This is a genomic window from Burkholderia sp. WP42, from assembly GCF_000745665.1.
GTDB lineage: Bacteria > Pseudomonadota > Gammaproteobacteria > Burkholderiales > Burkholderiaceae > Burkholderia > Burkholderia vietnamiensis.
In genome coordinates, this window is record NZ_JQJT01000010.1 from 1 (window position 1) to 115343 (window position 115343).

Sequence of the window (115343 nt, forward strand, 5' to 3'; positions counted from 1 at the left end):
CCCCAACCGCACCGCTTCCCTTCTTCTCCCGCGCCGCGTTTCCGGTAGCGCGAAAGAGGCGTGATTCTATGCACCCGCCCCTCGCAATGCAACCCCTTTTGTGAAAATATTTTGAAAAAGCCTCGCACGCTGCCGCGTGCGGGGCTCAGGCTAGACCGGCAATACCTCCGCGCCGCGTCGTTCTCTATATATAGATAGAGTAAGTGCAGGCAACTCAGTTACCGCGCACCGCCACCCGCAGTTGCTCCAACGGCACGGCGTCGGCCATCGCCGTGTAGCCGGCGTCGCTCGGATGAATCCCGTCGCCGCTGTCATAGCGGCGCTGCAGCACGCTCGGGCGCGCCGGGTCGCGCAGCGCCGCATCGAAGTCCACCACGCCGTCGAACCCGCCGCCGCTGCGGATCCACCGGTTCACCTCCAGCCGGGTCGCCTCGCGCGCGGCCGGCAGCGCGGCCGGCGTCAGCGTCGCGCCGAAAACCTTCACGCCCCGGCGATGCGCGGCGTCGATCAACCGCCGATATCCGTCGATCAACGACGCGGCCGTAACCTGCGTGTGCGGGCTGTCACAGTCGAGCCCCGCACGCGCCGGCATCGCCGCGAAGTTGATGTCGTTGATGCCGATCAGCACGATCGCTGCCTTCACGCCCGAGCGCGACAGCGCATCGCGCTCGTACCGTGCCGCCAGCGACGTGCCGTAGCACGCGGAATCGCTCAGCAACCGGTTGCCGCTGATGCCGAGATTCACGACGCCGACCGAATCCGAGCCCGCAGCCGCCAGCCTGCGCGCGAGCGCATCCGGCCAGCGGTGGTTGCGGTTCAGGCTCGAGCGCAGCCCGTCGGTAATCGAATCGCCGATCGCCGCGACGCTGGCCCGTGCGGAGCCGTCCTCGACGGCCAGTTCCGTCACCCACGCGTACTGCGTGAAGCGGGTTCGGAACGCGCGAGCGTCGGCGTCGGTTACGTAGTCGCCGGGCGACGACACGTAGTTGACCTGGTTCGACACCCGGTGCCACACCGTCATCCGCTGGCGCGCGCCCATCTGCAAACTGATCGCATACGGTCGCCCGGACGTCACGTCGATAGTCACCGGATCGCTTTCGAGTTCCTGGCCCGGCGCGAGCGTCACCGCCGCCCGTCCGCCGAAGCGCACCGCGGCTGCACCACCCGCAAGCGCCGCACCGTCGCCCGCCGGCGCCAGGCTCGCCGCGTCGATCTCGAGCGGCGCATGCCCGTACGCGTTGCTCACGCGGATTCGCGCGGCCCGCCCCGATACCGTCGGGTAGACGATCTGCCGGATCGTACGACCGGCCACGTCCGGCGCGCGGTAGAGCGGCGGCGGCGCAGCGAGGTCGGGGATCGGCTGCAACGCGGTCGCCCACGCGGCAACCCATCCGCCCGGTGCGGCGGACGCCGCAACCGGCGACAGGAATACGGACGCGCCCACCAGCGCCGCGACGAAACCACTTCGAAATGACATCGGCGAAATCCTCTTCGGAAAGCGGGAATTGTGCCGCAGAACCGGCTCCCGTCACGCAGCGCACCATAAATCGGACGCAATCCCCTCTCGCCGCGACACCTGTCGTTTACCCGCATCTCGCCGTGAATCCATGCAAAATATATTAACCGACCGGTCGGTTGGTTTATACTTTGCGCACAATCAACCGGACGAGAATCTCCGCCATGTACACGCAATCCCTCGACATCCCCGGCAACGTCGCGCCGCTCGACGCCGCAGCCGAGTCACCCGAGCAAGCGCGGTTCGACGCGGTCATGGCCGCGGACGGCAAGGTCGAACCGCAGGACTGGATGCCCGACGCCTATCGCAAGACGCTGATCCGGCAAATCTCGCAGCATGCGCACTCGGAAGTCGTCGGCATGCTGCCGGAAGGCAACTGGATCTCGCGCGCGCCGAGCCTGAAGCGCAAGGCGATCCTGCTCGCGAAAGTACAGGACGAAGCCGGCCACGGCCTTTATCTATATAGCGCGGTCGAAACGCTCGGCGTGTCGCGCGAATCGCTGATCGACGCGCTGCACGCCGGCAAGGCGAAATATTCGAGCATCTTCAACTACCCGACGCCGACCTGGGCCGACGTCGGCGTGATCGGCTGGCTCGTCGACGGCGCCGCCATCATGAACCAGATTCCGCTGTGCCGCTGCACCTACGGCCCGTATGCGCGCGCCATGATCCGCGTGTGCAAGGAGGAATCGTTCCATCAGCGGCAGGGCTTCGATGCGCTGCTGTCGATGATGAAGGGCACCGACGCGCAGCGCGGGATGGTTCAGCAGGCGGTGGACCGCTGGTGGTGGCCGGTGCTGATGATGTTCGGCCCGAGCGATGCCGATTCGGTCCACAGCAACCAGTCCGCGAAGTGGGGCATCAAGCGGATCTCGAACGACGACCTGCGGCAGAAGTTCGTCGACGCGACCGTCGAGCAGGCCAAGGTGCTCGGCGTCACGCTGCCCGACCCCGACCTCAAGTGGAACGACGCGCGCGGCCACTACGACTACGGCGCGATCGACTGGGATGAATTCTGGCGCGTCGTCAACGGCGACGGCCCGTGCAACAAGGAACGCCTCGCGACCCGCGTGAAGGCGCACGCGGACGGCGCATGGGTGCGCGAAGCCGCGCTCGCGCACGAAGCGAAGCGCCGCGCCCGCGCCGAACAGCACGCCGCCTGAGCGGCACCATCGAATACAGGAATCAGGAGAGAGTGATGAACAAGGAATGGCCGATCTGGGAAGTGTTCGTGCGCAGCAAGCAGGGGCTCGACCACAAGCATTGCGGCAGCCTGCACGCGGCAGACGCGTCGATGGCGCTGCGCATGGCGCGCGACGTCTACACGCGCCGCCAGGAAGGCGTAAGCATCTGGGTGGTGCCGTCGTCGGCGATCACCGCGTCGGATCCGGCCGAAAAGGCCGAGCTGTTCGAACCGGCGGGCGACAAGATCTACCGCCATCCGACGTTCTACACGCTGCCCGACGAAGTCAACCACATGTAACGCCCGCGCCATGACGATCACGCCCGAACACCTCTCCTACGTGCTGCGCCTCGCGGACAATGCGCTGATCCTCGGTCAGCGCAACGCCGAATGGTGCGGCCACGGCCCGATCCTCGAGGAAGACATCGCGCTCACCAACATGAGTCTCGACCTGATCGGCCAGGCCCGCATGCTGTACACGCACGCAGCCGAGCTCGAGCGCCAGCTCAACGGCGCGGCGAAGACGGAGGACGATTACGCGTACTTCCGCACCGAACGCGAGTTCGCGAACTTCACGCTCGTCGAGCTGCCGCACTACGGCCCGCTCGCCGGCACCGCGCACGCCGACAAGGACTACGCGGTGACGATCGTGCGCAACTTCCTCTACACGACGCTGATGCTGCACGTGTGGACCGCGCTCGAAACCTCGACGGACGCGCAACTCGCGGCGATCGCCGCGAAATCGGTGAAGGAGACGCGCTATCACGTGCAGCACGCGCGCGAATGGCTGGTGCGCCTCGGCGACGGCACCGACGAATCGCATCGCCGCGCCCAGGCCGCGCTCGACTATCTGCTGCCGTACACGCGCGAGTTCTTCGTCGCGGACGCAATCGACGCCGCCGCCGTCGCCCAGGGCCTCGGCCCGGCCGCGGCCGCGCTCGAGACCGCGTGGCGCGCGGACGTGGACGATGCGCTCGCCGAAGCGACGCTCGTGCCGCCCGCGCCCGTGCAGCACGTGACGACCGGCAAGCACGGCGAGCACTCGGAGCACATGGGCTACCTGCTCGCCGAAATGCAGAGCCTCGCGCGCCAGCATCCCGGCGCGAGCTGGTAAGCGGCCGCCGCGCCCCACCGAACGGAGCCCGACGATGTCCGCCCAGACTGCCGCCCCCGCCCATGCCGACGCCGCGCCCGCCGCGCAGCGCGACGATCCGTTGCTCGCACGCGCGTGGGACGTGCTCGAGGCCGTGCCCGATCCCGAAATCCCGGTCGTATCGATTCGCGAGCTCGGCATCCTGCGCGACGTCCGCCGCGCGCACGATGGCCTGCTCGAGGTCGTGATCACGCCGACCTACTCGGGCTGCCCGGCGATGTCGCAAATCGCCGAGGACATCGCGGCCGCGCTGCAGGCGGCCGGCCTGCCGCCGCACCGGATCGAGACGGTGCTCGCGCCCGCCTGGACGACCGACTGGATCACGCAGGAAGCGCGCGACAAGCTGCGCGCGTACGGCATCGCGCCGCCCGTCGGCCAGTGCGGCAGCGCCGCGCCGCGCGAGCAGGTCGTGCGCTTCGTGCCGCGTCCCGTCGCCGCGCCCGTGTGCCCGCGCTGCGGCTCCACGCGCACCGAACGACTCGCGCAATTTGCGTCCACGGCCTGCAAGGCGCTGTATCGCTGCGTCGACTGCCGCGAACCCTTCGACTACTTCAAACCTTACTGATCATGGCGACCCCGCAATTCCACCCGCTGCGTATCCGCGACGTGCGCCCCGAAACCGCCGACGCCGTCACCGTCTCCTTCGACGTGCCGCCCGAGCTGCGCGACGCGTACCGCTTCACGCAGGGCCAGTTCGTCACGCTGAAGACGCACATCGACGGCGAGGAAACGCGCCGTTCGTATTCGATCTGCGTCGGCACGACCGACTACGACCGCGACGGCGAGCTGCGCATCGGCATCAAGCGGGTGCGCGGCGGCCGCTTCTCGAACTTCGCGTTCGACACGCTGAAGCCGGGCCACACGATCGACGTGATGACGCCGGACGGCCGCTTCTTCACGCACCTGAACGCCGACCACGGCAAGCAGTACGTCGCGTTCTCGGGCGGCTCCGGCATCACGCCGGTGCTGGCCATCGTGAAGACCACGCTCGAGCTCGAGCCGCGCAGCACGTTCACGCTGATCTACGGCAACCGCAGCGTCGACGCGATCATGTTCGCGGAAGAGCTGGAGGACCTGAAGAACCGCTTCATGAACCGCTTCGTGCTGTATCACGTGCTGTCGGACGATCAGCAGGACGTCGAGCTGTTCAACGGCGTGCTCGACCAGGCGAAATGCGCGGACTTCCTCGCGACGCTGATGCCGGCCGACGCGATCGACGAAGCGTTCATCTGCGGCCCCGCGCCGATGATGGATGCGGCCGAGGCCGCGCTGAAGGCCGCGGGCGTGCCGCGGGAGAAGGTGCACGTCGAGCGCTTCGGCACGCCGCTGCCGCAAGCCGGCGCGCCGGTCGTCGAGATCACCGAGCAGACGCCGGCCGCGGACCTCGAAATCGTCCTCGACGGCAAGAAGCGCAAGCTGCGCTTGCCGTACGAAGGCGTGAGCCTGCTCGACGTCGGGCTGCGCGCGGGCCTCGCACTGCCGTACGCGTGCAAGGGCGGCGTGTGCTGCACGTGCCGCGCGAAGGTGGTCGAAGGCGAGGTGCGGATGGACAAGAACTACACGCTCGACGAGCGCGAAGTGAAGGACGGCTTCGTGCTGACGTGCCAGTGTCATCCGGTCAGCGACAAGGTCGTCGTGAGTTTCGACGAGCGTTGAGCGGCGTCGCACCGGCGCGCCGCGCCGGTTTCTCGCCGTCACACATCTCGCTTACACTAGGGGCCGCCGGCCGGTCGGACGTCGCAACGTCCGGCCGGCCGGCGGTTTTCTTTTGTTGACCACAGGCCGATGAGTACCATTCACGTGATTCAAGGCGGCAGCGCCGCCGAGTCGCTGCGCGACGCGCTCGCGCAAGCGGGACGCGACGAGCACGTCGTCGGATTGCTCGACGATCTCGCGGTCGGCCCCTTGCAGGGCGTCGACGAGACGCCGGACACACGCGCCGCGTTCTGGCAGCACGTGCTCGGCGACCAGATTCCCGACTGGCACGCGCAGATCGAAGCCGAGCTGGCCCGGCTCGACGCGCTCGCGGCGGACTCCGGCCAGGTGGTCGTCTGGCATGCGCCGAGCGTCGGTGACAAGCTGCTGCTGCGCCGCGTCGCCTATCATCTGCGCAACGTGCCGCAGCGGCTGAACGAAGTGCGGATGTCACCGGCCGATCTCGATGCACCGGCCCGCGCGGCGCTGACGCGCACCGATCAGGCGTGCGCGACCGGGATGTTCCCGCCGGCGGCGTTCGCCCGCAAACGCCCGGTGGCCGCGCCGATCTCGGTGCTGCGCATCGGCCGGCTCGCGCTCGAATGGCAGGAGGCGAAGCACCTGAACGCGGAATTGCGCTACTGGGTCAGCAACACGATCAAGAGCGGGCACTACACCGACCTCGACGCGCTGATCCTCGCGCATGCCGAAGCCGGCTGGCAACCCGCGCGGCGGCTCGTCGGCAGCGTCATGGCCGGCGCCGACCGCGGCGGGCTGTTCGTCAGCGATTCGATCGCGTGGTGGCGCTGCCGCGAACTGGCGGCAGCGGGCCGCCTCGAGCTGCAGGACGACGCGCCGGCCGCCCTCTCTTCCACGCAGGTGCGCGCGGCAGCCGCCGCCCGCTAACGTCCTGCATCTCCCTCTTTCGTCCCCTTTCGCATTCCACCATGGCCCGTACCCGAGCGCCCGACCACGAATCCCAGCGCGAGCAGATCCTCGATCTCGCCGCCGAGAAATTTGCGCAGACGAGCTATCCGAGCACGTCGATGTCCGATCTGGCGACCGCGAGCGGCACGTCGAAGGCCCGCCTCTATCACTACTACGAGAGCAAGGAAGCGATCCTGTTCGACCTGCTCGATCGCTACACGAAGCGGCTGATGCTGATCATCGCCGAGGTCGAAGGCGCGAGCCAGCGGCGCGGGCTCAGCGAGCGCGACGCATTCGCCGAGCTCGTGCGCGCGTTCCTCGCCGAGTATGAGACGTCGCACAGCCGCCACGTGGCGCTGCTCAACGACGTCAAGTATCTGGAGGACGCACAGCGCGAGATCGTGCTCGATCGCCAGCGCGATATCGTCGCGGCGTTCGCGCGCCAGCTCGCACGCGCGTATCCCGACCGGATCTCGAAGGAAAACCAGACGTCGGTCACGATGATGGTGTTCGGGATGATCAACTGGACCTTCACGTGGCTGAAGCCCGGCGGCCGCCTGGGCTACCGCGACTTCGCCGAACAGGTGATCGACCTGATGGAGCGCGGGCTGTCCGGCACGGCATGATTGCCGCGCGGCAGCATGCGGTGCGCGGCCGTCACACTGCGACAGGCGGCCGCGCGTTTCATATGATGAATTTTCAATCCTTTAAAAATCAAATAGATACGCAGCGAACTAAGCGGATTTAGAATTCCCCCTCGGCACGAACACGGCGAAATACGGGTTTTCCCCAACCCACTCAGGTAGAATGCTGCTGCATCGCACAAGTCGCTTGTGCAGCTACACACTGAGGAACCCACGATGAACACGCAATCCGACCGCCGTGCCGATGCTGTCGGCAACGCCGGGACTGCGCCGGTTCTCGTCAGGGAACTGGCTTCCAAAGACCGTGAGCGCATGCTCACTCACTTTCTCTCGCTCGACGAAGAGGACCGCCTGCTGCGCTTCGGCCAGATGGTGCCCGACCACGTGATCGAGAACTATGTCCGTACGATCGATTTCGGTCGCGATACCGTATTCGGCGTGTTCGACCATGCGCTCGAACTGATCGGCGTCGGCCATCTGGCGTACCTGCCGGCCGACGGCGACAAGCGCACGGCCGAATTCGGCGTGTCGGTGCTGGAACGCGCGCGGGGTTGCGGCGTCGGCTCGAAGCTGTTCGAGCGCGCGGCGATCCGCAGCCGCAATACCCACGTGACGATGCTGTACATGCATTGCCTGTCGCGCAACGCGACGATGATGCACATCGCGAAGAAATCCGGGATGCGGATCGAATATGCCTACGGCGAAGCCGATGCATATCTGTCGCTGCCGCCGGCCGACCACTCGACGATCCTCGCCGAGATGCTGCAGGAGCAGGCCGCGGTGTTCGACTATGCGCTGAAGCGCCAGGCGCACCGCACGTCGAAGTTCATCGAATCGATGATGCCCGCCGCGCTGACGGCGTAACGCATCGGCCGGCCGCGCCGCCCTGCGGGGCTGCGCGGCCGGCACACTTCCCCACTTCCTCCGCGCGCTAGCGCACCGACCGGATCGGCAACGCGGTCGTCTCCTTGAAGCATTCGAGCGAGAAGCTCGTCTTCACGTCGATAACCGACGGATGGTGCAGCAGATGCTCCTGCACGAAGCGGGAGAAATGCGCCATGTCCTCGACCTGCACCCGCAGCAGGTAATCCATGTCGCCCGTCATCGCATGGCACGCCACCACCTCCGGCCAGGTCTGCACCGCCGCGCGGAACAGCTCCGCGTGGGTCGCGCCCGCGCGCGCCGACGTCTCGTCGCCGCGGGCCGGCGCCAGGCCGCCGCGCTTCTCGAGCCGCACGCTGACGTACGCGAGCAGGTCGAGCCCGAGCTTCTGCGGGTCGAGCAGCGCGACATAGCCGGTGATCACCCCGATCTCCTCGAGCCGCCGGATTCGCCGCAGGCACGGGCTCGGCGACAGGTTCACGCGCTCGGCGAGCTCCTGATTCGACAGGCGGCCGTTTTCCTGAACGATCGCGAGAATCCGCCGATCGATGGCGTCCAATTCGACGAGCGCCATTTTCTGCCCTCCGTTCGTGATATTGAGGCTGGAAATTGCGCCATCGTAGGCACCTGCGATTAAGTTCGCAAGTTTTCGCTCGTGGCTGCCCGCTACACTCTGTCGCAGGTATCGATCGCGTTGTGCGCGCCCGCCGCGCGCGCCGCGTTCGACGTGAACCGGGCCGGCGCCGCGCATCGCCCGGCCGATCGCCAAGCAGACAGGAGACAAGGCATGCAGATTCCCAACTGGGACAACCCCATCGGCACCGACGGCTTCGAATTCATCGAATACACGGCGCCGGATCCGAAAGCGCTCGGACAGCTGTTCGAGCGGATGGGTTTCACCGCGATCGCGCGCCATCGCCACAAGGACGTGACGCTCTACCGTCAGGGCGACATCAACTTCATCATCAACGCCGAGCCGGATTCGTTCGCGCAGCGCTTCGCGCGCCTGCACGGCCCGTCGATCTGCGCGATCGCGTTCCGCGTGCAGGACGCCGCGAAAGCGTACCGGCACGCGCTCGAACTCGGCGCGTGGGGCTTCGACAACAAGACGGGTCCGATGGAGCTGAACATTCCGGCGATCAAGGGCATCGGCGATTCGCTGATCTATTTCGTCGACCGCTGGCGCGGCAAGAACGGCGCGCAGCCGGGCGCGATCGGCGACATCAGCATCTATGACGTCGACTTCGAGCCGATTCCCGGCGCGAACCCGAACCCGGTCGGCCACGGCCTCACTTATATCGACCACCTGACGCACAACGTGCATCGCGGCCGCATGCAGGAATGGGCGGAATTCTACGAACGCCTGTTCAACTTCCGCGAAGTGCGTTACTTCGACATCGAAGGCAAGGTCACCGGCGTGAAGTCGAAGGCGATGACGTCGCCGTGCGGCAAGATCCGGATCCCGATCAACGAGGAAGGCTCGGACACGGCCGGCCAGATCCAGGAATATCTGGACGCGTACCACGGCGAAGGCATCCAGCACATCGCGCTCGGCACGAACGACATCTACGGCGCCGTCGACGGGCTGCGCGGCAAGGGCGTGAAGCTGCTCGACACGATCGATACGTATTACGAGCTGGTCGATCGTCGCGTGCCGAACCACGGCGAATCGCTGGACGAACTGAAGAAGCGCAAGATCCTGATCGACGGCGCGCGCGACGACCTGCTGCTGCAGATCTTCACCGAGAACCAGATCGGCCCGATCTTCTTCGAGATCATCCAGCGCAAGGGCAATCAGGGCTTCGGCGAAGGCAACTTCAAGGCGTTGTTCGAATCGATCGAGCTCGATCAGATCCGTCGCGGCGTGGTGCAGGACAAAGCCTGACGCACCGGCCTCCTGCCCCGCGGCCGCACAGGAAAAAGGGCGGGAATCTTGCGATTCCCGCCCTTTTGTCGTCTTGCTCCAGCGGCGCGGCCGGACGGCCGCGCGAGCGGATCAACGCGCGTTCGCCTTACGTGCGGCGCGCGCCGCGGCCGGCTGCGCATCGGCGTCCTGCTGCGGCGCGACGTGGCGCAGCTGCGCACCGACGCTCGCCAGTGCGCTCGCACCTTGCGCGCGCACCGGGCCGGTCATCGCGAAAAAGGCCGCGGACACGATCAGGAAACTCTGGATATGGCGTGTGTTCATTGCACCTCCTTTAAAACTGCCGGCGCCTCCCCGGTTGCATCGGAGCAAACCGACACGGCCGGGCACCTCCGGCAGGCCGACAAGATTAACGGCGTTTGCACGAAGATGGGGACGGCTTTACATGCTTTTACATGATGTAACGCAATGCCGCGTGCAACTTCATTGCCTTGCGGCGGCACGGCCGGCGCTGGGCGGCGGGTTTATCCCAGTGCTACCATCACTTAAAACCGGCCAATATGCCGGCCACTGCCGACACGTTCACAAGACGTCGACGCAATCGAAGCTTTGGTGATCCCAAACTGGGTGGAGGAGACTGTTAATGAATGCCCCGCTAGACGCAGGCCAACGCGCGTCGCTTGAAGCCGCGCTGAAGTCCGTCACGCTTGACGACAAATACACGCTCGAACGCGGCCGCGCGTACATGAGCGGCATCCAGGCGCTCGTCCGGCTGCCGATGCTACAGCAGGAGCGCGACCGCGCCGCCGGCCTGAACACGGCCGGCTTCATCTCCGGCTACCGCGGCTCGCCGCTCGGCGGCCTCGACCTCTCGCTCTGGAAGGCCAAGCAGCATCTCGCCGCGCACCAGATCGTGTTCCAGCCCGGCCTGAACGAAGATCTCGCCGCCACCGCCGTGTGGGGCTCCCAGCAGGTGAACCTGTACCCCGGCGCGAAGTACGACGGCGTATTCGGCATGTGGTACGGCAAAGGCCCGGGCGTCGACCGCACCGGCGACGTGTTCAAGCATGCGAACTCGGCCGGCTCGTCCGCGCACGGCGGCGTGCTCGTGCTCGCCGGCGACGATCACGCCGCGAAATCCTCGACGCTCGCGCATCAGTCGGAACACATCTTCAAGGCCTGCGGGCTGCCGGTGCTGTTTCCGTCCAACGTGCAGGAATATCTCGACTTCGGCCTGCACGGCTGGGCGATGAGCCGCTACTCGGGGCTGTGGGTCGCGCTCAAGTGCGTGACGGACGTCGTCGAATCGTCGGCATCGGTCGACATCGACCCGCATCGCACCGACATCGTGCTGCCGACCGACTTCGTGCTGCCGGAAGGCGGCCTGAACATCCGCTGGCCGGACCCGCCGCTCGTGCAGGAAGCGCGGTTGCTCGACTACAAGTGGTACGCGGCGCTCGCGTACGTGCGCGCGAACAAGCTCGATCGGATCGAGATCGACTCGCCGAATGCCCGCTTCGGGATCATGACGGCCGGCAAGGCCTACCTCGACGTGCGTCAGGCGCTGACCGACCTCGGCCTCGACGACGACACCTGCGCGCGGATCGGCATCCGCCTGTACAAGGTCGGCTGTGTGTGGCCACTCGAAGCGCAGGGCGCGCAGGCGTTCGCGCGCGGCCTCGACGAAATCCTGGTCGTCGAGGAAAAGCGCCAGATCCTCGAATACGCGATCAAGGAAGAGCTGTACAACTGGCCCGACGCGCAGCGCCCGCGCGTGTTCGGCAAGTTCGACGAAAAGGACGGCGCCGGCGGCGAATGGTCGGTGCCGATGGGCAACTGGCTGCTGCCCGCGCATTACGAGCTGTCGCCCGCGATCATCGCGAAGGCGATCGCGACGCGCCTCGACAAGTTCGAGCTGCCGTCCGACGTGCGCGCGCGCATCGCCGCGCGGCTCGCGGTGATCAACGCGAAGGAAATGGCGCTCGCGAAGCCGCACGTGCAGACCGAACGCAAGCCGTGGTTCTGCTCGGGCTGCCCGCACAACACGTCGACCAACGTGCCGGAAGGCTCGCGCGCGATCGCCGGGATCGGCTGCCATTACATGACGGTCTGGATGGACCGCAACACGAGCACCTTCAGCCAGATGGGCGGCGAAGGCGTGCCGTGGATCGGCCAGGCGCCGTTTACCGACGAGAAGCACGTGTTCGCGAACCTCGGCGACGGCACCTACTTCCACTCGGGCCTGCTGGCGGTGCGCGCGGCGATCTCGTCGAAGGCGAACATCACCTACAAGATCCTCTACAACGACGCGGTCGCGATGACGGGCGGCCAGCCGGTCGACGGCGTGCTGACGGTGCCGCAGATCACGCACCAGCTCGCGTCCGAAGGCGCGAAGCGGATCGTGATCGTCACCGACGAGCCGGAAAAGTACGACAGCCAGAAGGCGCTGCTCGCGCCCGGCGTGACGGTCCATCACCGCGACCAGCTCGACGACGTGCAGCGCGAGTTGCGCGAGATCGCAGGCACGACGATCCTGATCTACGACCAGACCTGCGCGACCGAGAAGCGCCGTCGCCGCAAGCGCGGCACGTATCCCGACCCGGCGAAGCGCGTCGTGATCAACGATGCGGTATGCGAAGGCTGCGGCGACTGCTCGGTGAAGTCGAACTGCCTGTCGGTCGAGCCGCTCGAAACGGAATTCGGCACGAAGCGCCAGATCAATCAGTCGAGCTGCAACAAGGATTTCTCCTGTGTGAAGGGGTTCTGCCCGAGCTTCGTCACGGTCGAAGGCGGCCAGTTGAAGAAGCCGAAGGCGGTGGCCGTCGACGGCGGCGCGCTGCCGCCGATCCCGGAGCCGGCGCTGCCGGCGATCGACCGCGCCTACGGCGTGCTCGTGACCGGCGTGGGCGGCACCGGCGTCGTCACGATCGGCGCACTGCTCGGGATGGCCGCGCACCTGGAGAACAAGGGCGTGACCGTGCTCGACGTCACCGGCCTCGCGCAGAAGGGCGGCGCGGTGATGAGCCACGTGCAGATCTCGCATGCGCCGACCGACATCCATGCGACGCGGATCGCGATGGGCGAGGCCGACCTCGTGATCGGCTGCGACGCGATCGTCACGGCCGGCGACGAATGCACGTCGCGGATGCGGCGCGATGCGACGCGCGTCGTCGTGAACAGCGCGCAAACGCCGACCGCCGAGTTCATCAAGAACCCGAACTGGACGTTCCCGGGCTTGTCGGCCGAGAACGACATTCGCGCGGCGGCCGGCGAAGCCGTCGACTTCATCGACGCGAACCGCTTCGCGGTCGCGCTGCTCGGCGATGCGATCTACACGAACCCGTTCGTGCTCGGCTACGCGTGGCAGAAAGGCTGGCTGCCGCTCACGCTGGCGTCGCTCGAACGGGCGATCGAGCTGAACGCGGTGTCGGTCGAGAAGAACCGCGCCGCATTCGACTGGGGCCGCCGCGCGGCGCACGACCTGGCGAGCGTGAAGCAGGCGGCCGCCGGCGCCGCGGGCGCCGCGCAACGCGCCACCGTGATCGCGCTGCACACGAAGAAGGCGGTCGATGCGCTGATCGCGAAGCGCGTGGAGTTCCTCACCGCTTACCAGAACGCCGCATATGCGGCGCGCTATGCGGCCTTCGTCGACAAGGTGCGCGCGGCCGAACGGGCGCTTGCCGACGGCGACGCCGCGCAGGAGCCGCTGACCGAAGCAGTCGCGCGCAACCTGTTCAAGCTGATGGCGTACAAGGACGAATACGAGGTCGCGCGCCTGCAGTCCGATCCGGCGTTCGTCGCGCGTCTGTCGTCGCAGTTCGAAGGCGACTGGAAGCTGAAATTCCACCTCGCGCCGCCGCTGTTCGCGAAGAAGGACGCGCACGGCCATCTCGTGAAGAAGGCGTACGGCCCGTGGATGCTGTCGGCGTTCCGCCTGCTCGCGAAGGCGAAGTTCCTGCGCGGCACCGGCCTCGATCCGTTCGGACGCACCGAGGAGCGCCGCACCGAGCGTGCGCTGATCGGCGAGTACGAGGCGCTGATCGACGAAGTGCTGGGCCGGCTGAACGCGGCCAACCGCCCGCTCGCGCTCGAGCTGGCCGCGCTGCCGGACGGCATCCGCGGGTTCGGCCACGTGAAGGAGAACAACCTGCGCGCGGTGCGCCAGAAGTGGGATGCGCTGCTGGCGAAGTGGCGCTCACCGGCCGGCGGGCAGTCGCACCAGCAGGTCGCGTAACGGCAGTTCGCAGCAAAAGCGCGAAAAAAAGCCACGGAACCTGCGTTCCGTGGCTTTTTCCATTGCGCGGCGCGCATAAGCGCGCCGGCGACCTTACTTCGTGTTCGCGTTCGCGGCGGCCACGGCGGTCATGTTGATTATCCGGCGCACGGTCGCAGCCGGCGTCAGGATGTGAACCGGCTTCGCGGCGCCGAGCAGGAACGGGCCGACCGTCACGCCGTCCCCGCCGACCATCTTCAGCAGGTTGTACGCGATGTTCGCCGCTTCGACGTTCGGCATGATCAGCAGGTTCGCTTCGCCCGACAGCGTGGTGCCCGGGAACGCAGCCTTGCGGACCGCTTCGGACAGCGCCGCATCGCCATGCATTTCGCCATCGACCTCGAGGTTCGGCGCACGCTCGTTGATCAGCCGGCGGGCTTCGGCCATCCGGCGCGACGACGCCGACGGCGCGCTTCCGAAGTTCGAGTTCGACAGCAGTGCGGCCTTCGGCGTGATGCCGAAGCGCTCGATCTCGCCGGCCGCCTGGATCGTCATGTCGGCGAGCTGCTCGGCGCTCGGCAGCTCGTTCACGTAGGTGTCGCACATGAACAGGTTGCGGCCCGGCAGCATCAGCAGGTTCATCGCCGCGAAATGCTCGGCGCCCTTCGCACGGCCCAGCACCTGCTCGATGAACTTCAGGTGCGTGTGGAACGTGTCGATCATCCCGCAGATCATCCCGTCCGCGTCGCCCAGATGCACGAGCATCGCGCCGATCAGCGTGTTGAACTTGCGCAGCGCCGCCTTCGCGACTTCCGGCGTCACGCCGTCGCGCGCGCCGATCTCGTGGTACGCCTGCCAGTAGCGCTGGTAGCGCGTATCGTCTTCCGGATTCACGATCTCGAAATCGACGCCGGCCTTCAGCTTCGAGCCGATCTTCTCGAGGCGCATCTCGACGACCGACGGCCGGCCGATGATGACCGGCTTCGCGATCTTCTCGAGCAGCACGAATTGCGCGGCACGCAGCACGCGCTCGTCCTCGCCCTCGGCGAACACGATGCGCGCTTCCTTCTTCTTCGCGGTCGCGAATACCGGACGCATCACCATGCCGGTGCGGTAGACGGTCGTGCCGAGTTGCTCGCGGTAGGCGTCCATGTCCTCGATCGGACGGGTCGCGACGCCCGAATCCATCGCGGCCTGCGCGACGGCCGGCGCGATCTTGATGATCAGGCGCGGATCGAACGGCTTCGGAATCAGGTATTCCGGCCCGAACTCGAGCGAGTGGCCTTCATATGCCTTCGCGACTTCCTCGCTCTGGTCGGTTTCCTCGGCCAGTTCGGCGATCGCGCGCACGCATGCGAGCTTCATTTCCTCGGTGATCGTCGTCGCGCCGACGTCCAGCGCGCCGCGGAAGATGAACGGGAAGCACAGCACGTTGTTGACCTGGTTCGGATAGTCCGAACGGCCGGTCGCGACGATCGCGTCCGGGCGCACGGCCTTCGCGTCTTCCGGGCGGATTTCCGGCTCCGGGTTCGCCAGTGCGAGGATCAGCGGCCGGTCGCCCATCGTCTTGACCATGTCCTGCTTCAGCACGCCCGCGCTCGAGCAGCCGAGGAACACGTCCGCGCCGACGATCGCATCGGCGAGCGTGCGCGCGTCGGTGGTCGCCGCATAGCGCTGCTTCGACGGATCGAGATTGCCGCGCCCTTCGTAGATCACGCCCTTCGAGTCGGCCACCAGGATGTTCGTCTTCGTCAGGCCGAGCTTCACGAGCAGGTCCAGACACGCGATCGCGGCCGCGCCGGCGCCCGAGCACACGAGCTTCACGTCGGCGAGCTTCTTGCCGACGACCTTCAGGCCGTTCAGGATCGCGGCCGACGCGATGATCGCGGTGCCGTGCTGGTCGTCGTGGAAGACCGGAATCTTCATGCGCTCGCGCAGCTTCTGCTCGATGTAGAAGCATTCGGGCGCCTTGATGTCCTCGAGGTTGATGCCGCCGAGCGTCGGCTCGAGCATCGCGATCGCCTCGACCAGCTTGTCGGGGTCCGATTCGGACAGTTCGATGTCGAACACGTCGATGCCCGCGAACTTCTTGAACAGGCAGCCCTTGCCCTCCATCACCGGCTTGGCGGCCAGCGGGCCGATGTTGCCGAGGCCGAGCACGGCCGTGCCGTTCGTCACGACGCCGACCAGGTTGCCGCGCGACGTGTATTTCTGCGCGTCGAGCGGATCGGCGTGGATCGCCTCGCACGCGGCGGCGACGCCCGGCGAGTAAGCGAGCGACAGATCGAGCTGGTTCGACAGCGGCTTGGTCGGCGTGACCGAAATCTTGCCGGGCTTCGGGTTCAGGTGATAAGCGAGAGCGGCCTGCTTCAGTTGTTCGTCCATGATTGACCTGCGAGAGACATGCGAAATATTGACGGTTCAGTACACAGCACCAGCGGCCGCATCTGCGTGAATCGAAGAGGTAGTCGACTGCGAGACGGCCCGCGGCACGCCCGGTCGGCGCGCCATCGAACCTCGGCGGGTGGCAACGGGAAAGTACAAAGTACTGAACGATTTCCAAGGGGCGACTAGTGTACACCCGCGCATGCGCCGTGTTGGTGCGCCGCCGCATATGCGCCGTCGATGGACGTTCGATCGATCCCCGGTTGATCCGGCGGCGTCGGCCGCCCGCCCGAACCCGCGAATTCCGCCGAAAACCGGCCTGAATCGGGTAAAATAGCGGGCTACGCGCGCAGCGAAACGATCGGTGTTCCGGTCGTGCCCCGGCCCTTCGGGCGGGTTCCCCTTGCTGCGCCATCGGGCGCGCGCCCGCTCTTCGCTCATCACCCAAGGAATGCCCATGACAGGCTACGATCGTCAGTCGATCTCGGATACGACCGCCAAAATCCTGCTGGAAGTGCAGGCGGTGCACTTCAACGCCGAAAAACCGTTCATCTTCACGTCCGGGTGGGCAAGCCCCGTCTACATCGACTGCCGCAAGCTGATTTCGTATCCGCGCGTGCGCCGTGCGCTGATGGAAATGGCGGAAACGACGATCATGCGCGACGTCGGCTTCGAGCAGATCGACTCGGTGGCGGGCGGCGAGACGGCCGGCATCCCGTTCGCGGCATGGCTCGCGGACCGCATGATGGTGCCGATGCAGTACGTGCGCAAGAAGCCGAAGGGCTTCGGCCGCAACGCGCAGATCGAGGGTCATCTGGAAGAAGGCTCGCGCGTGCTGCTGGTGGAAGACCTGACGACCGACAGCCGCAGCAAGATCAACTTCGTCAACGCGCTGCGCACCGCGGGCGCGACGGTGAACCACTGCTTCGTGCTGTTCCACTACAACATCTTCAAGGAAAGCGTGTCGGTCCTGAAGGACATCGACGTCGACCTGCACGCGCTCGCGACCTGGTGGGACGTGCTGCGCGTCGCGAAGGCGTCGGGCTACTTCGAGACCAAGACGCTCGACGAAGTCGAGAAATTCCTGCACGCGCCGGCCGAGTGGTCGGCGGCGCACGGCGGCGCCACGGCCCCGAAAGAATGACGCCACCCCGGCCACGCTGCCGGCGCCCAGGCTGAAACGGCCGCCCGCGACCTCGCGGGCGGTTTTTTTTCGTCCGTCGATCCAGATCAGCATCGGGCCGCGTCCGCGGCCACGGCATGCATCGCGCATCCAACCCTAATGCTAGACTTGCTCCAGCGCCGCCATCGGCTGCGCGCGCAACCACCTACAACGCCAATCACGCCGGGAGCGTCGGCCCGGCTCACGTGACGGGAGCAGCGCCATATGCGTGTGGATCGCCGGATCACCTCACCTGCGCCACCCGGTCGTACGGCTCCGTTCATCGCTACCCTGCTCTGCGCCGCCGCCGCGTTGGCCACGTTCGCCACCGCGCCCGCGCGCGCGGAAGGCCCGTTCACCGTCACGAGCACCGACCTCGCGCCCGGTGGGCGCGTCGGCGCCGCGCAGCTGTTCGACCGCGGCGAATGCAACGGCGAAAACCGCTCGCCGCAGCTCAGCTGGCGCAATCCGCCGCCCGGCACGCGCGGCTACGCGGTGACGATCTTCGATCCCGATGCGCCGGGGCACGGCTGGTGGCACTGGGCCGTCGCCGACCTTCCCGCGACCGTCACGAGCCTGCCGGCCAATGCGAGCGCGTCGGGCTTCCTGCGGCGCATCGGCGCGAGCGAGGCGCGCAACGACTTCGGAACCGACGGCTACGGCGGCCCGTGCCCGCCGCCGGGCAAACCGCACCGCTACGTGATCACCGTGTACGCGCTCAAGGGCACGGACCTGCGCGTGGCCCAAGGGCGCCCCGCGCCGATGTTCGAGCACGAAATCGGCACGCTGACGATCGGCACCGCGCAGATCACCGTCACCTACGGGCGATGAGCGCAGGCGGGCGTCGCGGCCACTCCAGCGCGCGAACGTCCACGCACCGCGCGCCGTTCTCCCGTCATTTCGGCTTGCTAGACTCCACCGCAGCGGTCGCGGCATCCCGCCGCGCACCCGTCGCGCCGCCCCGCTGCGGCGCGTGACGCGGCAGGCCGCGGCGGCCGCCGTGTCGTCCCCTTCCGGAGAACGCCTCATGTCGAACATCGTCATCGTCTATCACAGCGGCTACGGTCATACGCAGAAACTGGCCGAAGCCGTCCACGCCGGCGCGCAGGACGCCGGCGCGACCGCACGGCTGATCGCAGTCGGCGAGCTCGACGACGCGGGCTGGGCCGCGCTCGACGCGGCAGACGCGATCGTCTTCGGCGCGCCGACCTACATGGGCGGGCCGTCCGCACAGTTCAAACAGTTTGCAGATGCGACGTCGAAACCGTGGTTCACGCAGAAATGGAAGGACAAGCTCGCCGCCGGCTTCACGAACTCGGCGACGATGAACGGCGACAAGTTCTCGACGATTCAATATTTCGTCACGCTGGCGATGCAGCATGGGATGGTATGGGTCGGCACGGGGATGATGCCGGCCAACTCGAAGGCGGCGACCCGCAACGACATCAATTACGTCGGCGGCTTCACGGGCCTGCTGGCGCAGTCGCCGGCCGACGCGACGCCCGACGAGGCGCCGCTGCCCGGCGACCTCGAGACGGCCAAGCTGTTCGGCCAGCGCGTCGCGCAGGCCGCCGTGCGCTGGACGGCCGGCGGCCGCTGAACGCCCGACGCTGGGCAGCGCGGCGGCACGCGGCGCGCGCACCACGCGCGCCGCACGCGCCAAAGCGACACAAGGCGGCCCGCGGGCCGTCTTTTTTTGGCCGCCGGCGGGCAGGCCCGCCGGCTGACGTCTTAAAATGGCGGTTTCAGGGCGCCGCGGCTCCCGTTTCATTCAGCGAGAACGAAATGAGCACCAAAGTTTTTGTCGACGGCCAGGAAGGCACCACCGGCCTCAAGATCTTCGAATACCTGTCGGCGCGCAACGACATCGAAATCCTGCGCATCGACGAAGCGAAGCGCAAGGACGTCGACGAGCGCCGCCGCCTGATCAATGCATCGGACGTCACGTTCCTGTGCCTGCCGGACGTCGCATCGCGCGAGTCGGCCTCGCTCGTCGAGAACCCGAACACGACGCTGATCGACGCGAGCACCGCGTTCCGCACCAGCGCCGACTGGGCGTACGGCCTGCCCGAGCTGACCCGCACGCAGCGCGACAAGATTCGCAACGCGAAGCGCATCGCGGTGCCGGGCTGCCACGCGTCGGCGTTCGTGCTGGCGATGCGCCCGCTCGTCGATGCCGGCATCGTCGCCCCGAGCTTCGCCGCGCACAGCTACTCGATCACCGGCTACAGCGGCGGCGGCAAGTCGATGATCGCCGACTACGAAAACGCGGCGCCGGGCGGCAAGCTCGCGAGCCCGCGCCCGTATGCGCTCGCGCTCGCGCACAAGCACCTGCCGGAAATGGCCGCGCACACGGGCCTCGCGCACGCGCCGATCTTCACGCCGATCGTCGGGCCGTTCCTGAAGGGCCTCGCGGTCACGACCTACTTTTCGCCGGAGCAGCTCGCGAAGCGCGCGACGCCGCAGGACGTGCAGCGCGTGTTCGCCGAGTACTACGCGGACGAGCCGTTCGTGCGCGTCGCGCCGTTCAACGCCGACGAGAATCTCGACAGCGGCTTCTTCGACGTGCAGGCCAACAACGACACGAACCGCGTCGACCTGTTCGTGTTCGGCAACGAAGAGCGCTTCGTCACGGTCGCCCGCCTGGACAACCTCGGCAAGGGCGCATCGGGCGCCGCGATCCAGTGCATGAACCTCAACATCGGCGCCGCCGAGGACACCGGCCTCAAACGCTGAGCGCGCTTGCACGCGATGCAAAGCCGGCCGCGGGCCGGCTTTTTATTTGCCCATATCGGGCAATGAATTAAATCCAGTCGCCGGATTTACAAATATTTACAAGCTTTCCATTGCGCGAGTGGCGTTGAATTAATTCAACGGTTTTTATCCAGTCAATCCCGAATAGGGATAAACCGGATACCCGCGATTTAAACGCAGCCGTTATACGCGGGAAGGCTCCGGACGCCCGAGCCGCGCGGCCGACGCCCACCGCGGCGCCACTCTACGACGCGCCGCGCGTTTTAATTCTTACTGAAATCCGCTTCCCGAAAGGATTCGTCGCGGGCGCTTTGTTTCAAGCGCCTTTTTTAGACGAGTTCATCAATTGACAGCGAATATCCAGACGGCGACATTAGCTCGCACAATTAAACGATTGGAGACAGCGGCATGTCGCACGCCTTATCGAAGGGGGTGGCAACGGCCTTTGCCATCGCACCTTTCCTGATTGCCTGTGGTGGGGGAGATTCCGGCGGCGCGCTCGCGCCGGTCGACGCGCCCCAATGTTCCGGATCGAGTTGCGGCACGCAAGGCCAGCCGCCGTCGCAGCCCATCAACGGCGCGCTGTGTCCGGCCGATGCCGACATCGTGAAGAGCACGTACCTCGGCGGCGCCGGCAGCGGCGAGGTCGTCAGCGTCAACATCGACGCGGTCGCGATGACCTACACGCTCAAATGGCTCGAATCGCCGATTCCGCTCGCGACCGGCACCGTCACGCCGAGCCGCGCCGGCGTCACGATCACCGGCAAGGTCGTGCACCCGCCGACCGGCACGCTGCCCACCGCCGAGCAGACCCGCTGCGCGTTCGTGCTGACGCCGGGCGCCGGCACCGCCCCGAACGGCTCGACCTACTCGACGGCCGCCGACTTCAACCAGGCGAACCCGCCGATGCTGCTGGTCGGCATGGGCGTCGCGGGCGGCGGCATCCCCGGTGCGACGGTCCAGTACGACGGGCTCACGATCATCCCCGGTGTGATCCAGAACGTCGGCCAGGTACCGAACCGCCATTTCGATTTCTACCCGTTCCTCGGCTTCGCGAGCACGACGACCGACCTTTCGAAGCTGCCGGGCACCTACAACGCGCTGATCTATCACCTCGTGCCGTCGGGCAACTACGCGACGAAGGGCGTCAACTCGAGCGAGACGTTCGATGCGAACGGTGCGTGCACGTCGTCGTCCGGCAGCTGCATGACGACCGGCAATCCGTGGACACCGCATGCGAGCGGCGGCTACTTCAACAGCACGCAGGCGCCGCAGATCCTGCCGCAGACGTCGCTGCCGCTGATCGGCGCGACCGGCAAGTCGGCGACCGCGCACATGGTGATCGGGCAGCTCAACGGCGCGACGGTGCCGGTGATCGTGCGTACCGGCGACGTGAACCTCGGCACGCCGCCGCTGCATACGGACGCCAAGGTCGACGACGAATCGGGGATCGCGGTGCTCGCCGGCGCGACGGCGCTCCAGTCGGGCGCGATCGACGGCGGCTACGCGGGCGCGGACTCGAACTTCAAGTACACCGCCGCGCTGATCCGCGGCAGCAACGCGTCGTTCATCAATCCGAGCACGCAGGCCGAAGAGGACGGCTTCACGCTCGACTACGGCCAGTCGACGCCGGGCCTGCTGAACACGACCACGAAGCCGGCCAGCGGCGCGACCTACCCGTCCGCGTCGGGCGTGGTGATCGCGACGGGCGGCCTGTACGCGGCACTCGTGCAGGGCACCGTGAACGGCGGCGTCACGTCGACGTCGGCGAACGCGAGCACCTCGTCGACGCCGTACTTCGGCGTGGGCGCGCAGATCAGCAAATAAGCGGTGCGCGGCGGCGGGCGCGCCGCCGCGCACCGCACGCATCGCAGGAAAGGCACGAAACGACGGCGCCCGGCACGGCGCAGCTACGCACGCGGCACGAGCAACGAAACAGAAGCGGTCGACAGGGAGCCGGCCGCCGAACAAGACAAATCTGGAGGAGCAACATGAAGCGCAACCTCGTTCTGGCGGCGGCCCTTGCCGCCCCCCTTCTTTCCGCATGCGGCGGCGGCAGCGACAACCCGCCGCCGCTCGTCGAAGACCGGCTCTGCCCGGCGTCGCTCGACTACAGCACCGTCTTCACGGGCGGCGCGGGCAGCGGCGAACTGGCCAAGGTCCAGCTCGACACGACCAAGATGACCTGGCAGGTCACCTACGTCGAATCGGCGGTTCCGCAAACCACCGGTACCGTCACGCCGACGCGCGCCGGCACCGTGGACAGCGGCACGCTCACGCAGGAAACGATGTTGCCGACCAACAAGCTCAACCAGTGCGCGTTCCGCCTGAACGGCGCGAGCCTCGATCCGTCGCGGCCGGCGCGCATCTTCGTCGGCTTCGGCGTCGCCGGCGGCACGATTCCGGGCAAGGAGATCCAGTTCAACGGCGTGCTCGGCCAGGCCGCGGTGCCCGACACGAAGTTCCCGTACTACCCGTTCATCGGTTTCTCGTCGATCGAAACCGACATCACGAAGGTCGCCGGCACGTACAGCCATATCGGCTTCGGCGAAGTGCCGTCGCAGAAATTCGCGCCGGCGTCGATCGATGCGAAGGTGACGATCAACGCCGACGGCACGTGGACCAAATGCGACACGACCGGCCAGTTCGCCGGCGGCGCGTGCGTGCAGCAGGGCACGAACTTCGTGCAGTCGGCCGACGGCAGCGGCGCGTTCCAGAGCAACAACTACCAGAGCCAGTTGAAGCCGACGCTGTCGGCGACGCCGCAGGGCAAGGGCTTCATGATCGTAGGCAGGCTGCGCAACCAGCTCGTGCCGGTGCTCGTGCGCACCGGCGTCGCGAACCCGAACCCGACGCCGGACAGCAACGGCGTGCCGGGCCTCACCGCCGACGACGAATCGAGCATCTCGATCCTGTCGCCGCAGACGGCGATCGCGGCCGGATCGCAGAACGGCGAATACATCGGCGTCGACAGCCAGTTCGACTACCGCACCACCGCGCTGATCAACAACCAGGCCACGCTGCTCGATCCGTTCCAGCCGTCGCAGGCTTCGCTCGCGACCGCGCTCGACCTCGACTACACGCAGAAGGTGCCGGGCACGGTCACGACGATCCACACGGGCTCGGGCAGCACGTCGCCGACCGGCAAGTTCATCTTCACGGGCGGCGTGTTCGGCTTCCTCGACAACGCTGGGACGACGCCGTATTTCACGATCGGCGCGTTCGTCCAGTAAGCGGAGGCAAGCCGTGATGAACAAGACCCTTCTCTGCGCGGCAGCCGGGGCGCTTGCCCTGGCGCCGCTCGCCGCGCAGGCGCAGAGCGCCGGCAGCAACGTCGTCACGCTGGGCTGGTTCCACGTGATGCCGCAGCAAAGCAGCACGCCGATGACGACCAACGTCGCGCCGACGCCGATCAACACGCCGCTGCGGCTGCCGCCGACGTTCACGTCGCCCGGCACCGGCCTGCGCACGAGCGGCGCCGACACGGTCGGCCTGACGGTCAGCCATTTCCTGACCGACCACATCGCGGTGACGTCGGTGGCCGGCGTGCCGCCGGTGTTCAAGGTGTCGGGCCAGGGGACCATCAGGCCGCCGGGACCGGCCGGCGCGCTCGGCACGCAGAACATCGGGCTCGCGTCGGTGAACCCGATCGTCAAGAGCGTGCGGCAGTGGAGCCCCGCGGTGTTGCTGCAGTACTACTTCGGCGCGGCGACCGCGAAGTTCCGGCCGTTCCTCGGGCTGGGCGTGTCGTACAACTGGTTCAGCGACCTTCAGCTCAATACGAACTTCATCAAGCAGACGCAGGACAATCTGGGCGCGATTCTCGCGGCGGGCGCGGGCAAGCCGGGGACGACGTCGGTGGAGGCGAAGGCTTCGTCGTCGTGGCAGCCGGTGTTCAACGCGGGCTTGCAGTACAACTTGACCGAGCACTTCGGGCTGATCGCGTCGGTGACCTACATCCCGCTGAAGACGACGTCGACGGTGACGATCAAGGCCGCCGACGGCACGGTGCTCGCGGAGTCGAAATCGGAGCTGAAGGCGGATCCGATCATCAGCTACGTCGGGATGACGTACAAGTTCTGATGCGGACGAAGCCGGATGAAACCGGCCGAAGCTGCAGGAAGCGACAGCCCGCGTCAAAAAAAAAGCCCGCCTAAGAGGCGGGCTGAATCCATATCAGAGGAGACATGGAGGAGACAGGTGTAACTATAGCGAATCGAATGCGGCATTGCAACATTTCCGTAGAGAAAATCAGGATTTTCCCTCGAACGCACACTCTAGCCGTTTAGTCGTCATCCGACCCCTCCCCGTTCTCCCGCTCCAGCACGGCGCCGAGCGTGTCGCGCAGCAGCGCGACCGGCCGCGTCAGGCGGCCCGGCAGCGCGCCGTGCACCATCCATACGTTGATCCGCGTCTCGAGCCCCGTGGTTTGCACCACGCGCAGCGCGTCGCGATGTGCGCTGCGCGCGAGCGCATTCGGCGAGGCGATGCCGATGCCCGCGCCGCGCGCGACCAGCGACAGCTGCAATTCCGAGCCGAACGCCTCGACCGCAACGTCGAACGGCAGGCCGGCCGCGCCGAGCGCGCGGCTCAGCGCCGAACGCATGCCGCAGCCGTCCTGACTCAGCACCCACGGAAAACCCGACAGCACGTCGAGCGACAGCGGCCCGTCCGGCAGCGGGAAATCGCGCGCGGCGACCAGCACCGTCGGCTGCGTGCCGAGCAGCGTGGCCGTCAGCGTGTCGGGCAGCGCCGCGCTGGCCGGCACCATCACGGTCGCGACATCGACCGTGCCGCGCTCGATGCCCTGCACCAGCGCCGGCGACCAGCCCGCCGTCACGCGCAACGTGAGCCGCGGAAACGCATCGCGCAGCCGGTCGATCGGCTGCTCCAGCGCGAGTTCGGACAGAAACGGCGGCACGCCGATGCGCAGCTCGCCCGACGGCTCGCTGTCGGGCGAGCCGGCCGCCATCAGCTCGTCGATCGCACCGAGCACGTTGCGCGCCAGCGCATAGACGTCGCGCCCGGCGGCGGTCGGCTTCAGCGGCTTGCTCTGCCGCTCGAGCAGCGGCAGGCCCAATAGCGCCTCGAGGTTCTGCACGCGGCGCGTCAGGCCCGGTTGCGTCAGATGGAGCTTCGCGGCGGCGGCGACCATCGAGCCGCTGTCGACCACGGCGACGAACGCCTCGAGATCACGCGTATTCAAAGCAAACTCGCATAATCATGTTAGACATATTTCAATTGTCGCATAACGATGCGATACCTACGATGAGGACTTCTTCCTCACTTGCGCGGAGCTCCGATGAACTGCCCTGCCGACGCCTGCCCCGCCGCCGTTCGCCGCGCGGCGCACGCCCAGCCTGCGCTCAGCGCCGGCATGACGCTGTTCTTCGCCGCGACGGTCGGCGTGATCGTGATGGACCTGTTCGCCGCGCAGCCGCTGACCGGCGCGATCAGCGCGGACCTGCGCCTGCCGGCGGGCCTCACCGGCCTGGTCGCGATGCTGCCGCAGCTCGGCTACGCGGCCGGCCTCGTGCTGCTGGTGCCACTCGTCGACCTGATCGAGAACCGTCGGCTGATCGTCGCGACGCTCGTGGTCTGCGCGGCAGCGCTCGCGCTGCCCGCGTTCACGCGCTCGGGCGCCGTGTTCCTGGCGGCGACGCTCGTCGCCGGCGCGGCTTCCAGCGTGATCCAGATGCTGGTGCCGATGGCCGCGGCGATGGCGCCCGAAGCGCAGCGCGGGCGCGCGGTCGGCAACGTGATGAGCGGGCTGATGCTCGGCATCCTGCTGTCGCGGCCGCTCGCGAGCCTGATCGCCGGCACGGCCGGCTGGCGCGCGTTCTACGTGCTGGCCGCGCTCGCCGACGCGGCGATCGCCGCGGTGCTCGCGCTGCGGCTGCCGTCGCGCGTGCCGTCGGTCACGACCGGCTATCGGGCGCTGCTCGCGTCGATGGGCCGCCTGCTCGCCGCCGAGCCGGTGCTGCGCCGCCATGCGCTGTCGGCGGCGCTGGCGATGGCCGCGTTCAGCGCGTTCTGGACGGCCGTCGGGCTGCGGCTCGCGCAAGCGCCGTTCGGCCTCGATCTGCACGGGATCGCGCTGTTCGCGTTCGCGGGCGCGAGCGGCGCGATCGTCACGCCGCTGGCAGGTCGCGTCGGCGATCGCGGCCACGGTCCGGCCGCGCAGCGCGCCGCGCACCTGACGATGCTCGCCGCGCTGACCGTGCTGGGCATCGCCGGCGCCGGCTGGTTCGGCTTCGACGCGCCCGCGCACCGCGGCATCGCGCTGGCGCTGCTGGCCGGCGGCGCGGCGCTGCTCGATGCGGGCGTGATCGTCGACCAGACGATCGGCCGGCGCGAGATCAACCTGTTGAACCCGGCCGCACGCGGGCGACTGAACGGCCTGTTCGTCGGACTGTTCTTCGTCGGCGGCGCGCTGGGGGCCGCACTGGCGGGCAGCGCGTGGGCGTGGGGCGGGTGGAGCGCCGTGTGCGGCGTGGGGTTCGGGTTCGCGGGCGCAGCCACCGTATTCGGCTTGTCGGCCGGGCGCCGTGCCGATACCGCGGCGACGCCGGGCGCGTGACGGCGCATGCGCACGCGCCGACGTGGAAGCGCCCCGCCCTACGACAAGATGCGGGGTGTAAGGCCGACCGATGCCACCGCGACGCCACACGCGCGACAGCACATGCCCCATGCCCTGACGTGAAAACGCCCCGCCCTACGACAAGGTGCGAAGCGTGCGGCCGTGCCGATACCGCGGCGACACCGCACGCGTGACAGCGGGTGCCCACGCCCAACGTGAAAACGCCCCGCCCTCGGACGAGGTGCGGGGCGTGCGGCCGGCCGCGCCGGCGGCGTTCAGTGACGGACCAGCGCCATCATCGCGCCGAAGCCGACGAACAGCCCGCCGGTCAACCGGTTGAAGACGCGCGCGACGCTCTGGCTCTTCAGCGTCGCGCCGATGCGCGTGCCGAACGACGCGTAGACCAGATACCAGCTGACCTCGATCGCCGCGAACGTGACGACGAGGATGCCGAACTGCGGCAGCGTCGGCTCGGCCGCGTTGATGAACTGCGGCAGCAGCGCGGCGGCGAACAGGATCGCCTTCGGGTTGCTGCCCGCGACCAGGAAGCCGTTGCGAAACAGCGCCCACGACGACGCCGATGCGCCCGGCGCAGACGCGGCGAGGTCGGCGGCCGGCGCGTCGTCGACCCGTGCGCGCCAGGCCTTCACGCCCAGATAGATCAGATAGGCGGCGCCCGCGAAGCGCAGTGTATTGAACATCGCCGGCCACGCCTGCAGCACCGCGCCGAGCCCGGCCGCGGAGACGGCCAGCATCAGCACCAGCGCACTGAGACAGCCGGCCATCGTCGCCGCCGAGCGGCGCAGCCCGTGGCGTGCGCCGTGGGTCATCACGAGCAGCATGTTCGGACCGGGAATCGCCGACACGACGAACACCGTCGCCACGAAAAGCCACCACGTATGCAGGTTCATGCGCGCCTCAGCGATAGAGCAACGAAACGACGATTATGCCGCGTGCGCGGCGCTTCTGTCCCGCGCCGGCTCAGCGGCCCGCGCGGCGCAGTGCGACTTCGCCGAGCACCGCGAAGTCCTGGTCGCCGCCGCCGTGCGCGAGCGCATCGAGCAGGCTGTCGCGCACGACGCTCGCCACCGGCAGCGGCACCGACGCCGCGTCGCCGGCCTGCAGCGCGAGCCGGACGTCCTTCAGCCCGAGCCGCGCCTTGAAGCGCGCCGGTTCGTAGCTGCGCTCGGCGATCATCCCGCCGTAGCCCGCATAGACCGGCCCCGGAAACACGCTGCTCGTGATCACGTCGAGGAAATCGCGCATCGCGACGCCATGCGCGCCCAGCAGCGCGGACGCCTCGCCGAGCGTCTCGATCGCCGACGCGAGCGTGAAGTTCGCCGCGATCTTCGCGATGTTCGCGTGCTGCGGCAGAGAGCCGAACCGCCAGGTCTTCTGGCCGATCGCGTCGAACAGCGGCTGCACGCGGTCGATCGCCTCGGCCGGGCCGCCGGCCATGATCGTCAGCCGCGCGGCGGCCGCGACGTCCGGGCGCCCCATCACCGGCGCGGCGACATAGTCGAGGCCGCGCGACGCATGCGCGTGCGCGAGCGACTCGGCGAGCGCGACCGACACCGTCGCCATGTTCACGTGGATCAGGCCGCGCGGCGCCTGCGCAAGCAGCGCGTCGTCGAACACGTCGCGCGCGGCGGCATCGTCGGCGAGCATCGAGAACACCGCGTCGCCGCGAAACGCGTCGGCCGGGGTCGCGACGATCTGCGCGCCGAGCGCCGCCAGCGGCTCCGCGCGCTCGCGCGAACGGTTCCACACGCGCACGGTATGCCCGGCCTTCAGCAGGTTCGTCGCGATCGCCTGCCCCATTTCGCCCAGCCCGATAAATCCAAGATCCATTTCCCGCTCCTTCGACCCGTGAAGCGGCGAGTTAAACACAGATGCCGGCAGTCTGCAGCGCCTGCGGCCGGCCATGCGCGGTGCGATGCCGACCGCATCGACTCGGCGGGCGCATCGGGTTCCGAGGCTCGGAGGCGTCGAACGCCCGAAAAAACAAAACCCCGCATGCCGGAAAGCGTGCGGGGTCTTGCGACGGGGCGGCCGGTCGCGCCGGCCGCGGCGAAGCGTGCTTAGTTCTGCGAGCCTGCGTCGTTCGTGCCGGCGGCCGATGCTGCTGCGGCCTTCGCCTGGCCCTTCTTCGAGCCGTGGTGCTTCAGCTGGTGCTTCGGCTTGCTGTGATCCTTCTTGGCCGGTGCCGATGCGGCAGCCGACGTGTCGGCGGCCGGCGCCGACGCCTGTGCGAATGCCGAAACCGATGCGAGAGCGAATGCTGCGGTCATGATCGAAGCGAGCGTCTTCTTCATTGTTCTTCCTTTAGCGGAGAAAAAGTCAAACGTACCGGTAAGAGATGCGAGGCATCCGCATCGGAACATCAGTCGCGCCGGGGTTGCCGGTCGCGGCCGGGCGGAGCGGCGTTGGCCTTTCCGTCACGGCAAATACTGACGCACTGGCTCCATAACGCACCGCCGGCGCGGCCAGTTGACACGCAGCTTGCATCCTCCGGGTTTCCACCGAGCACTGCGACGCAGGGCCGCGGCGGCGGCGCCCGCGCACGCGCCGAACCGCCGCTTCCGCCCGTCGCGGCGACGCTATACTGGCCTCCTTCCGACTGAACGGCGCGCGGCCCGTCGCGAGACCGGAGACCGCCGCCGTCGCGAGGCGACCCAATTGCCCGAACACAATCTGGACAAACTGAAAATCGACCGGCGTCCGCTCGCACCCGCGCCGCGCCGGCGCCGCTGGGTCCGCTACGCGGCGGCCGCCGCGCTCGTTGCCGCGGCGATTGCGGCGGCGCTCGTGCTGACCAGCCGGCCCACGGTCGACACGACGTCCGTCACGACCGCCTACCCGTACCAGAACGACACGCAGCTCAACGCGACCGGCTACGTCGTGCCGCAGCGCAAGGCCGCGGTCGCGTCGAAGGGCCAGGGCCGCGTCGAATGGCTCGGCGTGCTCGAAGGCACGCGGGTGAAGAAGGGCGACATCATCGCGCGCCTCGAGAGCCGCGACGTCGAAGCCTCGCTCGCGCAGGCGCGCGCGCAGGTGCTGGTGTCGCGCGCCAATCTCGGCGTCGCGCAGGCCGAGTTGAAGGACGCCGAAATCGCGCTGCGGCGCACCGCCGTGCTTGCGCCGAAGGGCGCCGTGCCGGCCGCGCAGCTCGACATCGACACGGCGCGCGTGAACAAGGCACGCGCGACGCTCGGCAGCGACCAGGCGGCGATCGCGTCGGCCGAAGCGAACGCGCAGGCCGCCCAGGTGGCCGTCGACCAGACGGTGATCCGCGCCCCGTTCGACGGGATCGTCCTCGCGAAGCACGCGAACGTCGGCGACAACATCACGCCGTTCTCGTCCGCGTCGGACAGCAAGGGCGCGGTCGTGACGATCGCCGACATGGACACGCTCGAAGTCGAGGCCGACGTCGCCGAGTCGAACATCGCGAAGATCCGCTCGGAGCAGCCGTGCGAGATCCAGCTCGACGCGCTGCCCGACATGCGCTTCGCGGGCCGCGTGTCGCGCATCGTGCCGACCGTCGACCGCTCGAAGGCGACCGTGCTCGTGAAAGTGCGCTTCGTCGACCGCGACGCGCGCGTGCTGCCCGACATGAGCGCGAAGATCGCGTTCCTGTCGAAGCCCGCGACGCCGCAGGACCGCCAGCCGGTGACGGCCGTGCAGGCGAGCGCCGTGGTCGAGCGTGACGGCCGGCCGGTCGTGTTCGTCGTGCAGGACGACGCCGTGCATGCGCGCGCGGTGACGCGCGGCGCGCGGATCGGCGAGCTCGTCGCGATCGGCGGCGTGAAGCCCGGCGACACCGTCGTGCTCGCGCCGGAGGCGCAACTGAAGGACGGCGCGCACGTGACCGTCGCGAAGAAATAGCGTGGCGCACGTGAACGACGCATCGCCGCCGCTCGTCGAGATCCGCCACGTCGCGAAGTCGTACCGGCGCGGCAATCAGGTCGTGCCGGTGTTGACCGACATCACGCTCGACATCGCCGCAGGCGACTTCGTCGCGCTGATGGGGCCGTCCGGCTCCGGCAAGAGCACGCTGCTCAATCTCGTCGCCGGCATCGACCGGCCCGACAGCGGCGAGCTGCGCGTGGGCGGCCTCGACATCACGCGCCTGGAAGAAGCGCAACTGGCCGAATGGCGCGCGGCGAACGTCGGCTTCATCTTCCAGTTCTACAACCTGATGCCGGTGCTCACCGCGTTCGAGAACGTCGAGCTGCCGCTGATGCTCACCACCCTGTCGCGCCGCGAACGGCGCGAGCGCGTCGAGCTGGTGCTCGACATGGTCAATCTCGGCGACCGGATGAGCCACTACCCGTCCGAACTGTCGGGCGGCCAGCAGCAGCGCGTCGCGATCGCCCGCGCGCTGATCACCGATCCGGTGCTGATCGTCGCCGACGAGCCGACCGGCGACCTCGACCGCGCCTCGGCCACCGACGTGCTCGCGATGCTGCAGCGGATGAACGCCGAGCTCGGCAAGACCATCATCATGGTGACCCACGACGCGCAGGCGGCCCGCGCCGCGCGCGCGCTCGTGCATCTGGAAAAAGGGGAGCTGATCGATGGGCACGCGGCCTGACCAGCGCGAGCGCGCGACATGTTCGTATTCAAGCTGATCGCGCGCAACGCGCTGCGGCACCGGCTGCGCACGTTGCTGACCGTGCTCGGGCTGACCATCGCCGTGCTCGCGTTCGGGCTGCTGCACACCGTCGTCGACGCGTGGTACGCGGGCGCGGCCGCCGCGTCGAGCGGACGGCTCGTCACGCGCAACGCGATCTCGCTCGTGTTCCCGCTGCCGGTCAGCTACGAGAACCGGATACGCGGCGTCGACGGCGTGACCGCCGTGGTGCGCTCGAACTGGTTCGGCGGCGTGTATCGCGACCCGAAGAACTTCTTCGCGAGCTTCGCGGTGTCGGACAACTATCTCGACCTGTACCCGGAGTACCTGCTGCCGGCGCAGCAGCGCGCCGATTACGACCGCGACCGGCGCGGCTGCCTGGTCGGCCGGCAGCTCGCGACGCAGTTCGGCTTCAAGGTCGGCGACGTGATTCCGCTGAAGGGCACCATCTACCCCGGCACGTGGGATTTCGTCGTGCGCGGCATTCTCGACGGCCGCGACGATTCGACGATCACGCGCCAGCTGGTGTTCCACTGGGACTACCTGAACGAGACGGTGCGCAAGCGCACGCCCAAACAGGCCGACCAGGTCGGCGTGTTCGTGCTCGGCGTCGCGCGCCCGGACGCCGGTGCGGCGATCGCGCGCGACGTCGACGCGGTGTTCAGGAACTCGCTCGCCGAGACGCTGACCGAGACCGAGCAGGCGTTCCAGCTCGGCTTCGTCGCGATGTCGAACCAGATCATCGCAGCGATCCGCATCGTGTCGTTCGTCGTGATCCTGATCATCATGGCCGTGATGGCGAACGCGATGGCGATGAGCGCGCGCGAGCGCACCGCCGAATACGCGACGTTGAAGGCGCTCGGCTTCGGCCCGGGCTTCATCGCGGCGCTCGTGTTCGGCGAATCGGTCGTGATCGCCACGGCAGGCGGCGCGCTCGGCATGCTGGCGACGCCGCCGGCCGCGACCCTGTTCAAGCACGCCGCCGGCGGCATCTTCCCGGTGTTCAAGGTGTCGGCCGCGACGATGGCGCTGCAGGCCGCGTGCTCGGTCGCGGTCGGCGTCGCGGCCGCGCTCGTGCCGGCATGGCAGGCCGCGCGCGTGCGCGTGGTCGAAGGCCTGCGGGCGATCGGGTAGGCGCATGGCGATCCCGCTCACCTACATCGCGCGCAACCTGTGGACCCGGCGCCTCACCACCGCGCTGACGGCCGGCGGGATGGCGCTCGTGATCTTCGTGTTCGCGACGGTGCAGATGCTCGACGCGGGGCTCACGCAGACGCTCGTGTCGACCGGCGAACCGGACAACGTCGTCGTGATCCGCAAGGGCGCGGAGACCGAAATCCAGAGCGCGATCGATCACCAGCAGGCGAATGCGCTAGAAATGCATCCGGCCGTCGCGCTCGGCCCCGACGGACGGCCGCTGGTGTCGAAGGAAGCGGTCGTGCTGATCTCGCTCGTGAAGGCGTCGACCGGCAAGCCGTCGAACGTCGTGATTCGCGGTGTGTCGCCGGCCGGCCTCATGCTGCGTCCGCGCGTGAAGCTGGTGGCCGGCCGCGCGTTCGCGCCGGGTTCGTCGGAGATCGTCGTCGGCAGCGCGATCGCGAACGGCTTCAGCGGCGCGCAGCTCGGCGACCGCCTGCATTTCGCGCAGCGCGACTGGACCGTCGTCGGCATCTTCGACGCGGGCGGCAGCGGCTTCGACTCAGAGATCTGGGGCGACGTCGATCAGCTGATGCAGTCGTTCCGGCGCACCAGCTATTCGTCGATGGTGCTGCGCATCGCGAGCGCCGACGGCTTCGCGCGCTTCAAGGCCGACATCGACGTCGACCCGCGCCTCACCGACGAAGCGAAGCGCGAGCAGACCTTCTACGGCGACCAGTCGAAGGCGCTGTCGACGTTCATCAACATCCTGGGCGTCACGCTGTCGACGATCTTCTCGATCGCCGCGATGATCGGCGCGATGATCACGATGTACGCGTCGGTCGCGAACCGCACCGCCGAGATCGGCACGCTGCGCGCGCTCGGCTTCAAGCGCGTCAACGTGCTCGCCGCGTTCCTGCTCGAGGCGCTGCTGCTGGGCTTCGCGGGCGGCGTCGCGGGGCTCGCGTGCGCGTCGCTGATGGGCTTCGCGTCGTTCTCGACCACCAACTTCCAGACCTTCTCCGACCTGTCGTTCCGCTTCGTGCTGACGCCCGCGATCGTCGTGAAGACGCTGTCGTTCTCGCTGGTGATGGGGCTCGTCGGCGGGCTGCTGCCGGCGCTGCGCGCCGCGCGGATGAGCATCGTCGACGCGCTGCGCGCGCAGTGACGCGCGCCCAGCGCTGCGTGCGCAGCCAGCGGTTGCGGTAGCCGGTCGCACGGCCGCGCTCGAACGAGATCGCGTGCAGCATCGCCGCTTCCGGCCACCACGACAGCACGTCGTTGCCTTCGAAACGGCCTGCGGGCGGATTGGGGCCGTTGCGCAGCAACGTGCCGTCGAGTTCGGGCGGGATCGCGCCGGTCACGCGCAGGTCGACGAGATCGGCTTCGTCGGCCACCGGCGCGAGCGCGCCGCGGTTCAGGTCGAAAGTCGGCATCGTATGGTGCCCCGGTTCAGCCTTCGTCGGCCGACGGCGGCAGATCGCCGCGCGCCAGCGCGAGCACATGAGCGCTCACATCGGCCGGCCAGCCGGCGATCAGTTCGCCCATCCGCGCGAGATCGTTCGCGTACAGCGCGCGCACGGCCTCCTCGAAGCCCGGCAGATCGCCCGCGAGCGCCGACATGAAGTGGTACGCGCGCGCCTGCGCATCGCGCCGCCGATCGGCCGCTGCATGGGTGCGCCGCGCGTCCTCGACCAGCTTGCGCAGCGCCACCGACGCGCCGCCCGGCTGCGCGGCCAGCCAGTCCCAGTGACGCGGCAGCAGCGTGACCTCGCGCGACACCACGCCGAGCTTCGGCCGGCCGCGGCCGCGTTGTTCGCCCGCGCCCGGCTCGCCGGCTTCGGACGCTGCCCGCGCCTCGGCTGGCGCCGCTGCGTAGCGCGCGCGGACGTCGTCCGCCGTGCCGCGCAGGTCGAGATCGATCGTGCGGCCGGTCGCATCGTCGAAGATCGCGATCGGGCCGCTCCCAGCGTCGTCGGCCGCGCGCCGGACCGCCAGCGCGACCGTCTCCAGCGCCCCGGACGCGAGGCGCCGATGACCGTCGAACGCGGTGTAGGAAGGAACGAACAGGGAAAGCGTCATCGTGGCCGCCTTGCGGTGGAAATCGGAATGCCGCTATTTTTATCCGGGTATAAATGGACTGTCAATATCATCCGGGTAAAAAAGAATGCGCGTGGTTCTGTCGATTGATTCAACTTCTGAATCAATCAAGTCAGCAATTGGCATGAAAACGTGAATTCCCCCGTGCCAGAATGGCCAGACGTCATATGACGAAGCGCGCATTCGACGCGCAGTAGCCCCGGCACGTTCCGCCTCTCGGAGGAGACAGATATGAATCCGCTTCACGCATTGCCGGCGTCCGCGTCGGCAACGGCCCAGCGCACGCGTGTGCGCTGGCTCGTGCTGGCCGTGCTGTTCGCGGTCACGACAATCAACTACGCGGACCGCGCGGCGATCGCGATCGCCGGCCCCGCCATCGCGCGTGCGATGCACCTGAGCCACGTGCAGATGGGCTTCATCTTCTCGGCGTTCGGCTGGTCGTACGTGATCGCGCAGCTGCCGGGCGGCTGGCTGCTCGACCGCTTCGGCTCGCGCATCGTCTATGCGTTCAGCATCTTCTTCTGGTCGCTGTTCACGCTGCTGCAGGGTGGTATCGGCTTCATCGGCGGCGCGGCCGCGTTCGGGCTGCTGTTCGCGCTGCGCTTCCTGGTCGGCGCGGCCGAGGCGCCGTCGTTTCCGGCCAACAGCCGGATCGTCTCCACGTGGTTCCCGGCCGCCGAACGCGGCACCGCATCGGCGATCTTCAACGCCGCGCAGTACGCGGCGACCGTCGTGTTCGCGCCGCTGATGGGTTGGCTGGTGCACGCGTTCGGCTGGCAGTGGGTGTTCGCGGTGATGGGCGTGCTCGGCTTCGCGTTCGTGCTGGTGTGGAACCGCACGATGTACGACCCGAGCGCGCACCCGCGCATCAACCGCGCGGAGTTCGACTACCTCGCCGAAGGCGGCGCGCTCGTCAACATCGACCGCGCGGCCGGCGCACGCGACGGCGGCCCGTCGATGCACCACGTGAAGGCGCTGCTGAGGAGCCGGATGCTCGTCGGCGTGTACGTCGCGCAGTACTGCATCAACGCGCTCACCTATTTCTTCATCACGTGGTTTCCCGTCTACCTCGTGCAGGCGCGCGGGATGTCGATCCTCAATGCGGGGCTCGTCGCGTCGATCCCGGCCGTGTGCGGGTTCCTCGGCGGGATCCTGGGCGGCATCGTGTCCGACGCGCTGCTCAAGCAGGGACGCTCGCTGTCGGTCGCGCGCAAGGTGCCGATCGTGATCGGCATGCTGCTGTCGATGTCGATGATCGTCTGCAACTACACCGACTCGCACGTGCTGGTCGTGCTGTTCATGGCGCTGTCGTTCTTCGGCAAGGGGCTCGGCGCGCTCGGCTGGGCCGTCAACGCCGACACCGCGCCGCGCCAGATCGCCGGCCTGAGCGGCGCGCTGCTCAACACGTGCGGCAATCTCTCCAGCATCACGACGCCGATCGCGATCGGCTATATCGTCGACCGCAGCGGCTCGTTCAACGGCGCGCTCGTGTATGTCGTCGCGCACGCGCTCGTCGCCGTGATCTGCTATCTGTTCGTCGTCGGCGAGATTCGCCGCGTCGAGCTCAAATGAACTGAACGGCGCGGGCGGCGCCGGTGCGTCCGGCGGCTCGCGCATGACCGGAACCAGGAGCAAACCGATGTCCGAAGCCCGCCACACCGGCACGCCGCGCGTCACGCGCATGCGGGTGATTCCCGTCGCCGGCCGCGACAGCATGCTGCTGAACCTGTGCGGCGCGCACGCGCCGTACTTCACGCGCAATCTCGTGATCCTCGACGACAGCAGCGGCCACACGGGCGTCGGCGAAGTGCCCGGCGGCGAAGGCATCCGTCAAGCGCTCGAACGGATGACCGACGTGGTGGTCGGCCAGTCGATCGGCCGTTACCAGGCGACGCTCAACGCGGTGCGCGCGGCGCTGTCCGGCGCGGGTGCGGCGGCCGGGCGCACGATCCGGCACGAGGTGACGTCGGCGAGCGAAGCGGCGGTGCTGCGCCAGCCGCACGAAATCAATCTGCGGCTCGACAACGTGATCACCGCGATTGAGGCGGCGCTGCTCGACCTGCTGGGCCAGCATCTCGACGTGCCGGTGGCCGCGCTGCTCGGCGAGGGGCAGCAGCGCGACGCGGTGCCGATGCTCGCGTACCTGTTCTACATCGGCGAGCGGCGGCGCACCGACCTGCCGTATCGCGACGAGGCGCATGCCGCCGACCCGTGGTTCCGGCTGCGCAACGAAGCGGCGCTGACGCCGGCCGCGATCGCGGAGCAGGCCGAAGCCGCGGTCGCGCGCTACGGCTTCGCCGACTTCAAGCTGAAAGGCGGCGTGATGGCCGGTGCGGACGAAATGGCGGCGATCGCGGCGATCAAGGCGCGCTTTCCCGACGCGCGGGCGACGCTCGATCCGAACGGTGCGTGGTCGCTCGACGAGGCCGTCGCGCTGTGCCGCGGGCAAGGCGATCTGCTCGCTTATGCGGAGGACCCGTGCGGGCCGGAGGCGGGCTACTCGGGGCGCGAGGTGATGGCAGAGTTCCGGCGCGCGACCGGCATTCCGACCGCGACGAACATGATCGCGACCGACTGGCGGCAGATGGATCATGCGGTGCGGCTGCAGGCGGTCGACATTCCGCTCGCCGACCCGCACTTCTGGACGATGCAGGGCTCGGTGCGGCTCGCGCAGCTGTGTCGCGACTGGGGGCTCACGTGGGGTTCGCATTCGAACAACCACTTCGACGTGTCGCTCGCGATGTTCACGCATGCGGCCGCGGCGGCGCCGGGCACGATCACGGCGATCGACACGCACTGGATCTGGCAGGAAGGCGACGCGCGGCTCACGCGCGAGCCGCTCGAAATCGTCGGCGGCCAGGTGGCCGTGCCGGAGCGGCCGGGGCTCGGGATCGAGCTCGACATGGCGCAGGTGGAGGCCGCGCATGCGTTGTGTCGGCAGGTGGGCGGCACCGCGCGCGACGACGCGATGGCGATGCGGTATCTGGTGCCGGGGTGGACGTATGATCCGAAGCGGCCGAGTTATGGGCGGTGAGGGATCGGGCGGGAAACGATAGGCGGGAAAGCAAAAAGGGTCCGGTCTTGCGACCGAACCCTTTTCAAATCTGTTGGTGGAGCGGAGGAGGATCGAACTCCCGACCTTCGCATTGCGAATGTAAAAACCTCATCAGCAAATTCGGGGCTTCTGGCGTTTATCTCGATTATTTGCCACAATCTTGCCACACTCCGTTCGAGCAAACACCGAGAAATGCCGACTATCCGAAAGCGTGCGCAGTACCAATGGGAGGCGCAGGTACGCCGGCGCGGCTACCCAGCGCAGAGCAAGACCTTTACTACCAAGGCCGAGGCGGAAGCCTGGGCCAATATGATCGAATCGGAAATGTCGCGCGGCGTATGGGTCAGCCGCAGTGAGGCCGAGGCGACATCACTCTACGAGGCGTTGAAGCGCTATGAGGAAGAAGTTTCGCTGTCAAAAAAGGGGGCGGCGCAGGAATCTTCGGTCCTAAAAACCTGCAAGGAAGTTGACCTAGCAAGGCGGCCGCTAGCCACGATCCGCAGTGCAGACATAGCGAGGCTCCGCGACGAATGGCTGAAGGACTACAAGCCCGCCACGGTGCTGCGCCGCCTAGCTGTTCTCTCACATGTGTTTAATGTCGCCCGCAAGGAATGGGGCATGGAAAGCCTGTCGAATCCGGTGGAACTGGTTCGGAAGCCGCAGCCGAACAACGCGCGCACAAGGCGCATTGAGGTCAGCAACGCATCCGTCGGCACGCCAAGCGTAGACGACCTCGATTCGGAGCGCCGCGCGCAAGACGGCGAGCTTGAGCGTGTGGCAAAGGCCAGCAACTCGGTGCTGCTACCGCCCATCATCTGGTTGGCCGTTGAAACGGCAATGCGTCGAGGCGAGATCGTCTCCCTGCTATGGGCTAACGTCGACCTCAATCGCCGCGTTGCACACCTACCGTCAACGAAGAACGGAGACACGCGTGACGTTCCTTTGTCTTCACGCGCTGTTTCCGTACTTCAAACGTTGGGAGAAGCACGGAATAACGCCAAGAATAAGATGCCGGACGGCGGCGAGGAGGAGACTGATCGCATATTCGAAATTCGCAGCGATGCAGTTACGAGAGCTTTCGAGCGCGCAGTGGCGCGCGCCCGCAAGATTTACGTCGATGAGTGCAGCGCGGGCAACCTGAAGCCAGATAGCAAGTTCCTGACTGACCTTCGCTTTCACGATTTACGCCATGAGGCGACGTCGCGCCTAGCTTCGATCTTCCCGCTCCACGAATTGACGAAGATTACGGGACACAAAGATCCGCGTATGCTCATGAGGTATTACCACCCCCGCGCAGAAGAACTTGCAAAGCGTCTTTCCTAAATAGACGCCTACGTATGGAGTTATACGATAATAATCGATGACTCTTTGAGCACATCATCCCTCCTTCCACACAAGCTGATTGGAACCGCAATATAGCGCTCGCAATAAAGCATGAGCTCATGACCAGATTCATGCGCCCGCTTCAAGTCCGACTCTGTATATTGTGCCGACTCAAGCTTATCCGGACAGTCTTCGGGCCGGACGCCATTGTAGACTAGACTAAGCATATCCTCGGTAGCCGGTGACCAGCAAAATGAGTACTGTCCCAACGGAAGGATTCTAAATGCATGCTCGGGAGTAGCTCCGTATTTTCTAGCAATCGGTAATCGCGACGTCAGGAAAACCGCTTGACTTCGATACTTCACGCCGAATTTTCGTTCAAACCAGGCGTCGGCGGCGTTATGGACTTCGAGTGATGTATCTTTCGGATTTCGATCTTTTCGCGTCGAAATGATAGAGGGATGGTCGAGCGAATATTTACTCGACATTCCGCGATAAAACTCAAGAGTCTCAAAGGTAAACATAATCAAATAAAATTAATACCTTCCCAACTTCTTATTGGTCTTTATCATATCGATTTCGGAACGCTCCTGACGATATGCCTCCGTAGGCTCCAGCATTTGCATGACATCTCCCAGCATCTTCCGAACCTGACGGTCCCTATTCGCGAGCTCGCTCAAAAGCTTACTATTCCCCCCCTCAGCAATCCGATCACCTTCGTTTGAAAGACGGACGTATGTATCCACGCCAGGCAATAGCGAAACCAGTATCGATTTTTGATGCACCGGTTTAATTCCCAGCTGCGAAATCTGTGCTCGCGACAATACAACAAGTTCATCAATGGAGATATCTGAACGCGGGCGCTCCTCCAAAGAGAACGGCTGAATGAGATCTCGCGCGATTTTTTTCCCAACTCCCTCACCCATCGATTGCCAAGAATCCTCTTTCGAAGTACCACTGAACAACGCATACCAAATATGCACGGACGGGTATTTCTTTATAAAATCATTCAGCAACTCCGCGTATGCATAAGATCCCGGAGAAATAGCATTCGCAAAAAATGCGAGACAAATCGAACCGAATTCCGAACCACGGGTTTCACTAGACAAGACCTCTTTAACAACCGCATTAAAGGCCTGCATTCTATGATCGAAGACGCCACTAAACACTGACACAGTGTTAGCTAAGCCGGGATATGTCGAGACTAAAGCTTCAGCGATCTCTTCGGACGTAGCATCGCCTCGAACGTAATCGAAAACTCTCCTAGGGAGAAGCTCATCGTCATGCATCGGACGAGATTGCGCACTTAACCCTATACCGATTCTTGAAATGAGTTTTATAAGATAAGTCGGCGAATCCATCCGACTTAACTGACGAGCAAGAAGCCACTTGTGCAGAACATCATCGATATCGAACGTCGGATACAAGATTACTGTGCGCGCGAGTACATATGAAAATGTTCGCTTGCACGCGGAGTACGATGCCATCGCTGGCGCCAAGCTGCCAATACGTCGTGTCGCCTCAGCCTCACCGAAAATAAGAGAAACTAAAACGCCAAGCATTCGACTGGAAATATCAAACTTCGGCGATTGATATCTTTTACCCCTTAACCCAATCTGCGAGAGTAAATCCTCTTTCACGACATGTACGTACGCGGATAAAGGAGAAACATTTCCGTAATAAGTGGCCACATCAGCAAATATCGTCTCCAAATCGTCACCCATGGCCGCGATGACGTTCGGCAAATTCAAGAAATCGGAACTGGAGCTCCAGAAGCATTGATGCAAAACCGGCCCACTCATGCCAATGGCACTGAATAAGTCCGAGGGCTGCCGTCTTTCAGAATTCCCCAGCGAAAACAAATCTTGGGTAGATTGTAGCTTTTTAACCAGCATTTCAGACCTCGAATAGCTTGCCAAATTCAGGATCATCGGGAGGCGGCGCCATTTTTGCCACCGCGCTCGACAAATAGCCAGGCAGATTTCCCGAGTAATATAAACTAACGGATGTTCTAGCCCTCAAGATACCTGTGTAAATTAATCGCTTTTGTGCGGGCCCCATTTTCGGAAGTGCCTCACATCCGCCGATATGCGTCGCTACGAATTCCCATCCTTTACTGCCATGTAATGTATCAACCCAGATTCGCTGCTCGGGGCCAATTGCGGAACTCTCCAAAGCCGTTAAAAAAGCCTGCTTTTGCTCATTTTTCGGGAATAGCACGCCGATGCGTTGCTGAGGATACAATTTTAATTGATCAGGAAGTCGCAATAATATCTCAGAAATCTGCGCATCAAAGGACCCGCAAGCATGCGAATCTATCAACGATGGCCTCGCCGTCTCGTCGTACAAACACTGATCACTGACCGGTGGATAGTTCACCGGATCACGCAATATCGCATCGGCAACATTGCAAATCTTCAATCCGCTACGGTAATGGTATTCGAGAGTAACAACCTTGTCGCCAACCAGATTTTCCAAATAACCCGGCGAGTGCGTCGACTTGTAAATAGATTGACGTGAATCGGCCGCCAAAACTAGGCGATTAGCAAGACGCCGAAACACATACAACTCCGTATCGGTATAGTCCTGCGCCTCGTCCACAAGTAGCGCATCGTAGATTTGCTTGATGTCTTTTGCTTCGATCAATGCCTTTGCTTTTCCGGCGAGCATCGCGCGGTCAACTTCAAAGTCTTTGGTAAGCTCATATTCAATCCCATTCTCATCCAAAAGCGATCTAAAAAACTGCACCCCAGTGACGACGATATCCGGAGACAATTTATACTGCGCGCATCCACTCTGAAGAAAAACTTTCAGACTTTTCGTAAATACCACCAATTGCAAATGGCTTTTCGCTTTCAGCGTGAACCATTTTGCTCTTAAGAGTAGAATATTAGTTTTGCCTGATCCCGCGGGACCACGCAAAAGAAAGCTCTCGTCCACACCAATACCTTGCACAGCCTGAGTCTGATCAGGATCAAGGTTACTCTCGCTAACCCAAAAAATTTCGCTCATGGTCACCCCGCACTTCAGGAAACAATCTTGCCCGCGACTTCGATCAATGCATCTTGGCATCGATCCACAATGCTACTGAGAGTCAACATTTCGCTCCACTCAGCCCGAATTTTCTCCCCCGAGTCCGTGCTAGCAATTATCAGCAAGTCTGTTTTGGACGGGTGTTCCAATGATATGCCAAGCGAAACCTCGAAAAATAGAATTTCACCGAAACCGATCCCAAAATCCTTTTCGAATCTATAGGATAGGCGATATTGCTGATCCGAAATACACTGATGAGTTGCAGCGAATTTCGGAAAAATCTGGGAATTCATAATGAAATCCCGAATTTCCATAAACACTTGCCCCTGCAGGGACCACAACTCCTTTGCGCCTGTCGCTTTCGGGGCGCCCTTACGCTGTTCCTCTTCCATTATTTTCGCTTCTTGCAATCTGATTTGCCTGACTCGAATAGCGTGACTTCGCGACGCAACATCCGTCTTGACGGATTGCGATTCCTGAAACATTTCCCATCTCACCATTTCGATCCGGGTCCGCCAATCCTTAATCAGGCAAGCTTTTGCAAGTTCGATTAACCATGGAGCACAATCTTTGGCGTCTAGATCCGGAGATCGCAATTTAACGGAATCGTACAAGTCTGCCCGAGGAGCGTCATATCCCTGAAACAGGGGTTTTCGCATCAGCATATCGTGAAGTGTCGCGCCTATCTGGTAGAAGGTAATCGCGCGCCAAGCATCAGTATTTGATGCATCTTCCCTCCGCCACACGAATTCCGGAGGGCTATACCGGACTGACGCTACAAACTCATCGCCCGAAAGGCGTTGCTCTTCTTCCGCTGTAGGGGCACGAAAAACAATACCCAGATCGAGAAGCGTCAATTTCGTGAAATCCGCGCTTACAACGATATTCGCGGGCTTGATATCTCTGTGGTAAAGCCCTTTTTCTTCCAGAAAACGGACAGCACTGACCAACTGCTCAAGCAGGTCCGCAATGGATTCGCGAGGCAACACCGAAATAACTTTGTCTAGCGAGCTTCCCGGCACATACTCCATTATCAGATACAGCGTGGATAGCTCATCGTCAAATCCGCCGTCAAATATCTCCACAAGATTCGCGTGATGCTTCCCCCCTTTCAATTGCAATTGCAATTCCAGTCGCTCGTTCTGCTCGTCTGCTCCGTTCTTTTCCAGCGCGTCGGGAAAAAACACCTTTACTGCGACATCTCTGTCCTTTTGTCTCCCAACGTACACTATGCCGTCAGCCCCCTTACCCAAGACATCCCCAAGAAGGCATCCTTGAACATATTTTCCAGTCAGAGCCTCAACATCGACCAATTTCTTCCTCCGATTTTCTTTCGCGTTCTTTGCCGGGGGCTAATTTTGTGTGCAGCTTTTGGTGGTTCTACATTTGCAGCGAGGTTTCCAGCTCAACCCGAATTGACGACGTTCCCGAAATCGGCGGTCACGTTCGCCGAAATACGCACTGTATGAATGACCGCTTTGCAGCGGAAACGCCTGCCCTCACTACGCCGACAGTCGTTATCGGAGCTCAGGCGAAGCACGACGTTCTCGCGCTTCCTCGTGTCTGTCGACCGGCGTAGCGCCAAGGACACGCGTGACCATCACCTCGAGGAAGCGGCCAGGTGCGAGTTCCTCTGGAGTTTCGTCTTCGAGGATCTTCACCTTTGGAAGGTCCGCAATGTCACGGTCGACGTCGGACTCGAGCGCCGGTGCTGGTGCATCCTCCTCTTTATCCGATGCAAGCCCAGGTTCCGGCAAGCCTTCAGCGTGCCTGTCTTCCCCAGTGTCCGGTATTGCGGCCGCGTCTGAGTATTCCATCAAGACAAGGCAGGTGGCGTGGTATGCGTCGTCCTCGCGACCGAGCTTGGCGAGCAGGTCGAACAACCATGCGGCAGCTTTAGGTTCCTTTTCAAGGATGTCGGAGCGAAGCCCAAACACGAATCCGAGAGCAGTGAGAGGATGCCGCAATCGCAAGTTTTTGGCGTCGCCGTATGACTCCTCGACTCGATTCGGAGCGTTTTTGCCGTAGGAGGAGTCCATACGCTTCGTCGAAATCAACAACTCGGGGCCAGTGGCCCAGTCCGTGATGATGACGTCAACCTGCTTGAAGTAGTTTTTCCCAAGGATGGATGCGCTGGATGAGGTAACACCACTGATCGCGCCTTCCCTGGTCACGCGCTCCGCCAAGGTCGCTGCGATCCCGTTGGGCAGCTCCGCCAGCAAGGCCGCAACAGACGCCGGGAGGATGCGCGGATGGACGGGGCGCGGCCAAACCTGATCTGAGCCGAAACCTGCTCGTCGCAGCTCATAGCTCATCCATACATCGAGGGCTAATGCCGGCACTCCTGATTGGGTCCCGGCCTTTAAGTGAAGAGGAACGCCCAGCAGTTTCACAAGCGTGTCGTAATCCGGCTCGAAGCGTAACTTTCCGTCCGGGCTCTTGACCCAAGGATTGCTGTGTAGACCGCTGGGGGCGGCGAGGGCGACGATTCGGTCGAAAAGGACCCAGGCTTTTGCTTTTGCGGTTTGTTGTTTAGCGGCCACTGGCTGCCCTCACCGTGCGGCGGTGGGCAAGCTCTGCTCGCGCCCGCCGGATTTGTTTGATCTGCTTTGCGGACAAGTCGCCGCATCCATTAAGGACCAATTGATCCACGATTTCTACGGCGTCGAGCAGCCTGCCTTCCTCCAGGAGGTCGGCGACTTGTTGCTTGACTGTGCGAAGCGCGTCGGCACGGGCCGCGATCAACGCGGGCGATGGCATAGCCCAAACGTCTGCTTCCTTCGGCTCGATCTTCAAAATTCCCCCGCCATACGCGCGACCGACCAACTCTGCATGCAGCAGCGTGACCGAGTTCAGGCTCGCAAGCGGCAAGAGCTCGCGGCCGAGTTCACGATACTCGTTATCGAAGTAGACACCGTGCACCGAGTTGAGGTGACGAGCCCCCGCGTCGTTTGCGGTGAGTCGGGGCGTGTCCGCGTTCATGCAGGTCAATAACAGGTCGGCGGCAGGGACGAGCGGCACCTGGTACCAAGTCTTGCGGACGCGGCACTTGTACGCCGTATCGACACCGGTCCGGTGACCACTTTCGATGTATGCGGCTGCTTCAGCCGAGGGTGGATCGCTCGGATAAAACAGGTAGGTAGCGTGACCTTCGCGGCCGAGCTTGGTAAGCATGGCGTTGGAGAGCGAGAGACCACGCAGGTGGGAACTTCCAGGCGGCGAAAGGCGCAGCAGCTCATTGCGACGCAAGCCAAGTTCCTTCACACGCTGAGGCGAGAGCGTGAAGTATTTGTTGTTGCCCGTGACGATGCCGAGGGTGGTGTCTCCCCACGTCTCCAAGCTAGTAAACAGTCCTCGTTGCAGTAGTCCGTGCAGCGGCTCGATAGCTTTCGGGTCGATGAGGCTACTGGTCCACTTGGCCGCTGGGTCGGTTGGCGTCCAAATCTGTCCCGCACCAAGCGATGCAAGGTCAGCCGCGTTCTTCGATTGCCGAATGGTCGCGTGACGCGCGGGGCCTTCCAGATAACCGTCAGCTAGTAGCAGTACGACATCGGCCTCGGCCTCGGGGAACACCTGCTCGTCGAAGAGCACGAGCTGCACGTCGCGGAATCGATTGAAGAGAAACCGGCGCACGGGAGCCGCATAGTTCACAGAAAGCAATTCGGCTGGGAGAACAAGCCCGAGCCGCCCGCCGTGCTTCAAGAACATTGCGGAGTGGACGGTGAATGCCGCCCAACTGGAGGCGAGGCCGGTCAGCGACACGCCACCGCGGAGCGCAGCCTCACGGGCTCGCGCGCGGGACTCGCCCGAAAACTCCTGATAGCGGATGTAGGGCGGGTTGCCGATAACAGTGTCGTAGACCGGTTCGGGTTCGACCGTAAAAAAGTCACTATGCCGAATATTGGCTTTGCCACCAGCTTCTCGTACGCGCAGATTGGCGACGCGTGCACTGTGCTCATGAATCTCGACACCGTCGACGGTCGGACGCACTTTCATATCCGGTGCCAGCTCGCGAAGGCGATCCACGGCGGCAACAAGGAAAGCAGCATCGCCGGCGGACGGTTCCAACACTACATCACTGGGCTTACGAATGGCCCAGTCGGCCACAAACCGGGTGATCTCGCCAGGCGTGAAGAAGGCGCCTCGCTCCTTGCGGAGAGCAGGCGTATCGTCGGGATGGATGGAGCGCGCGAGAGTCACTTGCAAAACCTAGGAGCGGCGCTACGGGCCCTCACAGGGAGACCTATCGCGCCGACTTCGCTGAAGTGTGAGTTCATCGTCAAGTTACCCTCTTGTTTATCAAACTGTTCAGTGCGCTTGACCTTGAGGACGTATTCAGCGAGCTCAAGCGTCCTAGCGCGCAATTTTAGCCCGGTTGCAAATCCGTCGTCGAGGTGATGGCACTTCCCATACCCGACGGTCGGATCGTCGGGTGACGAGCGCTTCCGGGACGGTCAGCGCCTCACTAGGCGAGCACGAGAAGACGAATCCTATGTACGACCGCAGTCACGGTGAAGGCGCCGCTCAAGCGTCGCGCGGCGGGAGCGAACGGCCCTTGCTGGCCGAACTCTGTCTGACTGGGGAATCCTGAACCTGAGGGCAAATCCGCGGTGCCGGCCAACTGAAGTCAACAGGAGCAATGGTAAAACGCGGTCGCTCCATGCCTGCTAGCTTCGGCCTCGGCTTGTGATGCACCGACCTGATGCGCGTTTTGGCACGCTAGTTATGGGGTCGGGTTTTGTTGTCGCGACGGAAAGGTATTGCATCTTGATGTCGGGATGACCACCTAACCGCGGCAAGGCAAGATAGACGAGCAGCAACCAGCGTCGAACGGGTCACGAAGAAGCATTCACAGGTTCGGCAAACGCTCAACGAACAGCGCGCCTGTCGTCCCTGGTGCTTTTCCCCCTAGGCCCTAGACGCGTAACCATTTCTCACAGCTGGATTGCTGTTGATGTATGCGTTAAGCCCATAGCCTTGAACTGCAAGCCTCTTCATTGCCTCGACGTGTAGCGCGCCGGGCCTAGCATAGGTGTAAGAGTAGGTTCGAAACGTCCCCTGCGTAAATGTCACATGGATAAAGTCCCGCCCCATTTCATATGACGAAACCCCCGAGTCCCCATTTAGATTCAGATAAACGGGCATTTTTACCTCCATCGCCGACGGTATGGCGTAGTTCCCGATAGAAGGATAGGACACTTAGGGAAGGTTCACGGAGACGTTCATATGAAATCGCCGTCGATTGTTCCGCAGCTCCCCAGAGGCGATAACTGGTGTCGCCACAAGTTGCGGAGGCTGACAGAACAACCCGATATGGACGATCTGAATAACGCACGCAGGTGGTAGCGGTCATGCTAGTCGCCGCGAGTCGGACTGCGCTTTCCTGATCTTGCGGTCCAACTTCCTCACCTGCTTCTCCAGCGCCTCGATCTTTGAAAGATAGGGCCATAGCTCATCCATAATATGGTCCGCTCTTTCCTGTAGTTGCTTGACTGCAAATGCGTATTCCCGCTCGTATCTCTGTCTGGCGACCCACGTATCGGACCATGCACGGCTAAGGGGCTCGCTTTCTTTCCGCAGCTTGCGCAACTCGCGTATGGCAGTCTTCAGTTGCGCCGCGTCAGCCAATTCGGCGGCCAGTTCGGAATTCATGAAGGGCCCGTTGCGCGCACGGCTCGGTTGTTTGGTAGAGGGACAGAGCATCACGCACCCTCCATTCTGAGCATCCCGCCTTCCTACCGGGCTCCCTGAGAGCGTGATGGCAACTGCCCCCGGGCGCCTGCGTCCGTATCGCGCGCTGTCACCGAGCGGCTATCTCACTACGACCTTCCTTCGTATGACGGCCCGATTTGACAGATGCCGGGCGCGAAGACGTCTCGGCCGCGGCCGCTTCTTTCTGAAGGCCCGAGGACCGATCATCTGCATCAACTGTCGTTCTTCACAGATACGCTCAGCTAGTCGTCGACGGGTTGGCCGTTTGCGACCTCGGACAGAGTCTGCCGCTTGTCGCAGACTCGCCACCGGCTCAAAAATCTGCTTCTCCATTGCGTCCTCTGTCGTGCTGGGCACGGCTCATCGTTTAAAACATTTAGCGGCTAAATTTTTCGTCGGCTTATCAAAGTTTAGCCGCTAAGTTTTTGGCCTTGACTCACTGACGAGCCTGAGCTAGCCACCCTGCATCGTAGTGATACGGTCCAGGACGCCATGAATGACACGCCGCAAGTTTTCCGGGTCTTGGCTTCCCAGTTGCCCACTGTTTGTCAGCCATAGCTTCAACAAGCCCCCGAGGCGTCCCTGATCCCCGTTGATCTTTGCTAGCTGGAGAACGAGGTTAGCGTCAATGACGCCCTCAATCTTGCAGCCCATACCAACGTTACGCAGATATCGCGACACGCTCAAGCCAGCATCGCGAGCATTCGCCTCAATTTGTGCCTTTTCTTCCTGCAGGCACCAGACGCGAATCGGTTGGTTCCTTCTACGTGGTACGTCGCCATCGAGGCGTTCATTATTGATTGTTATCGGCGGTAGCTGACTGGCCTCGCAGAGCAAGACCCGTAGTTGAGCGCGAAGTGCGAATAAGCGGGAAAGTGATGCAGGACTGCGCGTTTGCGCGTAGGCCTACATCACCTGTCTTGCCCCGAATTCCAACGCGATTCTGCTTGGTTGCGTCAGATAGAAAACACGATGACGCCAAGACAAAGGCAAATGTCGGCATGAACATTTCAAGAAATATCGCCGACTCCCAACCCGATCTCCTGGGCCGAACACCTATGTCTCCGTGCGCCATGACATATCGGTCGCTCGCGGTCGCATTCAGAGGCAAGCAACGCCAACGCCCAACGAGGTAGACGGGTTCGTCCGCTATTAGCGTCAGCCTCCGCCCCAATCCACCCCGCGAACTGCAGACGTCCCGATTAGAAAGAGATTAAAAGCAGATTAGCGCGCGCAATGATCGGTAAGAAAATATCGTCAAAACAATCACTTGCGCCGCATCCACCTGTGGATAGCGCCGACTCTATCCCCCTTTCCTTCGGGTTCTATCCCCTCCCGGTTCGGGTGCTATCCCCCCGGGCTCGGGCTCTCTCCCCCCTTACGTTCGGATTCTGTCCCCCTCCCGTTTTTCAGACGCTCGCCCCCTCGCCCGTCCTCTCAGGTGCCTCTGCTGCGACGCGGAAGGAGCGCGAGTCACCCTGACCAGCCCATCCTTGCCGACCTCCCATGAGAACAATTGCCCGGCGCGATCGCTGACGTGCTTGAGCGCTTTGAACGCCGGCTCGAGGCTGTCGCTGACCCAACCGAGCAAGGCCTTGTTGCGCTCAGCATCGGTAGTAGCGTTTTCACCGGCTTCGCTACCACATAGCAAGTGCAACGTTTCCACCTTGTAGGGCATTGGCGCAGCATGCGTCGAATAGAAGCCATGCAGCCATTGAGCGAGAGGATGCCCAATAAGCGCGTGACGAATGCTCCAGTCAATCTGCGTCCAACTGTCGTGGTTGAAGATCACTCTCATCCTCGGGTTGAGGATCACCACGCTGCGACCATTGGTGCTGTCGCGAAAGCAATCATCGATCAATGAGCCGATGTAGGTGTATGGGCCTTGAGTAACCTCGACGGCGGTCGCCTTTAACCTGGCGAGTACCTTGCGGAGCCATTCGCGATCACTTTTGCCGATATTGCCCCCGCTTGGACCACCTCGACCAATAAGGCGAAGGAAGGCCTTTTCCGTGAACTCGATCCTGTTGCCCAGCTTGACAAGACGCGCCAAGTGCAACGCCCCCTCCCATACGTCAAGGTCGGACTGGTCAAGACGTGGGCCGGTATAGACGATTGAGACACCCTTGACGCAAGCAATGGCCTCACGCTCCATGTACTTGCGCTTACCTCGCTTGATCGCGCCAAACAGCGCCGAGCGGAGTACTCCGTTTGGCACGCCTCGCACCAACTCCGGCCAAAGCGGCAACTGCGCGTCGACCAGCGCACGCTCGATGTTCCGCTCGCGAATACTCGCGATGACCTCGATGGGAGTGAAAGCCTGGAGCGGTCCAAATGCGGCCGATTCTGAGGCATCCAAAGTTCACGCTCCCGCGGATGCATGCGCACGATCAACTGCTGGAGATTTGGCACGCTGCCGTTGTCGCGCAACCTGTTCGGCTTTGGTGGGTCGGCCACGGCGTTTCTGCAGTGACTCGGCCGCCGGCGCCGGCGCCACGCTGCCATCGACATGCTCGGCCAGCCAGCGCTCAACGTCTTCGACACGCCAAAGCAGGCGCTTCGTACCAGGCAGCCTGCAGATTGGGGGAAGGGATCGGGGATTCCGAGTGGCGTCGCTTCGGATACTGGCGACGGATTTATGAAGGCACTCTGCAAGCTGATCAACCGTCAGGAGGGTTCTCATTGACGAGTCCCTCCCTGCGTAGCTGGCGTGCTGCAAGCCACGCCGTGCACGCAGCCCGCATTGACGACGGCATCAGTTGCTTTCGCTGGATGCAGCGACAGACGTGCAGGCACCCTGCAGATGACCGCAGTTTTACCAACAGGAGTCAGTGTCATTTCGATAACCCTGTATAGCGGCTAGGGTCATCGAGCAGTTGCGCCGGGAGACTACTCGGTGTTTGACCTGGGCGACACCGAAGCCCGGCCTTTGGAGGGTGAAATCACGATGTCGAGACAAGCAGCAAATCGCGGAGCGGTGCTGCGAAAGCATCGAGCTAGCTGCGGAACCGCAGCTAGTCGGTAATTGACCTGGGCGACGCCGAAGCCCGGCCTTGGGACTGTAAAGTCACGGCGTCAAAACGAGGGGCGAATCCGATTTCTCGGACCAAGTGCAGTCTAGTCGCAATAGCGAGCAATGTCACGCGTTGCTGAACAACCTCACACGCGCCCGCTGCCACAAATCTGCCACACCGAGTCTGCTAAAGACTGCTTCCAAATGCAAAACAACGCACTACATCGCGAGACGTAGTGCGTTGTTTTTACTGGAATTTATGGTGGAGCGGAGGAGGATCGAACTCCCGACCTTCGCATTGCGAACGCGACGCTCTCCCAGCTGAGCTACCGCCCCAACAGCTGACTATCATACACACGCATTTCTGCGCTTGGCAATAGGGGTTGTATTCTCCCGACGCGTCACTTCGACGGCGCGCCCGCCAGCACCCAGTCGACCACCGACCGCAGGTCGGCATCGCTCATGCGCGGATGCGCGGGCATCGGGATCGCCCCCCACGCGCCGGAGCCGCCGTCCTTCACCTTCTTCGACAGCTTCGCAACGGCTTGCGGGTCGGCCTTGTAGCGCGCCGCGATGTCCTTGAACGACGGCCCGACGAGCTTGCGATCCACCGCGTGGCAGCCCATGCACGCGTTACTGCGCGCGACCCTCAGCCCGTCGCCGACATCCGCGTGCGCGGTGCCGAACGCACCCGCCAGCGCCACCACCGCGGCGCCATGCCGCACCCATTGCTTCATTCTGATCCGCGTCCGTTTCATTGCGGCGCCGCCTTCGGGTTGCCCGGATGCACGCTCGTCGAATTCGAGATCGGCGCCGGCGGTTGCAGCGGCGTGGACTGGACCGACGCGTCGGGCACCGCCCCGACCGTCGCGGCATCGGCCGGCGCAGCGGCAGCCGGCGCGGCGGACGCGCCGCTGGGCGAAGCGGCCTGCAGCGCCTGCGCGTCCTGCGGCTGGATGTACTGGAACACCTTCACGACCTTCTCGACGCCCGGCACCTGGCTTGCCGCATCGGCGCCGCGGTTGCCTTCGTCGACCGTCACGAGCCCCATCAGATAGACGTTGCCGCGCTCGCTGACGACCTTGTAGTAATTCGCCGACAGACCCTTCGTCGCGATCAGCTCCGACTTCACGCGCCCTTCGAGGTACGAGTCGTTCGCACGCGACGACAGCGACGACGCCGGCTCGACCGACAGCTCGTTGACGATCGCGCTCACGTTGTTGATGCCGCGCACGATTTCCTCGGCACGCCGCTTCGACGCGTCGTTCGGCACCTCGCCCGTCAGCAGCACGCGGCGGTTGAACACCGTCACGTTCACGTGCGACTGGTCCGGCAGCCCGTTGTTGATCTGCGTGAGCGCCTTGACCTGGATCTCGCGATCTTCCGTCTGCGCGCCGAGCGTACGACGATCGGTCGCGATCAGCGCGCCGCCGCCGGCCGCCGCACCGAGCACGCCGAGCACGCAACCCTGCAGCGACATCGCGAGGCCCGCCGTCAGCGCGGCGAGCAACGTGGTTCTGACGAGCGTCTGTTTGACGCGACTTTGATTCATCGACGGCTCTCCTTCGTTCAATCCTCACCCAGCAGCATCGCGTCGATGCCGTCGCACAGGCAGTGGATGGTCAGCAGATGGACTTCGTGGACGCGCGCCGCACGCGAGGCGGGCACGCTGATCGCAATATCGGTGTCGGACAATGCGGCCGCGACCGCATGGCCGCTGCCGCCGGTCAGCGCGACGACGGTCATCTCGCGCTCGTGCGCTTCGTCGATCGCGGCCAGCACGCGCGGCGACGCGCCGCTGGCATCGAGCACGAGCAGGATGTCGCCGGTCTGCCCGAGCACACGCACCTGCTGCGCGAACAGCTGGTCGGCGGCCGTTGCCGCCATCAGGCCGCCCTGCGACGCATCGGTGGCCAGCGCAATCGCGGGCAGGCCCGGCCGCTCGCGCTCGAAGCCGCCGACGAGCGACACGGCGAGGTAGTGCGCGGCCGCCGCGGACAGGCCGTCGCCGCACGCGACGATCTTGTTGCCGTTCGCCAGCGCGGCGAACATCGCGTCGACCGCCGCTGCGATCGGCAGCGACAGCGCGTCGGCGGCTTCGGCATGAAGCGCGGCGCTGTCGCGGAAATGTTGCTGAATACGTTCGACTGACATCGATTTCTGGTGAACTGAGCGCGAGGGTACGCCACGCGCAACGTCATGGGTGCGGCGAGTTTACCGCACTCCGGCACCGGCTCCAGGGGTCCGGCAAGAACTCTTTACATCTCGTCACAGCTCGCGTTACGCATCGTCGGCACGAAACGCGTCGCGCAGCCAGTCGAGGCGGCCGGCTTCGAACGCGACGACGTCGAATCGGCACGCGGCGCCCGCGCCGTGCCGCGCCCAGAAATCGAGCGCCGCGGCGATCACGCGCCGGCGCTTGCGCCAGCCGACGCTCGCCGCGGCGCCGCCATGCCGCGCACTGCGCCGCGCGCGCACTTCGACGAACACCAGCATGCCGTCGGACGCGCGCATCACGAGATCGAGCTCGCCGCCGCGGATCGTCACGTTGGCCGCGACGAACGCGAGGCCGCGGCGCTCGAGGAACTGCCGCGCACGTTGCTCGAAGTTGGCGCCCACGGCTCGGGATCGCACCGCGCCCGAAAATTCGCCGCCGCCGCGCGGCGCATCGCGCCCACCCGCAGGCGCGGCAGGCGCCGCGTGGCACAATGCCGACCTTGTTCCGCCTGCGCCGCGATTGCGCGCATTGCCTGCCATGACTGCCCTCCTCGAACTCGCGCAAACCCAGCACTATCCGAGCGCCGCGCTCTACGTGGTCGCAACGCCGATCGGCAACGCCGCCGACATCACGCTGCGCGCGCTGCACGTGCTCGGCCTCGCCGACCGCATCGCTGCCGAAGACACCCGCAACACCGGCCAGCTGCTCGCGCGCTACGGCATCTCGAAGCCGCTCCTGGCCGTGCACGAGCACAACGAACGCGAAGCCGCGCTGCGCGTGGTCGAGCTGCTGCGCGCCGGCGAGCGCGTGGCCTACGTGTCCGACGCCGGCACGCCGGGCATCTCGGACCCTGGCGCGCGGCTCGTCGACGCGGTGCGCGCGGCCGGCTTCGCGGTGGTTCCACTGCCGGGCGCGAGCGCAGCCGTGACCGCGATGAGCGTGGCCGGCGCCTGGGCCGGCGCGTTCACGTTCGCGGGCTTCCTGCCGCCGAAGGCGAAGCAGCGCGCGAGCGCACTGCAGGCGCTCGTGCAGCACCCGTACGCGCTGGTGTTCTACGAAGCGCCGCACCGGATCGCCGAAACCGTCGCGGCGCTCGCCGACGCGTTCGGCCCCGCACGCCGGTTGCTGATCGCGCGCGAGCTCACCAAGCTACATGAACAGTTGTTCGAGGGCACCCTGGCCGAAGGACAGAGCTGGCTCGACGGCGATGCGAACCGGCAGCGCGGCGAGTTCGTGCTGGTCGTCGAAGGCGCGCCGTCCGACGCCGGCGCAGCCGACGACACCGCGCACGACGCGCTGCTCAAGCTGTTGCTGGAAGAAGTGCCGGTCAAGAGCGCGGCGAAGCTGGCGGCCGCGCTGACGGGCGCGTCGCGCAACACGCTGTACGCACGCGCGCTGGCGTTGAAGGAAGGCTGACGGGGCGGGCGGCGGGCACGGCCGGAAGCCATGACCGGCCGGCTCGCGGAAACGAAAAAGGGCTGCGGGGAAGCAGCCCTTTCTACCTGCTGGACGCGCGGACGAAATGCCGCGCGACCCGTTACTTCGACGACAGCGACGCGAACATCTCGTCGCGCGCCTCACGCGCTTCCTGCGGCGACAGCCCTTCGATCTTCACGCGGCCCGTGCCGGCATGCACGAGGCCGATCATCTTCGCGGCGGCATACGACAGGTCGAGCACGCGGCCGCGCTTGAACGGCCCGCGATCGTTGACCTTCACGACGACCCACTTGCCGGTCGACGCGTTGGTCACCTTGATGTACGAAGACAGCGGCAGCGTCCGGTGCGCGGCGGTCAGCGCGTTCATGTTGAAGCGCTCGCCGTTCGCGGTGCGGCGGCCGTGGAAATCGCGGCCATACCACGACGCGCGGCCGGTCTGACGGAATTCGGACACGTCGGCGCCGTCGATCGGCTCGGCATCGGCGAGCGATGCCTTCTTCGCGTCCTTGCTGTCCGCGGCCGGCATCGACGCCAGCGCGGAATCGAAATTCAGTTGCTGCTTGTCGTCGTCCGCCTTCGCGGCGGCAGCGGTCTTGTTGACCGCACCCTTCTGGTTGGCGCTGCCGGTGGTCTGGCTGGACGGCACGGCACAGCCCGTCAGCGCAAAAAATAAAGCAATGGTCCCGAATCGAGTCGGAAATCGAAAATTCATCGACGTGTCGCCTTCTGGTTCGGGCCGCATCGATACAACGCTGCTGAACAACGCAGATACGCGGCCCGGACGGCAAATGCGGGCACGCCCCGCTCGGATGCGAGCAGGCGGCTAGCATGGGCGCGGCTTTCGTCTCTGCCGCAACCGTCCTGATTAGTTTTCACGTCTGGCGCAACCTGTCCCCGGCAGCCTGACCAGACCCCACATGCCGCCATCGAACATGGCTCTCACGTTCGCGTGCGTCGCGTACGGCCAACGCACAGGAACGGCGGCACAGGCCTCATCCGGCGGCGCGGCAGCTAGGCCGCAAGACGGGCGCGCAGCACCCGGCCGGACAAGACGTGAGCACCGAACGTCGGTGCTGGATACACCGCCGGACTCCCCGGCGGTCGATGCTTGACGGTGAATCCGACGCCCCGTTTAACGGGGCCGAAACACCAGCGAACTGCGTGAAATTCACGCACAGTGGGCCGCATTATACATAAATCAAAACGCTGTCTCGAAAAGCGCCCCCGCCGGACCATTGATTCTCTCTATGGCCGTAACAATCGGGATGCTCGGGGAATGCCCGTAGAAGCGCGCCGCGCGGCGCGGCGCCACGCCCACATGCGGCGCGTGCGACCGGTACAATCGCTCCTTTTAGCCGCCGGTGCCTCCATGAAAGTCACGCTCATTCCGGTCACGCCGTTCCAGCAGAACTGCTCGCTGCTCGTCTGCGAAAAGACCGACCGCGCCGCCGTCGTCGATCCCGGCGGCGATCTCGAACGCATCGAACAGGAGATCGCGCGGCAGAACGTGCAGCTCGAGAAAGTGCTGCTCACGCACGGCCACGTCGATCACTGCGCGGGCGCGAAGGCGCTCGCGACGCACTACGGCGTGCCGATCGTCGGCCCGCAGGAAGACGAGCGCTTCTGGATCGAGCAGTTGCCGACGCAGAGTCAGCGCTTCGGCTTCCCGGCCGCCGAAGCGTTCGAGCCCGACCAGTGGCTGCACGACGGCGACACCGTCCGGTTCGGCGACGAGACGCTCGAGGTCTACCACTGCCCCGGCCACACGCCCGGCCACGTGGTGTTCTTCAGCCGCGCGCATCGCGTCGCGATCGTCGGCGACGTGCTGTTCGCCGGCTCGATCGGCCGCACCGATTTCCCGCGCGGCAATCACGCCGACCTCGTGCGTTCGATCAAGGAAAAGCTGTGGCCGCTCGGCGACGACGTCACCTTCGTGCCGGGCCACGGTCCGGTGTCGACCTTCGGCGACGAGCGCCGCACGAACCCGTTCGTGTCCGACAAGGTATTTGGATGAACCAGACCGCCATTCCCGAAATCTACGTCAGCACCGACGTCGAAGCCGACGGCCCGATCCCCGGCCCGCACTCGATGCTGAGCTTCGCATCGGCCGCCTATACCGAGGACAAGCAGCTGATCGCGACGTTCTCGGCGAACCTCGAGACGCTGCCGGGCGCACACGCGCATCCGGTGCAGGAAGCGTGGTGGAAAACCGAGCCCGAGGCATGGGCCGCGTGCCGGACCGACCTGCAGGCGCCCGAGAAGGCGCTCGTCGCGTACGTCGAGTGGGTCGAGGCGCTGCCCGGCAAACCGGTGTTCGTCGCGATGCCGGCCGGCTTCGATTTCACGTTCATGTTCTGGTACATGATGCGCTACGCGGGACGTTGTCCGTTCTCGTGGTCGGCGCTCGACATCAAGACGCTCGCGTTCGCGATGACTGGGCTGCCGTACCGCAAGGCGATCAAGCCGCGCTTTCCGAAACACTGGTTCGACGATCATCCGCACACGCACGTCGCGCTCGACGACGCGATCGAGCAAGGCGCGCTGTTCTGCAACATGCTCGCCGACCTGCGTCGTCAGCAGGCGGCGCTCGCCGGCCTCGCGGTCGCCGACACGGACCGTTCGGAGCAGGCAGGCGCGGGACAAAATCCTACGGATCCGCGCGCAAATTAGCGAATCTCGCTCAACCACGCGCTGCCAGATTGCCTTTCCTTTCCCGGCCCTCTAACATTGAGCGTGTTGTAGCTGCCGCATGGAGGCGCAGGTGACGCTCGATTCCTTTTCGCAAAAAATCCTTCGCCTGTTGCAGCTCGACGCGCGCCGTTCGGTTCAGGAAATCTCGGACCAGGTCGGCCTGTCGAGCACGCCGTGCTGGCGTCGCATCAAGGACATGGAACAGTCCGGCGTGATCCAGCGCTACACCGCGCTGCTCGATCGCGAGAAGCTCGGCCTGCACGTATGCGCGCTCGCGCACGTGCACCTGACCCGCCACAACGAGGGCGGCGTCGAGCAGTTCGAGCGCGAGATCTCGACCTGCCCGGAAGTGACCGAGTGCTACAGCACGACCGGCGAAGCCGATTACATCCTCAAGATCGTCGCGCCCGACATCAAGGCCTACGACGTGTTCCTGCACGAACGGATCTTCAAGATCCCGGCCGTGTCGCAGGTGCGCACGAGCGTCGTGCTGCGCGAAATCAAATTCGACACGCAACTGCCGCTGTAACACGCCGCCCACGCACGTCGGCGCCGCTCACGCTTTCATCGGCAAGGCGCGCGTGAAGCCGATCCGGCGCGCGCCGAATTGGCGCTTCAACGCATCCAGATCGAGCCGCTCGGCGAGCGCCGCGTCGGTATCGCCGGCGCCCGCGTCGAGCGTCACGTCGACCTCGAGCCCCGTGCTCAGATAGTGCAGGTTGATGGTGGCCGCATGCAGCCCGCGCTGCGCGAGCGCGGCCTCGAGCCGCGCGGTGATCTCGGCGCGCGGCGGCAGCGCGAGCGCCGGACGGCGCGCGGTGTCGTTCTCCGGGTCGACGTGGATCAGCGCGTCGAGCACGCGCGGGTCGGACAGCACGCGCGCCCGCGCGTTCTCCGCGATGTAGTGACCTTCCGATACGGAAATCATCGGATCGACCAGAATGTGGGCGTCGACCAGCGCCGCGTCGCCCATCTTGCGCGTGCGCAGCTCGTGCACGTCGCGCACGCCGGGCGTCGCCGCGAGCAGCGCCTGGATCTCGGCCGTGGCGGTGGTGTCGAGCGCACGGTCCGACAGGTCCTGCAACGCGTCGTAGCCGAAGGTCCAGCCCATGCGCGCGACCATGAAGCCGACGATCGCCGCGGCGATCGGGTCGAGCAACCGCACGCCGGCGAGGCTGCCGACGATGCCGATCGCGACGACCAGTGACGACGCAGCATCCGAACGCGCATGCCATGCGTTCGCGACGAGCATCGCCGAGCGCACGCGCCGCGCCTCGCGCAGCATGTAGCGGAACAATCCTTCTTTCGACACGAGCACGGTCAGCGCGACGATCAGCGCGGAAAAATGCACGGCCGGAATGTTCTCGAGATTGACCAGGCGATTGCCGGCGCGCCACAACATGCCGATACCGACCGCGATCAGGATCGCGCCGAGAAACAATGACGCGACGGTCTCGTAGCGGCTGTGCCCGTAATTGTGATCCTCATCCGGCGACGCACCGCTATGGCGATTCGCGATCAGCACCACAAAATCGGAGATCAAATCGGAAATCGAATGAATCCCGTCGGCAATCAATGCCTGCGAGTGCGCGACCGCGCCCACCGCGATCTGGAATGTCGCAAGTACGACATTCAGCACGATACTGACCAGGGTGCTCTTGCGCGCGACCGCGTGCTTATCCGCGCTTTGCGCGTCGCCTGAAAACGAGGACATGAAATACGAGATAACGGTTGAGATAGGTGATTCTATCAAACCAATCTCGCCGGGCATTCCGTTAACACGGATTTTTCCCGTTAAATCAGACGCTTATGCGAACCGGTTGCATTTTCATTCACGCCGAGCGTGACGTTTCCGTGACACTTTCCTTACATTTTCGTATCACGATGCAAAAAAGGCCGCACTCCTCGACGGAGACGCGGCCTTCTTTCGGCACCGACTTAATCAGTCGTTTAAATCGCGAACTGATCGCGGTTCTTGCCGGCGATCCAGCGCGGCGGCTTGCCGCGGCCCGACCACGTCGCGCCCGATTCCGGGTCACGGTACTTTGCTGCCACACCGGCGCGCGGACGGCCGACCTTGCCCGCCTTCGCACGGCTGAGACCGAGTTCGGCGAGCGAAAAGCCGTAGTCGGCAATTTTCTGCTTCACGTCATTCAGCACTTCCGCGTATTCACGCGACTTTGCTTCTTCGATTTGCTTCTCCAGCTTCTCCCGCTGGGCGAGCAGGTCCTTGTAAGAAGACATAGTTTTCCTTTCGATATGATCAATGGCGCCGGTCTTGGGCCGGTTCACCATTCATGGAATATTTGTGCCTCGGATTTTCGAAGGCAGAGATTAGCACAAAACAGATTTGATAGAGCGCGTTTCACGAAAATACACAGATCGTTTTCAATTCGGCCGTGTCATTTTGACCTGCCGCGGCCTTATCTCAAATTTTTACGCGGTTGCATAGAGATTAGGACATTACCGATCCACTAATTGGACTTTCAACATACGCAATTACCCTGCATACGGAAAATCAAACCTTTCATCGGACGACAGGTTTGCGAAAAAGTATGCAATAAAGCAATGCTATGCGCGGCGGTGCGACGTCACGCCGCAGCGCGCGCACTCGCAATCAATTGCTCGCTCAATTGCTCGCGCAGCGCAGCCGGGCCAGCGTCGGCCGGCAGCGGCGCGAACGGCGTGCGCAGCCGTCGGCCGTCGAGGCGCCAGTCGGCGCCGTGGCGATCGACACCGAGCAGATCGAGCCCGTCGCGGCGCACGTCGCTCGACTCGTACGCATCCCATAAGGCGCGCTCGTCGTCGAATCCGAGCGGTGGCAACGCGTCGAGCGCCGCGCCGTCGACCCACCCCATCCGCCCGAACCCGGCGATATAGCGCAGCCGCTCGATGTCGAGCGCCCAGAACGTGAAATCGCCGAGCGCGAGATAACGTGCGGCGCCCGGTTCGTAACGCGTGTAACGCGCGGCGAGATGCGGATCGTCGCCGAGCGGCACGAAACGCCCGACGAGTGTCGCGCGCTCGGCATTCAGCACGTCCCCGTCGCGCGCGTCGACGACGAGAAAGCCCGCGCGCGGATCGGCGACGAGATTGCGCGTGTGCTCCGCGAGGCCGCTCACGAGAATCACGGGCCGATGCGCCGCATCGGGCGCGAACGGCACGATCGTCGGATACGGAAAACCCTGCGGCTCGCGCGCGTGGGTCGCGAGCGTACCGAGCGCGCAGCGATGCAGTAAATGCAGTGGCAGGGCGGGGTCGATGTTCACGGTGACTCCTGCGGTCGAAAGGCATGGAATGGAAATGTCAGCAGCGCGCGACGCCGATATGCCGCGCGCACGCAGCTTGCTGCATCGATGTTACTCGCGGCGGTCGCCGGCCGACCATTGGCCGAAAGGCAGATGAGGCGCGCGCCGGCACGCCCGCCAAGCCGGAAACGGCAGACGACATCTCGCTCGCCCGACACACTCCGAACGCCTGGAGCACCAGCCCACAACGCCGGCAAGATCGTAAGCGCTTCGATAAAATCGGACGAATCCAGCCAGCGCCGCGCGCCCATCCATCGCCCCACCCGAGAGCGTCCCGTGTCCGAATCTCCGTCCCGATCCCCGTCCGACTTCGCCGCGCCGCCCGACGCGCATCGCGCGCTCGCGTTGCCGGTTCGCCGGCGCGCCCGCACGGCCACGATGGCGCTGTTCTTCGTGGCGGGCATGATGTACGCGTCGTGGGGCGTGCATGTCCCGACCGTGCGCGACAAGTTCGAGCTCAGCCCCGGACTGCTGTCGGTCGCGTTGTTCGCGGTCGCGGGCGGCTCGATCGCCGCGATGCTGACGATCGCGCGCTGGATCGCGCGCGTCGGCTCGCGCACCGCGTGCCTGACCGGCGGGCTCGTGATGTCGGCCTGCGCGGCGCTGATCCTCGTCGTGCCCGAGTACTGGATGCTCGTCGCCGCGCTCGCGCTGTTCGGCTTTTCGATGGCCACGCTCGACGTCGCGATGAACGCCGAGGCGAGCGCCGTCGAGATCGCGCTCGGCAGGCCGATCATGTCGGCGCTGCACGGAATGTTCAGCCTCGGCGGGATGGCCGGGGCGGCGGCCGGCGGCGCGCTGCTGTCGGCCGGCATGGCGCCGGCCGTGCACCTCGCGCTCGCGGCAGCCGTCTGTTCGGCGGTGCTGCTGGCCGCGAGCCCCGCGGTGCTGCCGCACATCCCGCATCACGAAGCGGCACACGGCGGCGGCAACCGCTGGCGCTCGCCCGCGCTGTGGATGCTCGGCGGCATCGCGCTGGTTGCGTTGATCGCCGAAGGCGCGATGTACGACTGGGCGACCGTCTATATGCGCGACGTCGTCGCGGCGAGCCCCGCGCTCGCGAGCGCCGCGTATGCGGCGTTCTCCGGCGGGATGGCGCTCGCGCGCTTCGCCGGCGACGCGGTGCGCGCCCGCTTCGGCGCGCCGCAGCTCGTGTTCGCGAGCGCGTCGCTCGGCTGCGCGGGCATGGTCGGCGCGCTGTTGCTGCCGAATCCGATCGCGGTGCTGACCGGCTTCACGCTGATGGGCCTCGGCCTCGCCAACCTGATGCCGGTGCTGTTCGCGGCCGCGGCGCGCGTCGAAGGCATTCACGCGGCCGAAGGGCTCGCGCACGTCGCCGGGCTCGCGTATTTCGGCTTGCTGTTCGGCCCGGTCGTGATCGGTGCGGTCGCGCAGGCAGCGAACCTGACGGCCGCGCTGTCGGTCGTCGCGATCTGTGCGGCGCTCGTCGCGGCGGTCGCGCCGAAGGTGCTCGCGCATCTGAAGATCTGAGCGCCCGCCGCGCACCGCCCAAAAAGAAAGCGCGCCTGCGTTTCCGCAGGCGCGCTTTCACCCCTCCGTCGGCCGCTTGTCGGCTTACATCTTCACTTCGTCGAGCAGCGTCTTCTTGCCGCTCTTGTAGTTGTACAGCGAGATCACGCCGTGCTGCAGGTCGCCCTTCGAGTCGAAGGTCGTCGTGCCGATCACGCCGGTGTACTTCGTCGCCGGCATTGCCGCGAGGATCTTCGCCGGATCCGTCGAGTTCGCGCGCTTCATCGCGTCGGCGATGATGTACACGGCGTCATACGTGAACGGTGCGTAGATCTGGATCGGCTGGCCGAAACGCTTCTCGTACTTCGCCTTGAACGCGGCGCCGCCCGGCATCTTCTCGAGCGATGCACCGGCTTCCGAGCACACGATGTTGTCGGTCGCTTCGCCAGCGAGGTCGGCCAGCTTTTCCGTGCAGACGCCGTCGCCCGCGAAGATCTTCGCGCGCAGGCCGAGCTGCTTCGCCTGCTTCGCGAACGGACCGCCGGTGGCGTCCATGCCGCCGTACATGATCGCATCCGGATTCTCACCCTTGATCTTGGTCAGAATCGCGCGGAAGTCGACCGCCTTGTCGTTGGTCGCGTCGTGCGACAGCACCTTCAGGCCGAGCGCCTTGGCCTTCTTCTCGAACTCGTTCGCGAGACCCTGGCCGTATGCGGTCGAATCGTCGACCACCGCTACGCTCTTGATGCCCTTCGAGTGCGCGTAGTTCGCGAGTGCCGGGCCCTGCTGCGCGTCGGTCGCGACCACGCGGTAGGTGGTCTTGAAGCCTTGCTGCGTGTAGGCCGGGTTGGTCGCCGACGGCGAGATCTGCACGATGCCCGCGTCGCTGTAGATCTTCGATGCCGGGATCGTCGTGCCCGAATTCAGGTGGCCGACCACCGCGACGACCTTGTCGTCGACCAGCTTCTGCGCAACCTGCGTGGCCTGGCGCGGGTCGGCCGCGTCGTCCTGCGCGTCGAGTTGCAGCGTGATCTTCTGGCCGCCGATCGTGAGACCCTTGGCGTTGATCTCTTCGACAGCGAGACGCGCGCCGTTTTCGTTGTCCTTGCCCAGGTGTGCAATGCCGCCCGTCAACGGCGCGACGTGGCCGATCTTGACGACTTGATCGGCGGCCGCGTTGCTTGCAGCTGCAGCACACAGCATCGCAGCTGCGGTGATCGGCAACAGCTTTTGCATCTTGATATTCATGTAAGTCTCCAGTTTCGGTCCCATAAAACGCCATCGCCCGGTGCCCCGCTGCCATCCCTGTGTTTGCATCACTGGACGATTCGCCGGGTGCATCGTTCATGCACTTGGCCTCAAGCACGTGAAAACAGCCGCTTTTAGCCGCCGCCCGCCCGTACTTGCGCGCAAGTGTAGGTGATCAAATTAATTTGTGGGACTTTTTTGAGGTAGTGGTAACACTACCGATACGGGCGCTTTCGAGCGCTCCCTCGAATATCGCTGCAAGCCAAGCCGGATAAGGGTTTCCGATAGTTTCGCCCGCGCCGTTGCGACGGCATTTCAGTGCGTCGTCGCGCGTTTCGATTCTGTATTTTTTGCGCTGGATCATTGAATGAAACGCGCGTGACGATACGCGCGTCTGCACAATGCTCGAGCAACGGTTGCGCCGCATCCTCGATGTGCAGCCGCACCGCGCGGGCCGTGACGGTTCGCTGCGCGCGGCCCGCGCACCGCTTCATGCGGCCATCGCGCGCCATTCGGCGTCGAGCGCGTCGACGAGTTGCGCAGCGCTCAGCGCCGCGTCGCGTCGTCGCGTGAGCGGCGCGCCCTGCCCGGCCCACAGCGACAGATAGTCGCCGTCGTTGGCGCGGGCAGCCGCCTGGCGCAGCGGCTGGGTCAGCGCGTTCTGCACCGGATACGGCGGCACCTCGGCCACATGCTCGCCGAGTCGCGCCATCAGCGTGTTGCGCAAGCCGCGCGCATGGCGCCCGGTGATCGCGCGCGTGACCTGCGTCGAGGTATCGGCGCTCGCGCGCACCCGCGCCTTCCAGTCCGCCGCGATCGCGCTTTCCGCACAGGTGAGGAACGCGGTGCCGAGCTGCGCGGCCTGCGCGCCGAGTGCGAGCGCCGCGGCGATGCCGCGGCCGTCCATGATGCCGCCGGCCGCGAGCACCGGCAGGCCGGTCGCATCGACGAGTTGCGGCACCAGCGCGAACGTGCCGATCAGCGCGTCGTCGGCCGAGCCGATGAAGGTGCCGCGATGGCCGCCGGCCTCGGCGCCCTGCGCGGCCAGCGCGTCGGCGCCGGCCGCCTGCCATGCGAGGCCCTCGGCCACGTGCGTCGCGGTGCCGATCACGTAGGTGCCGGCCGCCTTCAGGCGCGCGACGTCGGCGGCGTCGAGCACGCCGAACGTGAAGCTCGCGACCGGCACGCGCAACGCGACGAGCGCATCGAGTTGCACGCGGAAGTCGGGGGCGTAGCGCGCGGGCGCCGCGCCGGGCGGCAAACCGAGCGCCGCGTTCAGCGGATCGATCGCGGCGAGTGCGCGCGCAACCGTCGCCGCGTCGGGCGACGCGGGCTGCAACACGAACAGGTTCACGGCGAACGCGCGCGCGGTCGCCGCGCGAATCGCCGCGACTTCGGCGACGAGCCGCTCGGGCTCGAACGCGCCGCACGCGAGGCTGCCGAGCGCGCCCGCATTGGATGCGGCCGCGACCATCGCGGCGGTGCTTGCGCCGACCATCGGTGCCTGCACGAGCGGCAGACGCAGGCCGAAACGCTCGGCGAACGGAGTGGAAAAGATACGGGCGGGCATGGCGGAATCCTTCGATGACGATGCGAGAAAGCGCTTTGTAATGGGATATGCGTCGACTTTATCGAAGCCGCGCTGCACCGAAAAATGAATAATCGAGATCGAAACGATCGCTGCGGGAGAAGCGGCTGCGGCGCCCTGCACCACCCCCCGATTGATGGCACACTAGGCCGCCCTCTCTTACCCGCGGCGCGCACCGCGCGCCCGCTCGCCAGGAGTTCACACGTGACAGCCCAATGGATCGACATTCCGACCGGTAACGACAGCTTCGGCGGCTACCTCGCACTCCCCAAGCGCGGCACCGGCCCCGCCGTCGTCATCATCCAGGAGATCTTCGGCGTGAACGCGCACATCCGCGCGGTCGCCGACCAGTACGCCGCCGACGGCTTCGTCGCGCTCGCGCCCGACGTGTTCTGGCGCACGCAGCCGCGCGTCGAGCTGACCTACGACGGCGCCGATCGCGACAAGGGCATCGAGCTGATGAAGAAGACCGACATCGGCCTCGCGGTAGCGGACATCGGCGCGGCCGCCGACGCATTGCGCGCACGCGCGGACGTCGCCGGCAAGGTCGCGGCGATCGGCTACTGCTTCGGCGGCCAGCTCGCCTACCGCGCGGCGGCGGCCGGCACGGTCGACGCGGCGGTCGCCTATTACGGCGGCGGCATCCAGAATGCGCTCGACCTCGCGGATAAAGTCACGCAGCCGATCCTGTTCCACTACGCGGAGAACGACCACGCGATCCCGCTCGACGCGGTCGAGCAGGTGAAAGGCGCGTTCGCGGGCCGCGGCAACGCCTCGTTCCACGTGTACCCCGACGCGAGCCACGGCTTCAACTGCCCGGATCGCGCGTCGTACCATCAGCGCGCGTCGGCGCTCGCGCACGGCCGCACGCTGACGTTCCTCGCCGAACAGCTGTAGTCGCAGCCGGCGGCCCCGGCACGCCGCGGCCGCGTTATCCTCGCTCGATCGTCACGCGTCACAACGGGGGTGAGCGCGATGCAGTCGGACTATCTCGGATATGACGCGATCGGCCTCGCCGCGCTGGTGCGCGAGCGCGCCGCGAGCCCGCGCGAACTGCTCGACGCCGCGATCGCGCAGGCCGAAGCCGTCAACGGCGCGATCAACGCGATCGTGCTGCAGGACTACGACGCCGCGCGCCAGCGCGCCGAAGCGGCCGCCCGCGCCGGCGCCGACGCGCCGTTCGCCGGCGTGCCGTATCTCGTCAAGGATCTGTCCGCGGCGGTGGCCGGGTTGCCGATGTCGATGGGCAGCCGGCACTACCGCTACTTCGTGCCCGCCGACGATTCGCCGCTGATCGCGCGCAGCCGCGCCGCCGGCCTCAACGTGTTCGGCAAGACCAACACGTCGGAACTCGGCCAGATGCCGTACACCGAGCCCGCGCTGTTCGGCGCGTGCCGCAATCCGTGGAACCTCGATCACACGCCGGGTGGCTCGAGCGGCGGCGCGGCCGCGGCCGTCGCGGCCGGCATCGTGCCGCTCGCGCATGCATCCGACGGCGGCGGCTCGATCCGCATCCCCGCGTCGTGCTGCGGGCTGTTCGGGCTGAAGCCGAGCCGCAATCCGCTGCTGGTCGACCAGCCGTCGAACGGCGAACTGGTGGTGCAGCACGCAGTGTCGCGCAGCGTGCGCGACAGCGCGCTGCTGCTCGACGTGACGACCGGACAGACGCTGCCGCCCGGCGCGCCCGGCACCTTTCTCGGCGAACTCGACACGCCGCCCGGCCCGCTGCGCGTCGGGCTGGTGGTCGATCCGATGCTCGCGCCGGCGCTCGCCGACGACACGCGCGCGGCGCTCGCCGATGCGGCCGCGCTGCTCGAATCGCTCGGCCATCACGTGGAACCCGCGACGCTGCACCTCGACCATGCACGCGTGGCCGAAACCTTTCTGACGCTGTGGGCGACGATCGCCGACGAGCTCGTGCTCGGCGCGCGCACGCTCACCGGGCGCACGCCGCACCGCTCGGAATTCGAGCCGGCGACGTGGGCGATGGCCGTGGTCGGCCGGCGCGTCGCCCGCGCGCGGCTGCACGACGTGCTCGAATGGCAGCGCCAGCTGACCGTGCAGGTGGCCGGCCTCGTGTCGCGCTACGACGTGATCCTGTGCGCGACGCTCGCGGGGCCGCCGGTGCGGATCGGCGAGCTGCAGCCGAGCGCCCTCGAAACCGCGCAGATGAAGCTGCTCGGCGCGCTGCCGGTGAAGCCGCTGTTGCGCGAGATGCTCGCGCGGGCGTCGCAGAAGGCGTTCGCATGGGCCGGCTGCACCGAGCTGTTCAACCTGACCGGACAGCCGGCGATGTCGGTGCCGCTCTACTGGAACGCGCGCGGTCTGCCGATCGGCGTGCAGTTCGCCGCGCGCCACACCGACGAAGCCTTGCTGCTGAAGCTCGCGCGCCAGCTCGAACAGGCGCGGCCGTGGTTCGACCGTCGGCCGCCGCTGATGCAGGCGCAGCGCTGAGCGCGCCCGGCCCGCACCGGCGCACCGGCGCACGGCGATAAAAAAGCCCCGCCGGCATGACCGACGGGGCTGTCGCGTGCACGCGTCTGGCTGCGCTCACATCGTCAGGCGTTCGCAGATGGTGCGCGTCGCGGCCGCCGCGTTCAGCGTGTAGAAGTGCAGCCCCGGCACGCCCGCATCGATCAGGCGCTGGCACAGGCCCGTGACGACATCGGCGCCGAACGCGCGGATCGCGTCGCGATCGTCGCCGAAGCTCTCGAGCCGGCGCGCGACCCAGCGCGGCACTTCCGCGCCGCACATTTCCGAGAAGCGCATCAGCTGCGAGAAGTTCGTGATCGGCATGATGCCCGGCACGATCGGCACGTCGACGCCGAGCTTGCGCGCATCGTCGACGAAGCGGAAGTACGCGTCGGCGTTGAAGAAGTACTGCGTGATCGCCGAATTCGCGCCGGCCTTCACCTTGCGCGCGAAGTTCTGCAGATCGGCCGCGGGCGAGCGCGATTGCGGGTGGTATTCCGGATAGCCGGCGACTTCGATGTGGAACCAGTCGCCGTGCTCGGCGCGGATGAAGCTGACGAGCTCGGACGCATAGCGCAGCTCGCCGACCTCGCCCATCCCCGACGGCAGGTCGCCGCGCAGCGCGACGATGTGCCGGATGCCGTGCGAGCGGTACTGGTCGAGGATCGCGCGCAGGCTGTCTCGCGACGAGCCGATGCACGACAGGTGCGGCGCGGCCTCGAGGCCGTCCTTCTGCATGTCGAGCACGGTGTCGAGCGTGCCCTGCTGCGTCGAGCCGCCGGCGCCGAACGTCACGGAGACGAATTTCGGCTTCAGCGGCAGCAGCTGCGCACGCGTCGCGCGCAGCTTCTCGACGCCGTCCGCCGTCTTCGGCGGGAAGAATTCAAACGAGAGTTCGATCGGTTTCATGATTCGCAAGAGTGGGCGCGGCCGTCAGCCGATGTCGCGCTGCCCGAAGATCAGCGCCGACAGCAGCCACGACACGATGCTGTACAGGATCGAACCGAAGAACGCCGACCAGAACCCCGACACCTCGAACCCCTTCAGCAGCGACGACGCGAACCAGAAGCACAGCGCGTTCACGACGAGGATGAAGACCCCGAGCGTGACGATCGTGACCGGCAGCGTCAGCAGGATCAGCACCGGACGGATCACCGTGTTGATCAGGCCGAGCACGACCGCGACGATCAGCGCGGTGCCGAAGCTCTTGATGTGGATCGACGGCACGAGGTACGTGATGATCAGCAGCGCGAGGGCGTTGATGACCCAGGTGAGGATGACGCTCATGGAGGGCTCCGGTTCGGTTGTCGATCTGGACGGTCAGTGCATCGGGTCGGCGCCGCCGGCCGCGCCGCGCGCGAGCGCACGCGGCGTGACGAGCGGCGCTCCGGCGCCGCGCCGCCGCACCGCGCACGGCCGAAACGGCACGCACGCGGCGCGGCGGCGGCGGTGCATCAGTAGCGGTAGTGGTTCGGCTTGAACGGGCCGTCCTTCTCCACGCCGATGTACGCGGCCTGCTCGTCGGACAGTACGGACAGGTTCGCGCCGATGCGCGCGAGGTGCAGGCGCGCGACCTTCTCGTCGAGATGCTTCGGCAGCACGTAGACCTTGTTCTCGTACTGTTCGCCGCGCGTGAACAGCTCGATCTGCGCGAGCGTCTGGTTCGCGAACGAGTTCGACATCACGAACGACGGGTGGCCGGTCGCGCAGCCGAGGTTCACCAGGCGGCCTTCGGCCAGCAGGATCACGCGCTTGCCGTCCGGGAAGATGATGTGGTCGACCTGCGGCTTGATGTTTTCCCACTGGTACTGGCGCGTCGACGCGACGTCGATTTCCGAGTCGAAGTGGCCGATGTTGCAGACGATCGCGTTGTGACGCATCGCCTTCATGTGATCGTGGTTGATCACGTGGTAGTTGCCGGTCGCCGTCACGAAGATGTCGGCCTTGTCGGCCGCGTATTCCATCGTCACGACGCGGTAGCCTTCCATCGCCGCCTGCAGCGCGCAGATCGGATCGATTTCGGTGACCCACACGGTCGCGCCCAGGCCGCGCAGCGACTGCGCGCAGCCCTTGCCCACGTCGCCGTAGCCCGCGACGACCGCGACCTTGCCCGCGATCATCACGTCGGTGGCGCGCTTGATGCCGTCGACGAGCGATTCGCGGCAGCCGTACAGGTTGTCGAACTTCGACTTGGTGACCGAGTCGTTCACGTTGAACGCCGGGAACGGCAGGCGGCCGTCCTTTTCCATCTGGTACAGGCGGTGCACGCCCGTCGTCGTCTCTTCGGTCACGCCCTTGATGTGCGCGAGGCGCTTCGAGTACCAGTTCGCGTCGATGTCGAGGTGCTTCGCGATCGACTTGTACAGCGCGACTTCTTCCTCGTTGGTCGGCTTCGCGATCACCGAACGGTCCTGCTCGGCCTTCGAGCCGAGGATCAGCAGCAGCGTCGCATCGCCGCCGTCGTCCAGGATCATGTTCGCGAATTCGCCGTTCGGCCATTCGAAGATGCGGTGCGAGAACTCCCAGTATTCGTCGAGCGACTCGCCCTTGAACGCGAACACCGGCGTGCCGGTCTCGACGATCGCGGCGGCCGCGTGGTCCTGCGTCGAGAAGATGTTGCACGAGGCCCAGCGGACTTCGGCGCCGAGCGCCTTCAGCGTCTCGATCAGCACGCCGGTCTGGATCGTCATGTGCAGCGAACCGGCGATGCGCGCGCCCTTTAGCGGCTGCTGCGCCTTGTATTCGTCGCGAATCTGCACGAGGCCCGGCATTTCGGTCTCGGCGATGTTCAGCTCCTTGCGGCCCCAGCCGGCAAGCGCCATGTCGGCGACGACGTAATCGTTGGAAACTTGCGAATCGATAATGGCGTTCATCACGCCCTCCTTTCTAAAAAAGTTCTAGAAATTGGTGACGTGAGCGCCGTTCAGGAAGCGGAGCCGGCGCGAATTTCGCCGCACGGCTGCTTGGTGAAGCTTTCCGAGCCTGGCGGACACAGGCGGTCCGTCGCAACGCTCCTCGGAAAACGGGAAGGATTGTAGCAAATCGTGGCGAGAAATGGGGGGTTGGGCGGGCGGCCGCACGCGCGGCGTCGGCGCGCGCGACGCCCGCCGCTGCCGCTCAGTTCTCCGCGCCGACCCACGCCTGCTCGCGCAGCCGCGCGCGCAGGCGCGCAACCGCCTGGCTGTGCAGCTGGCACACGCGCGACTCGCTCACTTCGAGCACCGCGCCGATCTCGCGCAGATTCAGCCCGCGCTCGTAGTACAGCGACATCAGCAGCTTCTCGCGCTCGGGCAGCCGGTCGATCGCATCGACCAGCGCGCCGCGCAGATGGTCGTCGAGCAGCGCCGACAGCGGATCGGCGTGATCGACGCGATAGCGGTCGAGGAACGGCTCGTCGTCGGCCGCGCGGTCGAAATCCTCGTAGTAGATCAGCTGGCTGCCGTGCAGGTCCTGCAGCATCTCCTGATATTCGTCGAGCGGCATCTTCAGGTGCTGCGCGATCTCGGCCTCGCTCGCCGAACGGCCGAGCTGCTGCTCGACCTGGTGCACCGCGTGTTCGACCTCGCGCGACGTCTTGCGCAGGCTGCGCGGCAGCCAGTCGTTGCTGCGCAGCTCGTCGAGCATCGCGCCGCGGATGCGCTGGGTCGCGTAGGTTTCGAACTGCGCGCCCTGGTCTTCCTTGTAGCGGCCGGCCGCGTCCATCAGGCCGATCATGCCGGCCTGGATCAGGTCGTCGAGGTCCACGCTCGCCGGCATCTTCGCGACGAGCTGCAGGCCCAGGCGCCGCACGAGCGGCGCGTATTGCGCGAGCACGTCGGCCTGGGTCATCTTTCCTTGAGCGTTGTACATCATGGCTCTCTCCTTGCGGTGGCGCTCACGCGGCGTGCGCCGCACCGGCCTCGTAAGACGGCTTGCCGCCCCCGTGCACGGCGCGGCCGGAGCCGGGGCGCGGGCGCATCGGCCAGTACAGCAGGTCGCCGGCGATCTGCCGGTAGTCGCGCGCGGCGACCGACGACGGGAACGCGTCGACCGCGGTATGCATCAGCTCGCGCGCGTGCTCGACGAGCGGATCGGCGCTCACGCAGCCGGCATCGGCGATCGACACCGTCAGGTAGCGGCTCGCGACGCCCGCGAGGTTGTCGAAGGCGGTCTTCGCGTCCGCGTGGCTGCCGACGTGATTGGTCAGCACGCGGAACTGCGCGACCGCGTGCGCGAAATGCAGGCGCTTCATGCACGCGTATGCCTCGGTGATCGCCTGCGCGGCCACGCGCGTGACGATCAGCACGTCGTGCGCCTCGCGCGCGAGCGCGGAGAACGCGCCGTCCGCGCCGAGCTGCGCATCGACCAGCACGATGTCGGCCTGGCCGTCGACGAAGTCGCTCAGCTGCTCGTCGCTGTAGCCGTCGCGTGCGAAGCCCGCGGCCGCGCACAGCGCGAAGCCGGCCGGCGTGCGCGTGCGGTCGCCGTCGCGCAGCCATGCGCCCGCGAGCGTCGCCGTGGCCGAATGCACGTCGGTGCGCTCGTCGACGACGAGCACGTCCTTGCCCAGCGCGCTCAGCGCCGCTGCCAGATTCACGACGGCCGCCGTGCAGCCGACGCCCAGCGGGCCGCCCGTCACCGCGACGATGCGCGACGCCCGCCCGGCCAGCAGGCGCCGGAGTCCTTCGGCCTGGTCGATGATCCGTTTATCCAAATCGCACCTCGTGCAGTTCGGCGGTGGACCGCGCGGTCAGCGCGGACAGCAGCGTCGGCATGTCCTCGTCCTGCGGCACGAACGGCGAGCCGTCGCGCGGCACGCAGAACGCGCTCTTCAGCAGGAACCGGGTCGACGCGACGTACAGGTTTTCCGGCACTTTCTGGCCGGTCGACACGTAGTGGACCGGCAGCTTGTAGCGGATCACCGTGTCGAGCACGCCGCCGAGATGGGTCGCCTCGTCGAGCTTCGTCAGGATGCAGCCGGCCAGATCGGGCGTCGGCCCGTGCGGATGCTCGCCCGCGCTGCGGTATGCCTGAACGACTTCGTTGAGCGTGTCGCCGTGGCTCGTCGCGTTCAGCAGCAACAGGCGCTGCACCGGTGCGTTCGCGCCGTGCAGCATCGCGATCTGGTCGGACAGCGCGCGATCGCGCTGGCTCATGCCGATCGTGTCGATCAGCACGATGTGCTTGTTGCGCAGCTCGGACAGCGCGAGCGCGAGGTCGCCCGCGTCCTTCACCGCATGCACCGGCACGCCGAGGATCTTGCCGAAGATGCGCAATTGCTCGTGGCCGCCGATCCGGTAGCTGTCGGTGGTCAGGAGCGCGACCTTGCTCGCGCCGAAGCGCATCACGCAGCGCGCGGCGAGCTTCGCGGTGGTGGTGGTCTTGCCGACGCCCGTCGGCCCCATCAGCGCGAACACGCCGCCGCGCTCCATCAGCGCGTCTTCGCTTTCGAGCACCGGCAGGTTCGCGGCGAGCACCGATTGCGCCCATTCGGCCGCCTGTTCGAAGCTCTGCGGGCCGTCGCCGGACGGCAGGTTGTCGACCAGCATCCGCACCAGCTGCGCGGAAAAGCCGGCCGAGAACAGATGCTTGGTCAGCGCGCCGTGCACCGGGCTGCGGCGCTGGCGGTCATGCCACATCAGGCTGTCGAACTGCTCCTCCATCATCCCGCGCATCGCGCCGAGCTCGTTCATCACCGTGTCATTGACGATGCTTTCGATCCGCACCTTCACCGCATCGGCCACCGCGGCGGCCGCATCGGCGGGCAGGCGCGTGCGCTCGGCCGGCTTCTCGGCGCGGGCGTCGTTCGCACGCGCAGGCGGCGCCATCCGGCGCTCGGCATCGCGCACGATGTCGCGCGCCCAGCCGGCCGGCGCCGCGGGTGCCGCGTCGTGGCGTGCACGCGTGGGCGCGGTGGGCGCGGCCGGCGCGCCCTGCAGGCGGGCGTTGAGCGCTTCGCGCTGCTGCGTGAGGCGCTTCGCATGCTCGACGAGCCATGCGGCCGGTTCAGCCGACGCTGCGGCGGGCGCGCCGGCGGCCGGCGCCGACGCCGGCTCGGCCGGCGACGCTGCCGCGGCGCTCGACTGCGCCTCGGCGTGGTGGGCGGCATCGAAGGCGGCCGCTTCGGACGTCTGGATCGTGTCGGCGCTCGCGCCGAACACCGACGAGAACACGTCGGGCAGCCCGCCGTCGCCGGCTGCGTAGGGATTGACGGCCGGATTGACGACCGGGCGCGGGAACGTCGCGCCGGGGCGCGTCACGATGCCCGGCACGGCGGCGGCCGGCACCGATTCCGGCATGCGCGGCACGGCGGCGCGCACGCGTGCGGCGGCCTGCGGCGCGACCGCGGCGAGATCCGAGTCGGCGAGTGCGACGATTTCGACGCTGCCGTCATCGAGCGTGCGGTTCGACAGCACGACGGCATCGGCGCCGAGTGCCTCGCGCACGAGGCGCAGCGCGTCGCGGCTCGTCGCGCCGGTGAATTTGCGAATGTTCAAGCGGAACCCCCGATGACGTTAACGACTTTGATCGTGCGTGTGTCCGGCACTTCGGCGTACGACAGCACTTTCAGTTGCGGCAGGCTGCGGCGCAGGAAGCGCGCGAGCATCGCGCGCAGCGCGTGCTGCACCAGCAGCACCGGCGGCAGCCCGAGATTCTGTTGACGCAGCATCGCCTGTTGCGTGCCGGTCAGAAGGTTGTGCGCGAGGCCGGGCTCGAGGCCCGGGTTCGCGCCGGTCGCGAGCGCCTGCGACAGCACGCGCTCGAGATTCGAGTCGAGGCCCATCACCTGCATCTCGCCCGCGCCCGGATACCACTGCTGCGTGATCGCACGGCCGAGCGACAGGCGCACCGCGGCGGTGATCTCGTACGCGTCGCCGCGGCCCGCGTGCTCGGACACGGACTCGAGGATCGTGCGCATGTCGCGGATCGGCACGCCTTCCTCGAGCAGGTTCTGCAGCACTTTCTGCAGCGTGGTGAGCGAGATCGTCTTCGGGATCAGGTCCTCGACGAGCGACGGCGCGTCCTTGCCGGTGCGCTCGACGAGCGACTGCACTTCCTGACGGCCGAGCAGCTCGGCCGCGTGCTGCACCACCAGATGGTTCAGGTGCGTCGCGACCACCGTGCTCGCGTCGACCACCGTGTAGCCGTACACCTGCGCCTGTTCGCGCATCGCGACGTCGATCCACACGGCCGGCAGCCCGAACGCCGGGTCCTGCGTCACCGCGCCGGGCAGCGCGGCCGTCACCTGGCCGGGGTTGATCGCGAGCCACTGGCCCGGGAACACCTCGCCCGCGCCGATCTCGACGCCCTTCAGCGCGATCCGGTATGCGTTCGGCCGCAGCTCGAGGTTGTCGCGAATGTGGATCACCGGCGGCAGGAAGCCGATCTCCTGCGCGAACTTCTTGCGGATGCTCTTGATGCGCTTGAGCAGCTCGCCGTCGCTGTTCTTGTCGACCAGCGGAATCAGCCGGTAGCCGACTTCGAGGCCGAGCGGGTCGATCAGCTGCACGTCGTCCCAGGTCGCCTCGTGGCTGTCGCTCGGCAGCGCGGCGGGCGGCGCGATCTCGGTCACGTCGCCGGCCGCCTTGCGGGCCGCCGCGCGGCGCACCTGCGTGCGCGCCAGCCAGATCGCGCCGCCGCCGAGGGCGAGGAACGCGAAGTGCGGCATGCCGGGGATCAGGCCCATCAGCACGATGATCGCGCCGGTGATGGTCAGCACGCGCGGGTTGGTGAACAGCTGGCCGGTGATCTGCGTGCCGATGTCCTCGTCGGTCGCGACGCGCGACACGATCACGCCGGCCGCCGTCGAAATCACGAGCGACGGGATCTGCGCGACGAGGCCGTCGCCGATCGTCAGCAGCGTGTAGTTGGTGCCGGCCGCCGCGAAGCTCATGTCGTGCTGGACCATCCCGACGATCAGCCCGCCGATCACGTTGATCGCCATGATGATCAGGCCGGCGATCGCGTCGCCGCGCACGAACTTCGACGCGCCGTCCATCGACCCGTAGAACTCGGCTTCCTGCGCGACGGCCTGGCGGCGCTTGCGCGCCTGCTCTTCGTTGATGAGGCCCGCGTTGAGGTCGGCGTCGATCGCCATCTGCTTGCCGGGCATCGCGTCGAGCGTGAAGCGCGCGGACACTTCGGCGATCCGCCCCGCGCCCTTCGTGATCACCATGAAGTTGATGATCATCAGAATCACGAACACGACGATGCCGACCGCGAAGTTGCCGCCGACCAGGAAGTGCCCGAACGCCTCGATCACCTGGCCGGCCGCGTCGGGGCCGGTGTGGCCTTCGAGCAGCACGACGCGGGTGGATGCGACGTTCAGCGACAGGCGCAGCAGCGTCGAGAACAGCAGCACGCTCGGGAACGCGGCGAAGTCGAGCGGCTTCATCGTGTACATGCTGACGAGCAGCACCATCACCGACAGCGCGATGTTGAAGGTGAACAGCAGATCCAGCAGCAGCGGCGGCAGCGGCAGGATCATCATCCCCAAAATCATGCAGATGAGGACCGGGCCCGCGAGGCCGCGCAGGTTCGCGCCGGCGAACGGGTTCGGGCGCTTCGCGAACAGGCCGGTGGTCGGAGTGCTCATGCCGCGTTTCCTTGCTTGCCGAGCGCGTCCTCGGCTTCTTCACGCGCGTCGTCGGCCGATACCGACGCGCCCTTGTCCAGCTCGGCCGGCACGTCGATGTCGACGGGCGCGGCGGGGAACGCGCCGCCTTCCGAGCGGAAGCGCTTCAGCTGATAGACCCACGCGAGCACCTCGGCGACGGCCGAGTAGAGCGAGCCGGGAATCTCGCGTTCGAGTTCGACGTTGTGATACAGCGCACGCGCGAGCGGCGGCGCCTCGAGCAGCGGCACGTTGTGCTCGGCCGCGAGCTCGCGGATGCGCGCGGCGACGAGGTTCACGCCCTTCGCGACGACCTTCGGCGCACGCATCTCGCCGTCGGTGTATTGCAGCGCGACCGCGAAGTGCGTCGGGTTGGTGACGACCACGTCGGCCTTCGGCACGGCGGCCATCATCCGGCGCCGCGCGATCGCGCGCTGCTGCTGGCGGATGCGGCCCTTCACGTGCGGATCGCCTTCGTTCTCGCGATGCTCGCGCTTCACTTCTTCCTTCGTCATGCGCAACTTCTTGTTGTACTGCCAGAGTTGGTAAGGCACGTCGAGACCGGCCAGCACCAGCATCCCGGCGACCGTCGTGCCGCAGCACACGGCGACCAGATGAAGCGCATCGGCGAGCGCCGCGCCGAGCGGCTGGGTCGCGAGGCCGAGCAGCTCGTCCTTGCTGCGCCAGATCGCGACTCCGCCGATGCCGCCGACGACCATCGTCTTGGCCACCGACATCGCCAGCTGGATCGGCCCCTGGATCGAGAACATGCGGCCGAGGCCCGCGATCGGGTCGAGGCGGTCGAACTTCAGCTCGAACGTCTTCTGCGAGATCAGCCAGCCGCCGAGCGCCATCGGCGCGAGCAGGGCGGCGAGGCCCGTGAGGGCGAGGATCGGCAGCACCGCGGCGAGGCCTTCGGCGCTCGCCGTGCCGGCGGCCGACAGCATCCGGTGCGTGTCGAACGCGGTCGCGCGGTCGAAGGTGAACGCACTGCGCAGCATCGTCTGCAGATGGGCGCCCGACGGCCCCGACACGAGCCACGTGCCGTAGAACCCGGCCGCGAGCAGCGCGAACGAAGCCAGCTCGCGCGAACGCGCGACCTGCCCCTCCTCGCGCGCCTTCTCGCGGCGTCTCGGAGTGGCGGCTTCGGTTCTGTCGAGATCGCTCTCGTCTGCCACGGGGCCTCCAGTCGGGTACGGCGAAATGCCGTTTTCCAGTGACACCGATTATTCATGCGCGCGTCAAACGCCGATCGGTCGAGCAAAGCCGTGAAAGGGGGGTATTTCGGGGAATCGGGTGAGGGCGTGCGGCAGGCGGTGGGCGGCGGGGGTTCGGCGATGGATGGGGGGATGCTGCGGCGGCGGGAAACGCGTTCGCGGGTGGGCGATGCGGGGGAAATGCGGTGGGGATGGAGGGAGCCGAGGGTTGGCGGGCCGGCTGAGGCTGAGGCTGAGGCTGAGGCTGAGGCTGAGGCTGAGGCTGAGGCGGCTGAGGCGGCTGAGGCGGCTGAGGCGGCTGAGGCGGCGGTGGGCGGTGGGAGCGGACGGCGGGCGGGCCGGATTATTTAAGCCTGAGCCAGCGACCGAATCACCGCCCCAGCGTTGGTCTGCGTGTTGGCCCCGGCGCGAGCCGGAGCCCAACCCGCCCGGAACCGGCCGCCAGGCCGCCCCCGGCCCCGCTCAGACAGCCGGGATCGGATCCGGACCGTAGCGGTTCGGGCCCTCGGTGCCGCGCGCGCACATCCACACGAGCAGCACGATCGCGCCGACGAGCGGGATGAGCGTGATCAGCACAAACCAGCCGGAGCGGTCCGTATCGTGCAGGCGGCGCACGGTGACCGCGAGGCTGGGCAATACCAGCGCAAGCGACGCGAGCGCGACGACGACCATCAGCAGCATCGCGATCGCGCTCGGGTCCTCGGCGGCCGCGGCGACCACCTGACAGACGATCGACACGATGCCCGTGAGCAACGCGAAATACCAGTATTCCGCGCGGCGCGCACGGCCGTCGAATTTTGCGTATTGATTGAGTGCGGAACGCACGGCTTCACCGAAATTCATTTTATTGCCCTCTCGTTTTATATCGTCGACCCCGGAAACAACGAAGGCATTATAAATATCAAGTTCCGGGTATTGCATCTCTTTTCGCGCATCGCTCAATGCTTGCCGCACCGGCCGCGCCGGCGCTCCGGGAGAACCGCCAGCCGCGTGCCCCGCCGCGCTTATAATCGCCGCGCCGCGCGACGAATAACCAAAAGATAATCCACAATTCGATTACGGCGGCATGAAACGCTGCACAGCCGATAATCGGCTCGCCGATGCCGCGACGGATTTACCGCCCATTCGCAACAGGCATGCCACCAGCATCGCGCACGGGCCTGAAACGGCGCAGCAAATCGCCGTGCCGCCGCTAACCGGCCGCCGCCTGCTCCAGCACGCTCAGATCGAGCTTCTTCATCCGCAGCACCTGCGCCATCACGCGCTCGGCGCGCGCCGGGTCGCCGGCCATCAGCTCGGGCATCTGCACGGGCACCACCTGCCACGACACGCCGAAGCGGTCGCGCAGCCAGCCGCACTGCTGCGCGCGCTCGTCGCCGCCCTCGGCGAGCGCGGCCCAGTAGCGGTCGATCTCGCGCTGGTCACGGCAGTTGACGACGAACGACACGGCCGGCGTCAGCGGAAAGGCGGGGCCGCCGTTCAGCGCGAGGAACGCCTGGCCGTCCAGCTCGAACGAGACGGTCATCACCGCGCCCTCGGCCTGCCCGGCCGCCTGCGCACCCGCTTTGCCGTAGCGCGCGACGTCGACGATGCGCGCGTTGTCGAACACCGACACGTAAAAGCGGGCGGCCGCCTCGGCGTCGCGGTCGAACCACAGGAACGGCGTGATGCGCTGGATACGCTCGGTCATGGCAGTGCCTCCTCGATGTCGTCCCGGCATCGGCGCCGGTCTTATATCGTAGGCGCTGCGCGGCGGTGGCGCGGCGCCGCGCTCCGTAGCGCGCCCGGTGCCCGCGCAATGAGAAAGGGGGCGATCGCTCGCCCCCTTTCCGGTCATCGCCAGCCGCGCGCGTTCAGAACGCGACGTAAGGCTGCGCGCCGCCGCTGGCCGTCTTGTCCATCCCGAAGTAGATGGTCTTGCCGTAGAAGTGCGGCATGCCGAGGTCGAGCCAGCCGCTCGGACCGAACGGGCCGGCGATGTCGTTGTAGACGAACGTCGACGGCGCCGCGAACAGCGCATCCGCATTCCCCACCGGCATCGACACGCCACCGCTCGCGCCGTTCTTGCCGGTCAGCGTCGCCGAATAGGTGACCGTCGACGACGGGCAGTAGAACTGCGTGTTGGTCGAGCACGTCGTCTGCGCCGCATCGTTGAAGAAGTACGCGTTCGAGCCGGTATCGAAGAACGCGGTCACGCTGCTGCCGAGGAAGGTCGCATCGACGTCGCCGGCGCTCGTCGACGTCAGCTGCGTCGATGCGCCGAGCGCATTGTTGCTCTGCGTGCCGATCCCGAACGTCAGCAGGCCCGTCGCGCTGCCCTGCCCGCTGTTCGACACGGTCGGCATCTGCACGATCACGCCGTTGTTGTCGGTCGCGAAGTGATGGACCGGGTTCGCGACCTGTTGCGACGTCGGCACGAGCGCGACCGTGCAGCTCGCGTTGCCGTTCGGGCACGCGTAGTAGTTGTTGTAGGTCGGCGACGTCGACGTCGCACAGGTCGCGCCGCAGTCGAGCGGTGCCGGCCCGATGCCGAGGATGCCGTTCGCGCCGAGATCGCCGGTCGTGTTCGCCGAGGTCCGCGCGCCGTTGTTCGAGCACGAGGCCGGCACGTTGGCCGTGCCGAGGTCGCCGATGATCTGCACCGGCAGCGCAGGCGCCTGCTCGGTGCCGATCGACAGATCGACGGTGCGCAGCGAGCCCCACGTGTAGCTCGACACGAACTTGCCGCACTCGGCCACCGGCGCGCCGCCGCTGGTGATCTGCGGCAGGCCGTTCAACACGCCCGACGTCAGCGCGCTGCTGACGAGTCGCAGCCCGTACGACGCGGTGTCGACGAGCACGTTGTTGACCACCTGGCAGGTCGACGTGCCGGGCACGCAGATCTTCACATTGACCGTCGGGATGTTGATCACCCGCGCGGCGCCCGGGCCGACCGTGATCACGGCCGTGTTCGCGGTATTGCCGTCGGACACGTTGGAGCCGCCGCCACTGCTGCCGCCGCTACCGCCGCCGCTGGTGCTGCCGCCACTGTCGCCGCCGCCGCCGCATGCGGTGACGAGCAGCGCCGTCGCGGCGGCCAGGCCCAGCACGCCGAGCCAGCGCTTGAAGGTACGAGAAATGTTCAAGGTCGCTCTCCCGCCGTCACTGGATGTCGTTGCCGGTCAGCCCGGCCGGCAATGCCGCGGGCAGCCATGCCTGGCCCGCGAACGAGCCCATGTGGCCGCCGGTGCGGATCACGAGGCCGCTGGTCGCGACCGACACGGGCGCGCGCCAGCCGTGCGCCGCGTGCGCCGCCTGCACGCCCGCCGTGTACTGCGGGAAATAGCTGCCGAGCAGCGATTCGAGGTCCGGCATGCTCGGCCCGCGCCATGCGAGCCCGAACACGCTGCCGGCCGCGCTGGTGTATTCGTGGATGACGGTGCCCGACCCGAGCGTGATCTCGCGCACGGTGTATGCGGCCGCGCTCGGCTGCACGACGCCGTCGGCGGAGCGCATCGCGCGCTGCAGCGCGCGCACGGTGGCGGCATGATCGTCCGCCGGCGGCGACATCGGTGCGCCGCCCAGTTCGGCATGTGCGTGGATCGACCACAGCACACCCGTTGCAGCCGCCGCATGCGCGACGGCCCAGCCCAAGCGTTTCAGTTTCACATTCCCCCCCAAGGGACTGGCTTCGTCGCCGCGATACCGAACCGTCCGGCACCGCCGGCTACGAATTGGAGTCTTCACAATGACGCTTCATTGCTGCTGACGCGTAGTATGCCTGCGGAGTATGTCGGAATGTCAAATGGGTGCCGCATGATGCGTCGCAGCATGTCGCGCGAGGCAGGGCAAGGCGAAGCGATGCCGCGCGGCGATCCGGGCGATGTGAATACCGCGGAATAGCGCGGAATACCGCGCATGCGCGCCGCACCGGGCCGCTCCATGCAACGGAGGGGCCGCGGGCGCGATGGGTGTGCCCGGTCAGAAACCGAGGCTGGCGAGCAGATCGTCGACCTGCGCCTGATCCTGCACGACGTCGGACTTGCCTTCCGGCGCGATCTGCGGGCCGTTCAGCAACGACGCGGGGCTGCCGGTCGAGCTGACCTGCTCGGCGGCGAGCGCGGCGGCGGTGGCCGCGAACTGCTCGCGCCGCTCCGGGGCGATGTTCTCGACGAGCACGGTCAGCAGTTGCTGCTCGATCAGATAGACCATGTCCATGATCTTCTTGATCACCTGCCCGGTCAGATCCTGGAAGTCCTGCGCGAGCATGATCTCGAGCAATTGCGCGCTCGTCGCCGAGGCGGCCTCGGGCAGCGTGTGCAGGAACGTGCGCGTGTCGTCCATCAGCTCGCGCACTTCCGCGTGCTCGATCGGCGCCGCGTACCACTGCGCCCAGCGCGCGTCGAGTGCCTCGGCTTCGTTCTGGATGCGCTCCTGCACCGGCTTCGCGATCTCGATCGCGTTCAGCACGCGCTCGGCCGCCTGCTCGGTCATCGTCGCGACGTAGCGCAGCCGGTCGCGGGCGTCGGGCACGGCTTCCGCCGCGCGCTCGACGTGCTTGTCGAGCCCGAGCTCGCGCATCGAATCGCGCAAGGCGCGCGTGACCTGGCCGATGCGCGCGAGGATCCTGTCGCTCGCGAAATCGGCGCCTTCGGCATGGCCGTCGGCGTTGATCGCCGCGCCGGCGAGCGCCGCATGGATCGGCTCGTTCACGTCAGCTCCCGGCCTTGGCCATCTTGTCGATGATCTTGTTCAGCTTCTCGTCGAGCGTCGCGGCCGTGAACGGCTTCACGACGTAACCGCTCGCGCCGGCCTGCGCCGCCGCGATGATGTTCTCCTTCTTCGACTCGGCCGTGACCATCAGCACCGGCAGGTGCGTGAGCGTCGCGTCCGCGCGGATTTCCTTCAGCATCGCGAGGCCGTCGAGGTTCGGCATGTTCCAGTCCGAGATCACGAAGTCGAAGCCGCCGCCGCGCAGCCGCGCGAGGCCGGCCGCGCCGTCTTCGGCTTCGTCGACGTTCGTGTAGCCGAGCTCCTTGAGCAGGTTGCGGACGATCCGGCGCATCGTCGGGAAATCGTCCACCACCAGGATTTTCATGCTCTTGTCCATCGTCGTTCCTTTGCAGATTCGTTACCGTCAGGGCATGCAGCATCGTACATGCCCGGAGACATTTCGTTCAGACGCGCTGCACGCGATCGCCCATCGTAGCGAGTCGCGCCATCACGCGCCGGCTCATTTCGGCGAGCGGCGCGACTTCGTCCGCGCCGCCGAGCGCGATCGCCTCGCGCGGCATACCGAACACGATGCAGCTCGCCTCGTCCTGCGCGAACGTGTGGGCGCCCGCGCGCTTCATGTCCAGCAGCCCGGCCGCGCCGTCGCGGCCCATGCCGGTCAGGATCACGCCGATCGCGTTCTTGCCCGCGTGCTGCGCCGCCGAGCGGAACAGCACGTCGACCGACGGCCGGTGGCGGTTCACCGGCGGATCGTCGGACAGCTGCGCGATGTAGTTCGCGCCGCTGCGCGCGAGCAGCAAGTGCGCGTGGCCGGGCGCGATGTACGCATGGCCGGGCAGCACGCGCTCGCCATGCTCGGCTTCCTTCACCGCGATCCGGCACAGGCCGTTCAGCCGCTGCGCGAACGACTTCGTGAAGCCCGGCGGCATGTGCTGCGCGATCAGCACGGCCGGCGCATCGGGCGGCAGCGGCGTCAGCACCTCGCGGATCGCCTCGGTGCCGCCCGTCGACGCGCCGATGATGATCAGCTTCTCGGTACTGACGAGCGGGTTGTTGAACATCGGCGCGGCCGGCTGGCCGTTCGCCGCGCGTGCGGCGGCGTGCGGCTGCGGCGTCTGGCGCACGCGCGCGCGCGCGGCCGCGCGGATCTTGTCCGCGAGCTTCTCCGCGTAGTCGAGCATGCCGTCGCGAATCCCGACGCGCGGCTTCGTGACGAAATCCACCGCGCCGAGTTCGAGCGCGCGCAGCGTGATTTCGGAGCCGCGCTCGGTCAGCGACGACACCATCACGACCGGCATCGGCCGCAGGCGCATCAGCTTCTCGAGGAAGTCGAGCCCGTCCATGCGCGGCATTTCGACGTCGAGCGTCAACACGTCGGGGTTGTGCTGCTTGATGAGCTCGCGCGCGACGAGCGGATCGGGCGCGGTCGCGCACACCATCATGTCGGGCTGGCTGTTGATGATCTCGGTCATCAGACTGCGGATCAGCGCCGAGTCGTCGACGCACAACACTTTGATCTTCTGCACTGCGGTCATGCCTCCTACTTTCTCGAAAGGTTGGCCGCGTACGGGCTGGCGGCCTTTTGAACCGCCGGCTGCACGCCCGCGCCGCCGCTGCGGGCGCCGAACAGTTCGATGCGCGGCCGCGCCGGCGGCGGCGCACTCGGCCGCGGCGCGGCGAACAGTTCCACTTTCGCACGCGCGCGCGCCGCGCTGGCGCGGGCGGCCTCGCGTGCGAGCGCGGCTTCGCGCTCCGCCACGCCCGGCACCTGCAGCCGCAGCTTCTTCACCATCGCGCGGCCGGTGCGCGGCATGAACGCGACCTTGCGCGGATGCACGCCCTGCAAATCTTCCGCGGTGATGCGAATGCGTTCGAGCGCGAGATAGCGGCGCACGAAATCGGCGTTGCGGTCGCCGATGTTGATCGTCGTCATGCCGGCCAGCACCGCGGCGCCGCCGAACACCTTCGCCTCGAAGCGCTCGCGGCGCCCGCCGGCCTTGATCAGTTCGTTGATCAGCACTTCCATCGCGTATGCGCCGTAGCGCATCGACTCCGACGCGGCCGCGCCGGCATCGGCGCCGTCGTCGGGCAGCATGAAGTGATTCATTCCGCCGATGCCGGAGACCGGGTCGTGCAGGCAGGCCGCGACGCACGAGCCGAGCACGGTCATCAGCACGATGTCTTCGGACGTCGTGTAGAACTCGTTCGGCAGCAGCTTCACGCCGGGGCGGTCGAAGTGGGTGTCGAAGTAGTGGTTGGTCGCGATCGGGAGAGCGCTCATCAGCGTTCTCCGTAAGCGGGCGTCGCGCCCGCGGCGCGTTGCGCGCCCGACGGCGCTGCCGCGGAACCCGCCGCGCCGCGCGCGCGCGCGCTCTGCACGGCGTCGCGCGTGAGCTCGTACACCGTCTGCCCGCGCAGCCGGAACGCCTGCGTCACGTACGTGAAATTCTCCGAATGCCCGGCGAACAGCAGCCCGCCCGGCTTCACGAGCGGCTCGAAGCGCGACAGCACCTGCCCTTGCGTCGGCTTGTCGAAATAGATCATCACGTTGCGGCAGAAGATCGCGTCGAACGGCTTCGCGATCCCGTAGTCGGCATCGGTCAGGTTCAGCTGCTCGAAGCGGATCATCGCGCGCAACTCCGGGCGCACCTTCACGCGGCCGGCCTGCGCGCCCGTGCCCTTCAGGAAGAAGCGCTTGAGCCGCTCCGGGCTCAGGTGCTTGACCTGGTCGTACGTATAGATGCCGGCCTCGGCCTTCGCGAGCACCTGCGTGTCGAGGTCGGTCGCGAGAATCGACGCGTTGCGCGCGGCCGATTCGCCGAGCGCCTCGACCAGCGTGATCGCGATCGAATACGGCTCCTCGCCGGTCGACGCGGCCGAGCACCACACCGACACCGGCGCCGGCCGCCCTTTCACGAACTCGGCCAGGATCGGGAAGTGGTGCGCCTCGCGAAAGAACGCGGTGAGGTTGGTGGTCAGCGCGTTGGTGAACGCCTCCCACTCGAGCGGATCGTCTTCCCGCTCGAGCAGGTCGAGGTATTCGCGGAACGTGTCGAGGCCGCGTGCGCGCAGCCGGCGTGCGAGCCGGCTGTACGCCATGTCGCGCTTGTGCTCGGACAGCGAGATCCCGGCGCGTTGATGGATCAGCTCGCGTATGCGCGCGAAATCCGCGCCGGTGAATGCGAAGTCGCGCCCCGGCTCGCCCGCTCGGGGCGAGGCTTCCGGTGCATCGGATCGAAACGGTGCGCGCGCGGGCAGCATGGCTTAGAAGGTCTCCCAGTCGTCATCGGACGTACCGGCCGCGGCCAGCGCCGGCTTCTCGCCGTGCAGCGCGGGGCGCACCAGTGCGGGTTTCTCGGCGGTCTTCGCAGCCGGCGCGGCGGGCGTCTTCGCGAGACGCGGGCCGTAGCCGCCGGCAGCCGGCGCTTCCTTGGACGGACGTGCGCCGGCATCGGCCGCGCGCTTCGGTTCGTGGCTCGATGCCGATGCAGCCGATGCCGCTGCGGCGCGCCGTGCGGCCGGCTGCGCGGCTGCTTGCGGCGCCGGCGATGCAGACGATGCGCTCGATGCGGTCGGTGCGGCGTCGTGACGGCTTTCCGACGACGCGGCAGCCGGCGTTGGCGTCGGCGCGGTCGCCCGTGCGACGCTGCGCGTCGGCGCGAGCGCGATGCCGCCCGCGACGCGCCATTCGGCGACGATCGCCTTCATCTGGCGCGTCTGCTCTTCGAGCGACGCAGCAGCGGCCGCCGCCTGCTCGACCAGCGCCGCGTTCTGCTGCGTGACCGAATCCATCTGGCCGACCGCGCGGTTGACCTGCTCGATGCCGGTCGACTGCTCCTCCGACGCGGCGCTGATCTCGCCCATGATGTCGGTCACGCGGCGCACGGCCTGCACGATTTCGTCCATCGTCGTGCCGGCGCGCGCGACCAGCGCCGACCCGCTTTCGACCTTCTCGGCCGAATCGCCGATCAGCTGCTTGATTTCCTTCGCGGCGCTCGCGCTGCGCTGCGCCAGCGAGCGCACTTCGCCCGCGACCACGGCGAAGCCGCGGCCCTGCTCGCCTGCGCGTGCGGCTTCGACCGCCGCGTTCAGCGCGAGGATGTTGGTCTGGAACGCGATGCCTTCGATCGTGCCGATGATGTCGACGATCTTGCCCGAGCTCGTCGCGATGTCCTGCATCGTCGACACCACTTGGCCGACCACGTCGCCGCCTTGCGTCGCGATGTCCGATGCGTTCACGGCGAGCTGGCTGGCCTGACGCGCGTTCTCCGCGTTCTGGCGCACGGTGCCGGTCAGCTGCTCCATGCTCGACGCCGTTTCCTGCAGCGACGCGGCCTGCTGCTCGGTGCGCTGCGACAGGTCGGTGTTGCCGGTCGCGATCTCGCGCGCGCCGACGTCGATCGACTCGGTGCCGCGGTGGACGGCCTGCACCATCCCCGTCACGGCGTCCTGCATCCGCTTGATGCCGCCGAACAGGCGGCCGATCTCGTTGTTGCTGAATACGGTCACCGGCTGCGTGAGGTCGCCGCCGGCGATGCGCTCGAAGTGCGCGATCGCGTCCTCGAGCGGCTTCACGATCAGCCCGCGCAGCATGAAGCGGATCGCGATCACGACGACGAACGCGATCGCGATGCCCGCGGAGATCAGGACGATCATCAGCGAGATGCGCGACTGCGTCGCGGCCTGGCGGTCTTCCGCGCGCTTTTGCAGCGCCGCGATCACGGCGGACGCGGTCTGGTCGAACGCGACGAACATCGGGCTGATCTTGGTGTCGGCGATCGCGTGGTACGCGGCCATGTCGCCCGCACGCGCCGCGGCGAATTCGGGCTCGACGCCGTCCTTGATGATGGCCGTGTAGCGCGCACCGAGGTCGTCGAGCAGCGACTGGTCGACGCCGAGCTTGGCCGTCGCCTGGAACGCCTGCCAGTTCTGGTTCGACTTCGCGTACAGCTCCTGCGCGCGTTCGAGCACCTTCGCCGCCTCGGCCGTGTTGCCGCCTTCGGTCAGCGTGCGGAAGCGGTCGAGCGCGACGCGCGAGCGCAGCAGATGCGCCGACGTGTCGTCGAGCGTATGGATCGCCGGCAGATCGGCGTGCGCGATCTCGTCGAGCGCGCTGCTCGCGCGATCGAGCGCGTAGAGGCCGAGCCCGCCGACCGCGGCGGCCAGGCAAACGAGGATGAGTCCGACCGCCGTCAGCGTCGAGCGGATCGACCAGTTGTGCAACATTGCAGAATCTCCCGAAATTACTGCGCGCGCGTGGCGCTTATGCGCCGAGCATCTCGATCAGCGCCATTTCCCGGCTCGACATCAGCTTCTCGATGTCCATCAGGATCAGCATCCGGCCGTCCACCGTGCCGAGGCCCGTCAGGTACTCGGTCGTCAGCGTCGCGCCGAATTCCGGCGCCGGCATGATCTGGTCGGTCTGCAGGGTCAGCACGTCCGACACGCCGTCGACCACCATCCCGACCACGCGGTTCGACACGTTGAGGATGATCACGACGGTCTGATGGTCGTACTCGACGCGGCCCAGATGGAACTTGATCCGCATGTCGACGATCGGCACGATGATGCCGCGCAGATTGATCACGCCCTTGATGAAGTCCGGCGCGTTGGCGATGCGCGTGACGCTGTCGTAACCGCGGATTTCCTGCACCTTCAGGATGTCGATCCCGTATTCCTCGTCGCCGAGCGTGAAGACGAGGAATTCCTGCCCGGTCGCATCGCCCTGTTCGGCGTCGCGGCGGCTTGCGACCGCGTTCGCCGCGGCCGGATTGATCATTTGGACTTCAGCAGACACGTGTGCCCCCAATCGGTTGAATGGCGAGAGTTAGAAGATCGCGAGTTCAGCGCCCACCCGGGCGCCGTGCGTCGCACGGGTTTCGCGGTTCAGCGCCGCGACGTCGACGATCAGTGCGACGCTGCCGTCGCCCAGGATCGTCGCTGCCGAGATGCCGTGTACCTTGCGGTAATTGGTCTCGAGGTTCTTCACGACCACCTGCTGCTGGCCGACCAGCTCGTCGATGAGCATCGCGAAGCGGCGCCCTTCGGTTTCCATGATCGTCACGATGCCCTGGGTCGGATCGGTGCGCGCGTCGTCGACCGAGAACACCTCGTGCAGCGCGACGAGCGGCAGGTATTCGCCGCGCACGCGCACCACGCGCTCGCCGTTGCCGACCGTGTAGATGTCGTCCATCGACGGCTGCAGCGACTCCATCACGAAGTTCAGCGGCAGGATGAAGATCTCGCTGCCCACCTTCACCGACATCCCGTCGAGGATCGCGAGCGTGAGCGGCAGCACGATCCGCGTGGTGGTGCCGCGGCCGGCCTGCGACGAAATCTCGACGTGGCCGCCCATCGACTGGATGTTGCGCTTCACGACGTCCATCCCGACGCCGCGGCCCGACACGTCGGTCACCGTCTCGGCGGTCGAGAAGCCCGGCGCGAAGATCAGCTGCCACACTTCGTCGTCGCTGACGTTCTCGGAAATCTGCATGCCCTGCTTCGCGGCCTTCGCGAGGATCCGCTCGCGGTTCAGGCCCGCGCCGTCGTCGCTCACCTCGATCACGATGTTGCCGCCGTGATGCGCGGCCGACAGCACGAGCTGGCCGACTGCGTCCTTGCCGGCCGCGACGCGCTTGTCGACGGTTTCGATGCCGTGGTCGAGGCTGTTGCGCACCAGGTGCGTGAGCGGGTCGATGATGCGCTCGATCAGGCTCTTGTCCAGCTCGGTGGCCTGACCGAACGTGACGAGCTCGACCTGCTTGCCCAGCTTGCCGGCGAGATCGCGCACCAGCCGCGGGAAGCGGCTGAACACGTAGTCCATCGGCATCATCCGGATCGACATCACCGCTTCCTGCAGGTCGCGCGCGTTGCGCTCGAGCTGCGCCATTCCGTTGAACAGGCGGTCGTGCAGCGCGGGATCGAAGGCGGTCGCGGTTTCCGCGAGCATCGCCTGCGTGATCACGAGTTCGCCGACGAGGTTGATCAGTTGGTCGACCTTCTCGACGCCGACGCGAATCGAGCTGCCTTCGGCGCCGCCTGCCGCGCCGGCCGCGCCGCGCGGACGCTTGTCGTCGTGGTGATGGTGGGCAGCATGCGCGTTGGCCGGTTCGGCGTGCGGCGCTTGCTGCGGCTGGGCTGCGGCCGCCGGCTGTGCCGGCGCCTGCGGCGCGGCCGCGGCGGCCGGCGCCGCCGGTGCGGCGGGCGCTGCGGGCGCGAATACCTCGACGCGTGCGGCCGGTGCGGCTGCGGCCGCGGCCGGTTCGGCGGCAGCCGGCGGCGCGGCGGCCGGCGCCGGTGCGGGCGCTGCGGCCTCTGCTGCCGGTGCGCCCGGCGCCGCCGCTGCGGCCGGCGCGGTGCCGCGCGAGATGCGGATCTGGCTTTCGTCGATCACGAAGCAGCACACGGCGATGATGTCGTCGGACGGCACGTCCGATTCGAGCCACAGCGTCAGGTCGCCGCCCGACTGCTCGCGGCCGGCGATCCGGCCGAGATTGCTCAGCTCCTCGGTGAGGAGCGCCTGGTCCTTCGTGTCGACGCCGACCAGCGTGATCTTCAGATGCGGGCCTTCGGCGCCGGCATCGGCCCCGCCTGCCGCCGGATGGGCGGCCGCGACGGCCTGTTCGATCACGTGGTCCGGCGCGCTATCGCCGGCGGCGGCGGGCTCCGGCGCAGCCGCAGCCGGCGCAGCGGGCGCGGGTGCGGCGGCCGCAGCCGGCGCGGGCGCCGGTGCTGCCGCGGCCGTGCCGCTCGCGGCCTTCAGCTGTTCGAGCTTCGCGCAGATTTCCGCGGCGGCCGCCGCGTCCGGCTCCGCGCTCGCACGATAGTCGGCGAGCTGGTCGGACAGCACGTCCTTGGTCTCGAGGAACGCGTCGACCATTTCCTTGGTCAGCGTCAGCTCATGGTTGCGCGCGCGGTCGAGCAGCGATTCGAGGATGTGGGTCGTTTGCGTCAGCGCGGTAAAGCCGAACGTCGCCGCGCCGCCCTTGATCGAATGCGCGGCGCGGAAGATCGCCGCGAGATCCTCGGGGTCGGGTGAATCGACGTCGAGGTTCAGCAGCAGCTGCTCCATCTGCGCGAGCAACTCGTCCGCTTCGTCGAAAAAGGTCTGGTAGAACTGCGTGATGTCGAGAGTCATGCCCGGTCACCGGTTGGATTCGTCGCGTTCATGTCAGGAGGCCGTCTGCTCGGAGAGCGTCGCGACCAAGTCGATCAGCACGGCCGGGTCGATCGGTTTTTCGATCCAGCCGGTCGCGCCCGCGTCGCGTGCGGCGTCCTTGAAGGCATCGCTGCCTTCGGTCGTCAGCACGAGGATCGGCGTGGCCGTATACGCGCTGAGCCTGCGCAGCGCGGAGATCACCTCGAGCCCGCTCCTGCGCGGCATGTTCTGGTCGGTCAGCACCAGGTCGTACGGCATCGTGGCCGCCATGTCGAAGCCGGCTTCGCCGTCCGGCGCCACCGTCACGTCGTAGCCGGCCTGCGCAAGCGTCGCCTGCAGCAGCGCACGCATGGTCGCGGAGTCGTCGATGGCGAGAATGGTTCGGATCATGTCTGTCTCGGAAGCTGGAAACGTCAGGGTTTCGGCGCGACGGCCACGGCGCTCGCGAGCACCGGCCGGGCGGCCGAGGCGGCGCCCAGCTGCTGCCCGAGCAGCTTCGAGCCGGCCGCATCGGCCGACAGCGTGGTGGTCGTCGCGTCGTCGCGCATCAGCGCCTCTTCGGATTTTCGGTTCAACACGATCACGCTGATCCGGCGGTTTTCCGGATCGAGCGGATCGGCCTTGTTCAGGTTCTGCGTCGAGGCGAGGCCGAGCACGCGCAGCACCTTCGCCTCGTCCATGCCGCCTGCGATCAGCTCGCGGCGCGACGCGTTCGCACGATCGGCTGACAGCTCCCAGTTGCTGTAGCCGCCTTCGCCGCCCGCATACGGCACCGCGTCGGTGTGACCCTGCACGATGATCCGGTTCGGCACGTCGTTCAGCGTCTTGCCGATCTCGCGCAGGATGTCGCGCATGTACGGCTCGACGTTGTTGCTCGACATCGCGAACATCGGCCGCTTCTGCGAATCGACGATCTCGATGCGCAGGCCCATCAGCGTCGAGTCGATGCGGATCTGCTGGCGGAACTGACGCAGCGTCGGGTTCGCCTCGATCGCCGCCATCAGCTTGATCTGCAGGTCGTGCAGGCGCGCCTGCTCGCGCCGCTCGATCGCGCCTTGCGCCTGCGCCTGCGCGGTGTCTTCGCCCTTCTTCGCGACGCGGTCCGCGAGGCTCGTCGAGCCGTCGGTGCGGCGCGTCGTGCCGGCGTCGACGCTCGACAGGTCGCGGCCGCCGCCGTTGATGATGCTCGAGTCCTGCGAGCTGCGGTCGCCGCTGCCGAACAGCGCGGCCTGCAGCGGCGTGTTGAAGTACTCGGCGATCCCCTTCAGCTGCACCGGCGTGGCCGAGCTCAGCAGCCACATCAGCAGGAAGAACGCCATCATCGCGGTCATGAAGTCCGCGTATGCGAGCTTCCATGCGCCGCCGTGGTGGCCCTTCTTCTGCGGGGCCACCCGTTTCACGACGATTGCGCGATCCTTGCTCTTGCTCATCGAACGCTCCGCGTCACTTCGCCTTCACGCGGCGCACGTGCTCTTCGAGCTCGTTGAACGACGGACGCTCGGTCGAGAACAGCACCTTGCGGCCGAATTCGACCGCGATTGCGGGCGCGTAGCCGTTCAGGCTCGCGAGGATCGTCACCTTGATGCACTGGAACATCTTGGTCGCCTCGGCCACGCGCTGCTCCGCGAGGCTCGACAGCGGCCCGATCAGCCCGTACGACAGCAGGATGCCCAGGAACGTACCGACCAGCGCCTGCGCGATCATCGCGCCGAGCACCGCGGGCGGCTTGTCGGCCGACGCCATCGTGTGCACCACGCCCATCACGGCCGCGACGATACCGAATGCCGGCATCGCGTCGCCGACACGCATCAGCGCGTGCGCCGGGGCTTCACCTTCGGTGTGGTGCGTCTCGATCTCCTCGTCCATCAGGCTCTCGATCTCGAACGCGTTCATGTTGCCGCCCACCATCAGGCGCAGGTAGTCGGTCAGGAATTCGACGATGTGGTGATCGGCGAGGATCTTCGGGTACTGCGTGAAGATCGGGCTCTTCTCCGGATCGTCGATGTCGGCTTCGAGTGTCAGCGTGCCTTCCTTGCGCGCTTTCGCGAGCAGCACGTACAGGAGCCCCATCAGCTCCATGTAGACGTCCTTGTTGTACTTCGAGCCCTTGAAGAGCGTCGGCAGCACGCGCAGGGTCGCCTTGATCGTCTTGATGCCGTTGCCGAGGATGAACGCGCCGACACCCGCACCGACGATCATCAGGATCTCGAGCGGCTGGACCAATGCGCCCAAATGCCCGCCTGCCAGCGCATAACCGCCGAAGACGGACAACAGCGTCACGAGTGTTCCCACGATAATCAGCACTGCCTGTCCCTCACGAAAGACCGGCGGGGAGACCGCCGTTAATCAGGTTTACGGCAGTCGGCAGGAAAACTTTCGCGGCGCCTCCGCTGCGCTGCGGCGGTGTTTACCAGCAGGCCGGAATCGGTTCGCATGCGGTGCAGCCGCTGCCGGACGCTCGCCCGCGCGCCGTCCGGCGCGGCTCAGGCCGTCGCGGCGGCCAGTTCGGCGCGCGCGGCGGCAGCCTTGCGGGTCTTGCCCGCGCGCGACGGCGGTTGGCACAGGCCGCACACGAAACCTTGATGCGGATCATGCGCATGGGCGACGAAGTGGCCGCCGCAGCGCGTGCAGGGCGTCATCTGCAGCATCCCGGAATCGAAGAAGCGCACCAGCGTCCATGCGCGCGTGAGGCTCAGCGCGGCCTCGTCGCCCGACAGATCGACGTGCTCCTGATAGAGCCGGTACGCCTTGACGATCGACTGGATCGGGTCGCAACGGCCGTGGTCCTGCATGAACCGGTAGATGTTGTAGAACAGCGACGAATGGATGTTCGGCTGCCACGTCATGAACCAGTCGGTCGAGAACGGCAGCATCCCCTTCGGCGGCGACACGCCCTTCAGTTCCTTGTACAGCTTGATCAGGCGATCGCGCGACAGGCTCGTCTCCGCCTCCAGCAGCTGCAGCCGGGCGCCCAGTTCGATGAGTTCGATCGCGAGGGTGATTTCCTTCACCTCGTTCACGACGCTTTTGCTAGCCATGGTCAATAACCGTACGCTTGACGTTGTTCGGATGTGTCGCCGATACGCCGCCCGCCGGCGCGGCGCGCCGGGGCGAACGTGGAGGCGGTGGTGATCAGCGGACGCTTTCGACCGGCTGGCCGGCCATCAGGATGGCCGAGTGTGCGTGCGTGACGACGTCGCTGCGGCCTTTGTCGGCGAGCGACGACAGCAACGCGTGGTCGTCGAAGCGGAAGCGGCACAGCATCTGGTTCGATGCGGCGAGCTTCACGGTCTGCGCGAGCGTGAGGTTCGCGAGCACATCGGCGAGTTCCTCGGAAACACCCATGCGGAACATGCCCATCGCTTTGTCTTCCCGCAGCAGGCGCTGCGCGAGAAGGAGGTACGACAGGTTGACCTCTTTGATCTCACTGAGCATTTCGCTGGTGGCGCTCATCATTCCCCCGTTAGAAAACTTTGCTTTGGCCTTTCGTGTTATGAAAACGTTTGCTCTATCAGGCGCCTACTGGCGCAGCTGCCGGCACGTTTATAGTCTTACAGGCCGAATTCTGGCTAAACGGCCTTTATGCCGGTATCAGCGAAGTGGCGTATGCCGTGCAGGATTTGTCTGTAAACCGTGTAGGAATTTTTCCGACAGAAAAAATACCCGGTGGGGACCGGTGAAACCCGGATCTGTCGGAGGAGAGGCGCTGCAGAGCGCGTAGACGGGGGAAGCTGGAACGGCGGGGCGCGAGTGAGTCAATCGGTAAAAATTATAGTGGTTTTTCACGATATCGCAACAATTATGGCCACTGTCTCGATTTCGATTCGCGTGCCCTTTTTCTCGGGGTTTTCGCGTATTTCATCGTGTAACAAGCCTTAAGTCTTTGAAAAAACACTCGAACCCCTGAAGGCGATATCCATAATGGACTCCAATGGGCGGCGGCGTGAGCCGCGCCGGCCCGCCCCGCAGCTTGCCGCCCGGCGTCCCGCATCTCCCCTCGCGGGCCGGTCACGTACCGCTCAACGCGTGCGTCGGCGAGTTCCGCAACCTTGTATCGGACCAGCATCCGCACCGGACCCGCTGGTCGACACTGGAGAACGCCCATGCGTATTGCCCAGATCGCGCCGCTTTACGAAGCCGTCCCGCCGAAACTTTACGGCGGCACCGAGCGTGTCGTGTCCTACCTGACCGAGGCGCTCGTCGAGCTCGGCCACGACGTGACGCTGTTCGCGAGCGGCGACTCCGTCACGTCCGCGCGACTCGAGGCCGCGTGGCCGCGCGCGCTGCGGCTCGACCCGTCGATCCGCGACTCGATGGCGCCCCATATGCGCCTGATCGAGCAGGTGGCGCGGGTCGCGCACGAATTCGACGTGCTGCACTTCCATCTGGACTATCTGCCGTTCCCGCTGATGTCGCGGCTCGACACGCCTTATGTGACGACGCTGCACGGCCGCCTCGACCTGCCCGAGCTGCAGCCGGTGTTCGACGCGTTCCCGGACGCGCCCGTCGTATCGATCTCGAATTCGCAGCGCAAGCCGCTGCCGCAGGCCGCGTGGGCCGGCACCGTGTATCACGGGCTGCCCGACACGCTGCTCACGCCCCAGCCGGACGTGAAGCCCGAGTACCTCGCGTTCCTCGGCCGCATCTGCCCGGAAAAGCGCGTGGACACGGCGATCCGGATCGCCGCGCAAAGCGGGCTGCCGCTGAAGATCGCCGCGAAGGTCGACAAGGCCGACGCCGACTACTTCAAGGAAGTGATCGAGCCGCTGCTGGGCGAGGCGCACGTCGAATTCATCGGCGAGATCAACGAGGCGCAGAAGCCGGCGTTCCTGTCGGGCGCCACGGCGCTGCTGTTCCCGATCGACTGGCCGGAACCGTTCGGGCTGGTAATGATCGAGGCGATGGCGTGCGGTACGCCGGTCGTGGCGTTCAACCGCGGCTCGGTGCCGGAGGTGATCGAGGACGGCGTGACCGGCTTCATCGTCGAGGACGTCCAGGGCGCGGTCGGCGCACTGCACCGGATCGACAGCCTGTCGCGCGACGCGATCCGCGCCCGCTTCGATACGCGCTTCAGCGCCACGGCGATGGCGCGCCGCTATGTCGAAACCTACGAATCGCTTTGCGCGGCGGCGAAACGCCCGGCGTTGCGCAGGGTCGCCGGAGCCTGACGCGTAAATTCGTCACGAAATACGCCGGAAAAATTGCGTGGAAATCCGCGCGTAAAAGCTGCCGGCATCGAACAAAGAGCCGCATCGTCGATGCGGCTCTTTCTTTTTGCGCGGCGCGCTGATTGGTGCCGGCGATTGGTGGATCATTCGATCAGGAAACGATCGCGGTTTTTGCCGACGATCCAATTCGGCGGCTTGCCGCGACCACTCCAGGTTGCACCCGACTTCGGATCGCGGTATTTCGGCGGCAACGGCGCCTTTTTCGGCGGCCGGCCGCGCCGCGCCCGCTCGGCGAATCCCAGATCCTGGGCCGTCAGCCCGTATTCGGCAATCACCCGCTGGACTTCGGTGATCACTGCCGCCACTTCCTGACGGCGCACTTCGTCCGCCTGGGCCTGCAGATCGGCGATCTGCGCCTTGAGTTTCGCGTATTGAGACATATCGACTCCCTTTTTTTGCATGATGCGGCTCCGCCGACTCTGGCCGGAACGCCGACACCCGTTACGTCATCGCACTGCCGCCCTGCTCTTGCCAATTAATTCTGCCATCTTTAACCGATTCGTCTATATGGAGAATGCGGATTTATTCTAATAAAGCGAGCCGTCGGCATTCAAATTTAACAATCGTTGACCCTCGTCGGTCCGATTCATTTCCTATAATCCAGACCAATTCGGGCGACGAAGTAAATCAGCCGGCCGCCCATTGGTGTTCACCCTACTTGGACGAGGTCCCTTCATGAATCTTTCACAGCGGCTGGCCGCAGAAGCATTCGGCACGTTTTGGCTGGTGCTCGGCGGGTGCGGAAGCGCCGTGCTGGCGGCCGCCTTTCCGGGCCTCGGCATCGGCTTTGCCGGCGTCGCACTTGCTTTCGGCCTGACCGTGCTGACGATGGCATTCGCGATCGGCCATATTTCGGGTTGCCATTTGAATCCGGCTGTGAGCGTGGGCTTGACGGTCGCCGGCCGCTTTCCGGCACGCGATCTCGTCCCGTACATCGTCGCGCAGGTGGTCGGCGCCACGCTCGGCGCGTTCGTGCTGTATCTGATCGCAACCGGCAAGCCGGGCTTCGACGTGGTGGGCAGCGGCTTTGCGACCAACGGCTTCGGCGAGCGCTCGCCCGGCCACTACTCGCTCGGCGCGGCGTTCATCTGCGAAGTCGTGATGACGGGCTTCTTCCTGTTCGTGATTCTCGGCGCGACCGACAAGCGCGCGCCGGCCGGCTTCGCACCGATCGCGATCGGCCTGTGCCTGACGTTGATCCACCTGATCTCGATCCCGGTCACGAACACGTCGGTGAACCCGGCCCGCTCGACCGGCCCCGCGCTGTTCGTGGGCGGCGAAGCGATCGGCCAGCTGTGGCTGTTCTGGATTGCGCCGATCATCGGCGCAGCCATCGCAGGGGTCGTCTATCCGTTGATCGCAGGGCGCGACGCTGCCGTCCCGCTGCCCGCCTCCGCTCGCACCGTCGAATAACAACGCTACGGGGTCACGCGAGCAGCGCAGCGAGCCTCACGCTGTCGAACAACACGAGGCAGGTAATTTGAACGGGCGCCGCTGGCGCCCGTTTTTCCTTTTCGTTCAGGAGGCCGCGACGCCGTCGACGGCATCCGCCAGCGCGAACAGCGTGCGCAGGTGACGCGCCACGCCGGCGTCGAAGTTGTTGCCGATCCGCGGAATGTGCGGCAAGCGCGCGATCAGGTCGGGATTCGCGTTGTTCATCATGAACGCGTGCCCGGCGGTTTCGAGCAGATCGATGTCGTTCATGTTGTCGCCGAACGCGATGCAGTGCCCGGCGTCGACGCCGAGCCGCTCGAGCACCGCCCGCAGCGCGCGGCCTTTCGAGACGTTGGCGGTCATCACTTCCAGGCAATCGGGCAGCGAGTAGGTGACGTACAGCGCGTCGCCGAACTGCACGCGCATCTGCTCGGCGACCACCGCGAGGTCGGCCGGCTCGCCGATGTAGAGCACCTTCGCGATATCCGTGCCGTCGTGCGCGGCCATGTCGATCACGTCGTAGCGGAAACCGGAGTCCTGATGGAATTCGAGCAGGTGCGGGGCCTCGCGATCGATCAGCCAGCCGCGATCGGTAAACAGATTGACGATCACGCGCCCGTGCGCGCCGGCCACGGCGGGCTGCACGAGCTCGCGGACGATTGCCGGGGCGATGTCCTGCGCGTGGATCGCCGTGTCGTCCGGCGCATGCACGCGCGCCCCGTTCGACGTGATCAGGTATGGCCGGATCCCCAGCACGTCGCGGATGCCGGCGACGTCCGCATAATGCCGCCCGGTCGCGATCACGAACTGCAGGCCGTCGCGTTCGAGCCGGCGGATGGTCTCGATCGTGTACGGATCGAGTTGGTGATCGCTGTTCAGCAGGGTGCCGTCGAGATCGGTGGCGATGACTTTGTACATGGGACGCGGTGAAGGACGCGCACGGCGGTGCGGAGCCGCCATTTTAACGTCGGGCCGACCCGCGCGCCGGACGACCGGCGTCTGCCTCCGATCACCGGTGACTCACCACGCGCGCCCCGCTATCCGGCGCCCGCGGCCGCCAGCGCCTTCAAGGCGAGTCGCAACGCGCCGTGCGCGGAATCGTCGAGCGGCGCCCGCAACCGGGTCGCGTGGCGCTCGGGTACGGCCGGCGCGAGCGCGTCGGCCAGCCCGCCGCACAGCGCGACCGGCAGCACGTGCCGCGGGTCGAGCGCGTCGATCATCTTGCCGATCTCCTCGCCGGCCTGCGCGATGAGCGCGGCCGCATACGGATGGTCGCGATGCGCGAACACGATCGGCGCGAGCCGCGCGTAGATGGTCTGGTTCGCGTCGCACGACCACTGGACGAGCGCGTCGCGATCGTCCGCGCCCGTTGTGCCGAGCAGCGCCTCGGCAAACGCATCACGCGGCGCACGGCCATCGAGCGCCTGCTGCGCGTAAGCAAGCGCACGCATGCCGAGCCACGCGCCGCTTGCCTCGTCGCCGGACGGAAAGCCGAAGCCGCCCGCAATGCGGCAATCGCCCGCCGCATCGAGCGCCGCCGCGATGCTGCCGGTGCCCAGCGCGACGATGAGCCCCGGCGCGCCGCCGTGCGCACCGACCAGCGTCGTGTATGCGTCGCTTTCGACCGCGAGCGCGTCGAGCGGCGCGTGCGCGCGGAAGGCGGCCAGCCAGGCGGCGTTGTTGACGCCCGCCAGCCCGCAGCCAAGCGCGCATTGCGACCAGTTCAGCGCGAGTCCGGCTTGCGTGAACGCGTCGGCACAGGCCGCGCCGATCGACGCCCAGGCGCGCTCGATGCCGAGGCCGAGCCCCGACGGGCCGCCGCGCCCCTGGGCGAGTTCGCGGCCGTGCCGGTCGGCGAGCACCGCGCGGGTGCCGGTGCCGCCGCCGTCGATGCCGATTGCAAAAAGTAATGCCGTCATGCGTGGATCCTGCTGATTCGACCAGTCGCCAAGCTTAACCGCATCGGCCCCGCGCGCCCATCTGCCGTTCGGCCAGCTATGCCGCGCATGGGGCTTCCGCTATGCTGGCGCGATCGAATCGACACTGGAACGAGGCCGACGATGTCGCAGCGGTGCAACTGGGTAAAGACGGAAGCGGACGCCCACTATCACGATACTGAATGGGGCGTGCCGTCGCATGACGATCGCCACCTGTTCGAGATGCTGATCCTGGAAGGCGCGCAGGCCGGGCTGTCGTGGTCGACGATCCTGAACAAACGCGCCGGCTATCGGGAGGCGTTCGCCGATTTCGACGTCGACGCGGTCGCGCGCTTCACACCGCAACGCGTCGACGAGCTGCTCGCGAATCCCGGCATCGTACGCAATCGCGCGAAGGTCCAATCAGCGGTGATCAATGCGCGGGCCGTGCAGCAGATTCGCGAGGAGCACGGGTCGCTGGCGAAGTTCCTGTGGTCGTTCGTCGGTGATACGCCGATCCAGAACGCGTGGCGGTCGTATCGCGACGCGCCGGCGTCGACCGCCGAGTCCGACGCGCTCAGCAAGGCGTTGAAGGCGTACGGCTGCAAGTTCGTCGGCTCGACGATCTGCTATGCGTTGATGCAGGCGACCGGGATGGTGAACGATCACGAGCTCGGCTGCCCTTGCCATGCGCAATGTGCGGCGCTTGCGGGCAAGCAGCCGGCACGGCGCCGCAACGCGGGCTGACGGCGAGGCGGCGGGCAGCGGAGCTGGACGGGCCGACGACAGGCCCGCCACGAAGCGGGCTGGCCCGGCGGCACGACCGCGGCAGCGGCAGCGGCGCCGGCTGGGGGGATAGCCGCAGACCGCGCCTGTCGGCAGCGCCCCCGAAGCCTTTCCCGCCCGGAACAGCCAGCCAAAAAAGCAAAACGGCGGAGCGGCTTCTTTCGAAGCACGCTCCGCCGTTTCGCGGCGAACCGTCAGACGCTCTTAGTGGAGCTTCTTCGGCAGCATCTGGCTACGCAGACGCTTGTGCAGGCGCTTGACGGCTGCTGCCTTCTTGCGCTTGCGGACTGCGGTCGGCTTTTCGTAGGACTGGCGTTCGCGCAGTTCAGCGATCAGGCCATTTTTTTCGATAGCACGGCGAAAGCGGCGAATCGCCACTTCGAACGGCTCGTTTTCTTTCAGAAGAATCGTCGTCATGTCGTTCCTAAAGTGCTTAAACGGTCAAAAACGTAGCGGCCAAGCGCCACGCACCGGCCATCCGGGCGTCCCCACAACAGGCGAAACGAGCGGAAATACGGCCTCGGAGGCCGGAAATGAGAGGCGGAAAGCACCGCGAGTACGCTTCACAAGCCGCGTGCAGCGCCGCGTTTGACTGCCAGCAGGAATGCCGCAACGGCAAAGGCGTGACAGAAAATCTCAATTCAGCCCGCCATCATAGCAGGAAATCACAGACAAAACCATCCTTTTGTCGTTCGCGAAGTGCTACCGCGCGTGAAGGCTGCCGAAATGCCGTCCCGAACGGCTGCCGCACGCGCCCGCAAAATCGCTGCAACCCAAGCCAGGCTTGGGCTTCGCGCCCCCATCCCACTTCCGTCCCGAATTTCCTCGACGGAGTTTCTAAAGTTTTCGCCGGGTGCCGCCGTCAACCAGGAAAGGCGGGCAGCGCCACTCGCGATAAAGCGCGACGCCGAAAACGACCCCTGTCTGTACTCAGGCATTTTCCAAAACGAGGAAGCAAATGCTGAACATCAACACCAACATCCTTTCGCTGACGACGCAGACGAATCTGACGGGCTCGCAAAGCGCACTGTCGCAAGCGATCAACCGCCTGTCGTCGGGCAAGCGCATCAACACCGCAGCGGACGACGCAGCAGGCCTGGCGATCGCAACGTCGCAAACAGCAGCCATCAACGCGCTGACGCAGGGTGTTGCAAACGCGAACAACGGCATCTCGATGATCCAGACCGCCAACGGCGCGCTGCAATCGACGATCGACAACCTGCAACGTATCCGTACGCTGGCAGTCCAGTCGGGTGACGGCTCGCTGGATTCGAGCGCCCGCTCCAACCTGCAATCTGAAGTGACGACGCGTCTCGGCGAAATCGACCGTGTCGCAGCGCAAACGTCGTTCAACAGCCAGTCCATCCTGGGCGGCATCTCGACCGTTTCGTTCCAGATCGGCGCAGCAGCAAGCCAGACCGTTTCGGTCGACTTCGGCTCGACGACGTGGAACAGCTCGGGCATGAGCCTGACCGGCCTGTCCGTCAGCAGCCAGTCGAGCGCGCAATCGGCGATCACGGCGATCGACGCGGCACTGAAGCAAGTCAACACGTTCCAAGCAACGCTGGGTGCGGCACAGAACACGTTCCAGGCTGCGATCTCGACGACGCAAACCCAGGCAACCAACATGAGCGCTGCTCGCGCGCAGATCACCGACGCGGACTTCGCGACGGAAACGGCGAACCTGAGCAAGGCGCAAGTGCTGCAACAAGCAGGCATCTCGGTTCTGGCGCAAGCGAACTCGCTGCCGCAACAAGTCCTGAAGCTCCTCGGTTAATAGAGAAGCACGCGCGGCGGGCCATACGCCCGCCCGCCTACGGGCACCGCGGCGTCGCCATCGGCACTCGATGCGACGCCGCCGCCCTGACCGGAATTCTCAAGGGAGGCACGCCTCCCTCTTTGCATTGAACCGCGGCGCCACCGCCGCATCGCGCTCGTTGATTGCGCGGACGACCGGAGTAACGGCATGGCCACCACCACCCCCGTCAGCAGCACCGACATCAGCACCCTCCTGTCGCAGGCCGGACAGTCGATCATCAGCGGCGCGACCAATTCGTCGCTCGACGTCAATACGCTCGTGACGACGCTGGTGAACGCGAAGACGGCCGGGCAATTGCAGACGCTGCAGACCCGGCAGACGAACGACAATACGCAACTGTCCGCGATCGGCCAGTTGAAGAGTGCGCTGTCGGCGCTGCAGAGCGCGCTTACCGGCCTGTCGGACGGCAGCACGCTCAGTGGCCTGGCGGCGACGGCGAGCGGCACCGGTATCGCGACGACGGTGACGAGCAGCAGCAGCGCGGTGGCCGGTTCGTATTCGGTCAACGTCACGCAACTCGCGACCGCGAACAAGCTGTCGTCCGCCGGCGTGACGTCCGCGGACACGATCTCGGCCGGCTCGCTGAGCATCACCTTCGGCAGTAATGCCGCGTTCAACGTCAACGTGGCGGCCGGCGCATCGCTGTCCGACATCGCGTCGTCGATCAATTCCGCATCCGGCAATGCCGGCGTTACCGCATCGGTCATCACCGGTTCGGACGGGCAGCATCTCGTGATGCAGTCGAACGCCACCGGCGCGGCCAACACGATCTCGATCACGGGCACGGGCGTCAACTCGAAACTGACGTCGGGCTATACGACGGTCACCCCGGCGGCCGATGCGAAGCTGACGATCGACGGCACGCCGGTAACGAGCGCGTCGAACACGGTCACGGGCGCGCTGACGGGCGTCTCGCTGGCGCTGTCGCAAGCAGCGGTCGGCACGACGCAAACCATCACGCTGTCGCAGGACACGGCCGCGGCGACGACCGCGATCACCAATTTCGCGAACGCGTACTCCAGCTTCGTGACCACGGCGAAATCGCTGTCGTCCTATGACTCGACGGCAAAGAGCGCCGGCCCGCTGCTCGGCGACGCGATGCTGAACACGATCACGAGCAAGCTCGCGACGACGCTCAGCAGCGGCGTCACGACTGGCGGCACGACGTATGCGCTCGGCAGCATCGGCATCAACGTGACGTCGACGGGCACGATGACGGTCGATACCGCCGCGCTGACCACGGCACTCAAGTCGAACAACTCGACGGTGGCGGCGATCTTCAACCAGACGAACGGCGTGGCGCAGGCGCTCAACTCGCAGATCAACTCGTACACGCAGACGTCCGGCCTGATCGACCAGCGCACCAGCGCGATCAACGCCGATCTGACGAACGTGCAGAGTCAGGCCACGCAACTGCAGACCTACTCGAACCAGCTGACCACTCAATACACCGCGCAGTTCACCGCGCTGAACACGCTGATGGCGCAGATGGCGAACAACACGCGGTATCTGACTCAATTGTTCGGCGGCCAGAGTAGCGCCGGCGCGTTGGCCACCAACAAGTAAGCCACTGCGAACCGGACCTGACCATGACGACCGACACCCTGTCCCGCGCCTTCGACCTGACCCGCGCCATGCAGTCGGCGGCCGACGCACGCGACTGGGTGCGCGTCGCGGCCCTCGTCGGCGAACGCTCGCCGCTGCTGATGAGCCTGTCCGGCGAGCAGACGCCGGATGCGCTGGACCGGGTGCGGCAGATCATGGCCATCGACGCGTCGATCACGGCGCATGCGCAGGCCGATCATCACCGTCTGACTGCCGAATTTGCGCAGTCGCAGGAGCGCATCAAGGCCGCGAGCTTGTACCAGAAGACGGGCATGCTGTAACCGGCAGGCCATCTGGTCTTCTGTACTGATGTCGAACTAGAAGACGCCGCCAGTCGAGCGGACCGTAGTCGCCGTAACGTCGAGCCGCTTCAATGCGGCTCTTTTTTTCGCCGGCACGCGGGGCGCGAGCGGGATCGCGCCGGTCATCCCGCTGCGCTCACTCGGCCGGCGCGCACAGCGTCGCTTCGAACGTCGCTTCGAGCCGTGGGCCGCCCCGCTCGCGCGTCACGCGTCCGCGGGCGCCGTCTCGCCAGCCGCGTAGCTGGCCCACATGCCGTGCAGCGCGTCCTCCAGGTTACGCGCAAAGCGCGACGCGTCGCACAGCGGCGACGCCAGCAGGCGCTCGCGCAGCGTGGCACGCAGCGTCGCCAGCCGGTCGCGGTCGCTCGCGAACGCGACCGCCTTCGCGAGATACGCCTCCTCGTCGTCGGCGATCCATTCGCCCATGCCTGCGGCGTGCAGCAGGCTCTCGCAGATGTGCGTGACGAACCGGCTGCCCTTCATCCCGAGCACCGGCACGCCCATCCACAGCGCCTCGGCGGTCGTCGTGCCGCCCGGATACGGGAACGGGCTCAACCCGATGTCGATGCGGTTGTACGCGGCGAAGTATTCCGCGCGCGGCGAGCCGCCCTCGAGAATCAGCCGGTCCGCGCTGATGCCATGCCGCGCGAAGCGCTCGACGGTCACCTGGATCGGCTCGCCGGCGCTCAGCTCATAGGCCTTCAGCAGCAGGCGCGCGCCCGGCACTGCATGCAGAATGCGCGACCACAGCGCAACGACCCCGTCGCTGATCTTGTTCAACCTGCCGAAGCAGCCAAAGGTGACGCTGCCGTTGACCGTCATCGGGAGCGCGCCGACCGCGACGTCGTACGCAGGAGGCGTGAAGCACAGGTAGCTGTCCGGCAGCCGCCACGGCCGCTCGACGAAGTGATGCGCCTCGGCGTCCGGCAGCGTGTGCGGGTCGCCAATGAAATAGTCGATCGTGCGGCAGCCGGTCGTCGCGAAGAAGCCGAGCCAGCTCGCCTGCACCGGCGCCGGCTTGTGCGCGAAGATCGGCAGACCACTCCAGCTGGTATGCCCGGCCATGTCGATCAGGATGTCGATGCCGTCGTCGCGGATCACCTCGGCGGATGCGTCGCGGGCCAGACCCGTCAGCGCCGTCCACTTCGCGAAGCTCGGCTTGAGCCGCGCGGTCACGTCGTCCTCGACGACATAGGTCACGTACGCATGCGGCTCGATGCGCGACCGGTCGATCCGCGCCAACACGCTTTCGAGGAACACACCGACCGGATGCTGCCGCAAGTCGCCCGACACGAAGCCGACGCGCAGCGGCCGCCCGCGCGCTTGCGCCACGCGCTGCTCGCGATCGTGCTCGAACGGTTGCGCGTCGCGCGCGAGGTGTTCGCCGTAGCGGCGCGCTTCCTCGAGCCATTGCTCGGGCGCGAACGCAGGCGAACTCGACATGTTGAACAGGATCCGCGAGTACGCGCGATGCAGGTCGAAGCGGATCGCCGCGCGGAACGCGTCCATTGCGCCCGCGAAGTCCCCTTTTGCCCACAGGATGTCGCCGAGCGTCATCTGGAGCACCAGCGGATCGATACCGCGTTCCCGCGCGATCTCGTAATGCTTCAGCGCGTCATCGAGCTTCTCGAGCCGAAACAGCACGGCAGCGAGGTTATGATGTGCGTCGGCATCGTCGGGGTTCAGTTCGACCGCGTGCCGGTGGCTCAGCTCCGCGGCGGCGAACAGGTTGAGGTTGTGATACGCGAACCCGAGGAAATTGTACGCGTCGGCCAACTCGGGATCGAGCTCGATCGCCCGCCTGCAGAGATGCACCGCTTGTCCGAATCTGCCCTGCTGGTTGCGCAGGTCGCCGAGCCAGGCCCAGGCCCGCGCATGCGCGGGATCGATCTCGATCGCCCGCTCGAGCAGCGCGACCGCCTTGTCGAATTCGCTCATGCGCTGCAGCAGCCTCGCCAGTACGCAGTGCGCGTCCGCGTCGCCCGGATCGAGCCCTTCGCGCGCATGGTCGACCGCACCCCGCAGATCGCCTGCCGCGCGCAGCGTCTCGCTCAACCCTTGATGAGCAACGCGCAAACCCGGTTGCAGCGCGATGGCGCGGCGATAGGCATCCGCAGCCTCGTCGAATTTCTCCTGCGCGCGCAGCGCATTGCCGAGGTTGCTGTACGCGTCGGCGTATTGCGGCTGGTGCGCGACCGCCTTGGCGTAGCTCACCGCCGCCGCCTCGTGCTCGCCCAGATCCTGCAGCGCGTTGCCCAGATTGTTGTAGGCCTGCGCGTAGTCGGGGCGCAGCTCGATCGCGCGCGCGCAGCTCGCCATCGCCGCCGTCGGATCGCGCGCGTCGCGCAGCGCGTTGCCGAGGTTGTTGTGCGCTTCCGCATAATCCGGACGAAGCGCGACCGCGCGACGGTAGTGCGCGATCGCGTCGTCGAGCCGGCCGCTTTCGCGCAGCATGTTGCCGAGGTTGTTGAAGTACGACGCGTCCGGCCGCTCGACCAGCGATTGCTTCATCAGCGCGAGGCCCGCGTCGTACTGCTTCAGCTGACACGCCAGCAGCCCGAGGAAATGCAGCGCATCCGGCTGGCCCGGCTGGGCGGTGAGGATCGCGTCGTACAGCGTCTTCGCTTCCGCGAGACGCCCCGACTGGTGATGCGCCAGCGCGGATTGCAGCGTGTCGTGGATATCGTTCATGCTTCCTGTTCCGAGTTCGTATAGCGTTGCCACATGGCGAGGAACGCCGCTTCGAGATGCGTCGCGAACCGGCGCGCGTCGCACAGCGGCGATGCGAGCAGTTGCGCGCGCAGGCCGGCGCGCAGCGTCGCGAGCCGCTCGCGGTCGCGCACCGCCGCGATCGCCTTCGCGACGTAGGCGTCCTCGCCGTCCGCGATCCATTCGCCCATGCCCGCCGCGTGCAGCAGGCTTTCGCAGATGTGCGTGACGAACCGGCTGCCCTTCATGCCGAGCACCGGCACGCCCATCCACATTGCTTCGGCGGTGGTCGTGCCGCCCGGGTACGGGAACGGGCTCAGCGCGACGTCGATGCGGTTATATGCGTTCAGGTATTCCGTACGCGGCGAACCGGCCTCGAGGATCAGCCGGTCGGCGCCGATGCCATGCCGCGCGAACCGCGCGACGGTCGCGTCGCGCACGCCCTCGCGGCCGAGCTCGTGCGCCTTGAGCAGCAGCCGCGCGTCCGGCACCGCGTGCAGGATGCGCGACCACGCGTGCACGACGTCGTCGCCGATCTTCACGAGCTGGCCGAAGCAGCCGAAGGTCGGATGGCCGTGCGCCGCCATCGGCAGCGGACCGACCTCGACCTCGTCGGCCGGCGGCGTGAAGCACAGGAAGCTGTCCGGCAGCCGCCACGGCGCTTCGACGAAGTGATGCGCGTCGGCGTCCGGCAGCGTGTAGCGGTCGCCGATGAAGTAGTCGATCGCGTCGCAGCCGGTCGTCGCGAAAAAGCCGAGCCAGCTCGCCTGCACCGGCGCGGGTTTCCAGCCGAATGCGGCCAGCCCGCTCGACTGCGTATGGCCCGCGAGGTCGACGAGGACGTCGATCCCGTCGTCATGAATCATTCGCGCGGCGGCCTCCGGCGGCAGCGCGGCGATCGAGCGCCAGCCGCTCGCGTGCGGCTTCAGTTTCGCGGTGATCGCGTCTTCCTCGTCCGTGGTCACGTACACGCGCAGGTCGATGCGCGTGCGGTCGAGGTGGGCGAGCACGCTCTCCAGGAAGATGCCGACCGGATGCAGGCGCAGATCGCCGGACACGAAGCCGACGCGCAGCGGCCGCCCCTGCGCGCGCTCGGCCCGCTCGCGCGGATCGTGCGCATAGCGCGTCGAACGCGCCGCCAGATGGCGGCCGTAGCGCAGCGCATCGGCCAGGTAATCGTCAGGGCTCACGCAAGCGGATGCCGCCGCGCTGAACAGCAAGCGGCTCAGCACCGTCGCCGCCACGTCGTCGGCGTCGTCGCGCACCAGCGCCAGCGCGTCGCGATATGCGTGGACCGCGGCATCGACGTTGCCCTGCGCGCGCAGGATGTCGCCGAGATTCACGTGCATCAGCACGGCGGGCGCGCCGGCCTGCAGCGCCTGCCGGCAATACACGAGCGCTTCGTCGAGCCGCTGCAGCTTCAGCAGCACGACGGACAGGTTGTGGCACGCGCCGGCGTCGGCGGGATTCAGCGCGACGGCGGTGCGATGGCACGCCAGCGCGTCGTCGAGCCGGTTCAGCCCGTGATACGCGTTGCCCGCGTGGTTGTGCGCCTCGCCCAGGTTCGGCGCGAGGCGGATCGCGTCCAGCGCATGGGTGAGCGCTTCCGCGCAGCGCAACTGCTTGTGACGCACCGCGCTCAGGTTCGCGTGGGCCATCGCCATCGACGCGTCCAGCTCGATCGCGCGTTCATAGTGCTTGGCGGCGCCATCGAGGTCGCCCAGGTCTTGCAGCGCGTTGCCGAGATTGTTGTAGGCCTGCGCGTAATCGGCGCGCAGCTCGATCGCGCGCGCGCAGCTCGCCATCGCCGCCGTCGGATCGCCCGCGTCGCGCAACGCGTTGCCGAGGTTGTTGTGTGCTTCAGGGTAGTCGGGACGCAGCGTCACCGCGCGCCGGTAATGCGCGATCGCGTCGTCGAGCCGGCCGCTTTCGCGCAGCATGTTGCCGAGGTTGTTGAAGTACGACGCGTCCGGCCGCTCGACCAGCGACTGCTTCATCAGCGCGAGGCCCGCGTCGTACTGCTTCAGCTGACACGCCAGCAGCCCCAGGAAATGCAGCGCATCCGGCTGGCCCGGCTGGGCGGTGAGGATCGCGTCGTACAGCATCTTCGCTTCGGCCAGACGGCCGGACTGATGGTGCGCGAGCGCGGTCTGCAACTGCAGTGCGAGGCTCGACGTCATTGCGCGTGCCGCCCCATCGTGACGCCGCCGGCATCGCCGTCGGCCTCGATGTGTCGCGCCCACATCGCATGCAGCGCATCCTCGAAATGACCTGCGAAACGGCGCGCATCGCACAGCGGCGCGGCGAGCACCTGCGCGCGCAGCCGCGCGCGCAGCGCGGTGAGCGTGGCCGCGTCGCCGGCGCAAGCAACGGCTTTCGCGACATACGCGTCGTCGTCGTCCGCGATCCATTCGGACATGTTCGCCGCGTGCAGCAGGCTCTCGCAGATGTGCGACAGAAACCGGTCGCCGCGGCGACCGAGCACCGGTACGCCCATCCACAATGCTTCGGCCGTAGTCGTGCCGCCCGGATACGGGAACGGGCTCAACATCACGTCGACCCGCCGGTACGCGGCGAGATATTCGGCGCGCGGCGAACGGCCTTCGAACAGCAGGCTCGCCGCGCCAATGCCGTGCGCCGCGAAGCGCGCCGCGAGTGCCTCCGGCTCCCGTTCGTCATCGAGATGCGGCGCCTTCACGAACAGCTTCGCGCACGGGATGCCGGTCAGTACACGCGCCCACACCGCGATCACGTGATCGGTGATCTTCGCGAGTTTGCCGAAATAGCCGAAGGTCGGATAACCGTTCGCGAGCATCGGCGGCACGCCGACGTCCAGTTCGACATCCGGTGCGGTGAAGCACAGATAGCTGTCGGGCAGATGCCACGCGCGTTCCACGAAATGCGACGCTTCGGCGGGCGGCATCACGTGGCGATCGCCGAGCACGTAGTCGATCGCGCGCACGCCCGTGCTCGCGAAATAGCCCGGCCAGCTGACCTGCACCGGGGCAGGCTTCCATGCGAACAATGGCAGGCGGTTGTAAATCGTGTGCCCCGACGCGTCGATCAGCACGTCGATGCGGTCGTCGCGGATGCGCGCCGCCGCAGCAGCGTCGTTCAGGCCGGCCAGCGGCGTCCATGACGCGAACCGCGGCTTGATGCGGGCCGTGACGTCGTCTTCGACCACCCGGGTCGGATACGCATGCAGCTCGACGCGTGCCCGGTCGACATGCTCGAGCATCGACTCGATGAAATAGCCGACCGGATGCGACTTCAGGTCGCCCGACACGATGCCGACGCGCAGCGGTCGGCCGATGCGCGGGCCGGCGTCGACCAGCCACGTCGTCCAGGGCTGTGCGCGAGCACTGACGAGCGCGCCAAAGCGCGTGGCTTCGTCGAGATACGCGCACTGGTCGAACGCGTCGCTGTAGTGATAGGCGAACAGCAGGTTGCTGCGCGGCTCCGGCAAGTCGGGACATAGCGCGATTGCGTGCTGATATGCCTCGAGCGCGGCCGGAATCTCGTTCAGATCGACCAGCGCGTTGCCGAGATTGTTGTATGCCTGGCCATGGTCGGGCTGCAGTTCGATCGCCCGGTAGAACGCGTCGACGGCTGCAAGCGCATCGCCGGCGAGACGCTGCGCGTTGCCGAGGTTGTTGTACGCATCGACGTAGTCGGGCTGCAGCTCGATCGCGACGCGAAAGCACTCGGCCGCTGCCGCCGGACGGTTGCTCGCGTCCATCACGTTGCCGAGGTTGTAGTAATAGAGCGGATCGGGCTTGATCTCGATCGCCGCCATGATTCGTTCGGACGCGTCGTGATAGCGCCCGCGCAGATGCTCGATCAGGCCGAGCAGATGCAACGCGTCGGCGTGCCGCGGCTCGATGTCGAGAATGTGCCGATACAGCGCCTCTGCCTCGTCGAGGCGCCCTGCCTGATGGTGCGCCAGCGCCAGTCCGATGGTGGAGGCGGAGGAGTCGGACATCGCGAGATCTGTCATCGTGGTTAGCTGGCATGGTTTCGGTACGCGCGTCGCCTCGACGCGCCGGCAGCCGAAGCGCCAGAACGCGCGCAAGCGCCCGTGCCGCACGGCATGGGCGCGGCACGGTCTGCGACACGAAAGCATTCTCGGCGGCCGGTCCGGTTTCCAATTGACGGAGAAAACGGTGGAATTGGTCGCTGTTTGCGGCACGAGGCTTCGGGGGCGACGGCGCGGGACGAGGGGGATGCGGGGCCGTTATCGGGGACTTCGGCGGGGACGATCGGCGGCACGCCGGGCAGAGAGGCAGGTGCGGAGCGCGCACGCTATTGCAAGCGTGGATGGAGCTTGGCGGGGGGAAAACGCTTGAGATGGTGTAGCGTTGCGCGCATTTAGCGTAGTGAATGCAGCCGCACTTGCCTGTCGCGTAGATGATCGCGCGGCCGGGCGAAATAGCGTCAGTGCCGCCGGAACCGCTGCTGACCGCAACCGGCTGACTGAAATTTCACTGTAACGGGGAAAACGATGAAGTAGCGAAACCGCTGAGAGCCTTGAGAGGCTTGGCGCGCCCGGCTGGGATCGAACCAGCAACCCCTGCCTTCGGAGGGCGTCGCGCAACGGTATGCTGGCAGCACCTCACCAGCAAAATCAAAGACTTACCTTACCCTGAGTTGCTGCATTTTACCGCGCTTTACTGCAGCGAGTGCAGCAAAATTGCAGCACGCTGCCCACAAAGTGTAGCTACACGAAGATGCCGGTAGCTCACAGCTATACTCATTGCAGTCATGTGACTGCATGAAATAGCCATGTGACCTGTGGAACATCTTCTCACGCCAAAGTCCCTCGCAGCCGTGCTCGGTCTCGCCGAGCAAACCATCTATAACCGCCATTCCAATGGCGGCGATTTGCCAACGTGCATCAAGTTGGGTCGATTGCTCCGGTTCCGTCCTGCTGACGTTGAAGCGTGGCTGGCAAAACAACTCACGGTTCCAGAGGAACCGGCTGCGCAGGAGTCGGTGAGCATGCCGCGTCGCCGCGGTCGCCCAACGAAGGCTGAGCAAGTCGCCGCTCGTCGCGCTCAGCAACTTCGAGCGGGCGAATAAAGCGGCTTCCCTGCGGTCCGACGCTGCGCTCGACGCCTCGCCATTTATGTCCAACTGGACATAAATAGCTACCTCGGCAAAACTGAGGCCTCGTCACGCCACTGGCGAAGAGCAGCCTTTATGACTTTGCCAACACGCGCGTTACGCATGCGCAAGATTTTGCGAGCAAGTGGAAGGTCCGCAGCAATATCTCGCGCGAGCAGGTTGATTGGCCGCAACGCGGCTGGCGACGCAAAGTTCCGCCTAAAGCGGTGGTAGTGTCGAACCTTCATGCATCGTTACCCTTACCTACCGTTCATAACAGAACGCATCAATAAACGCCATTCTTGAGTCCCAGATACGCCCGTCCAAGTCATCAGCTGGGCGCGTTCCGTTCCACCACGGGCTACACAATAGCGGGCGAATTACATGCGTCCAATACGTATCAACGGTCAGCTGCGCTTTTTTGACCCCGATAGCCTCAGACAGCTTATCTTTATTTGCGCTATCGACACACACGAAATAGTCAGGACGCTTCAGGGCCAGCAGCCGACTTGCGGTCGCAAGACCGCCTCCTCGGTCCGCATCGTCAAACGACTCGAGGAACTTCTCCTTAAATCGTTCAAAATCAATCTCGGTGATGCTCCCAGTACGTGGAATGAAATCTAATGCAGCGCTCAAGCCTTCTGGTCGAGATTTAACCAAACCTTTGAACACGCCAGCTCCGACCATTGAGCCGAACCATGCCCAGTCCAGGGGCGGCACTTCGGCTGGCTTCCTCTCATTGCGAACATATGTACCAGCAATTGCTTTTCGCTGACCCTCGGTCATGTCCGCGAAACGCGGTATTTGCGAAAACCAAACTCGAGCTTGGTCCATTATGGCGACGCGGCCTTCGACGTCATGATACGGGTCCGACTTTACTCGCTCGACAAATTCAGACCAGTCGTCATCCAGAAGATTGCGGTACCCCGCATCTCCTTTGGGCATCTTGATGGGAAGGTCCTGCTCCAAGTCGGCTCGAGCGGCTTGGGTGGCGCGATGTTTCAAGCGATATGCCCTCAGGAAATCCTCGCTGATATGCCTTGACGCATTCCAGGCGTACTCAATGGCCCTAAAGACGTCTCCATACAAGGCATCCGACGTGGTCCCCTCAACATATAGTGCCGCTTCGCAATTTATCCCGAAGCCGGCTCGCGTGAAATTCGGGCTGCCCAAGACGAGCGCGAATTTACCTGCGGTTCTGAAGAGGTAAATTTTCGGGTGGAACGTCCCGGCACTGCTGTTGGGAACAACGCGTACGCCCGGAACACTGCGCAGCGCCTCAAGGAGGTCGGGGTCTGTTTGATGAAAATGTGTACCTATCGCGAAGCGCTTTACCTTGGCAGCGTGGCTCAGCAGATGCTTCGCCAAGGGACTCATTGAACCCCATGCGACTGCCCAGTACAGCTCTTCGTGGCTCTCGATGAGTCTTCGAACCGTGGATTCAAGGTCTGAGCCCTGCAAGTATTTCGGTGCCGTCGCCATAGGATAGTGTGTTGATTTTGCATCGGCGCTTCATGACAGGCTGCTCCGACTGTCATGAAGCCCGCCATTTACGAAGACTCGTTTCGTGCGAGAGCTACTTGAGTAGTCGGGAGCGTCGTCGCTTACTGGTCACACGTGAGAAAAGTGCTCCACCTGAGAACATTTCTATTGCCGCACTGCATGTGACGGAAGTGTCCCCCGAGGGGACACTTGAAGCTCCCGTACGAACGTGTACAAAGAATAGCCACCGCCGCCGGCGCATCGAGCGAAACGCTACTCCCCGGCAGTTTAGCCGCGTACAGGCAAGCCGGCGACCTCTGCTTCAGGGGCCAAGCGCCGCATCCAGTCCACCGCCGACTCAGGCAGATATTCATTAAGTCCGCGCCCCACCTCGCCCAACCGACCGAGCGCGTCGGCAAGCCTACCCACCTGTTGCCACACGCCCGGCTCGCGCAGAGAAGTCTCCGTGATGTGCAGAATACGGGACAGCTCGTTTTCTGGCAGCAGTTGGAACATGCCGTCCGCGACTGAAATATCGTGCTCGAATTCACTGTCGCCACGGGCCTTCTTCTCGTCGAACCGCCCGTGAACGTGAATCAATTGAGCCATCGGGCCTGCCCAGCGTGCCGCGACATGCGCGCGCACGAGGTCTCGCCACTGCTCAAGATATTGCTCGGCAGAGGCAGGGAATTCGGATTTCCTAAATTCGGGCTTCAGCAGATTGAATGCGGCGCGGCTTTGCTCAATGATGTCCTCGAATTTCTCACGGTCACCAACGAACCGTCCATCCTTGTCGCTCCACACCACGCTTTGGCTAATCTGGGGCACATCCGAGGCCTCGCAGTACCCATCGAATCCGGTCAAGACCGACCCTTTGCGCGGCTCATATGTCCAGTTCGGGCTGTGAATCGGGGCCACGGCGACCCGATAAACGTGGGCGCCGGCAAGCGCATGGATAACAGCGCGTCCAGCGATGTGAAAGCAGACTGCGCGACGTTGTTCTTGAGAAGAGATTGTCATTGCCCTGCGAACTCCGAAGTTTATGAACGACCAACGCAACCTCGGTATATCGGCATTCACGTTCACTTTCTGAAGCCCCATCGCAGGCATTTTCGTCAGCTATTCTGCTGTACCCTGCTAGCCGGCTCGCAACGTGTCCTACTAGGGCACTGTCAATCGCCCGACGACGGCCCATCTTTCTCCAACTGCTCATCTTTCGGCGCATGCACCGTTCGCAGCCACCGGGAAATTCGGTCTTGAGCCTTCAGACTGCCAATACCTTGTCGAGCATCGAGCAATACCAGATGCGGCTCCAGAGGCAGGAAATCGGTGCTCAAGTGATGGGCTCCGTAGACAGAGTCGTCTAGGGCCAGCCAATTTTTCAGGCGCTTGTCGAACACGTACGAGCGGATGATGTATGTCCGGGCTGAACCGTCCCGCAGATAGCCAAATCGCGCCTTATAGCTACGGGTTGAACCGACCACTCGCTTCGCAAGCGCCGGGGGCAGGTGCGAAAGCACCTGCTCAAAAGACAGCGTGTACAGCCACGACGTGGTGAGAACGATTTCGACCGCTGGATACGGCGCGAGCAGCTCCGAAAGCAGTGGCGCAAATTCGAGCACGGGGTTCCCAGTGTCGAGCGAAACCCCGCCCGTCAGTTCATCAATCAACCCGCGCCCCCGATGCAGGGTACCGTCGAAGTCCAAAAACAAGGTAGGAGTCGTATTGTCAAAGTCAATCAACGTTGACTCCATGCGGCTTCTTTGGAACAGGCAGTCCGAGAATAAGGCAACGCTCCGCTTCATAGGACCACTCGAACGCTTTCCTGCGGTCACTACGCCACCCTTTCGCATATCGAGTGACATTGCTACGTCCGCGCTCGAGCAACTGCAACCGGCTCCACTGGTCAACCGTACGATATGGCATGCTGTTCAAGCTTGCTTCGGCCTTTTTCCTCATTTGGGGAGAACAGCCGAAAGCCGAGTATTTAAGCGCAGCTTGAATCCGATGCTCGTTGCTTTCATACGTCCGGTACAGAGAGGCCATTTGGCTTTTTGCGCCCTCATCGACGTACACAAGTAACACGAGCAACGAGGGCGTCAGTTCGCGATGCACGTGCTCTGCGTATGCAGCGGGAGTACCCCAGCTTGCCTCAGCTGGTATTGAGTCAAAATAAGGGCCCGGACTACCGCCGTCTATCGAGCTCGCCAAATCGCTCCAGTTGAGACAGCCGAATGCTTGCGCCATGACATCCCGCGTTCGTTCGGGATTGGGAAAACCTCCATCGTCCGCATAACGTAATGAACAAAAACGGAATGCGCGACTAAGAAGAACTGCATTTTCTTTTGCCTCTTCGACAGTATGAAATGGAACTTGAGGTGGGTCCCTGCGCGGTGGGCTCGCCCGCGTCGCAGTGATGCTCGTGCTGCCAGCTACTACCTTGGCAGTAGCGGCCTTTCGCTTACGTCGGTTGGTGCCGGCGGTCAGAACGGCATTAGCAACCAGGTCGAGCGCTGGGCGACCGACCCCGTGCTCATCTAACCAAGCCCCCGTCGTGAACTCTCCAACGAGTGCAACGGCATCGCCATCGTCTAGTTCAAGCAACGCCGCTTTGGCGGCGTCTACAAACGTAATCACGGTTACAAACAACCGCTCTCTTTCATTCGTGAAAGAGCGCACCGTGGCCGTGACGAATGCCTTCCCATCGTCGCCGATGCGATGCACTGCTTTGCCATATAACGTTCCCGCAACGAGCTGTTCAACCATGCACATCCCCGATAACTCAAGACGTAACTCAACGCAGTGCCGAGTAGTTCCTCCCTGCTCACGCTATCAAGGGGCATCAGCAACGTCAATTAAAAAAATGAGCAGTTGGCTAAATC

102 protein-coding genes, 1 tRNA gene, 1 pseudogene and 1 riboswitch are annotated in these 115343 nt (G+C 65.9%); of the genes and pseudogenes, 39 read left to right on the forward strand and 65 right to left on the reverse strand.

The window, feature by feature from the left end; translation table 11 throughout:
• Positions 1 to 214 precede the first annotated feature (214 nt).
• Positions 215 to 1477 carry an SGNH/GDSL hydrolase family protein gene (locus EX20_RS05425; protein ID WP_034192907.1) on the reverse strand — a complete coding sequence of 421 codons (1263 nt, stop codon included), beginning with the start codon at positions 1475 to 1477 and terminating at the stop codon, positions 215 to 217.
• Positions 1478 to 1680: 203 nt separating this feature from the next.
• On the opposite strand from EX20_RS05425, the gene paaA reads away from it, so the two are divergent.
• The 8 genes from paaA (at position 1681) to EX20_RS05465 (ending at position 7982) form a co-directional block, all read left to right on the forward strand.
• Positions 1681 to 2679, forward strand: a complete 999-nt coding sequence (gene paaA / locus EX20_RS05430; RefSeq protein ID WP_034192908.1) for a 1,2-phenylacetyl-CoA epoxidase subunit PaaA — start codon at positions 1681 to 1683, stop codon at positions 2677 to 2679.
• Positions 2680 to 2714: 35 nt separating this feature from the next.
• Positions 2715 to 2999 (forward strand): 1,2-phenylacetyl-CoA epoxidase subunit PaaB, encoded by a 285-nt coding sequence (gene paaB / locus EX20_RS05435; RefSeq protein WP_006752453.1) that lies wholly within the window; start codon positions 2715 to 2717, stop codon positions 2997 to 2999.
• A gap of 10 nt (positions 3000 to 3009) precedes the next feature.
• A complete protein-coding gene (paaC, locus tag EX20_RS05440) occupies positions 3010 to 3813 on the forward strand; it encodes a 1,2-phenylacetyl-CoA epoxidase subunit PaaC (RefSeq protein WP_034192909.1) in 804 nt (267 codons plus the stop codon).
• Between the two features lie 34 nt (positions 3814 to 3847).
• The gene (gene paaD / locus EX20_RS05445) at positions 3848 to 4417 is read left to right on the forward strand and encodes a 1,2-phenylacetyl-CoA epoxidase subunit PaaD (RefSeq protein ID WP_034192910.1); all 570 of its coding nucleotides are present in this window, start codon (positions 3848 to 3850) and stop codon (positions 4415 to 4417) included.
• A gap of 2 nt (positions 4418 to 4419) precedes the next feature.
• Entirely contained in the window at positions 4420 to 5508 is a 1089-nt protein-coding gene (gene paaE / locus EX20_RS05450; RefSeq protein WP_034192911.1) for a 1,2-phenylacetyl-CoA epoxidase subunit PaaE, read from the forward strand.
• A 129-nt stretch (positions 5509 to 5637) separates the two neighbouring features.
• Entirely contained in the window at positions 5638 to 6453 is an 816-nt protein-coding gene (locus tag EX20_RS05455) for a DUF1835 domain-containing protein (protein WP_034192912.1), read from the forward strand.
• Between the two features lie 41 nt (positions 6454 to 6494).
• Positions 6495 to 7100 (forward strand): TetR/AcrR family transcriptional regulator, encoded by a 606-nt coding sequence (locus tag EX20_RS05460; protein ID WP_011882988.1) that lies wholly within the window; start codon positions 6495 to 6497, stop codon positions 7098 to 7100.
• A gap of 234 nt (positions 7101 to 7334) precedes the next feature.
• A complete protein-coding gene (locus tag EX20_RS05465) occupies positions 7335 to 7982 on the forward strand; it encodes a GNAT family N-acetyltransferase (protein WP_011882987.1) in 648 nt (215 codons plus the stop codon).
• 67 nt (positions 7983 to 8049) lie between these two features.
• Here the strand turns inward: EX20_RS05465 and EX20_RS05470 are convergent, their stop codons facing one another.
• Positions 8050 to 8574, reverse strand: coding sequence for an Lrp/AsnC family transcriptional regulator (locus EX20_RS05470; RefSeq protein ID WP_034192913.1), 525 nt, complete (start codon positions 8572 to 8574; stop codon positions 8050 to 8052).
• Between the two features lie 213 nt (positions 8575 to 8787).
• Between EX20_RS05470 and hppD the strand changes: the two genes are divergently transcribed.
• On the forward strand, positions 8788 to 9885 hold the full coding sequence (gene hppD / locus EX20_RS05475) for a 4-hydroxyphenylpyruvate dioxygenase (protein ID WP_034193022.1): 1098 nt from the start codon (positions 8788 to 8790) through the stop codon (positions 9883 to 9885).
• A 111-nt stretch (positions 9886 to 9996) separates the two neighbouring features.
• On the opposite strand, the gene EX20_RS05480 is transcribed toward hppD, so the two are convergent.
• Positions 9997 to 10188 carry a hypothetical protein gene (locus tag EX20_RS05480; protein WP_014722271.1) on the reverse strand — a complete coding sequence of 64 codons (192 nt, stop codon included), beginning with the start codon at positions 10186 to 10188 and terminating at the stop codon, positions 9997 to 9999.
• Positions 10189 to 10507: 319 nt separating this feature from the next.
• On the opposite strand from EX20_RS05480, the gene EX20_RS05485 reads away from it, so the two are divergent.
• The gene (locus EX20_RS05485) at positions 10508 to 14098 is read left to right on the forward strand and encodes an indolepyruvate ferredoxin oxidoreductase family protein (RefSeq protein WP_034192914.1); all 3591 of its coding nucleotides are present in this window, start codon (positions 10508 to 10510) and stop codon (positions 14096 to 14098) included.
• Between the two features lie 93 nt (positions 14099 to 14191).
• On the opposite strand, the gene EX20_RS05490 is transcribed toward EX20_RS05485, so the two are convergent.
• Entirely contained in the window at positions 14192 to 16462 is a 2271-nt protein-coding gene (locus EX20_RS05490) for an NADP-dependent malic enzyme (RefSeq protein WP_011882982.1), read from the reverse strand.
• 457 nt (positions 16463 to 16919) lie between these two features.
• Here EX20_RS05490 and EX20_RS05495 point away from each other — a divergent pair, with 457 nt between their 5' ends.
• The 7 genes from EX20_RS05495 to EX20_RS05525 all read left to right on the forward strand — a co-directional run bounded on the left by EX20_RS05495 (position 16920) and on the right by EX20_RS05525 (position 24461).
• Positions 16920 to 17606 (forward strand): orotate phosphoribosyltransferase, encoded by a 687-nt coding sequence (locus EX20_RS05495; protein WP_006752465.1) that lies wholly within the window; start codon positions 16920 to 16922, stop codon positions 17604 to 17606.
• A gap of 243 nt (positions 17607 to 17849) precedes the next feature.
• Positions 17850 to 18455, forward strand: coding sequence for a YbhB/YbcL family Raf kinase inhibitor-like protein (locus EX20_RS05500; protein WP_034192915.1), 606 nt, complete (start codon positions 17850 to 17852; stop codon positions 18453 to 18455).
• Between the two features lie 196 nt (positions 18456 to 18651).
• Complete coding sequence (locus EX20_RS05505) at positions 18652 to 19224, forward strand: flavodoxin family protein (RefSeq protein WP_014722268.1); 573 nt, start codon at positions 18652 to 18654, stop codon at positions 19222 to 19224.
• Positions 19225 to 19409: 185 nt separating this feature from the next.
• Positions 19410 to 20360: an N-acetyl-gamma-glutamyl-phosphate reductase gene (argC, locus tag EX20_RS05510; protein ID WP_014722267.1), complete on the forward strand. Its 951-nt coding sequence runs from the start codon at positions 19410 to 19412 to the stop codon at positions 20358 to 20360.
• Between the two features lie 426 nt (positions 20361 to 20786).
• Complete coding sequence (locus EX20_RS05515; RefSeq protein ID WP_034192916.1) at positions 20787 to 22205, forward strand: DUF2957 domain-containing protein; 1419 nt, start codon at positions 20787 to 20789, stop codon at positions 22203 to 22205.
• A 164-nt stretch (positions 22206 to 22369) separates the two neighbouring features.
• Complete coding sequence (locus EX20_RS05520) at positions 22370 to 23611, forward strand: DUF2957 domain-containing protein (protein ID WP_011882977.1); 1242 nt, start codon at positions 22370 to 22372, stop codon at positions 23609 to 23611.
• 16 nt (positions 23612 to 23627) lie between these two features.
• The gene (locus EX20_RS05525) at positions 23628 to 24461 is read left to right on the forward strand and encodes an OmpW/AlkL family protein (protein WP_011882976.1); all 834 of its coding nucleotides are present in this window, start codon (positions 23628 to 23630) and stop codon (positions 24459 to 24461) included.
• A 202-nt stretch (positions 24462 to 24663) separates the two neighbouring features.
• Here EX20_RS05525 and EX20_RS05530 read toward each other — a convergent pair whose 3' ends face one another.
• Positions 24664 to 25584, reverse strand: a complete 921-nt coding sequence (locus EX20_RS05530; RefSeq protein ID WP_011882975.1) for a LysR family transcriptional regulator — start codon at positions 25582 to 25584, stop codon at positions 24664 to 24666.
• A 96-nt stretch (positions 25585 to 25680) separates the two neighbouring features.
• Here EX20_RS05530 and EX20_RS05535 point away from each other — a divergent pair, with 96 nt between their 5' ends.
• Positions 25681 to 26958, forward strand: a complete 1278-nt coding sequence (locus tag EX20_RS05535) for an MFS transporter (protein ID WP_034192917.1) — start codon at positions 25681 to 25683, stop codon at positions 26956 to 26958.
• 275 nt (positions 26959 to 27233) lie between these two features.
• Here EX20_RS05535 and EX20_RS05540 read toward each other — a convergent pair whose 3' ends face one another.
• The 3 genes from EX20_RS05540 to EX20_RS05550 form a co-directional block, all read right to left on the reverse strand.
• Entirely contained in the window at positions 27234 to 27869 is a 636-nt protein-coding gene (locus EX20_RS05540; RefSeq protein ID WP_014722261.1) for a LysE family translocator, read from the reverse strand.
• A gap of 70 nt (positions 27870 to 27939) precedes the next feature.
• The gene (locus EX20_RS05545) at positions 27940 to 28884 is read right to left on the reverse strand and encodes an NAD(P)-dependent oxidoreductase (RefSeq protein ID WP_224019990.1); all 945 of its coding nucleotides are present in this window, start codon (positions 28882 to 28884) and stop codon (positions 27940 to 27942) included.
• Between the two features lie 155 nt (positions 28885 to 29039).
• Positions 29040 to 29273: a hypothetical protein gene (locus EX20_RS05550; RefSeq protein ID WP_014722260.1), complete on the reverse strand. Its 234-nt coding sequence runs from the start codon at positions 29271 to 29273 to the stop codon at positions 29040 to 29042.
• A 364-nt stretch (positions 29274 to 29637) separates the two neighbouring features.
• On the opposite strand from EX20_RS05550, the gene EX20_RS05555 reads away from it, so the two are divergent.
• Genes EX20_RS05555 through EX20_RS05570 form a run of 4 tightly spaced genes read left to right on the forward strand, consistent with a single transcriptional unit; the run spans position 29638 to position 33896 of the window.
• Entirely contained in the window at positions 29638 to 30843 is a 1206-nt protein-coding gene (locus EX20_RS05555; RefSeq protein ID WP_011882970.1) for an efflux RND transporter periplasmic adaptor subunit, read from the forward strand.
• Positions 30844 to 30853: 10 nt separating this feature from the next.
• The gene (locus tag EX20_RS05560) at positions 30854 to 31552 is read left to right on the forward strand and encodes an ABC transporter ATP-binding protein (protein WP_014722258.1); all 699 of its coding nucleotides are present in this window, start codon (positions 30854 to 30856) and stop codon (positions 31550 to 31552) included.
• 18 nt (positions 31553 to 31570) lie between these two features.
• Positions 31571 to 32725, forward strand: a complete 1155-nt coding sequence (locus tag EX20_RS05565; protein ID WP_014722257.1) for an ABC transporter permease — start codon at positions 31571 to 31573, stop codon at positions 32723 to 32725.
• 4 nt (positions 32726 to 32729) lie between these two features.
• Positions 32730 to 33896, forward strand: coding sequence for an ABC transporter permease (locus EX20_RS05570; protein ID WP_011882967.1), 1167 nt, complete (start codon positions 32730 to 32732; stop codon positions 33894 to 33896).
• Here EX20_RS05570 and EX20_RS30275 read toward each other — a convergent pair.
• Positions 33889 to 34164: pseudogene (locus EX20_RS30275) on the reverse strand (carotenoid oxygenase family protein); the annotation flags it as partial. The gene EX20_RS05570 and the pseudogene EX20_RS30275 sit on opposite strands and share 8 nt — an antisense overlap.
• Before the next feature lie 16 nt (positions 34165 to 34180).
• Positions 34181 to 34810: a DUF2239 family protein gene (locus tag EX20_RS05575; protein WP_034192918.1), complete on the reverse strand. Its 630-nt coding sequence runs from the start codon at positions 34808 to 34810 to the stop codon at positions 34181 to 34183.
• A 249-nt stretch (positions 34811 to 35059) separates the two neighbouring features.
• Here EX20_RS05575 and EX20_RS05580 point away from each other — a divergent pair, with 249 nt between their 5' ends.
• The 3 genes from EX20_RS05580 (at position 35060) to EX20_RS05590 (ending at position 39206) form a co-directional block, all read left to right on the forward strand.
• Entirely contained in the window at positions 35060 to 36400 is a 1341-nt protein-coding gene (locus tag EX20_RS05580; protein WP_011882964.1) for an MFS transporter, read from the forward strand.
• A 67-nt stretch (positions 36401 to 36467) separates the two neighbouring features.
• The gene (locus tag EX20_RS05585) at positions 36468 to 37862 is read left to right on the forward strand and encodes an enolase C-terminal domain-like protein (RefSeq protein WP_034192919.1); all 1395 of its coding nucleotides are present in this window, start codon (positions 36468 to 36470) and stop codon (positions 37860 to 37862) included.
• A 213-nt stretch (positions 37863 to 38075) separates the two neighbouring features.
• The gene (locus EX20_RS05590; RefSeq protein ID WP_034192920.1) at positions 38076 to 39206 is read left to right on the forward strand and encodes a site-specific integrase; all 1131 of its coding nucleotides are present in this window, start codon (positions 38076 to 38078) and stop codon (positions 39204 to 39206) included.
• 536 nt (positions 39207 to 39742) lie between these two features.
• On the opposite strand, the gene EX20_RS31725 is transcribed toward EX20_RS05590, so the two are convergent.
• The 13 genes from EX20_RS31725 to EX20_RS05650 all read right to left on the reverse strand — a co-directional run bounded on the left by EX20_RS31725 (position 39743) and on the right by EX20_RS05650 (position 53673).
• On the reverse strand, positions 39743 to 41137 hold the full coding sequence (locus tag EX20_RS31725; RefSeq protein WP_139164683.1) for a hypothetical protein: 1395 nt from the start codon (positions 41135 to 41137) through the stop codon (positions 39743 to 39745).
• On the reverse strand, positions 41103 to 42218 hold the full coding sequence (locus tag EX20_RS30280; protein WP_072465424.1) for a DEAD/DEAH box helicase: 1116 nt from the start codon (positions 42216 to 42218) through the stop codon (positions 41103 to 41105). Before EX20_RS30280 ends, EX20_RS31725 begins: the two co-directional genes overlap by 35 nt.
• A 14-nt stretch (positions 42219 to 42232) precedes the next feature.
• Positions 42233 to 43552, reverse strand: coding sequence for a serine/threonine protein kinase (locus EX20_RS05600; protein WP_081350636.1), 1320 nt, complete (start codon positions 43550 to 43552; stop codon positions 42233 to 42235).
• A 204-nt stretch (positions 43553 to 43756) separates the two neighbouring features.
• A complete protein-coding gene (locus EX20_RS05605; RefSeq protein ID WP_034192923.1) occupies positions 43757 to 44782 on the reverse strand; it encodes a hypothetical protein in 1026 nt (341 codons plus the stop codon).
• Positions 44772 to 46439, reverse strand: a complete 1668-nt coding sequence (locus EX20_RS05610) for an HsdM family class I SAM-dependent methyltransferase (RefSeq protein ID WP_034193023.1) — start codon at positions 46437 to 46439, stop codon at positions 44772 to 44774. Before EX20_RS05610 ends, EX20_RS05605 begins: the two co-directional genes overlap by 11 nt.
• Positions 46440 to 47588: 1149 nt before the next feature.
• Positions 47589 to 47891: a hypothetical protein gene (locus EX20_RS05615; protein WP_034192924.1), complete on the reverse strand. Its 303-nt coding sequence runs from the start codon at positions 47889 to 47891 to the stop codon at positions 47589 to 47591.
• Positions 47892 to 48404: 513 nt separating this feature from the next.
• Entirely contained in the window at positions 48405 to 48788 is a 384-nt protein-coding gene (locus tag EX20_RS33310; protein ID WP_374702168.1) for a plasmid mobilization protein, read from the reverse strand.
• Positions 48789 to 49329: 541 nt separating this feature from the next.
• Positions 49330 to 50310: a plasmid replication initiator TrfA gene (gene trfA, locus EX20_RS05625; protein WP_051974391.1), complete on the reverse strand. Its 981-nt coding sequence runs from the start codon at positions 50308 to 50310 to the stop codon at positions 49330 to 49332.
• A gap of 914 nt (positions 50311 to 51224) precedes the next feature.
• Positions 51225 to 51300, reverse strand: a tRNA-Ala gene (locus tag EX20_RS05630).
• Between the two features lie 65 nt (positions 51301 to 51365).
• A complete protein-coding gene (locus EX20_RS05635; protein ID WP_011882941.1) occupies positions 51366 to 51722 on the reverse strand; it encodes a c-type cytochrome in 357 nt (118 codons plus the stop codon).
• Positions 51719 to 52516, reverse strand: a complete 798-nt coding sequence (locus EX20_RS05640) for a BON domain-containing protein (protein ID WP_014722252.1) — start codon at positions 52514 to 52516, stop codon at positions 51719 to 51721. Before EX20_RS05640 ends, EX20_RS05635 begins: the two co-directional genes overlap by 4 nt.
• Before the next feature lie 17 nt (positions 52517 to 52533).
• Complete coding sequence (locus EX20_RS05645) at positions 52534 to 53118, reverse strand: SIS domain-containing protein (protein WP_011882939.1); 585 nt, start codon at positions 53116 to 53118, stop codon at positions 52534 to 52536.
• A 126-nt stretch (positions 53119 to 53244) separates the two neighbouring features.
• Complete coding sequence (locus EX20_RS05650) at positions 53245 to 53673, reverse strand: YraN family protein (protein ID WP_011882938.1); 429 nt, start codon at positions 53671 to 53673, stop codon at positions 53245 to 53247.
• Between the two features lie 46 nt (positions 53674 to 53719).
• Here EX20_RS05650 and rsmI point away from each other — a divergent pair, with 46 nt between their 5' ends.
• Positions 53720 to 54598, forward strand: a complete 879-nt coding sequence (gene rsmI / locus EX20_RS05655; RefSeq protein ID WP_034192925.1) for a 16S rRNA (cytidine(1402)-2'-O)-methyltransferase — start codon at positions 53720 to 53722, stop codon at positions 54596 to 54598.
• 121 nt (positions 54599 to 54719) lie between these two features.
• On the opposite strand, the gene EX20_RS05660 is transcribed toward rsmI, so the two are convergent.
• A complete protein-coding gene (locus tag EX20_RS05660) occupies positions 54720 to 55331 on the reverse strand; it encodes a septal ring lytic transglycosylase RlpA family protein (protein ID WP_014722250.1) in 612 nt (203 codons plus the stop codon).
• 657 nt (positions 55332 to 55988) lie between these two features.
• Between EX20_RS05660 and EX20_RS05665 the strand changes: the two genes are divergently transcribed.
• The 3 genes from EX20_RS05665 to EX20_RS05675 all read left to right on the forward strand — a co-directional run bounded on the left by EX20_RS05665 (position 55989) and on the right by EX20_RS05675 (position 57839).
• Positions 55989 to 56633 carry an MBL fold metallo-hydrolase gene (locus EX20_RS05665; RefSeq protein ID WP_034192926.1) on the forward strand — a complete coding sequence of 215 codons (645 nt, stop codon included), beginning with the start codon at positions 55989 to 55991 and terminating at the stop codon, positions 56631 to 56633.
• Entirely contained in the window at positions 56630 to 57289 is a 660-nt protein-coding gene (locus tag EX20_RS05670; protein WP_011882934.1) for a 3'-5' exonuclease family protein, read from the forward strand. Before EX20_RS05665 ends, EX20_RS05670 begins: the two co-directional genes overlap by 4 nt.
• Before the next feature lie 79 nt (positions 57290 to 57368).
• The gene (locus EX20_RS05675) at positions 57369 to 57839 is read left to right on the forward strand and encodes an Lrp/AsnC family transcriptional regulator (protein WP_011882933.1); all 471 of its coding nucleotides are present in this window, start codon (positions 57369 to 57371) and stop codon (positions 57837 to 57839) included.
• A 27-nt stretch (positions 57840 to 57866) separates the two neighbouring features.
• On the opposite strand, the gene EX20_RS05680 is transcribed toward EX20_RS05675, so the two are convergent.
• The 3 genes from EX20_RS05680 to EX20_RS05690 form a co-directional block, all read right to left on the reverse strand.
• Entirely contained in the window at positions 57867 to 59024 is a 1158-nt protein-coding gene (locus EX20_RS05680) for a cation diffusion facilitator family transporter (protein WP_034192927.1), read from the reverse strand.
• A gap of 236 nt (positions 59025 to 59260) precedes the next feature.
• Positions 59261 to 59554, reverse strand: a complete 294-nt coding sequence (locus tag EX20_RS05685; protein ID WP_011882931.1) for an H-NS histone family protein — start codon at positions 59552 to 59554, stop codon at positions 59261 to 59263.
• 347 nt (positions 59555 to 59901) lie between these two features.
• Positions 59902 to 60579, reverse strand: a complete 678-nt coding sequence (locus EX20_RS05690; RefSeq protein WP_034192928.1) for a HugZ family pyridoxamine 5'-phosphate oxidase — start codon at positions 60577 to 60579, stop codon at positions 59902 to 59904.
• Positions 60580 to 60894: 315 nt separating this feature from the next.
• Here EX20_RS05690 and EX20_RS05695 point away from each other — a divergent pair, with 315 nt between their 5' ends.
• On the forward strand, positions 60895 to 62109 hold the full coding sequence (locus EX20_RS05695; RefSeq protein ID WP_034192929.1) for an MFS transporter: 1215 nt from the start codon (positions 60895 to 60897) through the stop codon (positions 62107 to 62109).
• Between the two features lie 84 nt (positions 62110 to 62193).
• On the opposite strand, the gene EX20_RS05700 is transcribed toward EX20_RS05695, so the two are convergent.
• Both EX20_RS05700 and EX20_RS05705 read right to left on the reverse strand, forming a co-directional pair.
• Positions 62194 to 63336, reverse strand: a complete 1143-nt coding sequence (locus tag EX20_RS05700; protein WP_011882928.1) for a branched-chain amino acid ABC transporter substrate-binding protein — start codon at positions 63334 to 63336, stop codon at positions 62194 to 62196.
• A gap of 490 nt (positions 63337 to 63826) precedes the next feature.
• Positions 63827 to 64906 carry an NAD(P)H-dependent flavin oxidoreductase gene (locus tag EX20_RS05705; RefSeq protein ID WP_034192930.1) on the reverse strand — a complete coding sequence of 360 codons (1080 nt, stop codon included), beginning with the start codon at positions 64904 to 64906 and terminating at the stop codon, positions 63827 to 63829.
• 222 nt (positions 64907 to 65128) lie between these two features.
• On the opposite strand from EX20_RS05705, the gene EX20_RS05710 reads away from it, so the two are divergent.
• On the forward strand, positions 65129 to 65821 hold the full coding sequence (locus EX20_RS05710; protein WP_034192931.1) for a dienelactone hydrolase family protein: 693 nt from the start codon (positions 65129 to 65131) through the stop codon (positions 65819 to 65821).
• A gap of 78 nt (positions 65822 to 65899) precedes the next feature.
• A complete protein-coding gene (locus EX20_RS05715) occupies positions 65900 to 67378 on the forward strand; it encodes an amidase (protein ID WP_034192932.1) in 1479 nt (492 codons plus the stop codon).
• 96 nt (positions 67379 to 67474) lie between these two features.
• Here the strand turns inward: EX20_RS05715 and metF are convergent, their stop codons facing one another.
• The 25 genes from metF to flhD form a co-directional block, all read right to left on the reverse strand.
• Complete coding sequence (metF, locus tag EX20_RS05720; RefSeq protein WP_011882924.1) at positions 67475 to 68305, reverse strand: methylenetetrahydrofolate reductase [NAD(P)H]; 831 nt, start codon at positions 68303 to 68305, stop codon at positions 67475 to 67477.
• A gap of 24 nt (positions 68306 to 68329) precedes the next feature.
• Positions 68330 to 68683 (reverse strand): phage holin family protein, encoded by a 354-nt coding sequence (locus tag EX20_RS05725; protein WP_011882923.1) that lies wholly within the window; start codon positions 68681 to 68683, stop codon positions 68330 to 68332.
• Positions 68684 to 68850: 167 nt separating this feature from the next.
• On the reverse strand, positions 68851 to 70269 hold the full coding sequence (gene ahcY / locus EX20_RS05730; protein ID WP_011882922.1) for an adenosylhomocysteinase: 1419 nt from the start codon (positions 70267 to 70269) through the stop codon (positions 68851 to 68853).
• Positions 70270 to 70303: 34 nt separating this feature from the next.
• Positions 70304 to 70419, reverse strand: a riboswitch (S-adenosyl-L-homocysteine riboswitch).
• A 94-nt stretch (positions 70420 to 70513) separates the two neighbouring features.
• Entirely contained in the window at positions 70514 to 71248 is a 735-nt protein-coding gene (locus EX20_RS05735; protein ID WP_011882921.1) for an RNA polymerase sigma factor FliA, read from the reverse strand.
• Between the two features lie 22 nt (positions 71249 to 71270).
• Positions 71271 to 72089: a MinD/ParA family ATP-binding protein gene (locus EX20_RS05740; protein ID WP_011882920.1), complete on the reverse strand. Its 819-nt coding sequence runs from the start codon at positions 72087 to 72089 to the stop codon at positions 71271 to 71273.
• Positions 72082 to 73872, reverse strand: coding sequence for a flagellar biosynthesis protein FlhF (gene flhF, locus EX20_RS05745; protein ID WP_034192933.1), 1791 nt, complete (start codon positions 73870 to 73872; stop codon positions 72082 to 72084). The genes EX20_RS05740 and flhF overlap by 8 nt, the downstream gene beginning before the upstream one ends.
• Positions 73869 to 75971: a flagellar biosynthesis protein FlhA gene (gene flhA / locus EX20_RS05750; protein ID WP_034192934.1), complete on the reverse strand. Its 2103-nt coding sequence runs from the start codon at positions 75969 to 75971 to the stop codon at positions 73869 to 73871. The genes flhF and flhA overlap by 4 nt, the downstream gene beginning before the upstream one ends.
• Positions 75968 to 77167 carry a flagellar biosynthesis protein FlhB gene (flhB, locus tag EX20_RS05755; protein ID WP_011882917.1) on the reverse strand — a complete coding sequence of 400 codons (1200 nt, stop codon included), beginning with the start codon at positions 77165 to 77167 and terminating at the stop codon, positions 75968 to 75970. The genes flhA and flhB overlap by 4 nt, the downstream gene beginning before the upstream one ends.
• A gap of 501 nt (positions 77168 to 77668) precedes the next feature.
• Complete coding sequence (locus tag EX20_RS05765; protein ID WP_349675149.1) at positions 77669 to 78160, reverse strand: DUF805 domain-containing protein; 492 nt, start codon at positions 78158 to 78160, stop codon at positions 77669 to 77671.
• A gap of 238 nt (positions 78161 to 78398) precedes the next feature.
• A complete protein-coding gene (locus EX20_RS05770; protein WP_034192936.1) occupies positions 78399 to 78896 on the reverse strand; it encodes a VOC family protein in 498 nt (165 codons plus the stop codon).
• A gap of 163 nt (positions 78897 to 79059) precedes the next feature.
• Positions 79060 to 80331 (reverse strand): DUF3443 domain-containing protein, encoded by a 1272-nt coding sequence (locus EX20_RS05775; protein WP_034192937.1) that lies wholly within the window; start codon positions 80329 to 80331, stop codon positions 79060 to 79062.
• A 16-nt stretch (positions 80332 to 80347) separates the two neighbouring features.
• Complete coding sequence (locus EX20_RS05780; RefSeq protein ID WP_011882913.1) at positions 80348 to 80854, reverse strand: DUF2844 domain-containing protein; 507 nt, start codon at positions 80852 to 80854, stop codon at positions 80348 to 80350.
• Positions 80855 to 81166: 312 nt separating this feature from the next.
• Positions 81167 to 81898, reverse strand: coding sequence for a protein phosphatase CheZ (cheZ, locus tag EX20_RS05785; protein ID WP_011882912.1), 732 nt, complete (start codon positions 81896 to 81898; stop codon positions 81167 to 81169).
• 1 nt (position 81899) lies between these two features.
• Positions 81900 to 82295, reverse strand: coding sequence for a chemotaxis response regulator CheY (gene cheY / locus EX20_RS05790; RefSeq protein ID WP_006754880.1), 396 nt, complete (start codon positions 82293 to 82295; stop codon positions 81900 to 81902).
• Between the two features lie 67 nt (positions 82296 to 82362).
• Positions 82363 to 83454 (reverse strand): protein-glutamate methylesterase/protein-glutamine glutaminase, encoded by a 1092-nt coding sequence (locus EX20_RS05795; protein ID WP_011882911.1) that lies wholly within the window; start codon positions 83452 to 83454, stop codon positions 82363 to 82365.
• Between the two features lie 5 nt (positions 83455 to 83459).
• Entirely contained in the window at positions 83460 to 84200 is a 741-nt protein-coding gene (gene cheD, locus EX20_RS05800; RefSeq protein ID WP_034192938.1) for a chemoreceptor glutamine deamidase CheD, read from the reverse strand.
• Positions 84200 to 85180: a CheR family methyltransferase gene (locus EX20_RS05805; RefSeq protein ID WP_034192939.1), complete on the reverse strand. Its 981-nt coding sequence runs from the start codon at positions 85178 to 85180 to the stop codon at positions 84200 to 84202. The genes cheD and EX20_RS05805 overlap by 1 nt, the downstream gene beginning before the upstream one ends.
• Before the next feature lie 3 nt (positions 85181 to 85183).
• Entirely contained in the window at positions 85184 to 87145 is a 1962-nt protein-coding gene (locus EX20_RS05810; protein ID WP_034192940.1) for a methyl-accepting chemotaxis protein, read from the reverse strand.
• A gap of 37 nt (positions 87146 to 87182) precedes the next feature.
• Positions 87183 to 87698 carry a chemotaxis protein CheW gene (gene cheW / locus EX20_RS05815; RefSeq protein WP_011882907.1) on the reverse strand — a complete coding sequence of 172 codons (516 nt, stop codon included), beginning with the start codon at positions 87696 to 87698 and terminating at the stop codon, positions 87183 to 87185.
• A 48-nt stretch (positions 87699 to 87746) separates the two neighbouring features.
• Positions 87747 to 90056: a chemotaxis protein CheA gene (gene cheA / locus EX20_RS05820; RefSeq protein WP_034192941.1), complete on the reverse strand. Its 2310-nt coding sequence runs from the start codon at positions 90054 to 90056 to the stop codon at positions 87747 to 87749.
• 33 nt (positions 90057 to 90089) lie between these two features.
• On the reverse strand, positions 90090 to 90467 hold the full coding sequence (locus EX20_RS05825) for a response regulator (protein WP_011882905.1): 378 nt from the start codon (positions 90465 to 90467) through the stop codon (positions 90090 to 90092).
• A gap of 23 nt (positions 90468 to 90490) precedes the next feature.
• A complete protein-coding gene (gene motB, locus EX20_RS05830) occupies positions 90491 to 91507 on the reverse strand; it encodes a flagellar motor protein MotB (RefSeq protein ID WP_011882904.1) in 1017 nt (338 codons plus the stop codon).
• A gap of 13 nt (positions 91508 to 91520) precedes the next feature.
• Positions 91521 to 92381, reverse strand: a complete 861-nt coding sequence (gene motA / locus EX20_RS05835) for a flagellar motor stator protein MotA (RefSeq protein WP_011882903.1) — start codon at positions 92379 to 92381, stop codon at positions 91521 to 91523.
• Positions 92382 to 92560: 179 nt separating this feature from the next.
• Positions 92561 to 93115: a flagellar transcriptional regulator FlhC gene (flhC, locus tag EX20_RS05840; protein WP_011882902.1), complete on the reverse strand. Its 555-nt coding sequence runs from the start codon at positions 93113 to 93115 to the stop codon at positions 92561 to 92563.
• Between the two features lie 94 nt (positions 93116 to 93209).
• The gene (gene flhD / locus EX20_RS05845) at positions 93210 to 93530 is read right to left on the reverse strand and encodes a flagellar transcriptional regulator FlhD (protein ID WP_034193026.1); all 321 of its coding nucleotides are present in this window, start codon (positions 93528 to 93530) and stop codon (positions 93210 to 93212) included.
• 650 nt (positions 93531 to 94180) lie between these two features.
• Between flhD and EX20_RS05850 the strand changes: the two genes are divergently transcribed.
• Positions 94181 to 95245, forward strand: a complete 1065-nt coding sequence (locus tag EX20_RS05850) for a glycosyltransferase family 4 protein (protein ID WP_034192942.1) — start codon at positions 94181 to 94183, stop codon at positions 95243 to 95245.
• 143 nt (positions 95246 to 95388) lie between these two features.
• Here the strand turns inward: EX20_RS05850 and EX20_RS05855 are convergent, their stop codons facing one another.
• Positions 95389 to 95685 carry an H-NS histone family protein gene (locus EX20_RS05855; RefSeq protein WP_011882898.1) on the reverse strand — a complete coding sequence of 99 codons (297 nt, stop codon included), beginning with the start codon at positions 95683 to 95685 and terminating at the stop codon, positions 95389 to 95391.
• Positions 95686 to 95980: 295 nt separating this feature from the next.
• On the opposite strand from EX20_RS05855, the gene aqpZ reads away from it, so the two are divergent.
• Positions 95981 to 96718: an aquaporin Z gene (aqpZ, locus tag EX20_RS05860; RefSeq protein ID WP_034192943.1), complete on the forward strand. Its 738-nt coding sequence runs from the start codon at positions 95981 to 95983 to the stop codon at positions 96716 to 96718.
• 105 nt (positions 96719 to 96823) lie between these two features.
• On the opposite strand, the gene EX20_RS05865 is transcribed toward aqpZ, so the two are convergent.
• Both EX20_RS05865 and EX20_RS05870 read right to left on the reverse strand, forming a co-directional pair.
• On the reverse strand, positions 96824 to 97657 hold the full coding sequence (locus EX20_RS05865; RefSeq protein ID WP_034192944.1) for a Cof-type HAD-IIB family hydrolase: 834 nt from the start codon (positions 97655 to 97657) through the stop codon (positions 96824 to 96826).
• 119 nt (positions 97658 to 97776) lie between these two features.
• Entirely contained in the window at positions 97777 to 98658 is an 882-nt protein-coding gene (locus EX20_RS05870; RefSeq protein WP_034192945.1) for a glucosamine kinase nucleotide-binding domain-containing protein, read from the reverse strand.
• A gap of 141 nt (positions 98659 to 98799) precedes the next feature.
• On the opposite strand from EX20_RS05870, the gene EX20_RS05875 reads away from it, so the two are divergent.
• Entirely contained in the window at positions 98800 to 99402 is a 603-nt protein-coding gene (locus EX20_RS05875; protein WP_034192946.1) for a DNA-3-methyladenine glycosylase I, read from the forward strand.
• A 243-nt stretch (positions 99403 to 99645) separates the two neighbouring features.
• Here the strand turns inward: EX20_RS05875 and rpsU are convergent, their stop codons facing one another.
• Complete coding sequence (gene rpsU, locus EX20_RS05880) at positions 99646 to 99858, reverse strand: 30S ribosomal protein S21 (protein ID WP_006401410.1); 213 nt, start codon at positions 99856 to 99858, stop codon at positions 99646 to 99648.
• Between the two features lie 541 nt (positions 99859 to 100399).
• Between rpsU and EX20_RS05885 the strand changes: the two genes are divergently transcribed.
• The 3 genes from EX20_RS05885 to EX20_RS05895 all read left to right on the forward strand — a co-directional run bounded on the left by EX20_RS05885 (position 100400) and on the right by EX20_RS05895 (position 103146).
• Positions 100400 to 101218, forward strand: coding sequence for a flagellin domain-containing protein (locus EX20_RS05885; RefSeq protein ID WP_034192947.1), 819 nt, complete (start codon positions 100400 to 100402; stop codon positions 101216 to 101218).
• 189 nt (positions 101219 to 101407) lie between these two features.
• Positions 101408 to 102826, forward strand: coding sequence for a flagellar filament capping protein FliD (gene fliD, locus EX20_RS05890; protein ID WP_034192948.1), 1419 nt, complete (start codon positions 101408 to 101410; stop codon positions 102824 to 102826).
• 23 nt (positions 102827 to 102849) lie between these two features.
• Complete coding sequence (locus EX20_RS05895) at positions 102850 to 103146, forward strand: flagellar protein FliT (protein ID WP_034192949.1); 297 nt, start codon at positions 102850 to 102852, stop codon at positions 103144 to 103146.
• A gap of 225 nt (positions 103147 to 103371) precedes the next feature.
• On the opposite strand, the gene EX20_RS05900 is transcribed toward EX20_RS05895, so the two are convergent.
• From EX20_RS05900 to EX20_RS05910, 3 genes are read right to left on the reverse strand one after another with little or no spacing between them, the layout of a single operon-like run.
• Complete coding sequence (locus tag EX20_RS05900) at positions 103372 to 105858, reverse strand: tetratricopeptide repeat protein (RefSeq protein WP_034192950.1); 2487 nt, start codon at positions 105856 to 105858, stop codon at positions 103372 to 103374.
• Positions 105855 to 108056 (reverse strand): tetratricopeptide repeat protein, encoded by a 2202-nt coding sequence (locus EX20_RS05905; RefSeq protein WP_034192951.1) that lies wholly within the window; start codon positions 108054 to 108056, stop codon positions 105855 to 105857. The genes EX20_RS05900 and EX20_RS05905 overlap by 4 nt, the downstream gene beginning before the upstream one ends.
• Positions 108053 to 109873 carry an O-linked N-acetylglucosamine transferase, SPINDLY family protein gene (locus tag EX20_RS05910; protein ID WP_034192952.1) on the reverse strand — a complete coding sequence of 607 codons (1821 nt, stop codon included), beginning with the start codon at positions 109871 to 109873 and terminating at the stop codon, positions 108053 to 108055. Before EX20_RS05910 ends, EX20_RS05905 begins: the two co-directional genes overlap by 4 nt.
• A gap of 794 nt (positions 109874 to 110667) precedes the next feature.
• Between EX20_RS05910 and EX20_RS30300 the strand changes: the two genes are divergently transcribed.
• On the forward strand, positions 110668 to 110955 hold the full coding sequence (locus tag EX20_RS30300) for a helix-turn-helix transcriptional regulator (RefSeq protein ID WP_072465427.1): 288 nt from the start codon (positions 110668 to 110670) through the stop codon (positions 110953 to 110955).
• A 288-nt stretch (positions 110956 to 111243) separates the two neighbouring features.
• On the opposite strand, the gene EX20_RS30305 is transcribed toward EX20_RS30300, so the two are convergent.
• From EX20_RS30305 to EX20_RS32455, 4 genes are all read right to left on the reverse strand, one after another.
• A complete protein-coding gene (locus tag EX20_RS30305) occupies positions 111244 to 112356 on the reverse strand; it encodes a phospholipase D family protein (RefSeq protein WP_231572237.1) in 1113 nt (370 codons plus the stop codon).
• Positions 112357 to 112749: 393 nt separating this feature from the next.
• Positions 112750 to 113481, reverse strand: a complete 732-nt coding sequence (locus tag EX20_RS05920; protein WP_131929085.1) for a hypothetical protein — start codon at positions 113479 to 113481, stop codon at positions 112750 to 112752.
• 152 nt (positions 113482 to 113633) lie between these two features.
• The gene (locus EX20_RS05925; protein ID WP_231572238.1) at positions 113634 to 114203 is read right to left on the reverse strand and encodes an HAD domain-containing protein; all 570 of its coding nucleotides are present in this window, start codon (positions 114201 to 114203) and stop codon (positions 113634 to 113636) included.
• Positions 114196 to 115227 carry a single-stranded DNA-binding protein gene (locus tag EX20_RS32455; protein ID WP_175464253.1) on the reverse strand — a complete coding sequence of 344 codons (1032 nt, stop codon included), beginning with the start codon at positions 115225 to 115227 and terminating at the stop codon, positions 114196 to 114198. Before EX20_RS32455 ends, EX20_RS05925 begins: the two co-directional genes overlap by 8 nt.
• Positions 115228 to 115343: the final 116 nt, after the last annotated feature.

Bases quoted from the DNA above. Each gene is read 5' to 3' on its own strand.
- cheY (WP_006754880.1), bottom strand. From the start codon at position 82,295: ATGGACAAGAGCATGAAAATCCTGGTGGTGGACGATTTCCCGACGATG.
- paaE (WP_034192911.1), top strand. From the start codon at position 4,420: ATGGCGACCCCGCAATTCCACCCGCTGCGTATCCGCGACGTGCGCCCC.
- flhC (WP_011882902.1), bottom strand. From the start codon at position 93,115: ATGGCTAGCAAAAGCGTCGTGAACGAGGTGAAGGAAATCACCCTCGCG.
- EX20_RS05525 (WP_011882976.1), top strand. From the start codon at position 23,628: ATGAACAAGACCCTTCTCTGCGCGGCAGCCGGGGCGCTTGCCCTGGCG.
- EX20_RS05545 (WP_224019990.1), bottom strand. From the start codon at position 28,884: ATGGCCGGCCGCAGGCGCTGCAGACTGCCGGCATCTGTGTTTAACTCG.
- EX20_RS05855 (WP_011882898.1), bottom strand. From the start codon at position 95,685: ATGTCTCAATACGCGAAACTCAAGGCGCAGATCGCCGATCTGCAGGCC.
- EX20_RS05565 (WP_014722257.1), top strand. From the start codon at position 31,571: ATGTTCGTATTCAAGCTGATCGCGCGCAACGCGCTGCGGCACCGGCTG.
- EX20_RS05590 (WP_034192920.1), top strand. From the start codon at position 38,076: ATGCCGACTATCCGAAAGCGTGCGCAGTACCAATGGGAGGCGCAGGTA.
- argC (WP_014722267.1), top strand. From the start codon at position 19,410: ATGAGCACCAAAGTTTTTGTCGACGGCCAGGAAGGCACCACCGGCCTC.
- paaD (WP_034192910.1), top strand. From the start codon at position 3,848: ATGTCCGCCCAGACTGCCGCCCCCGCCCATGCCGACGCCGCGCCCGCC.
- EX20_RS05700 (WP_011882928.1), bottom strand. From the start codon at position 63,336: ATGAATATCAAGATGCAAAAGCTGTTGCCGATCACCGCAGCTGCGATG.
- EX20_RS05615 (WP_034192924.1), bottom strand. From the start codon at position 47,891: ATGAATTCCGAACTGGCCGCCGAATTGGCTGACGCGGCGCAACTGAAG.
- ahcY (WP_011882922.1), bottom strand. From the start codon at position 70,269: ATGAACGCCATTATCGATTCGCAAGTTTCCAACGATTACGTCGTCGCC.
- EX20_RS05585 (WP_034192919.1), top strand. From the start codon at position 36,468: ATGTCCGAAGCCCGCCACACCGGCACGCCGCGCGTCACGCGCATGCGG.
- cheA (WP_034192941.1), bottom strand. From the start codon at position 90,056: ATGACTCTCGACATCACGCAGTTCTACCAGACCTTTTTCGACGAAGCG.
- EX20_RS05875 (WP_034192946.1), top strand. From the start codon at position 98,800: ATGTCGCAGCGGTGCAACTGGGTAAAGACGGAAGCGGACGCCCACTAT.
- EX20_RS05465 (WP_011882987.1), top strand. From the start codon at position 7,335: ATGAACACGCAATCCGACCGCCGTGCCGATGCTGTCGGCAACGCCGGG.
- EX20_RS05675 (WP_011882933.1), top strand. From the start codon at position 57,369: ATGGAGGCGCAGGTGACGCTCGATTCCTTTTCGCAAAAAATCCTTCGC.
- EX20_RS05470 (WP_034192913.1), bottom strand. From the start codon at position 8,574: ATGGCGCTCGTCGAATTGGACGCCATCGATCGGCGGATTCTCGCGATC.
- EX20_RS05910 (WP_034192952.1), bottom strand. From the start codon at position 109,873: ATGACAGATCTCGCGATGTCCGACTCCTCCGCCTCCACCATCGGACTG.
- EX20_RS05705 (WP_034192930.1), bottom strand. From the start codon at position 64,906: ATGCCCGCCCGTATCTTTTCCACTCCGTTCGCCGAGCGTTTCGGCCTG.
- EX20_RS05895 (WP_034192949.1), top strand. From the start codon at position 102,850: ATGACGACCGACACCCTGTCCCGCGCCTTCGACCTGACCCGCGCCATG.
- EX20_RS05680 (WP_034192927.1), bottom strand. From the start codon at position 59,024: ATGTCCTCGTTTTCAGGCGACGCGCAAAGCGCGGATAAGCACGCGGTC.
- EX20_RS05645 (WP_011882939.1), bottom strand. From the start codon at position 53,118: ATGTCAGTCGAACGTATTCAGCAACATTTCCGCGACAGCGCCGCGCTT.
- EX20_RS05485 (WP_034192914.1), top strand. From the start codon at position 10,508: ATGAATGCCCCGCTAGACGCAGGCCAACGCGCGTCGCTTGAAGCCGCG.
- EX20_RS05905 (WP_034192951.1), bottom strand. From the start codon at position 108,056: ATGACGTCGAGCCTCGCACTGCAGTTGCAGACCGCGCTCGCGCACCAT.
- metF (WP_011882924.1), bottom strand. From the start codon at position 68,305: ATGAAACCGATCGAACTCTCGTTTGAATTCTTCCCGCCGAAGACGGCG.
- EX20_RS05810 (WP_034192940.1), bottom strand. From the start codon at position 87,145: ATGTTGCACAACTGGTCGATCCGCTCGACGCTGACGGCGGTCGGACTC.
- EX20_RS05480 (WP_014722271.1), bottom strand. From the start codon at position 10,188: ATGAACACACGCCATATCCAGAGTTTCCTGATCGTGTCCGCGGCCTTT.
- EX20_RS05540 (WP_014722261.1), bottom strand. From the start codon at position 27,869: ATGAACCTGCATACGTGGTGGCTTTTCGTGGCGACGGTGTTCGTCGTG.
- EX20_RS05460 (WP_011882988.1), top strand. From the start codon at position 6,495: ATGGCCCGTACCCGAGCGCCCGACCACGAATCCCAGCGCGAGCAGATC.
- EX20_RS05715 (WP_034192932.1), top strand. From the start codon at position 65,900: ATGCAGTCGGACTATCTCGGATATGACGCGATCGGCCTCGCCGCGCTG.
- rsmI (WP_034192925.1), top strand. From the start codon at position 53,720: ATGACTGCCCTCCTCGAACTCGCGCAAACCCAGCACTATCCGAGCGCC.
- EX20_RS05670 (WP_011882934.1), top strand. From the start codon at position 56,630: ATGAACCAGACCGCCATTCCCGAAATCTACGTCAGCACCGACGTCGAA.
- EX20_RS05520 (WP_011882977.1), top strand. From the start codon at position 22,370: ATGAAGCGCAACCTCGTTCTGGCGGCGGCCCTTGCCGCCCCCCTTCTT.
- cheD (WP_034192938.1), bottom strand. From the start codon at position 84,200: ATGAGCGCTCTCCCGATCGCGACCAACCACTACTTCGACACCCACTTC.
- EX20_RS05805 (WP_034192939.1), bottom strand. From the start codon at position 85,180: ATGCTGCCCGCGCGCGCACCGTTTCGATCCGATGCACCGGAAGCCTCG.
- EX20_RS05535 (WP_034192917.1), top strand. From the start codon at position 25,681: ATGAACTGCCCTGCCGACGCCTGCCCCGCCGCCGTTCGCCGCGCGGCG.
- EX20_RS05825 (WP_011882905.1), bottom strand. From the start codon at position 90,467: ATGATCCGAACCATTCTCGCCATCGACGACTCCGCGACCATGCGTGCG.
- fliD (WP_034192948.1), top strand. From the start codon at position 101,408: ATGGCCACCACCACCCCCGTCAGCAGCACCGACATCAGCACCCTCCTG.
- cheW (WP_011882907.1), bottom strand. From the start codon at position 87,698: ATGATCAATCCGGCCGCGGCGAACGCGGTCGCAAGCCGCCGCGACGCC.
- EX20_RS05580 (WP_011882964.1), top strand. From the start codon at position 35,060: ATGAATCCGCTTCACGCATTGCCGGCGTCCGCGTCGGCAACGGCCCAG.
- EX20_RS05885 (WP_034192947.1), top strand. From the start codon at position 100,400: ATGCTGAACATCAACACCAACATCCTTTCGCTGACGACGCAGACGAAT.
- EX20_RS05850 (WP_034192942.1), top strand. From the start codon at position 94,181: ATGCGTATTGCCCAGATCGCGCCGCTTTACGAAGCCGTCCCGCCGAAA.
- EX20_RS05770 (WP_034192936.1), bottom strand. From the start codon at position 78,896: ATGACCGAGCGTATCCAGCGCATCACGCCGTTCCTGTGGTTCGACCGC.
- EX20_RS05455 (WP_034192912.1), top strand. From the start codon at position 5,638: ATGAGTACCATTCACGTGATTCAAGGCGGCAGCGCCGCCGAGTCGCTG.
- EX20_RS05865 (WP_034192944.1), bottom strand. From the start codon at position 97,657: ATGTACAAAGTCATCGCCACCGATCTCGACGGCACCCTGCTGAACAGC.
- aqpZ (WP_034192943.1), top strand. From the start codon at position 95,981: ATGAATCTTTCACAGCGGCTGGCCGCAGAAGCATTCGGCACGTTTTGG.
- EX20_RS31725 (WP_139164683.1), bottom strand. From the start codon at position 41,137: ATGATCCTGAATTTGGCAAGCTATTCGAGGTCTGAAATGCTGGTTAAA.
- EX20_RS05640 (WP_014722252.1), bottom strand. From the start codon at position 52,516: ATGAATCAAAGTCGCGTCAAACAGACGCTCGTCAGAACCACGTTGCTC.
- EX20_RS05685 (WP_011882931.1), bottom strand. From the start codon at position 59,554: ATGTCTTCTTACAAGGACCTGCTCGCCCAGCGGGAGAAGCTGGAGAAG.
- EX20_RS05550 (WP_014722260.1), bottom strand. From the start codon at position 29,273: ATGAAGAAGACGCTCGCTTCGATCATGACCGCAGCATTCGCTCTCGCA.
- flhD (WP_034193026.1), bottom strand. From the start codon at position 93,530: ATGAGCGCCACCAGCGAAATGCTCAGTGAGATCAAAGAGGTCAACCTG.
- EX20_RS05635 (WP_011882941.1), bottom strand. From the start codon at position 51,722: ATGAAACGGACGCGGATCAGAATGAAGCAATGGGTGCGGCATGGCGCC.
- motB (WP_011882904.1), bottom strand. From the start codon at position 91,507: ATGAGCAAGAGCAAGGATCGCGCAATCGTCGTGAAACGGGTGGCCCCG.
- flhA (WP_034192934.1), bottom strand. From the start codon at position 75,971: ATGAGCACTCCGACCACCGGCCTGTTCGCGAAGCGCCCGAACCCGTTC.
- EX20_RS05505 (WP_014722268.1), top strand. From the start codon at position 18,652: ATGTCGAACATCGTCATCGTCTATCACAGCGGCTACGGTCATACGCAG.
- EX20_RS05425 (WP_034192907.1), bottom strand. From the start codon at position 1,477: ATGTCATTTCGAAGTGGTTTCGTCGCGGCGCTGGTGGGCGCGTCCGTA.
- EX20_RS05735 (WP_011882921.1), bottom strand. From the start codon at position 71,248: ATGATGTACAACGCTCAAGGAAAGATGACCCAGGCCGACGTGCTCGCG.
- EX20_RS05490 (WP_011882982.1), bottom strand. From the start codon at position 16,462: ATGGACGAACAACTGAAGCAGGCCGCTCTCGCTTATCACCTGAACCCG.
- EX20_RS05495 (WP_006752465.1), top strand. From the start codon at position 16,920: ATGACAGGCTACGATCGTCAGTCGATCTCGGATACGACCGCCAAAATC.
- EX20_RS30305 (WP_231572237.1), bottom strand. From the start codon at position 112,356: ATGAGTCCCTTGGCGAAGCATCTGCTGAGCCACGCTGCCAAGGTAAAG.
- EX20_RS05920 (WP_131929085.1), bottom strand. From the start codon at position 113,481: ATGACAATCTCTTCTCAAGAACAACGTCGCGCAGTCTGCTTTCACATC.
- EX20_RS32455 (WP_175464253.1), bottom strand. From the start codon at position 115,227: ATGGTTGAACAGCTCGTTGCGGGAACGTTATATGGCAAAGCAGTGCAT.
- hppD (WP_034193022.1), top strand. From the start codon at position 8,788: ATGCAGATTCCCAACTGGGACAACCCCATCGGCACCGACGGCTTCGAA.
- EX20_RS05725 (WP_011882923.1), bottom strand. From the start codon at position 68,683: ATGAGCGTCATCCTCACCTGGGTCATCAACGCCCTCGCGCTGCTGATC.
- EX20_RS05660 (WP_014722250.1), bottom strand. From the start codon at position 55,331: ATGAATTTTCGATTTCCGACTCGATTCGGGACCATTGCTTTATTTTTT.
- EX20_RS05665 (WP_034192926.1), top strand. From the start codon at position 55,989: ATGAAAGTCACGCTCATTCCGGTCACGCCGTTCCAGCAGAACTGCTCG.
- EX20_RS05795 (WP_011882911.1), bottom strand. From the start codon at position 83,454: ATGACCGCAGTGCAGAAGATCAAAGTGTTGTGCGTCGACGACTCGGCG.
- EX20_RS05870 (WP_034192945.1), bottom strand. From the start codon at position 98,658: ATGACGGCATTACTTTTTGCAATCGGCATCGACGGCGGCGGCACCGGC.
- EX20_RS30280 (WP_072465424.1), bottom strand. From the start codon at position 42,218: ATGAGCGAAATTTTTTGGGTTAGCGAGAGTAACCTTGATCCTGATCAG.
- EX20_RS05575 (WP_034192918.1), bottom strand. From the start codon at position 34,810: ATGACGCTTTCCCTGTTCGTTCCTTCCTACACCGCGTTCGACGGTCAT.
- EX20_RS05570 (WP_011882967.1), top strand. From the start codon at position 32,730: ATGGCGATCCCGCTCACCTACATCGCGCGCAACCTGTGGACCCGGCGC.
- EX20_RS05515 (WP_034192916.1), top strand. From the start codon at position 20,787: ATGTCGCACGCCTTATCGAAGGGGGTGGCAACGGCCTTTGCCATCGCA.
- paaC (WP_034192909.1), top strand. From the start codon at position 3,010: ATGACGATCACGCCCGAACACCTCTCCTACGTGCTGCGCCTCGCGGAC.
- EX20_RS05900 (WP_034192950.1), bottom strand. From the start codon at position 105,858: ATGAACGATATCCACGACACGCTGCAATCCGCGCTGGCGCATCACCAG.
- paaA (WP_034192908.1), top strand. From the start codon at position 1,681: ATGTACACGCAATCCCTCGACATCCCCGGCAACGTCGCGCCGCTCGAC.
- EX20_RS05500 (WP_034192915.1), top strand. From the start codon at position 17,850: ATGCGTGTGGATCGCCGGATCACCTCACCTGCGCCACCCGGTCGTACG.
- paaB (WP_006752453.1), top strand. From the start codon at position 2,715: ATGAACAAGGAATGGCCGATCTGGGAAGTGTTCGTGCGCAGCAAGCAG.
- rpsU (WP_006401410.1), bottom strand. From the start codon at position 99,858: ATGACGACGATTCTTCTGAAAGAAAACGAGCCGTTCGAAGTGGCGATT.